The sequence below is a fragment of the Paenibacillus sp. J5 genome, from assembly GCF_054955055.1.
In genome coordinates, this window is record NZ_JBUEDD010000013.1 from 1 (window position 1) to 115,343 (window position 115,343).

118 protein-coding genes and 2 tRNA genes (1 of these 120 running past the window's edge) are annotated in these 115,343 nt (G+C 54.2%); 29 read left to right on the top strand and 91 right to left on the bottom strand.

Annotated elements, in window-relative coordinates; translation table 11 throughout:
- Positions 1–296 precede the first annotated feature (296 nt).
- The 3 genes from ACY1JZ_RS21445 to ACY1JZ_RS21455 all read right to left on the bottom strand — a co-directional run bounded on the left by ACY1JZ_RS21445 (position 297) and on the right by ACY1JZ_RS21455 (position 2,934).
- On the bottom strand, positions 297–698 hold the full coding sequence (locus ACY1JZ_RS21445) for a WGxxGxxG family protein (protein WP_270170561.1): 402 nt from the start codon (positions 696–698) through the stop codon (positions 297–299).
- A gap of 102 nt (positions 699–800) precedes the next feature.
- Positions 801–2,522, bottom strand: a complete 1,722-nt coding sequence (locus ACY1JZ_RS21450) for a GGDEF domain-containing response regulator (protein ID WP_462630873.1) — start codon at positions 2,520–2,522, stop codon at positions 801–803.
- A 139-nt stretch (positions 2,523–2,661) separates the two neighbouring features.
- Positions 2,662–2,934, bottom strand: a complete 273-nt coding sequence (locus tag ACY1JZ_RS21455) for a hypothetical protein (RefSeq protein WP_462630874.1) — start codon at positions 2,932–2,934, stop codon at positions 2,662–2,664.
- Positions 2,935–3,227: 293 nt separating this feature from the next.
- On the opposite strand from ACY1JZ_RS21455, the gene ACY1JZ_RS21460 reads away from it, so the two are divergent.
- The 3 genes from ACY1JZ_RS21460 to ACY1JZ_RS21470 all read left to right on the top strand — a co-directional run bounded on the left by ACY1JZ_RS21460 (position 3,228) and on the right by ACY1JZ_RS21470 (position 7,139).
- Positions 3,228–4,682: a SulP family inorganic anion transporter gene (locus ACY1JZ_RS21460; RefSeq protein ID WP_462630875.1), complete on the top strand. Its 1,455-nt coding sequence runs from the start codon at positions 3,228–3,230 to the stop codon at positions 4,680–4,682.
- Between the two features lie 135 nt (positions 4,683–4,817).
- Complete coding sequence (locus ACY1JZ_RS21465) at positions 4,818–5,111, top strand: DUF3817 domain-containing protein (protein ID WP_462630876.1); 294 nt, start codon at positions 4,818–4,820, stop codon at positions 5,109–5,111.
- Positions 5,112–5,456: 345 nt separating this feature from the next.
- Positions 5,457–7,139 carry a DEAD/DEAH box helicase gene (locus ACY1JZ_RS21470; protein ID WP_462630877.1) on the top strand — a complete coding sequence of 561 codons (1,683 nt, stop codon included), beginning with the start codon at positions 5,457–5,459 and terminating at the stop codon, positions 7,137–7,139.
- A gap of 169 nt (positions 7,140–7,308) precedes the next feature.
- Here the strand turns inward: ACY1JZ_RS21470 and hrpB are convergent, their stop codons facing one another.
- From hrpB to ACY1JZ_RS21525, 11 genes are all read right to left on the bottom strand, one after another.
- Positions 7,309–9,804, bottom strand: coding sequence for an ATP-dependent helicase HrpB (gene hrpB / locus ACY1JZ_RS21475; protein WP_462630878.1), 2,496 nt, complete (start codon positions 9,802–9,804; stop codon positions 7,309–7,311).
- A gap of 100 nt (positions 9,805–9,904) precedes the next feature.
- A complete protein-coding gene (locus tag ACY1JZ_RS21480; RefSeq protein WP_270170553.1) occupies positions 9,905–10,144 on the bottom strand; it encodes a hypothetical protein in 240 nt (79 codons plus the stop codon).
- 125 nt (positions 10,145–10,269) lie between these two features.
- Positions 10,270–10,413: a hypothetical protein gene (locus tag ACY1JZ_RS21485; RefSeq protein ID WP_270170551.1), complete on the bottom strand. Its 144-nt coding sequence runs from the start codon at positions 10,411–10,413 to the stop codon at positions 10,270–10,272.
- Positions 10,414–10,686: 273 nt separating this feature from the next.
- On the bottom strand, positions 10,687–11,802 hold the full coding sequence (locus tag ACY1JZ_RS21490; RefSeq protein WP_462630879.1) for a sensor histidine kinase: 1,116 nt from the start codon (positions 11,800–11,802) through the stop codon (positions 10,687–10,689).
- Complete coding sequence (locus ACY1JZ_RS21495; RefSeq protein WP_462630880.1) at positions 11,780–12,481, bottom strand: response regulator transcription factor; 702 nt, start codon at positions 12,479–12,481, stop codon at positions 11,780–11,782. Before ACY1JZ_RS21495 ends, ACY1JZ_RS21490 begins: the two co-directional genes overlap by 23 nt.
- Before the next feature lie 224 nt (positions 12,482–12,705).
- Positions 12,706–13,017, bottom strand: a complete 312-nt coding sequence (locus ACY1JZ_RS21500; protein ID WP_270170537.1) for a rhodanese-like domain-containing protein — start codon at positions 13,015–13,017, stop codon at positions 12,706–12,708.
- A gap of 57 nt (positions 13,018–13,074) precedes the next feature.
- Positions 13,075–13,386 carry a YbjQ family protein gene (locus ACY1JZ_RS21505; RefSeq protein ID WP_270170535.1) on the bottom strand — a complete coding sequence of 104 codons (312 nt, stop codon included), beginning with the start codon at positions 13,384–13,386 and terminating at the stop codon, positions 13,075–13,077.
- Between the two features lie 123 nt (positions 13,387–13,509).
- Positions 13,510–14,313: an undecaprenyl-diphosphate phosphatase gene (locus ACY1JZ_RS21510; RefSeq protein ID WP_270170533.1), complete on the bottom strand. Its 804-nt coding sequence runs from the start codon at positions 14,311–14,313 to the stop codon at positions 13,510–13,512.
- An 85-nt stretch (positions 14,314–14,398) separates the two neighbouring features.
- Entirely contained in the window at positions 14,399–15,436 is a 1,038-nt protein-coding gene (locus tag ACY1JZ_RS21515; RefSeq protein WP_462630881.1) for a DUF4184 family protein, read from the bottom strand.
- A 72-nt stretch (positions 15,437–15,508) separates the two neighbouring features.
- Positions 15,509–16,030 carry a signal peptidase I gene (lepB, locus tag ACY1JZ_RS21520; protein ID WP_270170529.1) on the bottom strand — a complete coding sequence of 174 codons (522 nt, stop codon included), beginning with the start codon at positions 16,028–16,030 and terminating at the stop codon, positions 15,509–15,511.
- A gap of 90 nt (positions 16,031–16,120) precedes the next feature.
- Positions 16,121–18,667, bottom strand: a complete 2,547-nt coding sequence (locus tag ACY1JZ_RS21525; RefSeq protein ID WP_462630882.1) for an ATP-binding cassette domain-containing protein — start codon at positions 18,665–18,667, stop codon at positions 16,121–16,123.
- Positions 18,668–18,768: 101 nt separating this feature from the next.
- On the opposite strand from ACY1JZ_RS21525, the gene ACY1JZ_RS21530 reads away from it, so the two are divergent.
- The gene (locus ACY1JZ_RS21530; RefSeq protein WP_462630883.1) at positions 18,769–19,353 is read left to right on the top strand and encodes a biotin transporter BioY; all 585 of its coding nucleotides are present in this window, start codon (positions 18,769–18,771) and stop codon (positions 19,351–19,353) included.
- 118 nt (positions 19,354–19,471) lie between these two features.
- Here ACY1JZ_RS21530 and ACY1JZ_RS21535 read toward each other — a convergent pair whose 3' ends face one another.
- The 13 genes from ACY1JZ_RS21535 to ACY1JZ_RS21595 all read right to left on the bottom strand — a co-directional run bounded on the left by ACY1JZ_RS21535 (position 19,472) and on the right by ACY1JZ_RS21595 (position 35,540).
- The gene (locus ACY1JZ_RS21535) at positions 19,472–21,598 is read right to left on the bottom strand and encodes a dihydroorotate dehydrogenase (RefSeq protein ID WP_462630884.1); all 2,127 of its coding nucleotides are present in this window, start codon (positions 21,596–21,598) and stop codon (positions 19,472–19,474) included.
- A 406-nt stretch (positions 21,599–22,004) separates the two neighbouring features.
- Positions 22,005–22,502 carry a YlbF/YmcA family competence regulator gene (locus ACY1JZ_RS21540; protein ID WP_462630885.1) on the bottom strand — a complete coding sequence of 166 codons (498 nt, stop codon included), beginning with the start codon at positions 22,500–22,502 and terminating at the stop codon, positions 22,005–22,007.
- 18 nt (positions 22,503–22,520) lie between these two features.
- Complete coding sequence (gene miaB / locus ACY1JZ_RS21545; RefSeq protein ID WP_462630886.1) at positions 22,521–24,110, bottom strand: tRNA (N6-isopentenyl adenosine(37)-C2)-methylthiotransferase MiaB; 1,590 nt, start codon at positions 24,108–24,110, stop codon at positions 22,521–22,523.
- Between the two features lie 246 nt (positions 24,111–24,356).
- Positions 24,357–24,926 carry a phosphate propanoyltransferase gene (gene pduL, locus ACY1JZ_RS21550; protein WP_270170517.1) on the bottom strand — a complete coding sequence of 190 codons (570 nt, stop codon included), beginning with the start codon at positions 24,924–24,926 and terminating at the stop codon, positions 24,357–24,359.
- 42 nt (positions 24,927–24,968) lie between these two features.
- Positions 24,969–25,835 carry a 2-oxoacid:ferredoxin oxidoreductase subunit beta gene (locus tag ACY1JZ_RS21555; protein WP_270170515.1) on the bottom strand — a complete coding sequence of 289 codons (867 nt, stop codon included), beginning with the start codon at positions 25,833–25,835 and terminating at the stop codon, positions 24,969–24,971.
- Entirely contained in the window at positions 25,822–27,570 is a 1,749-nt protein-coding gene (locus tag ACY1JZ_RS21560; protein ID WP_462630887.1) for a 2-oxoacid:acceptor oxidoreductase subunit alpha, read from the bottom strand. The genes ACY1JZ_RS21555 and ACY1JZ_RS21560 overlap by 14 nt, the downstream gene beginning before the upstream one ends.
- Before the next feature lie 356 nt (positions 27,571–27,926).
- Complete coding sequence (locus ACY1JZ_RS21565; RefSeq protein ID WP_462630888.1) at positions 27,927–28,877, bottom strand: dipeptidase; 951 nt, start codon at positions 28,875–28,877, stop codon at positions 27,927–27,929.
- Between the two features lie 100 nt (positions 28,878–28,977).
- A complete protein-coding gene (locus ACY1JZ_RS21570; RefSeq protein WP_006286829.1) occupies positions 28,978–29,238 on the bottom strand; it encodes a stage V sporulation protein S in 261 nt (86 codons plus the stop codon).
- Positions 29,239–29,451: 213 nt separating this feature from the next.
- Positions 29,452–30,246: a TIGR00282 family metallophosphoesterase gene (locus ACY1JZ_RS21575; protein ID WP_270170498.1), complete on the bottom strand. Its 795-nt coding sequence runs from the start codon at positions 30,244–30,246 to the stop codon at positions 29,452–29,454.
- Between the two features lie 242 nt (positions 30,247–30,488).
- Positions 30,489–32,033, bottom strand: a complete 1,545-nt coding sequence (rny, locus tag ACY1JZ_RS21580) for a ribonuclease Y (RefSeq protein ID WP_270170497.1) — start codon at positions 32,031–32,033, stop codon at positions 30,489–30,491.
- Between the two features lie 190 nt (positions 32,034–32,223).
- The gene (locus tag ACY1JZ_RS21585; RefSeq protein ID WP_462630889.1) at positions 32,224–32,931 is read right to left on the bottom strand and encodes a RecX family transcriptional regulator; all 708 of its coding nucleotides are present in this window, start codon (positions 32,929–32,931) and stop codon (positions 32,224–32,226) included.
- Between the two features lie 115 nt (positions 32,932–33,046).
- A complete protein-coding gene (recA, locus tag ACY1JZ_RS21590) occupies positions 33,047–34,105 on the bottom strand; it encodes a recombinase RecA (RefSeq protein ID WP_270170493.1) in 1,059 nt (352 codons plus the stop codon).
- Positions 34,106–34,400: 295 nt separating this feature from the next.
- On the bottom strand, positions 34,401–35,540 hold the full coding sequence (locus tag ACY1JZ_RS21595) for a M20/M25/M40 family metallo-hydrolase (RefSeq protein WP_270170491.1): 1,140 nt from the start codon (positions 35,538–35,540) through the stop codon (positions 34,401–34,403).
- Between the two features lie 77 nt (positions 35,541–35,617).
- On the opposite strand from ACY1JZ_RS21595, the gene prli42 reads away from it, so the two are divergent.
- Positions 35,618–35,716 (top strand): stressosome-associated protein Prli42, encoded by a 99-nt coding sequence (gene prli42 / locus ACY1JZ_RS21600; protein WP_270170489.1) that lies wholly within the window; start codon positions 35,618–35,620, stop codon positions 35,714–35,716.
- Positions 35,717–35,765: 49 nt separating this feature from the next.
- Here prli42 and lipB read toward each other — a convergent pair whose 3' ends face one another.
- From lipB to lpdA, 5 genes are all read right to left on the bottom strand, one after another.
- Positions 35,766–36,506, bottom strand: coding sequence for a lipoyl(octanoyl) transferase LipB (gene lipB / locus ACY1JZ_RS21605; RefSeq protein WP_442954879.1), 741 nt, complete (start codon positions 36,504–36,506; stop codon positions 35,766–35,768).
- Positions 36,507–37,790 (bottom strand): dihydrolipoamide acetyltransferase family protein, encoded by a 1,284-nt coding sequence (locus ACY1JZ_RS21610; protein WP_462631005.1) that lies wholly within the window; start codon positions 37,788–37,790, stop codon positions 36,507–36,509.
- Positions 37,791–37,986: 196 nt separating this feature from the next.
- A complete protein-coding gene (locus ACY1JZ_RS21615; RefSeq protein WP_462630890.1) occupies positions 37,987–38,973 on the bottom strand; it encodes an alpha-ketoacid dehydrogenase subunit beta in 987 nt (328 codons plus the stop codon).
- A 3-nt stretch (positions 38,974–38,976) separates the two neighbouring features.
- Positions 38,977–40,008, bottom strand: coding sequence for a thiamine pyrophosphate-dependent dehydrogenase E1 component subunit alpha (locus ACY1JZ_RS21620; protein WP_462630891.1), 1,032 nt, complete (start codon positions 40,006–40,008; stop codon positions 38,977–38,979).
- Positions 40,009–40,162: 154 nt separating this feature from the next.
- Entirely contained in the window at positions 40,163–41,587 is a 1,425-nt protein-coding gene (gene lpdA, locus ACY1JZ_RS21625) for a dihydrolipoyl dehydrogenase (RefSeq protein ID WP_462630892.1), read from the bottom strand.
- 174 nt (positions 41,588–41,761) lie between these two features.
- On the opposite strand from lpdA, the gene ACY1JZ_RS21630 reads away from it, so the two are divergent.
- The gene (locus tag ACY1JZ_RS21630; protein ID WP_270170482.1) at positions 41,762–42,064 is read left to right on the top strand and encodes a DUF2627 domain-containing protein; all 303 of its coding nucleotides are present in this window, start codon (positions 41,762–41,764) and stop codon (positions 42,062–42,064) included.
- A gap of 155 nt (positions 42,065–42,219) precedes the next feature.
- On the opposite strand, the gene spo0A is transcribed toward ACY1JZ_RS21630, so the two are convergent.
- The 26 genes from spo0A to ACY1JZ_RS21760 all read right to left on the bottom strand — a co-directional run bounded on the left by spo0A (position 42,220) and on the right by ACY1JZ_RS21760 (position 64,238).
- Complete coding sequence (spo0A, locus tag ACY1JZ_RS21635; RefSeq protein WP_462630893.1) at positions 42,220–43,035, bottom strand: sporulation transcription factor Spo0A; 816 nt, start codon at positions 43,033–43,035, stop codon at positions 42,220–42,222.
- Positions 43,036–43,283: 248 nt separating this feature from the next.
- Positions 43,284–44,606, bottom strand: coding sequence for a SpoIVB peptidase (gene spoIVB / locus ACY1JZ_RS21640; RefSeq protein WP_462630894.1), 1,323 nt, complete (start codon positions 44,604–44,606; stop codon positions 43,284–43,286).
- 116 nt (positions 44,607–44,722) lie between these two features.
- Positions 44,723–46,426, bottom strand: a complete 1,704-nt coding sequence (gene recN / locus ACY1JZ_RS21645) for a DNA repair protein RecN (protein ID WP_270170478.1) — start codon at positions 46,424–46,426, stop codon at positions 44,723–44,725.
- 17 nt (positions 46,427–46,443) lie between these two features.
- Positions 46,444–46,893 carry a transcriptional regulator AhrC/ArgR gene (gene ahrC, locus ACY1JZ_RS21650; protein ID WP_462630895.1) on the bottom strand — a complete coding sequence of 150 codons (450 nt, stop codon included), beginning with the start codon at positions 46,891–46,893 and terminating at the stop codon, positions 46,444–46,446.
- 23 nt (positions 46,894–46,916) lie between these two features.
- Positions 46,917–47,390, bottom strand: coding sequence for a hypothetical protein (locus ACY1JZ_RS21655; protein ID WP_442954878.1), 474 nt, complete (start codon positions 47,388–47,390; stop codon positions 46,917–46,919).
- A gap of 280 nt (positions 47,391–47,670) precedes the next feature.
- A complete protein-coding gene (locus tag ACY1JZ_RS21660; protein ID WP_462630896.1) occupies positions 47,671–48,495 on the bottom strand; it encodes a TlyA family RNA methyltransferase in 825 nt (274 codons plus the stop codon).
- A gap of 8 nt (positions 48,496–48,503) precedes the next feature.
- Entirely contained in the window at positions 48,504–50,405 is a 1,902-nt protein-coding gene (dxs, locus tag ACY1JZ_RS21665) for a 1-deoxy-D-xylulose-5-phosphate synthase (protein WP_462630897.1), read from the bottom strand.
- A 271-nt stretch (positions 50,406–50,676) separates the two neighbouring features.
- Positions 50,677–51,594, bottom strand: a complete 918-nt coding sequence (locus tag ACY1JZ_RS21670) for a polyprenyl synthetase family protein (RefSeq protein ID WP_462630898.1) — start codon at positions 51,592–51,594, stop codon at positions 50,677–50,679.
- Between the two features lie 3 nt (positions 51,595–51,597).
- Positions 51,598–51,849, bottom strand: coding sequence for an exodeoxyribonuclease VII small subunit (gene xseB, locus ACY1JZ_RS21675; RefSeq protein WP_270170472.1), 252 nt, complete (start codon positions 51,847–51,849; stop codon positions 51,598–51,600).
- Between the two features lie 4 nt (positions 51,850–51,853).
- A complete protein-coding gene (xseA, locus tag ACY1JZ_RS21680; RefSeq protein ID WP_462630899.1) occupies positions 51,854–53,200 on the bottom strand; it encodes an exodeoxyribonuclease VII large subunit in 1,347 nt (448 codons plus the stop codon).
- A 5-nt stretch (positions 53,201–53,205) separates the two neighbouring features.
- Positions 53,206–54,066, bottom strand: coding sequence for a bifunctional methylenetetrahydrofolate dehydrogenase/methenyltetrahydrofolate cyclohydrolase FolD (folD, locus tag ACY1JZ_RS21685; protein WP_270170470.1), 861 nt, complete (start codon positions 54,064–54,066; stop codon positions 53,206–53,208).
- Positions 54,067–54,094: 28 nt separating this feature from the next.
- Positions 54,095–54,541 (bottom strand): transcription antitermination factor NusB, encoded by a 447-nt coding sequence (gene nusB, locus ACY1JZ_RS21690; RefSeq protein WP_270170469.1) that lies wholly within the window; start codon positions 54,539–54,541, stop codon positions 54,095–54,097.
- Between the two features lie 187 nt (positions 54,542–54,728).
- Entirely contained in the window at positions 54,729–54,962 is a 234-nt protein-coding gene (locus tag ACY1JZ_RS21695; protein ID WP_270170467.1) for a DUF2273 domain-containing protein, read from the bottom strand.
- A gap of 14 nt (positions 54,963–54,976) precedes the next feature.
- Positions 54,977–55,534: an alkaline shock response membrane anchor protein AmaP gene (gene amaP / locus ACY1JZ_RS21700; RefSeq protein ID WP_270170465.1), complete on the bottom strand. Its 558-nt coding sequence runs from the start codon at positions 55,532–55,534 to the stop codon at positions 54,977–54,979.
- Positions 55,535–55,658: 124 nt separating this feature from the next.
- Positions 55,659–56,072, bottom strand: coding sequence for an Asp23/Gls24 family envelope stress response protein (locus ACY1JZ_RS21705; RefSeq protein WP_270170464.1), 414 nt, complete (start codon positions 56,070–56,072; stop codon positions 55,659–55,661).
- A 138-nt stretch (positions 56,073–56,210) separates the two neighbouring features.
- Positions 56,211–57,569, bottom strand: coding sequence for an acetyl-CoA carboxylase biotin carboxylase subunit (gene accC / locus ACY1JZ_RS21710; protein ID WP_270170463.1), 1,359 nt, complete (start codon positions 57,567–57,569; stop codon positions 56,211–56,213).
- A gap of 26 nt (positions 57,570–57,595) precedes the next feature.
- Positions 57,596–58,087 (bottom strand): acetyl-CoA carboxylase biotin carboxyl carrier protein, encoded by a 492-nt coding sequence (gene accB, locus ACY1JZ_RS21715; protein ID WP_462630900.1) that lies wholly within the window; start codon positions 58,085–58,087, stop codon positions 57,596–57,598.
- Positions 58,088–58,339: 252 nt separating this feature from the next.
- The gene (locus ACY1JZ_RS21720) at positions 58,340–58,951 is read right to left on the bottom strand and encodes a SpoIIIAH-like family protein (RefSeq protein ID WP_462630901.1); all 612 of its coding nucleotides are present in this window, start codon (positions 58,949–58,951) and stop codon (positions 58,340–58,342) included.
- A 39-nt stretch (positions 58,952–58,990) separates the two neighbouring features.
- A complete protein-coding gene (spoIIIAG, locus tag ACY1JZ_RS21725; protein WP_270170460.1) occupies positions 58,991–59,626 on the bottom strand; it encodes a stage III sporulation protein AG in 636 nt (211 codons plus the stop codon).
- 58 nt (positions 59,627–59,684) lie between these two features.
- Positions 59,685–60,443 (bottom strand): stage III sporulation protein AF, encoded by a 759-nt coding sequence (spoIIIAF, locus tag ACY1JZ_RS21730; RefSeq protein ID WP_462630902.1) that lies wholly within the window; start codon positions 60,441–60,443, stop codon positions 59,685–59,687.
- A gap of 5 nt (positions 60,444–60,448) precedes the next feature.
- A complete protein-coding gene (gene spoIIIAE / locus ACY1JZ_RS21735; protein ID WP_462630903.1) occupies positions 60,449–61,690 on the bottom strand; it encodes a stage III sporulation protein AE in 1,242 nt (413 codons plus the stop codon).
- A 4-nt stretch (positions 61,691–61,694) separates the two neighbouring features.
- Positions 61,695–62,090 carry a stage III sporulation protein AD gene (gene spoIIIAD / locus ACY1JZ_RS21740; RefSeq protein ID WP_270170457.1) on the bottom strand — a complete coding sequence of 132 codons (396 nt, stop codon included), beginning with the start codon at positions 62,088–62,090 and terminating at the stop codon, positions 61,695–61,697.
- 36 nt (positions 62,091–62,126) lie between these two features.
- Positions 62,127–62,330 (bottom strand): stage III sporulation protein AC, encoded by a 204-nt coding sequence (gene spoIIIAC, locus ACY1JZ_RS21745; RefSeq protein ID WP_188527867.1) that lies wholly within the window; start codon positions 62,328–62,330, stop codon positions 62,127–62,129.
- 15 nt (positions 62,331–62,345) lie between these two features.
- The gene (gene spoIIIAB / locus ACY1JZ_RS21750; RefSeq protein WP_462630904.1) at positions 62,346–62,864 is read right to left on the bottom strand and encodes a stage III sporulation protein SpoIIIAB; all 519 of its coding nucleotides are present in this window, start codon (positions 62,862–62,864) and stop codon (positions 62,346–62,348) included.
- Positions 62,861–63,883: a stage III sporulation protein AA gene (gene spoIIIAA / locus ACY1JZ_RS21755; RefSeq protein ID WP_462630905.1), complete on the bottom strand. Its 1,023-nt coding sequence runs from the start codon at positions 63,881–63,883 to the stop codon at positions 62,861–62,863. Before spoIIIAA ends, spoIIIAB begins: the two co-directional genes overlap by 4 nt.
- 88 nt (positions 63,884–63,971) lie before the next feature.
- Entirely contained in the window at positions 63,972–64,238 is a 267-nt protein-coding gene (locus ACY1JZ_RS21760) for a YqhV family protein (RefSeq protein WP_270170450.1), read from the bottom strand.
- 159 nt (positions 64,239–64,397) lie between these two features.
- Here ACY1JZ_RS21760 and comA point away from each other — a divergent pair, with 159 nt between their 5' ends.
- Complete coding sequence (gene comA / locus ACY1JZ_RS21765; protein WP_462630906.1) at positions 64,398–65,267, top strand: phosphosulfolactate synthase; 870 nt, start codon at positions 64,398–64,400, stop codon at positions 65,265–65,267.
- An 85-nt stretch (positions 65,268–65,352) separates the two neighbouring features.
- Positions 65,353–65,817, top strand: a complete 465-nt coding sequence (locus ACY1JZ_RS21770; protein WP_462630907.1) for a DUF441 domain-containing protein — start codon at positions 65,353–65,355, stop codon at positions 65,815–65,817.
- Positions 65,818–65,917: 100 nt separating this feature from the next.
- Here ACY1JZ_RS21770 and ACY1JZ_RS21775 read toward each other — a convergent pair whose 3' ends face one another.
- From ACY1JZ_RS21775 to ACY1JZ_RS21800, 6 genes are all read right to left on the bottom strand, one after another.
- Positions 65,918–67,171: an aspartate kinase gene (locus ACY1JZ_RS21775; protein ID WP_270170446.1), complete on the bottom strand. Its 1,254-nt coding sequence runs from the start codon at positions 67,169–67,171 to the stop codon at positions 65,918–65,920.
- Between the two features lie 150 nt (positions 67,172–67,321).
- On the bottom strand, positions 67,322–68,356 hold the full coding sequence (locus ACY1JZ_RS21780; RefSeq protein ID WP_462630908.1) for an Rpn family recombination-promoting nuclease/putative transposase: 1,035 nt from the start codon (positions 68,354–68,356) through the stop codon (positions 67,322–67,324).
- Between the two features lie 146 nt (positions 68,357–68,502).
- Positions 68,503–69,060, bottom strand: a complete 558-nt coding sequence (gene efp, locus ACY1JZ_RS21785; RefSeq protein WP_270170442.1) for an elongation factor P — start codon at positions 69,058–69,060, stop codon at positions 68,503–68,505.
- Between the two features lie 36 nt (positions 69,061–69,096).
- Positions 69,097–70,170, bottom strand: coding sequence for a M24 family metallopeptidase (locus ACY1JZ_RS21790; RefSeq protein WP_462630909.1), 1,074 nt, complete (start codon positions 70,168–70,170; stop codon positions 69,097–69,099).
- A 5-nt stretch (positions 70,171–70,175) separates the two neighbouring features.
- Positions 70,176–70,619, bottom strand: coding sequence for a type II 3-dehydroquinate dehydratase (gene aroQ / locus ACY1JZ_RS21795; RefSeq protein WP_270170438.1), 444 nt, complete (start codon positions 70,617–70,619; stop codon positions 70,176–70,178).
- Positions 70,620–70,715: 96 nt separating this feature from the next.
- A complete protein-coding gene (locus ACY1JZ_RS21800) occupies positions 70,716–71,213 on the bottom strand; it encodes a YqhR family membrane protein (RefSeq protein WP_270170436.1) in 498 nt (165 codons plus the stop codon).
- A gap of 227 nt (positions 71,214–71,440) precedes the next feature.
- Between ACY1JZ_RS21800 and ACY1JZ_RS21805 the strand changes: the two genes are divergently transcribed.
- Together ACY1JZ_RS21805 and ACY1JZ_RS21810 are read left to right on the top strand one after the other, a co-directional pair.
- Positions 71,441–72,370 carry a DUF1385 domain-containing protein gene (locus ACY1JZ_RS21805; protein WP_462631006.1) on the top strand — a complete coding sequence of 310 codons (930 nt, stop codon included), beginning with the start codon at positions 71,441–71,443 and terminating at the stop codon, positions 72,368–72,370.
- A gap of 15 nt (positions 72,371–72,385) precedes the next feature.
- Complete coding sequence (locus ACY1JZ_RS21810) at positions 72,386–72,685, top strand: hypothetical protein (protein WP_462630910.1); 300 nt, start codon at positions 72,386–72,388, stop codon at positions 72,683–72,685.
- Here ACY1JZ_RS21810 and ACY1JZ_RS21815 read toward each other — a convergent pair.
- Both ACY1JZ_RS21815 and mntR read right to left on the bottom strand, forming a co-directional pair.
- Positions 72,682–73,611, bottom strand: coding sequence for a patatin-like phospholipase family protein (locus ACY1JZ_RS21815; protein WP_462630911.1), 930 nt, complete (start codon positions 73,609–73,611; stop codon positions 72,682–72,684). The two genes, ACY1JZ_RS21810 and ACY1JZ_RS21815, sit on opposite strands and share 4 nt — an antisense overlap.
- Before the next feature lie 182 nt (positions 73,612–73,793).
- Positions 73,794–74,216: a transcriptional regulator MntR gene (gene mntR, locus ACY1JZ_RS21820; RefSeq protein WP_462630912.1), complete on the bottom strand. Its 423-nt coding sequence runs from the start codon at positions 74,214–74,216 to the stop codon at positions 73,794–73,796.
- Between the two features lie 218 nt (positions 74,217–74,434).
- Here mntR and splB point away from each other — a divergent pair, with 218 nt between their 5' ends.
- The gene (splB, locus tag ACY1JZ_RS21825) at positions 74,435–75,508 is read left to right on the top strand and encodes a spore photoproduct lyase (protein WP_462630913.1); all 1,074 of its coding nucleotides are present in this window, start codon (positions 74,435–74,437) and stop codon (positions 75,506–75,508) included.
- 51 nt (positions 75,509–75,559) lie between these two features.
- Here the strand turns inward: splB and ACY1JZ_RS21830 are convergent, their stop codons facing one another.
- From ACY1JZ_RS21830 to ACY1JZ_RS21875, 10 genes are all read right to left on the bottom strand, one after another.
- Entirely contained in the window at positions 75,560–76,267 is a 708-nt protein-coding gene (locus ACY1JZ_RS21830; RefSeq protein WP_270170425.1) for a cytochrome c biogenesis CcdA family protein, read from the bottom strand.
- A 19-nt stretch (positions 76,268–76,286) separates the two neighbouring features.
- On the bottom strand, positions 76,287–77,090 hold the full coding sequence (locus ACY1JZ_RS21835; protein ID WP_270170423.1) for a metal ABC transporter permease: 804 nt from the start codon (positions 77,088–77,090) through the stop codon (positions 76,287–76,289).
- Positions 77,091–77,211: 121 nt separating this feature from the next.
- Entirely contained in the window at positions 77,212–77,994 is a 783-nt protein-coding gene (locus ACY1JZ_RS21840) for a metal ABC transporter ATP-binding protein (protein ID WP_462631007.1), read from the bottom strand.
- Between the two features lie 9 nt (positions 77,995–78,003).
- Positions 78,004–79,050, bottom strand: coding sequence for a metal ABC transporter solute-binding protein, Zn/Mn family (locus ACY1JZ_RS21845; RefSeq protein WP_462630914.1), 1,047 nt, complete (start codon positions 79,048–79,050; stop codon positions 78,004–78,006).
- A 211-nt stretch (positions 79,051–79,261) separates the two neighbouring features.
- Positions 79,262–81,259 carry a methionine--tRNA ligase gene (metG, locus tag ACY1JZ_RS21850; protein ID WP_462630915.1) on the bottom strand — a complete coding sequence of 666 codons (1,998 nt, stop codon included), beginning with the start codon at positions 81,257–81,259 and terminating at the stop codon, positions 79,262–79,264.
- Between the two features lie 23 nt (positions 81,260–81,282).
- Positions 81,283–81,576, bottom strand: a complete 294-nt coding sequence (locus tag ACY1JZ_RS21855; RefSeq protein ID WP_462630916.1) for a hypothetical protein — start codon at positions 81,574–81,576, stop codon at positions 81,283–81,285.
- 70 nt (positions 81,577–81,646) lie between these two features.
- A complete protein-coding gene (yidD, locus tag ACY1JZ_RS21860) occupies positions 81,647–81,880 on the bottom strand; it encodes a membrane protein insertion efficiency factor YidD (protein WP_270170417.1) in 234 nt (77 codons plus the stop codon).
- 7 nt (positions 81,881–81,887) lie between these two features.
- Positions 81,888–82,106 (bottom strand): hypothetical protein, encoded by a 219-nt coding sequence (locus ACY1JZ_RS21865; RefSeq protein ID WP_270170415.1) that lies wholly within the window; start codon positions 82,104–82,106, stop codon positions 81,888–81,890.
- Positions 82,107–82,277: 171 nt separating this feature from the next.
- The gene (locus ACY1JZ_RS21870) at positions 82,278–82,478 is read right to left on the bottom strand and encodes a hypothetical protein (RefSeq protein WP_462630917.1); all 201 of its coding nucleotides are present in this window, start codon (positions 82,476–82,478) and stop codon (positions 82,278–82,280) included.
- A gap of 135 nt (positions 82,479–82,613) precedes the next feature.
- Entirely contained in the window at positions 82,614–83,069 is a 456-nt protein-coding gene (locus ACY1JZ_RS21875; RefSeq protein ID WP_462630918.1) for an Hsp20/alpha crystallin family protein, read from the bottom strand.
- Positions 83,070–83,285: 216 nt separating this feature from the next.
- On the opposite strand from ACY1JZ_RS21875, the gene ACY1JZ_RS21880 reads away from it, so the two are divergent.
- The 6 genes from ACY1JZ_RS21880 (at position 83,286) to ACY1JZ_RS21905 (ending at position 85,698) form a co-directional block, all read left to right on the top strand.
- Positions 83,286–83,609 (top strand): spore germination protein, encoded by a 324-nt coding sequence (locus ACY1JZ_RS21880; RefSeq protein ID WP_442954877.1) that lies wholly within the window; start codon positions 83,286–83,288, stop codon positions 83,607–83,609.
- Complete coding sequence (locus ACY1JZ_RS21885; RefSeq protein WP_270170409.1) at positions 83,606–83,809, top strand: spore germination protein GerPB; 204 nt, start codon at positions 83,606–83,608, stop codon at positions 83,807–83,809. Before ACY1JZ_RS21880 ends, ACY1JZ_RS21885 begins: the two co-directional genes overlap by 4 nt.
- 15 nt (positions 83,810–83,824) lie before the next feature.
- The gene (gene gerPC, locus ACY1JZ_RS21890; RefSeq protein ID WP_462630919.1) at positions 83,825–84,778 is read left to right on the top strand and encodes a spore germination protein GerPC; all 954 of its coding nucleotides are present in this window, start codon (positions 83,825–83,827) and stop codon (positions 84,776–84,778) included.
- Complete coding sequence (locus ACY1JZ_RS21895) at positions 84,762–84,983, top strand: spore germination protein GerPD (protein WP_462630920.1); 222 nt, start codon at positions 84,762–84,764, stop codon at positions 84,981–84,983. Before gerPC ends, ACY1JZ_RS21895 begins: the two co-directional genes overlap by 17 nt.
- Before the next feature lie 8 nt (positions 84,984–84,991).
- Complete coding sequence (locus ACY1JZ_RS21900) at positions 84,992–85,453, top strand: spore germination protein GerPE (protein WP_462630921.1); 462 nt, start codon at positions 84,992–84,994, stop codon at positions 85,451–85,453.
- Positions 85,454–85,557: 104 nt separating this feature from the next.
- Positions 85,558–85,698, top strand: a complete 141-nt coding sequence (locus tag ACY1JZ_RS21905) for a hypothetical protein (protein ID WP_270170404.1) — start codon at positions 85,558–85,560, stop codon at positions 85,696–85,698.
- Positions 85,699–85,859: 161 nt separating this feature from the next.
- On the opposite strand, the gene ACY1JZ_RS21910 is transcribed toward ACY1JZ_RS21905, so the two are convergent.
- The 5 genes from ACY1JZ_RS21910 to glgB all read right to left on the bottom strand — a co-directional run bounded on the left by ACY1JZ_RS21910 (position 85,860) and on the right by glgB (position 93,700).
- On the bottom strand, positions 85,860–87,821 hold the full coding sequence (locus ACY1JZ_RS21910) for a glycoside hydrolase family 15 protein (RefSeq protein ID WP_462630922.1): 1,962 nt from the start codon (positions 87,819–87,821) through the stop codon (positions 85,860–85,862).
- Positions 87,822–87,901: 80 nt separating this feature from the next.
- The gene (locus tag ACY1JZ_RS21915) at positions 87,902–89,485 is read right to left on the bottom strand and encodes a glycogen synthase (RefSeq protein WP_462630923.1); all 1,584 of its coding nucleotides are present in this window, start codon (positions 89,483–89,485) and stop codon (positions 87,902–87,904) included.
- Between the two features lie 8 nt (positions 89,486–89,493).
- Positions 89,494–90,609, bottom strand: coding sequence for a glucose-1-phosphate adenylyltransferase subunit GlgD (gene glgD / locus ACY1JZ_RS21920; protein WP_270170400.1), 1,116 nt, complete (start codon positions 90,607–90,609; stop codon positions 89,494–89,496).
- Positions 90,610–91,770, bottom strand: a complete 1,161-nt coding sequence (locus ACY1JZ_RS21925) for a glucose-1-phosphate adenylyltransferase (protein WP_462630924.1) — start codon at positions 91,768–91,770, stop codon at positions 90,610–90,612.
- A 22-nt stretch (positions 91,771–91,792) separates the two neighbouring features.
- A complete protein-coding gene (gene glgB / locus ACY1JZ_RS21930) occupies positions 91,793–93,700 on the bottom strand; it encodes a 1,4-alpha-glucan branching protein GlgB (RefSeq protein ID WP_462630925.1) in 1,908 nt (635 codons plus the stop codon).
- Positions 93,701–93,747: 47 nt separating this feature from the next.
- Here glgB and ACY1JZ_RS21935 point away from each other — a divergent pair, with 47 nt between their 5' ends.
- Positions 93,748–93,978: a hypothetical protein gene (locus ACY1JZ_RS21935; protein WP_462630926.1), complete on the top strand. Its 231-nt coding sequence runs from the start codon at positions 93,748–93,750 to the stop codon at positions 93,976–93,978.
- A gap of 295 nt (positions 93,979–94,273) precedes the next feature.
- On the opposite strand, the gene ACY1JZ_RS21940 is transcribed toward ACY1JZ_RS21935, so the two are convergent.
- Together ACY1JZ_RS21940 and yicI are read right to left on the bottom strand one after the other, a co-directional pair.
- Entirely contained in the window at positions 94,274–95,005 is a 732-nt protein-coding gene (locus ACY1JZ_RS21940) for a metallophosphoesterase family protein (RefSeq protein WP_462630927.1), read from the bottom strand.
- A gap of 329 nt (positions 95,006–95,334) precedes the next feature.
- Positions 95,335–97,656 carry an alpha-xylosidase gene (yicI, locus tag ACY1JZ_RS21945; protein WP_462630928.1) on the bottom strand — a complete coding sequence of 774 codons (2,322 nt, stop codon included), beginning with the start codon at positions 97,654–97,656 and terminating at the stop codon, positions 95,335–95,337.
- 115 nt (positions 97,657–97,771) lie between these two features.
- Here yicI and ACY1JZ_RS21950 point away from each other — a divergent pair, with 115 nt between their 5' ends.
- Positions 97,772–98,677, top strand: coding sequence for an AraC family transcriptional regulator (locus ACY1JZ_RS21950; RefSeq protein WP_462630929.1), 906 nt, complete (start codon positions 97,772–97,774; stop codon positions 98,675–98,677).
- A gap of 72 nt (positions 98,678–98,749) precedes the next feature.
- Here ACY1JZ_RS21950 and ACY1JZ_RS21955 read toward each other — a convergent pair whose 3' ends face one another.
- Together ACY1JZ_RS21955 and ACY1JZ_RS21960 are read right to left on the bottom strand one after the other, a co-directional pair.
- Positions 98,750–99,769, bottom strand: a complete 1,020-nt coding sequence (locus tag ACY1JZ_RS21955) for a Gfo/Idh/MocA family protein (protein ID WP_462630930.1) — start codon at positions 99,767–99,769, stop codon at positions 98,750–98,752.
- Between the two features lie 18 nt (positions 99,770–99,787).
- Positions 99,788–100,558: a sugar phosphate isomerase/epimerase family protein gene (locus tag ACY1JZ_RS21960; RefSeq protein ID WP_462630931.1), complete on the bottom strand. Its 771-nt coding sequence runs from the start codon at positions 100,556–100,558 to the stop codon at positions 99,788–99,790.
- Positions 100,559–100,837: 279 nt separating this feature from the next.
- Between ACY1JZ_RS21960 and ACY1JZ_RS21965 the strand changes: the two genes are divergently transcribed.
- A complete protein-coding gene (locus tag ACY1JZ_RS21965; protein WP_270170385.1) occupies positions 100,838–101,740 on the top strand; it encodes a helix-turn-helix domain-containing protein in 903 nt (300 codons plus the stop codon).
- Here ACY1JZ_RS21965 and ACY1JZ_RS21970 read toward each other — a convergent pair.
- From ACY1JZ_RS21970 to helD, 3 genes are all read right to left on the bottom strand, one after another.
- The gene (locus ACY1JZ_RS21970) at positions 101,717–101,950 is read right to left on the bottom strand and encodes a DUF1294 domain-containing protein (protein ID WP_462630932.1); all 234 of its coding nucleotides are present in this window, start codon (positions 101,948–101,950) and stop codon (positions 101,717–101,719) included. The two genes, ACY1JZ_RS21965 and ACY1JZ_RS21970, sit on opposite strands and share 24 nt — an antisense overlap.
- 44 nt (positions 101,951–101,994) lie before the next feature.
- A complete protein-coding gene (locus ACY1JZ_RS21975; protein ID WP_462630933.1) occupies positions 101,995–102,609 on the bottom strand; it encodes a DUF4309 domain-containing protein in 615 nt (204 codons plus the stop codon).
- A gap of 134 nt (positions 102,610–102,743) precedes the next feature.
- On the bottom strand, positions 102,744–105,134 hold the full coding sequence (helD, locus tag ACY1JZ_RS21980) for an RNA polymerase recycling motor HelD (RefSeq protein WP_462630934.1): 2,391 nt from the start codon (positions 105,132–105,134) through the stop codon (positions 102,744–102,746).
- Positions 105,135–105,480: 346 nt separating this feature from the next.
- Between helD and ACY1JZ_RS21985 the strand changes: the two genes are divergently transcribed.
- The 6 genes from ACY1JZ_RS21985 to ACY1JZ_RS22010 all read left to right on the top strand — a co-directional run bounded on the left by ACY1JZ_RS21985 (position 105,481) and on the right by ACY1JZ_RS22010 (position 110,814).
- Positions 105,481–105,957: a glutathione peroxidase gene (locus tag ACY1JZ_RS21985; RefSeq protein ID WP_462630935.1), complete on the top strand. Its 477-nt coding sequence runs from the start codon at positions 105,481–105,483 to the stop codon at positions 105,955–105,957.
- A gap of 377 nt (positions 105,958–106,334) precedes the next feature.
- Positions 106,335–106,410 (top strand) — tRNA-Thr (locus ACY1JZ_RS21990).
- A gap of 4 nt (positions 106,411–106,414) precedes the next feature.
- Positions 106,415–106,491 (top strand) — tRNA-Pro (locus tag ACY1JZ_RS21995).
- A 343-nt stretch (positions 106,492–106,834) separates the two neighbouring features.
- Positions 106,835–108,634 (top strand): DEAD/DEAH box helicase, encoded by a 1,800-nt coding sequence (locus ACY1JZ_RS22000; protein WP_462631008.1) that lies wholly within the window; start codon positions 106,835–106,837, stop codon positions 108,632–108,634.
- On the top strand, positions 108,631–109,644 hold the full coding sequence (locus tag ACY1JZ_RS22005; RefSeq protein WP_462630936.1) for a YqhG family protein: 1,014 nt from the start codon (positions 108,631–108,633) through the stop codon (positions 109,642–109,644). The genes ACY1JZ_RS22000 and ACY1JZ_RS22005 overlap by 4 nt, the downstream gene beginning before the upstream one ends.
- Positions 109,645–109,857: 213 nt before the next feature.
- The gene (locus tag ACY1JZ_RS22010) at positions 109,858–110,814 is read left to right on the top strand and encodes a hypothetical protein (RefSeq protein WP_462630937.1); all 957 of its coding nucleotides are present in this window, start codon (positions 109,858–109,860) and stop codon (positions 110,812–110,814) included.
- Between the two features lie 80 nt (positions 110,815–110,894).
- Here ACY1JZ_RS22010 and ACY1JZ_RS22015 read toward each other — a convergent pair whose 3' ends face one another.
- Positions 110,895–111,089 (bottom strand): YqzE family protein, encoded by a 195-nt coding sequence (locus ACY1JZ_RS22015; RefSeq protein WP_462630938.1) that lies wholly within the window; start codon positions 111,087–111,089, stop codon positions 110,895–110,897.
- A 248-nt stretch (positions 111,090–111,337) separates the two neighbouring features.
- On the opposite strand from ACY1JZ_RS22015, the gene ACY1JZ_RS22020 reads away from it, so the two are divergent.
- Entirely contained in the window at positions 111,338–112,102 is a 765-nt protein-coding gene (locus tag ACY1JZ_RS22020; RefSeq protein ID WP_462630939.1) for an N-acetylmuramoyl-L-alanine amidase family protein, read from the top strand.
- Here the strand turns inward: ACY1JZ_RS22020 and ACY1JZ_RS22025 are convergent.
- Positions 112,070–112,858, bottom strand: coding sequence for a divergent polysaccharide deacetylase family protein (locus ACY1JZ_RS22025; RefSeq protein ID WP_462630940.1), 789 nt, complete (start codon positions 112,856–112,858; stop codon positions 112,070–112,072). The genes ACY1JZ_RS22020 and ACY1JZ_RS22025 overlap by 33 nt on opposite strands.
- 244 nt (positions 112,859–113,102) lie before the next feature.
- On the opposite strand from ACY1JZ_RS22025, the gene ACY1JZ_RS22030 reads away from it, so the two are divergent.
- Together ACY1JZ_RS22030 and ACY1JZ_RS22035 are read left to right on the top strand one after the other, a co-directional pair.
- Positions 113,103–113,687, top strand: a complete 585-nt coding sequence (locus tag ACY1JZ_RS22030; protein WP_462631009.1) for a TetR/AcrR family transcriptional regulator — start codon at positions 113,103–113,105, stop codon at positions 113,685–113,687.
- A 28-nt stretch (positions 113,688–113,715) separates the two neighbouring features.
- Positions 113,716–114,471 (top strand): SDR family NAD(P)-dependent oxidoreductase, encoded by a 756-nt coding sequence (locus tag ACY1JZ_RS22035; protein ID WP_462630941.1) that lies wholly within the window; start codon positions 113,716–113,718, stop codon positions 114,469–114,471.
- Positions 114,472–114,615: 144 nt separating this feature from the next.
- Here ACY1JZ_RS22035 and ACY1JZ_RS22040 read toward each other — a convergent pair whose 3' ends face one another.
- Positions 114,616–115,343: the 3' portion of a carbohydrate deacetylase gene (locus ACY1JZ_RS22040; RefSeq protein WP_462630942.1), read on the bottom strand. Its footprint extends 37 nt past the window's final position; the window shows 728 of its 765 coding nt (coding positions 38–765); the start codon falls outside the window, past its right edge; it ends in the stop codon at positions 114,616–114,618.

Here is a 115,343-nt window from a genome sequence, read left to right on the forward strand (position 1 = left end):
TCGACTTTTATAATATATCACAGTTCGCTATGCTTTGGCAAGCTTTTTTTAGAACTTTTTTTCATTCCACTTTCATACATGCCAGAGCTGTAAAACCATTTAACCCACCGCCTCAAAAGCGGCAAGAAATAATATATCACGATACTCAATATGAAGTCAATAGCTTTTTTTAATTAAGCATTCTTCCCCTTATAGTGCCATAGCTTACTTAAAAATAAACACCCGGAGACCAGCTTGCTACCGAACAATCAGCAGCAAATATGGCATCCGGGTATTTAAATAAACAAGAGCGATCTTTAGGATGTTTCGCGATTGCGTCCGCGCATACCAGCCAGTCCGAACAGGCCAATCAGACCCAGCCAGCCCCAGCTCATACCGTTATTATTCGTTGTTGTTGCTGTGGTACGATAACGATGTCCAGTTGTCGTGCCATCTAGAGAGCGCATATTGTAGTTGTTGTAATTGCCATCTGTGGTTACACGATCGTAGCCCGTTCCGGCATACCCGCCACCCATTCCGTTCCGGTTGTACATGTTGTCGTTGTACATGTTTGTTCTGTCATTCGTTGTCGTACCGTATGTCCCTACACCAGTGTTCATCTTTGTGCTGGAATTTGAGGACATGTTGGCAAACGCTGGCACGGACAGAATCAACATAAGCGAGGCAATAAGCATCAAGCTGGCTGCAAAACGTTTCATGCTGTGCGTCATCCCTTTCAGGTTATTAGAACCGATTGTTCCTCCGGCTCGTAATTGTTTTTCCCGCACACACGAAACATCATACCTGGTTAAAGCTTGCTGCTATCCCAAACCATGTTCTTCTATATTAAGGAGCCGTTTCACTTTTAGCTCGAGTTCAACAATTGAGAACGGCTTCGACATATATTCGTCTGCTGAGATTGGGCTGCCAGGATGAGCTGTCTCCTCTTGTTTCTTGGAAGACAGCATGATCACCTTGGTGGGATTGTCTGCATGTCGATCGTTATTGCGGACCTGAGCTAGCACTTCCCAGCCATCCATTCCAGGCATCATCCCATCCAATATACATAGCTCGACCGCTTCAGTACTCAGCACCTCCAGCGCCTCCTTGCCGCTGGCCGCCTGCAGCACAGTCAAGGGCAGACCCTCCAGCGACTTCACAATGAAGGAACGGATAATCTCATCATCGTCTACAATAAGCAGTTTTTGGAGCTCTTCGGGCTTATCCGGCGCGGCGAGCAGTCCATCCTCCCCACGAGTCGTAATTCGATTACGCCCCTCTGCCTTGGAGGCATACATGGAAGCATCCGCCTGCTTGATCCATTCCTCCGCGGACATCCCCTCTCTCCATTGTGCCAGTCCGGCAGAGAAAGTAATGTAGTATTCCCTCACCTCATCACGAGCAACCGCTGCTCCCCTGATCACCTCAAGCACGCCCAACAGCACCTTCTCACCTTCGGCCAGCGTAGTGCCAGGCATGATGATGACGAATTCCTCTCCCCCGTAGCGAGCGATAAAGTCAGTTACCCGCAGTTGGCTCTGCAATACGTTGGCCAGTCCTTGCAAGACGACATCTCCTGCAGCATGACCGTAGTTGTCGTTGATCAGCTTGAACTTGTCTATATCCAGAAATGCAAGTGTCATCGGCGCCGGATACTGTTCCATACGCTTCAATTCCGTCTGAAGCTGCTGATCCATATATCTCCGATTAAATACACCGGTTAACGGGTCGCGAAATGCCATCTGCTCAAAGCCTTTATTGCGCTCCAATAGACTGTAAATTCGTGCCGACAATTCCTCGTATTCAAATGGCTTCGTGACGTAATCATCAGCACCAAGAAAAAAGCATTGCACCTTGTCCTGCACATCCAGCCTGCCAGATAATACAATGAGCGGAAGCCACTTGAATGTAGGGTCCTCCTTCAGGAAGTCAAACAACTCGTAGCCCGACTTGGGATACATCATCAAATCCAATATGACCAGGTCAAAATGATGATTTCGCAGCATCTGCTTGCCACTGTCCACATCCGCGGCTTCCATAACCTCATAGCCATCATAATGGAGGCTGCGCGCCAAGTAAGAACGCAGCACATCATCATCGTCGATGATCAACAATCTGCTTGGTGCCGCCGCAGGTCCGCCACTACCGCGCACGCCTTTCGTCTCGAGCTGCTGCTCCTTGACGCAGATCTCATACTCCATCCATAGCTGTGATACCAGTTGGCGGCCGGAGTAAAGCAGCGGCCGGACCTTATCTTGATCCTGCTGGGCGCTTACAGGCTCCCATTGCTTCCATAGTATTTCTGCGATCTCACCGATCCGACTCAAGCCGAATACAGGCGCGCTTCCTTTTAATGTATGTGCAATTCTACACAGCGCTGCTGCACTTCCTCGCTCGCCTGCCTCGCAGCGGACAAGCAGGACTTCCAATTCACGAATATAGTTTTTAAGTTCCTCAACTAAGCGTTTGCGTCCTTCCTTGAGGAGCTGTTCGCTTCTACGCGCGGCACCAATACGACTGGTTGCAACTGCCGGACGTTCCATACTGCATCTACCTGCCTTTTAACCGTGAAGTCACTTTCGTTCCACGCTAACCCGCGGCGAGCCACAACGACCGCTTAGCGCAGGCCAGACCGCATTCCGGCTCGTTACTTGGCGCGGGCTCTCCGATCTGCTCGCACATTCAGGAAGGGTTGTCCAGCGCTCCCCGCGCGGCATCGATTAAAGCGTCAAACAACTCGTCATCCTCTTCCAACCATTCCTCTAGCTGCATGATTTCTTCTTCCTTGCCCGAGCCGTCGGCAAAGTTGAGAGCATACATCCATTCTTTACCTTTTTTACTTTGAAGTGTTACTTCATATGTACCCTGATGTTCTTCCATTCGGAATTGCACTTGGCCAAGATAGCCCTCCGCTTCATTCCACTCCATGCGGGCGTGCACCACTGTCATATTCATTCCATCTATTCCTCCCAAGACTACGAATCAAATATCGTTATAATTGTATCATAACGCTAGAATAACTAAGAAAACAGAAGTTTTTTATAAGCACAAACGGCTGCCTCCATCCTTGACAGGCAAAGCTTCGTTTCGTGTAGAAATATAATCACTGTATACAGCGAACAATTTGTAATTTCTTATTTTTATTTTTTTAATAAACCATACTCATATCACTCGAATTAAGCCTACACTTCCGCTATAATTAAAATTTGTGTGGATACGACGTACATCTTACAGGAGGTTGACATGACTTGCTAACTCGACGATTAAAAAACCATTGGTTCTCGAACACACGCGCTGATCTGCTGTCGGGCATTACCGTCGCGCTTGCTCTCATCCCTGAAGCCATTGCCTTTTCCATTATAGCTGGTGTTGATCCAATGGTTGGGCTATATGCCTCCTTCTGCATCGCAATTGTCATCGCCATTGTTGGCGGCAGACCTGCCATGATATCGGCTGCGACAGGAGCCATGGCGCTGCTGATGGTAAATCTGGTCAAGGATCACGGGCTCGAATATCTGTTCGCGGCAACGATACTAACCGGAATTCTTCAATTTGCGCTTGGTCTGCTCAAGGTAGGTCGCTTCATTGCATTTGTCCCGCAATCGGTCATGACAGGCTTCGTAAATGCTCTAGCCATCCTTATCTTTATGGCTCAGCTCGTCCATTTCAATAACGCGGGTCCGCTGACGTATGGACTGGTTGCAGCTACACTGGTCATTATTTATGTGCTGCCCCGCTTCACCAAGGTCATTCCTTCACCGCTGGCAGCCATTCTGATCATCTCGACGATGGTTATCGGCCTTCAATTGAATGTTAGCACAGTTGGGGATATGGGCACAATTACAAGCACACTGCCATTTTTCCATTTGCCCCAGATCATATGGAATTGGGATACGTTATGGATTATCTTCCCCTACTCCTTCTTGCTTGCCCTGGTCGGATTGCTGGAATCGCTGCTGACGGCAACGGTGCTGGACGAAATGACCGATACGCCGAGCAACAAAAACCAGGAGGTGCGCGGACAAGGCATTGCCAACATCATCACCGGATTTTTTGGTGGCATGGCGGGCTGCGCCATGATCGGACAATCGGTCATTAATGTCAGCTCAGGCGGGCGTACCAGACTCTCTACCCTGACCGCAGGCGTGGTGCTGCTCCTGCTGATCATGCTGCTTAGTGATCTGGTCATGCAGATTCCGATGGCGGCGCTAGTCGGCGTCATGATCATGGTCAGCTTCGGCACCTTTGACTGGAGCTCTGTGACACGCATCCGCAAGCTTCCAGTTGCGGACACCGCCGTTATGCTTCTGACAGTGACAGTCGTTCTCCTGACGCATGACTTGTCCAAAGGCGTGCTTGCGGGTGTGGCGCTAAGCGCCATGGTGTTCTCCTACAGAATCGCCCGTATCCGGCTGCATGCGACCCAGCAACATGAAGGTGAAAAGCAATACCATGTAAACGGCCAACTGTTTTTTGGCACGACCTCGACATTCCTGAACGAGTTCAATTACCAGCAGGACCCGCCGCTAGTGACGATTGATTTCTCACAATCCCATATATGGGATCAATCCGCAGTTACCGCAGTGTCAAAGGTCATCGCCAAATACAAGCAGTTGGACAAAACCGTAAAGCTGACCGGACTGAACAAGGAAAGTCGCAGCCTTGTAGAACGTCTCGGGCTCCAGATGGCAAGCAGCCATTGAATAACGGTCATGAGCATATGAGATTTGTCACAAAGTTTTGAAAAGATTATGAACTTTATACGTTTATACCCGTTTTGCAGCCTGATCTCGAATTATAATGGACATATCTTAACTAGCAGATTGGAGGAAACATCATTGCTGCGCACTGCTGTTGGCCGCTTTCGCCTGATTGCTCTGCTTGAGGGCATCTCATTTCTTGTGCTGCTGGCGATCGCCATGCCGCTCAAATATTTTTGGGACATGCCAATTTATGTGACGGTCGTTGGCGCCCTGCACGGGTTGTTGTTTGTGCTGTATATGCTTGGACTGCTGCTCGCTGCGCTGGAGAAGAAATGGAGCCTTGGGTTTATCTTCGTTGCGGCCCTTGCATCCTTTATCCCATTCGCTACCTTCGTGCTCGACATTCGACTAAAACGCCAATACTCTTGATTTCACACACTGCAGTCAAACAAGCCGTTCCCGCGATGAGTCACATCACGCAGGAGCGGCTTGTTTGACTGCATAGCTTCATCCTTCTCGCCGCTAGCGATCGGACAAGTATCCCCAACTGCTTCTGCGAATGCAGGTGCTCGTTCGGGGATTTGCCTTTCTCGAATTGTACAGCATCTCCTTCAATAATGGCAATGAAGATAGTGATAGCCAGGATGGTGTTGCCCTTGCTCGCGGTGCGCAGGTTTCTCTCGGCAAAGATGTGAAGAGTCTGGTATACTGGGTAGACTGGATAAAGAGCCCTTCCAAGCATCCACGAAGAAATACAAAGAAATGAGGCCATACATGATGTCATCCACCTTTCAAGCGTTGGGCGTTCGCCCCTCACTAGCAGCAATCCTGAAATCCGGCGGAATTACGGTGCCAACCCCTGTACAGCAGCAGACGATTCCTGTTGCATTGTCCGGCAAGGATGTAATTGCACAGGCGCAGACCGGCACAGGCAAGACGCTCGCATTCGCGCTGCCGATCCTGGAGAGATTAGAGCCAGGCAACAAAAACGTGCAAGCGCTCATTATTACGCCAACTCGCGAGCTCGCGATCCAGATTACGAAGGAGATCAGCAAGCTGGCCAACTCCCTTGGCTATCACGTCCTGGCGGCTTACGGCGGACAAGATGTGGAGTCCCAGATTCGCAAAGCGCAAGGAGCTGTTCAGATTGTTGTCGGTACACCGGGCAGACTGCTCGATCATCTGCGCCGGGGAACGCTGCAATTTTGGCGGCTGCAAATGCTCGTGCTGGATGAAGCGGATCAAATGCTGCATATGGGCTTCTTGAATGAAGTCGAGGAGATTCTGGCGCAAACCTCCAAGAGCAAGCAGACGTTGCTGTTCTCCGCAACCATGCCTGACTCCGTTCGCCGGCTGGCGCAAGCTTACATGAACGATACCGAGGACATTCGCATCCGCAGCGAGCGTGTGACGCTAGACAGCATCAAGCAGATCGTAGTCGAGACGAGCGACCGCGGCAAGCTTGCGACGCTGCTCGGCATTATCCGCATCCACCACCCCTATCTGGCGGTCGTCTTCTGCCGCACCAAAATTCGGGCGAAGAAGCTGACCGAGCAACTGGCGGAAGCAGGCATCGAGGTCGATGAGCTGCACGGCGACCTGACGCAAGCCAAGCGGGAGCAGGTTATGCGCCGCTTCCGCAGTGCCAAGCTGCAGGTGTTGGTGGCAACCGATGTCGCAGCACGTGGACTGGATGTGGAAGGCGTAACACATGTCATCAACTATGACATCCCTCATGATGCCGAAACCTACATCCATCGGATTGGGCGGACTGGACGCGCCGGTCAGAGCGGGACAGCGATCACCTTTGCCTCTCCGCGCGACAGGATGACGCTGCTGGGTATCGAGCGCGGCATTCATGCTCAGCTCAATCGCCAGCCGATGGCAGCCTACAATAGCGACAGCGAGGGCCCTGAGGAGAGCAATGGATACGAGGCCAACGATCGCGCGCGCGGCGGACAGCAGGGCGGACGCAGCAGCAAGGGGGCGCGGGATGCTGTTCGGCCCCGGACGGGCGAACGGAAGGCGCGCACAGCAGGTGGCGGACGGCGAGGGCAAGGCGCGGAGCAGGCCGAAGCCAGAGGCCGCGGCAAGGGCGCGAAGGATGCTGTTCGGCCTCGGACGGGCGAACGGGTAGCGCGCACAGCAGGTGATGGATGGCGAGGGCAAGGCGCGGAGCAGGCCGAAGCCAGAGGCCGCGGCAGAGGGAATGAAGCCGCAGGAAGACGAGGCCAGACCGAACGGTCGGCAGCCGGGAGCGAGGGACAGGCTCCTCTGCGCGGGCAAGACGCGGGCAAGACGCGGACAAGCGCACGCCAAGCCGCCTCGTCGGCAGGACGAGGCGGTGGGAGAGCAGAGCGAAGCGGACAGAGCGCACGCGGACGCAGCGGCGGTGGACGGTCGCAGGGCCGCTCGAGCGGACGGCAGGACGGCGGGCGCAGAGGCCGCGACAGATAAGGCAAGCGCTGGAGGGATAGCGGGTTAATAACCCGCATCCAGCTTAGTAGGGGCTGTGAGCGATGTAGCTAGCGACGAAGCGTCCACTCTCCTCGCGACAAGCAGTTGCTCCCGAATTGCCGCTATCCATAGCCAGAGGCGTGAGAGCAGCTCCAGCGATAGGAGCCCGCTATGTCCGAGGACGGACTCTGTTGGTCGCTATAGCGGCCAGCGGGTCCTCTGGCCAATAATGCTTCGGATAGCGCCCCTTCAAATCCTTTTTAACGTCGAAATAAGTAACGCTCCAGAAGTGCTTCAGATCCCGTGTCACCTGCACCGGCCTTCCAGCCGGAGACAACAAATGCAGCGTGAGCGGGATATTTTGTTTGCCGATGCGCGGCGTGTCCAGCAGTCCGAACAGCTCTTGCAGCCGCACAGCCAGATGCGGCGCCTGCGGGTCGCTGTAATCAACAGCGATTCGCGAGCCGCTCGGCACCGCTATATGGGTAGGAGCAAGCTGCTCCAGCAGCCGCTTCTGCTCCCATGCCAGCAGCGCGTCCAGTGCTTCCCGCAGTTGCAAGCGACGCAGATCCTGGAGATTGCGCAGTCCGTGCAGATAAGGCAGCAGCCACTCCTCCAACGTTGCGGTCAGCGACTCATCATCTGCAGCAGGCCAGCTAGCGTCTTGGGCGTGCATGAAGATGAGCCGCTGCTGAAGTTGACGGAGCGGCTTGGTCCATGGGAGCACGGCCAGTCCCAGCTCGCGGATACCCGCAGCCAGCGCCCTCGCAACCAGCTCCGGGTCAGGCTGCCCAAGCGGCTTCTCCTCCAGTACGAGCGCCATATATCGGCGCTTGCTGCGGGCGCGCACTGCCTGCTCCGCGCTGCGCCATTCCACGGACTGCTCCATCTCGACCCGCTCGCCGCAGACTTCCTCAAGCTGCGAAGGCTCCAGCCAAGCCGCCAGCATGATCCGGCTCTCGCTGCCCTGATCATCCAGCTCCACCGCAACGAGATAGGGTGCGGATGACAGCGGCTGCACCTCGCCAAGCTGCGCTCCCCGACCGTTACTGAGCAGAAACCGGTTAGCCCCGCGCTGCTTCGCAATGCGATCCGGGTACGCAAGCGCCAGCAGCGCGCCAGCCAGCTCCAGTCGCAGCGCTGTCAGCTTGGCAGGCGGCAGGTCAAGCAACTGCTGGCAGCGGCGCCACTCCTGCTCCACCACAGCAGCGCGAGCTGTATCGAACCTGTAGCCGCTGCGTCCCCCTGCGCGAAGCGCCTCCAGACGAAGCCGAATATCGGCCTCGGTGCGCCCGTCCTCCTTGCGCAGCACATCACGCTCGGAGAGAAGAGCAGCCAGCAGGCATGCCTCAGCGCCGCCTCCTCTCTCCTTGCCTCGCAGCATCATCGTGCCCAGCCGCGGATGAACACCCAGCTCAGCAAGCTGACGACCGTGAGCCGTCAATTTGCCATGGCTATCGGTCGCCCCAAGCAGCTCCAGCAGCTCCAGCGCCTGCCGATAAGCCGGAGCAGGCGGCACATCCAGCCAGGCCAGCTCGTCAGGCTCCTCGACTCCCCAGAGTGCCAGCTCCAGCGCGAGCGCAGACAGATCGGCCTCCAGTATCTCTGGCGAGCTAAATGGCGCAAGCTGCCGATCCTCCTCCTCTGTCCACAGCCGATAGCATACGCCCGCTTCCAGACGTCCGGCGCGCCCGCGACGCTGATCTGCCGAGGCTCGCGATACCCGTGAGGTTTCCAGGCGAGTGAGGCCCGTGCGCGGAGAGAAGCGGGGGGCACGCATCATGCCTGCGTCCACAACGATACGAACACCCTGCACGGTCAGTGACGACTCAGCAATCGAGGTCGCCAGCACGATCTTGCGGCGTCCGGCCTTATCGGGAACGATTGCCTGATCCTGCTCCTCCAATGGGAGATTGCCATGCAAGGGGCGGATGATCGTATCACCCGGAAGCTGCTCCGCCCGCAGAAGTCCGGTCACCCGCCCGATCTCTCCGGCTCCCGGCAGAAAGACGAGCACATCGCCAGTGCTCTCCTCTGCTAGCGCGCGCCGAATTGCAGTCGCCGCCACTATCTCCAGCCGCGACTCCGAGCGTTGCGCCATGTAACGGGTATCTACAGGATAGACTCGCCCCTGACAATGAAGAACCGGAGCGTCCTCCAGCAGACCGGCCACAGCTTGCGCATCGAGCGTTGCGGACATGACCAGCAGCCGCAGCTCGGGGCGAAGAAGCTGACGGGACTGGAGGCTCAGCGCAAGTCCGAGATCTGCTTGCAGGCTGCGCTCATGGAATTCATCGAATATAACCAGTCCTGCCTCCTCAAGCGCTTGATCTGCCTGCAGCATCCGGGTGAGCACGCCTTCCGTCACCACTTCGATGCGAGTATTCGAACCGATGCAGCTATCACCGCGCACCCGATAGCCCACCGTATCGCCGCAGCGTTCGCCCAGCGTAGCAGCCATATAACGGGCAGCAGCCCGCGCAGCAAGCCTGCGGGGCTCCAACATCAATATTTTACGACCCTGGAGCCATGGCTCCTCCAGGAGGGCCAACGGCACACGGGTGGTCTTGCCCGCCCCCGGCTCGGCGACAAGCACCGCTCCCAGGGCATCCCCCAGCGCCTGCTTGAGCGATGGTATTATAGTATCAATCGGATATGAGTGCATCAGTAAAACTCCTTCAACTAGACGTCTAGGCATTTTTACGTAGTGTACTTCAATACCCGGTGGGAATTCAAGTCTTATAGCATCCCAAGCGCCGTGCCAGTCACACAGCGATCTCTTCATGCTTCAACAGCTTCATGCAACTCCCCATGGCAGCCCGTTGAACCGCCTTGCGGCGCTTCAACTCGTCCGCTGTCCAGAAATCCTCGCTGGTAAACAGCGTCACCATCGCTTCCTCCGCTGCCTTACATGCCGTCTTGTCATTCCTCGCAAGGTAATAGCATACCTGGTAGCATTCGCTTTCGTACTGCTTGAGCGTCGCTATTTTTGTCTGAAAATCCATCTCTAATCCTCCCAAGCAACGGCAGTTATAGATAAGCAAGCCTGCCCAGCGTAGACGGCTACCGCCGTCCTTGACGTGCTAAGCCTCGTTCCGCGCATCTCCAAGCAATCCGTTCATTGCCACTGTTACGGTCTCACCTGCACGGTTACAGGAGGCTCGGCTTGGCCGTCCGCTTTGCTCAGCGCCTCTCCGGCCTCTGACACCCCATATTTACCATATATCCATAGTCCAACTAACATAAGCACCATCAAAACAACGAGCCGTTTCATGCAAGACATCCCCTCTAGCTATAGGTCAGTCGATGTGCGGTTGACCCGCAGGCATCGTATTGCAGCGTCACCGCACAGGCAGCGACCTTCGCAATCTCATGTAACTCATTGTAAAGGGGGAGGTTTAAATTGATCCTAATGAAATCATAAGTTTTCCTTAAGATTACACTTATTCGACGATTTGCAAACAAAAAAGGTTCATTCACCCAATTAAAATCAGGTAATGAACCCCGCCCAAGGTGCGATCAGATCAAGATGACTATGGTTCGTGTGTTATCCACTCTTCATATCAGCAGCCGGGAGCTTCACTCTAAAGGTCGTCAGACAGGTATCGCTCGATACGGATATTTCGCCGCCGTGCTTCTCCACGATGCTCTTGGCAATCGCGAGTCCCAGCCCGGAGCCGCCTGCATGCTCGGTTCGCGATTTGTCCACCCGGTAGAACCGGTCAAACAGGTATGGCAGATCGACTTCAGGAATCGGCTCTCCATAATTGGATACTTCCACGATGGAATGACTGCCCTCCTTGAATAGATAAAGCTCGACCTTCTTGCCCTGCTTGCCGTAATGGACCGAATTGGAGAGCAGATTCTCAAACACTCTGACCAGCTTGTTCGGGTCGCCCGTCACCTCAAGCCGACTGTCGCGCGCATGCAGGCGGCCGCTCATACCGGCCTCCTCCAGCGTCAGCCGGTACTGCTCGAGTAGCTGCTTGAGCATCTCAACCAGATTGAAGGTCACCAGACGTAGCTGGGAGGTGCTATTGCGCATGCGCGTGTATTCAAACAGATCGTTAATCAATACGTTCAGCCGCTGAGATTTATCGTAGGCGATCTGGACGTAATGTCTTAGCTCGACCTCGTCCCGGTACCGATCCTGCTCAATCAGCCCCAGATAGCCGATAATGGAGGTCAATGGTGTGCGCAGATCATGCGAGACATTGGTGACCAGCTCGTTTTTCGTCTGCTCCGCGCGACGTTCTTCATCCATCGACGTCTTCAACTGGGCAACCAGTCGATTCGTGAAGGTCGCCAGATCACCATATTCATTGCGCTGGCGCACTGGGATTTTATAATCGAAGTTGCCCTCCGAGATATGCATGACGGCTTCGCTGACCTCGCCAAAGTATCGGAAACGTCGCCATTGCAACAGCACCAGAAACAGCACAAAGAAAAAAAACCACCCGCCAAACAGAAATACCTCTTCGCTCATCATATTCATGAGCCCTCTGGCAACGGACCCGATTAAGGAAAAATCCCGTAAAAACGAGTAGCCCAGAACGACGAACAAATAGAAGGACACCAATCCTAGCACGGCCGCTCCAATTATGTTGCCAATGAAGCGGATCGTCATGCCCGCTGTCACATTACCCTTCAATTTTGTAGCCAACCCCCCATACCGTTACGATCAGCTTATCCCCAAGCTCCTGCTCCAGCTTGTCCCGCAGCTTGCTGATATGCACCATAACCGTATTATTGGATTCAAAATATTTCTCCTTCCACACCTGTTGAAAAATATCCTCGGCACTAAACACTCTGCCCGGATGGCTGGCTAGCAAAAATAAGATGCCGAATTCCGTACTCGTCAAATGAAGCGGTCTGCCCTCCACCTCCACCGTATGTGTAAACTTCTCGATGCGCAGCGGTCCAAGCACCAACGTATGCTCCTCAGACCCTGCGGCAGAGGCTGTCACACTGTATTGATACGAGCGGCGCAGCAGCGATTTGATGCGGGCCACGAGCTCCAGCGGGTTGAACGGCTTCACCATGTAGTCGTCCGCGCCTGTCATCAGCCCCATAATTTTGTCCATGTCCTCAGCCTTCGCACTTAGCATCAGGATCGGCACCGCCATATCCTTACGGATAATTCGGCATACCTCCAGCCCATCTACCTTGGGCATCATGATGTCCAGCACCACGAGGTGGAACACGGATTGCTCCAGCTTCTGCAGCGCTTCCTCCCCGTTATAGGCCTTGACGACCTCATACCCTTCATTTTTCAAATAAATTTCGATTAAATCAGCGATTTCCTTATCATCATCCACAATGAGCAGACGCCGTTGATTCATGCTACCGGCTCCTTATCTATCGGTTGAATTGTTTTCTACTATACACGATTGACCCGCCTTTGTCTCATTCATGAAGGAAAATTATGAACCTTAAGATTTTTTTAAACTGTCTGTGGGCTTCATGCCGAGGCCACGTCCCACACGACGCAAAACAGCGGTGCCAGAGATCGCCTCCGGCACCGCCATGTACTTCTTTGCCCCGCTTGTACGCGAGGCTGCATCGATTAGCCAACCACGACTTCTCCTGGCCAGGCAAGCATGCCGCCAGCTACATTGACAGCCGAATAGCCCTGCTGCTCCAGATAATCGCATACTCTGCCGCTACGCGCGCCGCTACGACAGATCAGAACGATCGGCTCTGCGCCTTGCGTCAGCTCGTCCAATCGGTCTGGCAGCTCGGACATCGGGATGAGGCGCGCACTGCTAATATGCCCCTCCTGCCATTCCTCCAGCTCGCGCACATCCACCAGATTGACCACTTCGCCGCCGGCCAGCTTCGCAGCCAGCTCCCCGGCTGTCCATTCCGGATAACTCATTTGCTGAACTCCTTTCCTGTAGCGCTGCTACTATAGCTGCCTCCGCGCTCCGCGCTATCAGATTCTGACAGCCGTTCCACTGACAGCTACCATCAGCATGCCATCACGGATGATTTCATAATCAATATCAATGCCGACGATTGCATTGGCTCCCATGCGCCGGGCTTGTTCTTTCATTTCCTGAAAGGCTACATCTCTTGCTTCCTTCAGCTTGCCTTCATAGGCGCCCGAACGACCACCCACGACATCAGTGATGGAGGCTAGAAAATCTCTCACAATATTGGCGCCCATGATGGCTTCGCCCGTAACGATGCCGACATAATCTTGAATCGGACGTCCTTCCAACGTTGGGGTTGTACTAATCAGCATCCCAATTCCTCCATCTCTATGCGATCTAAGTTGAATGATTTCTTGCAGCCAAGGCTGCATGAATACCCCTTCATGCCGCTAGGCTAATTATACCTGCTGTGCCAGCGCTCCGTCCAGCATGCCCTACAGAACCACGAAGATAAAGAACACTGCCGCCAGCGCGAAGCGGTACACAGCGAACCAGGATAGCTTCAGCCGTTTGATCAGATTGAGGAAGGTCACAACCGCGATCATCGCTACGATAAAAGCAGCAGCCAGCCCGATCAGAAACAGCGGCACATCCTGTGTGGTCAAGTACTCACGGCTCTTTACCAGATCCAGCAGCGTTGCGCCGAACATAACGGGTACGGAGATAATGAATGTAAATTCCGCGGCCGCCTTCTGGCTTGTGCCCAGCAGCATGCCGCCAGAGATGGTGGAGCCGGAGCGGGAGAAGCCTGGCCAGAGCGCGAGCAGTTGGAACAGGCCGATTCCAAGCGCCTGCTTGTAGCTGATGCTGTCCATGTCCTCGGCAGTGATCTGCACCTTGGCTCGCTCGGCTACAATCATCAGTATGCCCCCAATGACTAGACCGATGAGCACCGTTGCCGGGCCAAACAAATACTGCTTGATGGCACTGTGCAGCAGAAGGCCGACAACTGCTGCCGGCAGCATCGCCAAGATAAGATGCACCGTATTGATGCCGCGCTTGTGTACCAGATCGAGCTTGAGAACATCCATAATAAACCCTGCGAATCGTTTCCAATAAAGCACCAATACAGCCAGCACTGCGCCCAGTTGCACGACGATCTCAAATGTTTTGGCTCGCTCCCCTGAGAAATCCAGCAAGTGAGCCGTCAAAATCATATGCCCGGTCGAGGATACCGGTAAAAACTCTGTCAACCCTTCCACAATCCCCAATATAATGGCTTTTATTAAATCGTCCAAGCCGTTTGCACTCCCGTCTCCATCATAATTCATACTTGTCTCATCTTATTCCTCATCCGGGCCTGGATATGCATAATCAATCCGATCAGGTTCTGCCTTGACGCCAACTGGATTCCTGGTGCGACTGCTCGGCAAAATAGGCATCTCGCCTGCGTACCTGTCGCTGAATGCTAATGGCGATAATAAACAACGACCAGATCCATATGAAACCGATCCACACTGCCAGCTCCCACCGTGCTGTACCCAATCGTTGCCCGATCGTTTCGATCCAACCCAGGTGATGGAAAATCGAGGTGGATGGCAGTTGCTGTGCGAGTGGAAAAGCAATGACCGACATGGCGAACAGGGCAAGCAAGCCCAGCATTTGCGCCAGCCTTTGCTGCACCGCAGCACAATACAGCGCCGCAGCGATAAACCAGCCGACGGCAAGCGATGAGACAGGGGCAACTGTAGTAAAGCCGTATCCATGCGCCGACGGCCCGGACTTTAGCTTCAGCATGAATAACACGGTGGCGATGGCAGCTACCGCGAGCCTCATTCCCCAACGGTATGCTCTCTGTTCGCCAGACAGCGGCTCAGACCTTCTTCTGCGCCAGCGGCTCCATTTCCACAGGCCATAGAGCAGCGCAGCACCGAGTCCCAGCACCGACAGGCCGTATTGCAGCCAATGGTAGACATACTCCCCGTTAATGTGCTCCCGGAGCCAGGGGATCTGCTGGACAAAGATCGTGTGGTTATGCGTCCAGGCATCCATAAACCTGTGGCTCATAAAGCCGATAAACAGCGAGCAAAGGAATAGGAACCAGTCACGCCCTGTGGTGAGGCTCCAGGCTGTGCTATGATCACGGGCGAACTTGTTCAGACCTAGCGTAGAAGGGAGCAGCTTCACCAACGCCGGCTTCATCAGCCTGTGGAAGGCGATCGCAAATGCGGTGCACAGCGGCAAGCCCAGCAAGATGAAGCCCTGGAGCGAATGGCCAAAGCTTTTATTGGATTCAAAAGCAACAAAATACTCCAGATCGGGAGCCATGCTGCCAAGCAGCAGACCCGTCGTGCACAGATAGCGCGGAGCGACCTTCTTCAGGGGAACGGCATATAGCGGATGGGCTAACGTATAAGGCATGCCGCCGCCTCCTTTCTAAGCGCCTTGTGCGAGAGCAGCATGCTGGCCGTGGCACAGGATGCCCGATGCCGATTAACGCAGATTGCCAAATTCACTGAGCGGCCACAGACGAAAGATGGCCTTGCCCTCCAGAGAAGACATCGCAATCGGTCCCAGATCCCGGCTATCCATGCTGCGCTCGCGATTGTCCCCCAGCACGAATACTTTCCCTTCGGGCACAACGTAAGGGAGTTCCATCCCAAGCGGCCTGGTCTCCCCTTTGACATAAGGCTCATCTTGCTCCTCGCCATTTAGGATCAGCTTGCCATCGTGCATATCAATGGTATCGCCAGGCAGACCGATCAGTCGCTTGATGAGACGCTTGTCACTCTCGGAGCCATTAATAATTACGATGTCTCCACGCTCAGGCTCCCCTATCCGGTACGATACTTTATCTTCAATCAGTCTCTGCCCTTCAACAAGCGTGCCCTCCATAGAGATATTATGAACTTCCGTCTGTGCGAACGCATAATTTTGAATCAGTAAAGAGATCGCCACTGCTCCAGCGATCGTCAATGCCCATTCGCGTACTTCCTTCTTCCAATTCTTCTGCATCTCTTCTCTCCTCTCCAAAAACATATAAAATCTTACTCTTCTACTCTATTATACTTGCATGGAGGTGCGGATGCCAAATTCACCACACAACTATCCGAGCCACAATGAGCAGGTCGCCAGAATGGCCAGGAGTAAGGCGCCCCCGGCTGCAAGATACCCATCTTGCGCCTTGAGACGAAGCTGCCAAGCTCTGGTGGGCTGTACTCCGCGTGCAGCGAAGCCTCGCGCCTCCAGCGCCTCAGCCATCTGATCTGCCATTCGAAGCAGCAGCACGAGATAGGGCAGGAGCACACGATGCAGATCGCGTGCAGGCACCTTGCCCGCTCTGCCCCCGCGCTTGCCTCGAGCCTGGGCAATCCGCGCCAGCTTCGACCATTCGGCGCTTAGCAACGGGATAAAACGAAAAACAAGCGAGACGGTCAGCGCAATCATGTCGACAGGCAGACGAAAACGTTTCAGTGGCCGTATCACCTGCTCCACTGCGCGTTGCAGACGAAAGGGCGTCATCGCCGCAGCCAGCCCCAGGCCGAGTACCATGACAGGCAGCAGCCTGCAGAAATAGAGCGCCGTCCGGTTCATAACGTCAACTTCCAGTCCTGGCGGGGAGAAGCGAATCCCGGATAACAGGCAAAAGGTAGCTGCCATACCCGCGTACCATGCAATCAAGCCATGCCACGGCCGCAATGCAGCGCGCCTACGAAGCAGCACAACTGCCGCGATCGCATTGCCAAGCAGAACACCCGTCCAGCTCATCTGCAACAGAATGCCCCCAGCCAGCAGCAGATAGGCGAGCCAGAGCGCGCGCGGGTCGTAAGCTGCCCAGGAGCCTTGCCCACGCTCTCGCTTACTGCCTGTCGCAGTCGCGATCCCGCGCCTCACCGCCTCTGTACCAAATCCGCCCTTTTCCAAGCCCTCAGCGGACTGTACGTCGCTGCTTGACGTCGGCTCAACCAGCTCCGGCAAGCCTGTTGCGCGAGCTGTATAGGAAGCCGCCTCCCCAGCACGCGCCGTCACTCCCCTCATCTTGCCCTCCTCCAGATGGAGCACATCCGCTGCCATTCCCGCAAACACATCTACATCATGAGTGACGATAACCGCGCCCCCGCCTGCCGCCAGATGCGCTGCCAGATGAGCCCGCAGCAGGGCGATTCCCTCACTGTCCAGCCCCGCTGTCGGCTCATCCAGCAGCAGCCATGACGGCTTGGCAGCGAGCAGACAGGCCCAGGCAAGGCGGCGCTGCTGTCCACCGCTAAGCGTCCACGGATCACGCTGCGCGGTCTCTGGCGCCAGGCCGGCCCGTTGGAGGCCAGCCGCTGCCCGTGCCTGCTGCTCCTGCTCCGGCAGCCGGTATGGCCGCAGCGAGTAGCGCAGCTCCTGCTCCGCCCGCGGCAGAAACCATTGCGACTCGCTATGCTGGAGCGATACACCTAGCTCCAGCAGCACTTGCTGGTTGAGCCGACGACCATCCCAGAGCGATTGCTCACCGAGGCGAATCTCCCCATGCTTCAGCTCCCGCAAGCCGGCGAGCGACTCCAGCAAGGTTGTCTTGCCTGCTCCATTGCGCCCGACGATCAGCGTCAGCGTGCCTGCGGCGAGCCGGACACTTACATCCTGGAGCAACGGAGAGCCAGAGCGCCCTGCCCCGACAGTTACTCCGCTCAGCACCCAATCTGCGGCAGGACGCGGGGAGAGCGAGAGCGGCTGCGAGTCGATGACGACGCGGCTCCTCCCGGCATTAGCCGCCTCTGCTTTCCATTGACCCGCCGACTCCATTGTCCCCTTCCCGGCGTTCTGCGTGCCTCTGAGCATAGGCTGCTCCAAGCAGCACGACGCTGCGCCAGCGTGATCGCCACATCTTTCGCTAGGCCGGACTGTCACTGGAGTCTCCGCATGTAGACTTGCCTGGGCCTGCGCCTGCACATGATCATGCTCATGAGCCTCCTCTAGCATCCCGCCCGTCCATTTGACAGGTGCATGCCCGCAGCCAGATGCGCTGTCCTGGATGATCTTGCCTGCGCGAAGCTCTATGATACGATCGGCAGGCTCAATGTCCTCGCTGGCATGGGAGACCCAGATCACTGTCATGCCGCGGCGGTGCTGCTCGCGTACAGCTCGCAGCACATACTGTCTGGCCGCCAGGTCAAGCATTGACACCGCTTCGTCCAATACGAGCAGCGGGGCATCCGATGCGAGACAACCCGCAATCGCCACCAATTGCTTCTGGCCACCGGACAGCTCAGCCACTGGACGATGCTGCAACGGCTTCAGTCCGACGGAAGCCAGCGCCTGATCCAGCCTGGGCATGATCAGCTCTGCTGCCATCCCGGATTGCTCCAGCCCAAGGAGCAAATCCTCCCAAGGCGTCGTGCCGACGATAGCCGCCTCAGGATGCTGCATCACATAAGGAAATGGCCGCTCCAGCTCCGGCGATCGTTCCACACTGCCATGGATCTTCAGTCCTTGCCCTGTTCTTCCCGTCAGCAGCTTCACCAGCGTGCTTTTGCCGCTCCCATTAGCGCCGCGCACATGAATCCATTCGCCCTGATTAACTGCCCACTCGTCGATCTGTAACAACGAAGCGCCCCAAGCAGTGCAGACTTCAACCTGGTGGAGAGAGAGCAGCTTTTTTGCTTTCACTCGATTTCCCCTCTTCCCTTTCCAATGTCTTTGTGATACGATCCTTTTTGTTAACCAAATAATTATTCAGGTTAACATTATCATAAAGGAGCGATTACATAATGTCCACCTCTATTCGAAGCATTGTCTACACCGCGCTGTTTTCGGCATTATTCATTGTGATGAGCGCGATCAAGCTGCCGCTTGGCTTCTCTCCCGTACCGATCACGCTGCAAAATCTGGCGCTCATGCTCGCAGGAGCCTTTCTTGGAGCGCGCTACGGCGGTCTGAGCATCCTGCTTGTCTGCGTGCTTGCTGCACTGGGCTTGCCCTTGCTGGGCGGCCAGGGAGGACTTGCCGTCGTATTCGGTCCGACCGGCGGCTTTATCTGGATGTTTCCTATATGTGCTGTTGTCGTCGGCTACTTGATCCCCAGAGCGTTGAGCTCATCCATACTACAGAAGAATACCACGCTGAGGTTTCTCGTTCTACTCGCTATATTTATGGGCTTCGGCTCATTGTTATCCTATGCAGGGGGAGTGCCCTGGCTGGCGTATGCAGCGAATCTGTCGCTGTCCAAGGCGCTTGCTGCAGGCATGTACCCCTTCCTGATCGGCGATCTGGTCAAGGCGATTGCCGCGACGATCGTAACGATGGCGCTGCAGGCCCATATCCCGGCTTTGCACAACCGTTCAGAGCGCAGCTAGTCCGAGGACAGCCTGACTCGTATGCTTGATCAGACCAAAAAAGCAAGAGCCATCACCTCTTGGGAATCATGCCCAGGAGCCGCCGCTCTTGCTTTTTCTTGGGGGAGAAGTCTCGTCTTCACGCCGTCATCTCTGTCTCTCCTCCAGGCACTGTATGCAAATAGGAATAAGAATGCTTGAGTCCAATGAGATAGAGCAAGAGCACAATAAATGGAGGCAGCAGATGCCAGGCATTCGTGTATCCGATAGCAAAGTGAACGCCGAATGCTGTTGCCAGCCCGCTCATGCCAGCCAGCGCTAACGTCCACCATATCCAGCGCTCCCCTTGACGAAATCCCCATAGACTGAGCAGCAGCACGCCTAGCCCCAGGCTGAGCAGTGCGCCGCCAAAGCCGGCACGGTCATGGGCGATCAGGGAGAGGAGCCGATCATTTTGTCGTGCAAGCTCCTCGGATGTCGTACATAGAAATAGCAGGTCCTCGGGTACGAACACGACGCCCATACCGATGAGCGAGATGACGCCGCCGCCAACGATCAGAGAGAACCCCAGCATGACTAGAGCCAGTTGCCCGCGCAGTCCTTCCCGCCAGCGCTCATCGTTGTACCGATTGACCGGGGGAACCTGGAAGCGAAAGTCTCCCCGGCTGCGCAGCATCCCCAGAACGAAGAAAGGCAGCAGGATGAGCGCCGCCAGCGCATGCAGCGGGTCGAAATATTCAAAGCCAAGAAACAAAAAGAAGCTGAGAAAACCCACCGACGCCGACACCAGCAGCGTCTGCCTCGCATAATGCAAGCGCCGTCGCATCCCGAACCGGGCCAGGCCGACATAGAGAATGCCGATGCTGAGCATCGTACCGGCCAAGGTGAGCCGATCATGCATCATAAACGGCAGCAGCCGATCATTGATCAGCTCCAGTTGCTCTCTCGTCATGCCGACATAAGCCAGATCATAGGGAAGCACGATCGAGGTCGCTGCGATCCACCATGCCAGCAAGCCGCCAATGACCATGCCTAACCCCAGCAGCGATGCCAGTCCCCAGTTACTGCTTATCTGCCGCCAGATGGCGGGCGCTTCTCGCTGCTTATCTGCGTTCAGGCGACCGTAGACGGAGGAAGCAGCGGCAACAGCCTGACCCGTAGCCTCCTGCTGAGTGCTGTGGTCACCGTCTTCATGCGCCCTCTGGGAAGCGGCTAGCTCTCCCTGGCGAACGGCTTGCGCCTCCTGAGCGAGCAGCTCATTGATCCGTTTGGGCAGGCCCGGGCCGCTGTAGACCAGACCACTATGGATCGCTATCAGGCTTGCTCCTGCCCGTTGCAGTCTCAGCGCCTCCTCCGGCTCTGTGACCGCTCCCGCGACAGCAATCGGCAGAGAGCGGTTGCCCTCAAGCTCGCGCAGCTCCTCCACCCTTGCGATTAGCTGCCCCAGTTGGCAACGACCTGAGACATACACCCCGGGCGATTGCTGAATGGTATCATCGATCCAGATTGCCGCCGCGCCTGCCGTCTGCGCCCAGCTTGCTAATCGCCGTATCTGATCAAGCGGGGTATCCAGATACAGATGGAGCAGCCAAGGCTTGCCTGGCGCAGCCTCCCGAAGGGACGCCACCGCGGATAGCAACGCCTCCTCATCGACCTGACCGCAAGGCTTGCATGCATCAACCGTCCAAAAGTCGATGCTCGCTGACAGCTCCGCTTGCTGCCGAAGTTGCATGTCCCTGGGGGGCAGATCGCCCGTAGCAGCTAGCCAGGTCAGCCCGCGCAGCGGATCTCGCGGGCTACGGTCTGCCAAGCCACCCAGTTGCTGTAGTAGTCTCTCCGGGGCGCAGCCCTCGGTTCGACTGCTATAGCTCAGCGCTTCCCGCTGCGGATCGCGCTTCACGGCACGCAGCCCCTGACCATTGCCTGCGCCTGGATCGGCTGCGCCCAGCATCGTAAACCCGAAGCCAAAACGGGTGAAGGAGCGCACCGCCCGCAGTTCGGGGTCAACAGCCGCTGCAAGCCCTACCGGGGAGCTGAGCGACAAGCCGCCGACTGTGGCACCAAGCTCGGAAGGCGGTGCCATGTGACCCATCCATTCGATGATTTTCAGACCGCTTCCTAGTGGCAGACGTCCAAGTATGCCAACAGCAGACAGCGTTAGCTTCCGAGCTTGCTCCGGCGCAAGCCTGTCAAGCCACGGTTTGAATAATCCGTGATATGACCAGTCCGGCAAGGCGATCTCCTCCTTCCGTTCAGTTCGTGTCATCCGGCAGTCTCTGCGCCTAAGTCACATCCGCACTTTTGCGCTTGCTCCCATGGCTATGCTGAAGCTCCAAAATAACGCATCACCCGGCTAGGGCGTGTCTTCAAACCCGCTCAAGGGCATCGTTCACCGCCTTTTCGCCCCGTGCTGCGTTACGTTCTCTTGACGTACCCCGGTACGCCTGCGAGAACGTGCCTTGACCGGAACGAAAATTCGGCAAAATTGCTCCCGTCGGAGTTTGAAGGAACACCCTAGGACAGAAGCTTTGTCTTTATGGCTTATAGACAGCAAGCCATCTGCTATAGACAGCAAGCGTGCCCCATGGACACGCTTGCTAAGATACTGCTGCCGCTTGCCCGGCCAGATTAGGCATCTCTCCGTTAGAGAGGAAGCCTGTTATAGTACGATATTACTCCATGCACTCTGCAGGCTCTTCCTGCGCGGCGCCCTCGACATTGATCTTCTCCGCTACCGTGTCGCGGATAACCGAGGTCACCAGTTGCAGCAGGTAGTTGATGTCCGCTTGACTCTGCTGGAATTCCGACACGATCGGGATGCTATCCAGTTCATCCTGCAGCGCTTCGATCTCGCCTTCAATCTTGGCGACCATAGACGGATTGTTGAAGGATTGGAAGGCGACGATTTCCTTCTGCTTCTTCTTCATCTGTGCAATCAGCCCCTGAACACGCTCATGGTGCTGAATCTGCTTCTCGGCACGCTGATAATGGCGCACCTCCTCGGATTCGAACAACATGACGGCCAGCTCCTTCGCCTTGGCCATGATGTCCTCCTTGACGATCAGATCGCGCGTGTTGAACTTGGGCACGCCGCAGCCGCTATGTGAATGCTCATGATGGTCGTGGTCGTGATCATGGTTATGCCCGGATGCTTGCTGATTCGTTGTCATCGTTATCTTCTCCCTTATCTATACCGCTTCTACAGCAGTTTCCTTAATTAGCTCCGCCTTGAGCAGCCAGGTTTGCGGGGCGGTGACCTTGACCTGAACGAATTGTCCGATTAACGACTTCGGCCCTTCGAACAGCACCAGCTTGTTCGTGCGCGTGCGGCCAGAGAGCACATCCGAGCGGGTTTTGCTCTCGCCCTCTACCAGCACCTCTACCACCGCATCCCGCAGCTTATCATTCTCCTCCTTGGCAATCTCTGCCAACACTTCATTCAGACGCTGCAGGCGCACCTTCTTCACCTCCATCGGCACATTGTCCTCCATCCCTGCCGCTGGCGTACCTGCACGCGGGGAGTAGATGAACGTAAATGCCGAATGAAAACCGACCTCACGGACGAGCGATAGGGTCTCCTCAAATTGCTCATCCGTCTCGCCAGGGAAGCCCACGATAATATCCGAGGTCAGCACGACATCTGGAATCGCCGATTTGATGTTGTGTACCAGCTCCAGAAATTTCTCTCTCGAATACTTGCGGCTCATCCGCTTGAGCACCTCGGTGCTGCCGGACTGAACCGGAAGATGAATATGCTCCACCAGATTGCCTCTTCCCGCAAGCACCTCGATCAGGTGATCATCAAAATCACGCGGATGCGACGTCGTAAAGCGGATACGCGGAATATCGATTTTGGAGATGTCGTGCATCAGATCGCCAAAGCGGTAATTCAGATCCTCGAAATCTTTGCCGTAGGCGTTCACATTCTGTCCAAGCAATGTAACCTCCTTGAAGCCCTGCCGCGCCAGCTCCCGCACTTCAGCAATGACATCCTCAGGGCGCCTGCTTCTCTCCTTGCCACGGGTGTATGGAACGATACAGTAGGTGCAGAACTTGTCGCAGCCATACATAATATTTACCCAGGCGCGCATTCCCTCGCGCTTCTTAGGCAGGTTTTCGATAATGTCGCCCTCCTTGGACCACACCTCGACGACCATTTCCTTATTGAACATCGCTTCCTTGAGCAGTTGCGGAAGACGATGAATATTATGGGTGCCGAAGATCATATCCACGAAGCCATGCTTGTTCAGGATGCGATTCACCACCGACTCCTCCTGAGACATGCAGCCGCAGACGCCCAGCAGCAATCCGGGCTTTTCTGTTTTGAGCGTTTTCAAATGTCCCAGCTCGCCGAATACTTTATCCTCCGCATTCTCCCGAATGGCGCATGTATTCAGCAGTATCACATCGGACAACGTCCGGTCTTCCGTAGCCGTGTAGCCCATCTGCTCGAACATGCCGCGCATAACCTCGGTGTCGTGCTCATTCATCTGGCAGCCATACGTGTAGATGGTATAGTATTTCCCCTTGCCAAACGTGCTCATATCCTCTGGGATGGAGAAATCGGAATGAACATGAATATCTTCCTTGCCCCGGCGTTTCCCTTCCTTGTAGTCCGGCTGGGACTTGATCTGAATCTCACGTCCATTAATCCGTATGCGCTTGCCATTCTCATCCTCGCTGAGCAATTTGGCGCTAGAGAAATCAAAATATTTGGAGTAATCCTTCTCAGAATCCTTGTCTGTCTTTCTCTCGTCCAGGCCAGGTGTCTCCTTCATGGAATCTCACTTCCTTTATGTTCATTTCCGCAAAAAAGAGTCATATCCATTGAAATCATCAATAAATAAGTATAGCATAAAGTCCCTTACTTATCCATGAAGGGAATTGTGCGGCAATGGAGAGCTTCACCGCCTTCAGTTCGTGCTACTGCCTGTCCAAATCACCGAAGGGTCACGCCACGCTTACTGAAAGCGCAGCATGACCCTTAGACATCAATCGTATAGCGGCTCCACAACCAGATCTACTTAATCCAAGATGATGGCCGTGTCGCCAGTCTTGGCTCCAGCCGCGTTAGCCTCGTCTGTGTCAATATGCATATCCAGCGCAAAGTCAGCCGATACGCGAGCGATCACATTGTCCAAAATCAGCCCCCGCTCGCCTTCCAGCTTGACTTGAAGCAACTGCTTGTCCTGAATCCCCCATTTTTCCGCGTCGGATGTATGGAAATGAATATGGCGAGCCGCTACAATGACTCCCTCCTCCAGCACTACCTCTCCAGCCGGGCCTTGAATCGTGATTCCAGGCGAGCCGGCGATATTGCCGGACTCGCGAACCGGCGGATGGACGCCAAGCGCGAATGCGTCGGTTCGCGATACCTCCAATTGTGTCTGCTTGCGTGCCGGTCCGAGAATGCGTACCTTCCCAAAGCTTCCCTTCGACCCAACGACCGCTACCGTCTCGTTCGCTGCATATTGCCCCGGCTGAGACAGAGGTTTCATCTCCGTAAGCTGGTAGCCGCTGCCGAAGAGCTTCTCCACATGCTCCTGGGACAGATGAATATGACGGGCAGACACACCTACAGGTACAGTTTTCATTGCAATTCGTCTCCTTCGATTCATGGTATGTTTATGCGGTTATTATCTGAACTCTGCCAATAAGGACTCGAATTCGTCACCGGACAGCTTCAGATCCTGATGAACGAGAGCCTCCTGCCCAAACCCTGGGATTAGATCCTCATAAGGCTTGCGCGCTGTGTTCTGATAGATAAGACCTGTCAATAATCCGTTCGTTTCCATAATTTTATTCATCGCCAGCATCCGATTCGACGGATCATAGTCCTCGAATTGATTCAGATTGACCACATGCTCCTTGAACCAGTCATACGTATTGACCTTATTGAAGGTCACACATGGACTGAACACATTAATCAGCGAAAATCCGCGATGATTGATGCCGGCCTCGATCAGTGCGGTCAGTTGCTTCAGATCGCTGGAGAACGACTGGGCTACGAAGGTGGCTCCCGCGGATAAGGCAATCTCAAGCGGTGACAGCGTCGTCTCAATCGAGCCTTCCGGTGTCGATTTCGTCTTGAAGCCTTCCGCGCTGCGCGGCGAGGTCTGTCCTTTGGTCAAGCCATAGATCTGGTTGTCCATGACAATATACGTCACATCAATATTGCGGCGGATCGCATGCACCGTATGCCCCATGCCGATCGCGAAGCCGTCGCCGTCGCCACCGGAGGCAATGACCGTCAGCTCCCGGTTAGCCAGCTTCACCCCTTGGGCAATCGGCAGCGCCCGTCCGTGAATGCCATGCAATCCATAAGCATTAATATACCCCGAGATACGGCCTGAACAGCCAATCCCGGAGATGACCGCCAGATTCTCCGGCTCTAGCCCGACATTCGCCGCCGCGCGCTGGATGGCCGCTTGGATGGAGAAGTCTCCGCAACCTGGGCACCAGTTCGGCTTGACATTATTTCTGAAGTCCTTAAACGTTGCCATCTTCACTCAACTCCTTGCAGGATTGATACACTTCCAGCGGCAAGAACGGGTTGCCGTCGTATTTCAGCAGATGGCGGATTTTGGTTCCAAAGCCGTTATTCATCTTGATCTGATTCGCCAACTGAGCTGTAGCGTTGTTCTCAATCACGATCACGCGCCGTGCCTGCTCCAGATACGGCCGCAATGACTCAGCAGGGAACGGATGGATCTGACGGATCGTGATGTGATTGGTGGTTATCCCACTGCGCTCGAGATGCACCCGAGCCTCATCAATCGTTCCGCCCGTCGAGCCCATGCCGATGAGCAGCAGGTCTGGGGCTTCATGCGGCGCATCGACCCGGATCGCATCGCGTATCTGCAGGCTGCGCAGCTTGCCAAGACGCTTGTCCATCATGTTGCGGCGATTATCCGCATTCTCCGATGGCCGTCCTGTCTCATCGTGCTCCACGCCGGTCACATGATGAATGCCATACTTCTCACCTGGCAACACCCGTGGCGAGACCCCATCCCAGGTAAGCTCATACCGCTTGAACAGTTGGTTCGGCTCCAGCTCCGGCGCTCCCTGAACCAGCTTCCCGCGGAGAATCTCGACCGAATGATAGTCCAGCGGCTCACAGGATTGCTTGCCAAGCGACAACTGAAGGTCGGTCATGACGATGACCGGAACCTGATACAGCTCTGCCACATTGAACGCCTCGATCATGTCATGGAAGCAATCCTCAATGGTAGCTGGCGCGATGACCACCTTGGGAATCTCCCCGTGCGTCCCGTATACCATCGCATTCAGATCGGATTGCTCCTGCTTGGTCGGCAGCCCTGTAGATGGTCCGCCGCGCTGTGTGTCCACGATAACAAGCGGCGTCTCCGTCATGCCTGCCAGGCCGATGGCCTCCATCATGAGCGACAGCCCCGGCCCCGCGGAGGCGGTCATGGTGCGAACACCAGCGTAGTTGGCGCCGATCGCCATCGTAGCCGCTGCAATCTCATCCTCAGTCTGAACGACCGTACCGCCGAACTTGGGCAGCTTCTTGATCAGGTACTCCATAATCTCGGAAGCAGGTGTAATCGGATAAGCGGACATGAGACGGCAACCAGCCGCCAGACAGCCCAGGCCGATCGCTTCATTGCCGATCATGAACAGCTTTTGCTTGCCGTCAGCGGCTTCCAGACGGAACTCCTCCAACGGTCCGCCGGCCAGCTCCAGCACGTATTCAGCGCCGCGCTTGACCGCCTCTACGTTCTTCTCCACAATCGCCGGCCCCTTGCGTCCGAACTCCTCCTCTACCGCCCGATTGAATACCTCCAGCGGAAGACCGAGCAGCGCCCACGATGCACCGGAAGCCACCATGTTTTTCATCAAGGAGGTTCCTAGCTCTTCTGCTATTGCCGTTATCGGCACTGCAAACAGTCTCCCCTCCACTCCCTCCGGCAGCACCGGATTGAACTTGGCATCGGCGACGACGACGCCTCCTGCGCGAAGCTCATGAGCATTCAGATCAATGCTCTCCTGGTCGAAGGCGACGAGAATATCCAGATCATCGGAGATTGCCCGATGCGGTGTTGTGCTGATGCGAATCTTGTTGTTCGTGTGCCCGCCCTTAATGCGGGATGAAAAATGACGATAGCCGTATAAATAATAGCCTAGTCGGTTCAATGCTGTCGAGAAGATCCGGTCGGTGCTCTCCACACCTTCCCCTTGCTGTCCACCGATCTTCCAAGACAATTGACTAATCAAAATGTCCAACTCCTCTTTTTCGTTAACATGCTTCCAGTGCCCGCAATACTTCGGCTCCGTGCTGTTGCTCTCTACCTATCCGTATCCTATCGCGTATCTCTGAGCTTATTTTTGAGAGAATCATTCTCAGCGCATATATACAGTCATCTAAAATTTTATGTCTCCTTCACGTAAAAAGCAAGTTAATTCCTAGTCATTCCTATGACATTCATACATCAGCAATCCAAACGGACTAACCAATACAAGTCATGGTGACCCTCGCCTGCTTACTCTTTGCTTTCAGCGCAGTCCCTCGCAGGGCCTAGTCAGGCCAAGCCGAAGCCTCTGACCTTCAGAGGCTCGCAAATCAGCGAATTCTATGACGATGGAAGCTGCTGCTCCAGGAAGCGCATCGCATTCCCATGGAAGAAATTCGCCACTTGTTCGGAAGAATAGTACCGGAGCAGTGCAGCCGCAAGCTGCGGGGTCTGCCCAGGATGTGCAAGGCCGTTCACATGCGTATCGATACCATCATAATCCGAACCTAGCATTAACTGACGCTCGCCGCCCAGCTCGCATATTTTCTCGATATGCGGCACAACATCCGCCAGCACGACCTCGTCGGCTTTCTTCACAAACCAAGGCACGAAGGTAACGCCAATCCGTCCATCGACTGCAATAATCGCCCGAATCTGCTCATCCGTCAGATTGCGAGGGTGATCGCACACACTGCGGGCATTGGAGTGAGAGGCAATAAACGGCCGCTCGCTCGCATCCGCCAATTCCCAGAAGCCACGATCGGTCAAGTGGGATACATCCAGCAGCATGCCCAGTTCATTGCATAGCCGCACCAGCCTTCTCCCCTTGGCTGTCAGTCCGCCCTGGCGCGGCTCCATCACCCCGTCAGCAGCCCAGTTGGCGTGGTTCCATGTTAATCCTACCGAACGAACGCCGAGCTGGAACAGCACTCTTAGCACACTGAAATCCTCCTGCAGTCCGTCTACCCCCTCCAGCGTCAGCAATGCGCCTATCTTCCCCCTGCTGCGCGCCTGCCTCAGATCAGCAGCGGTTCGCACAAGCTGCATGCCCGGATGCGACAGCACGGAACGATACATCAGATCCACACTGCGCAGCACAGGCAGCACCCCCCGCTCCATTCGTTCGGGGATATAGATGGCAAAGGCCTGCAGCCAGGCATCTGCTTCGGTTAGCCGCTCGAAGGTGACATCCAGCGTTCCGGTCGGATCATTGACAAACTGTAGATCATTCCGCCCCAGCAGCTTGCACAACACATCACAATGAAAATCAATAACAGGGTATCTATTCATGAAGCTCTCCTCCTTCATCACATCAAAAAAAACCTGTCTACATATGTAAACAGGCTTCATTTTTGCAATATGCACTGCCATAGTCAGCAGCCGCCAGTCATTATCTGGGTTCAACAATCAGCTTGATTGCCGTCCGGTCTTCTCCGTCGATCACGATGTCCGTGAATGCCGGAATACAAATTAGATCAACCCCACTCGGAGCAACAAACCCCCGGGCAATGGCCACTGCCTTAATCGCTTGATTCAATGCACCAGCCCCGATTGCCTGCAATTCAGCCGCGCCACGCTCGCGTAATACGCCAGCCAACGCACCAGCAACAGAATTTGGATTGGACTTTGCTGAAACTTTTAATACTTCCATGAAAAGTACCTCCTCGGGAATGATGAATGAATTCCACTACTTCATTTGTATTCGAGAGAGGAGGAAAAATTCCTTCTTTTTAGGCGCTATCTTTCTAACTGTTCTGAATTATGAGAAAATTCAAATGAGGTGAAACCGGCAGCATGATTTCCCCCATTTATCTGCCGGTATCAGACAATCCGATGACGACGTCTTAGCCGCGCTGTCCCTGCTCTACAGCATCAGCAGATCCTCTTCAACCCAGCGAATTTTGTGAAAGGACTTGGCGCGCCCAGTCGCATCATCCAGATCGGCAACAACAGCATGAAAATGCCAATGGCCTTCATCCGCAACGATACGCACAGGGAGCTGGGTTAGAAAACGATGCTCGATTGACTTGCGTTCCATGCCAAGCACGCCCTCACGAGAGCCGACCATCCCCACATCGGTCAAATAAGCAGTCCCCTGCGGCAAGATCGTATCATCATTAGTCTGAACATGCGTATGGGTGCCCACCACGATGGATGCTCGGCCATCCAGATACCAGCCCATTGCAATCTTCTCGGAGGTGGCCTCCGCATGAAAATCGACCAGAATATGCTTTGTTTTAGTTCTCAGCTCGTCCAATATATCATCCGCCGCGCGGAACGGACAATCAATCGGGGGCAAGAAGGTACGACCTTGCAGATTGACGATGCCCAATTCCTTGCCATTGGCACGAATTACCGTATACCCGATCCCAGGAGCAGCAGGCGAAAAATTCGCCGGACGAATGAGCCTTGGCTCGTCATCGATCCATTCGAAAATATCCCGGTTATCCCATGTATGGTTCCCCATCGTCAAACCATGAATTCCCCAGCTAAAAAAATCACGGGCAATCGCCCCTGTAATCCCTTTGCCTGCGGCTGCATTCTCCCCATTCGCGATAATAATATCGGGATTATATTTTGACTTGAGCGCCGGCAGTACCCGCTTGACCGCTTGGCGACCTACGCTTCCAACGATATCACCAATAAACAAAACCTTCACTTATTTACCTTCTTTCTCTTCAATCCTGGGATGCTAAAGAGCGGTTAGCTTCATGTCCCGCAGTAGGAAAAAGTGGCTGATTCCAGATCAGCCACTTGCATTCGCAACTATAGTTGGGAACTCAATGTTCTACCGATTCAATCTAGCGTTTTTAGCAGCAAGCGGCGGACGCTTCACCAGCCGTCTGCCGCTTCTATCTTGATGAAATGACATTGCCTGCGCACAGGATGTCAGCATGTTCACTATTTGGCGTATTCAACTGCTCGCGTCTCGCGAATGACTGTAACCTTGATGTGACCCGGATAATCCAGCTCGCCTTCGATTTTTTTGGTAATATCCCGAGCGAGTCGGAAGGCTTCCGTATCATCAATCTTTTCAGGCTGCACCATTACGCGCACCTCGCGACCTGCTTGAATCGCATAAGACTTCTCCACACCATCAAAGGACTCCGAAATTGCTTCCAGCTTCTCTAGCCGTTTGATGTACGTTTCCAGCGTTTCACGTCTTGCTCCCGGACGGGCTGCAGATAATGCATCTGCCGCACCTACGAGCATTGCAATGACAGATGTCGCTTCACAGTCGCCGTGGTGAGATGCAATGCTGTTAATGACAACCGGATGCTCCTTATACTTCTTCGCCAGCTCGACGCCAATCTCGACGTGTGAGCCCTCAACCTCATGATCCAGTGCTTTGCCGATGTCATGCATCAAGCCGGCACGTCTGGCCAGCGTGACATCCTCGCCCAGCTCAGCAGCCATCAGGCCTGTCAGATAGGCCACTTCCATGGAGTGCTTCAACACATTTTGACCGTAGCTTGTACGATATTTCAAGCGTCCAAGTATTTTGATCAGATCAGGATGAAGTCCATGCACGCCAACTTCAAAGGTAGCCTGCTCGCCATACTCACGGATGCGCTCGTCTACCTCACGGCGGGACTTGTCCACCATCTCCTCGATGCGAGCTGGATGGATGCGTCCGTCAGCAACCAGCTTCTCAAGCGACGTGCGGGCAATCTCCCTGCGGATCGGATCAAAACCGGACAAGATGACCGCTTCCGGCGTATCGTCAATAATGAGATCGATACCGGTCAATGTTTCCAGAGCACGGATATTACGTCCTTCACGGCCGATAATCCGACCCTTCATTTCCTCATTCGGCAGAGAAACGACGGATACGGTCGTCTCCGCAACATGGTCAGCAGCGCAACGCTGAATAGCCAAGGAGATAATATTTCTTGCTTTCTTATCGCCTTCCTCTTTGGCTTGCTGTTCCATTTCCTTAATCATTTGCGCTGTTTCATGACGTACCTCTTGCTCTACATTAGAGAGGATCAACTGCTTCGCATCCTCCATCGTTAGGCTGGAGATACGCTCTAACTCGGTAATTTGCTGCTTGCAAATCGAGTCAATCTGTTCCTGGGTTTCTTCGATCCGTTTCTCTTTGTTGGCAACTTGTTCTTCCTTGCGTTCCAGCGCTTCTATCTTCTTATCCAGCGACTCCTCTTTCTGCAACAGTCGTCTTTCCAAACGTTGTATTTCATTACGACGCTCACGAATGTCTTTTTCAGCTTCGGACCGGAGTTTGTGGACTTCGTCTTTTGCTTCGAGCACCGTTTCTTTCTTTTGCGCTTCCGCTTCCTTCTTCGCATTCTCAACGATTTGAACAGCGGCCTGCTCCGCGCTTGAAATCTTGGCCTCGGCAATCGACTTTCGAATAAAATAACCAATCGCAACCCCTAAGAATATCGCGCCAACAACGAGAACGATCGTGATCCAGACATCTCCCATCTTTCTCACCTCCTCGTTGCATTCACCAAGGCAACCGCGCTTGGGATGTTATTGGGTTTTCAAAGCCGGCTTTCAAACCGTTCATCGCATACATTAGGTATTGACGAAATGTTCCATTTAAATCAATTTTTGGAAGGAAAACTGATTCAAATAAGAAAGGAATACATGTTTATTTTATCTGTTGCTAAATTCAATTGTCAAGCGTTACCCCATCCTCGTCACACAGCTCCGATTCATCCGCCTCGACCGCTGCCGTCTTCAAGGCTAGCCGCACAACATCTGACGGATAGCCTTTGCGCATCAGAAACATCGTCAGCTTGCGCTTGCGATCTCGATACTCTCCTTTAATGTAGGGCCATTTGCGCTCAGCAGCGCGCAGCGCCGCCGCCAGCTCCGTCTCCTCATCCAGTTCTGATGTGGCCTGCTCTGCAGCCTGCTTGGACACTCCCCGCTGCTGCAGCTCCTGACGGATCGCCAGCCTCCCCTTGGCATGATTGCGCAGTCGCTGGCTAGCATACATGCGGGCGTACTCCCTGTCGTCGATGATGTGCTCTTGCTCCAGCCGGTCAGCCACCTGCTCAATCAGCTCAGCATCCAGCTCCTTGCGCTTCAGGTATCGCTCGATCTCCTTCCGAGTACGCGGCTTAACCCCAAGATAAGCGATTGCCATCGCATAGGCCGTCTGCCTGCTGTCTGTGCGGATAATGTCCTCAAGCTCCGCCTGAGTGACCTCCACTCCCTTGAGCAGCTTATATTGCACCAGAATATCCTCATGCACCGAGAGCAATGGCTCCTCCCTGCCGGCCGTGTAGAGCAGATAGCGCCCTTTGCGCTGTTTGTCCCTCCGCACGCTGACAATGAGATAGAGCGGCTGCTCACCTTCCCCGTCCTGTCTCATACTGCCTCATCCCTTTCCTTAGCTCTAACGCGGAAAAAGCACCTTGCTCCGCAGGTGCTTTCCCAGCCTAACGCATGCAATGCCACAGGGCACAATGCGCATATGATGCTATATCCTATTCAAATGCCAGATCTTCCTCGTCCTCATCCTCCGTATTGCCTCCCAGCTTGTCTGCTGGAACCGCCGCGGCAGCTAGGCTGCTCGCATTCCGAACCTCACGCTCGATCGTCGCCGCTACTTCAGGATGATCCTTCAAATATTGCTTCGCATTCTCGCGTCCTTGCCCAAGGCGCTCGCCACTGTAGGAAAACCATGCGCCGCTCTTCTGGACAATATCCATCTCGGTGCCAATATCGATGAGGCTGCCTTCGCGCGAGATGCCCTCGCCATACATAATGTCGATCTCCGCTTGCTTGAATGGAGGCGCCACCTTGTTCTTGACGACCTTAATCCGGGTACGGTTACCGACCATGTCATTCCCTTGCTTCAGCGTCTCTATGCGGCGCACATCCAGCCGGACGCTGGAGTAGAACTTCAAGGCCCGTCCGCCCGGCGTTGTCTCCGGATTACCGAACATCACGCCGACCTTCTCCCGCAACTGGTTAATGAAGATCGCAATCGTCTTCGACTTGTTGATTGCGCCGGACAGCTTGCGCAGCGCCTGCGACATCAAGCGAGCCTGCAAGCCTACATGGGAATCCCCCATCTCACCCTCAATCTCCGCTTTCGGTACGAGCGCCGCTACGGAGTCAATAACGATAATATCAACTGCGCCGCTGCGTACCAGCGCCTCGGCGATCTCAAGCGCCTGTTCTCCGGTGTCTGGCTGCGATAGCAGCAGTTCGTCAATGTTAATGCCCAGCTTGCTCGCATAGAGCGGATCAAGGGCGTGCTCGGCATCGATAAAGGCAGCCTGTCCGCCAATACGCTGAACCTCAGCAATCGCATGCAAAGCCACCGTTGTCTTACCGGAGGACTCCGGTCCGTACACTTCGATAATTCGGCCGCGAGGATACCCGCCGATTCCAAGTGCAATATCAAGAGCAAGCGAACCGCTAGGGACGGTCTCCACTTGCATGCCTGCATTCTCACCGAGCTTCATAATGGAGCCTTTACCGAATTGTTTCTCTATCTGGCGTAATGCCATCTCAAGCGCTGCGCGACGATCTGACAAGCAACTCACATCCTTCACTGTTTATAATTTAATTTTACCTTGTTTGCGTCCCTTTGCCAAGCTTTTTTTCGAACATACATTCGTTTTTTTTGTGGCGGGCATGAATTCGCCGCAGCAGACGGCAACGAAAAGAACCACAGCTAAGGCGCTTGCGCCATTCACTGCGGTTCTTCCGCAAAAGCAATCTCTATGTTCTCATTGCCACAGGCTGCATGGCGCCAGAGGCTCTGAGCCTAGCCGCTGATAGCAGCCAATAAGCTGTTGCTATGCTGCCACCTAGCATGTCTTCTGACGTCTACGGCTGGCGGGTTGAGCGCCCAGCCTCCACGATCAGCTCCACGACAAGCCTAGCCGTCTTCGCCAGATCCTCTGCCTTGATCTGTTCCTTCGTCGTATGGATATGCTCATAGCCTACAGCCAGATTCACTGTCGGCACGCCAAAGCCATTGAAAATGTTGGCGTCGCTGCCGCCGCCAGAAGGGAATAGCCGCGGAGTCTCTCCAATTTGCGCAATCGCTTTTTTCGCCAGCTCAACAACCTCGTCGCCATCTGAGAAGCTGAACGCCGGATAGATGATCTCGCTCTCGAACACTGATTGTGCGCCATAGTCGCTCGCAGCGCTCTCCAGCGCCTGCTTCATCGATTCGATCTGCTTATCGAGCTTTTCCTGTACGATGCTGCGCGCCTCTGCATCCAGGCGAACATGATCACAGACAATATTCGTTGCCCCGCCGCCTTCGAACCGTCCGATATTGGCCGTCGTCTCCTTGTCGATTCTGCCGAGCGACATGCGCGAGATAGCTTTGGCGGCTACCTGGATGGCACTGATCCCATCCTCGGGATTCACTCCGGCATGAGCGGACTTCCCGATAACCTGCATCGTAATTTTGGCCTGAGTTGGCGCTGCGACTGCTATATCCCCAATCTTGCCGTTCGAATCGAGCGCATAGCCATACACAGCCTCCAGTTTCTGAGGGTCGAGCGCCCGGGCGCCGTTCAGACCGGCCTCCTCGCCCACGGTAATGATGAACTGCACCGGCCCATGCGTCAGCTTCTGCTCCTGAATGACCCGGATCGCCTCCAGCATAGCGGCAATGCCAGCCTTGTCGTCGCTGCCCAGAATCGTCGTGCCATCGCTGCGGATATAGCCGTCATCATCAAGCTGCGGCTTGATGCCCCGCCCTGGAGTTACGGTGTCCATATGGGAAGTGAAGAAAATGGTCGGCGCTGCGTCTGCGCCACTCGCTTCCAGCTTGATAATGAGATTGCCTGCCCCATGTCCTGTTACCTTCGTCGTATCATCTTCCTCCACCTGCAAGCCCAGGCTGCTGAACTTCTCCTTCAGCACCCGGCATATCTCCTGCTCATGAAGCGTCTCGCTATCGACGCGGACAAGCTCCATAAACTCCTCCACCAAACGTGATTGTGAAATCATTCGACTTTCCTCCATCCACCTGCATCGTATACAATAGTATTCGACGCCTTTATTTTAACCGAAAGGAGACCGCAGCAATGCAAAACAACAAATGGGTGAAAATCGTGGTCTACCTGATCATTGCCTCCATGCTGCTATCTACACTTGTCATGAGTCTTGGCTTAATCTTCTACTAGGCTCGCAGCGACCGCTTGCAGGCAGTCATTTGCCAGGCAAGCACCGTTCTTATGTTCGATGCACGGTGTGGACAAGCTCCGCTGGCTCGAATCCAAAATGGCGGCAAAAGTGGGGCAGCAGCTCCGCAGCCGCCTGCTCCAGCGGCATAGGCTGACCTGTCAAATCTGCGAACGAGGTCACTCCATAGGTCTGTATACCGCAAGGGACGATGCCGCGGAAGCCCTCTGCGGCGATCCCGGCTTTCAGGTTTAACGCAAACCCATGGCTTGCCACAAAGCCGCGGCGATGACGGCACTTGTTGAATTTGATGCCGATGGCGGCGATCTTCTGATCTCCTACCCATACGCCGGTATATTCTGGCTTGCGCCCGCCCTGCACACCATAGCCGCCCAGCCAGTCAATCAGCACCTGCTCCAGTGTGCGCAGGTAGCCGTGCAGGTCAAGACCTGCAGCATCAAGGTACAGCAAGGGGTAACCAACGAGCTGACCGGGACCATGATATGTAATATCGCCGCCTCTGTCGATTTTATACAGAGCGATGCCCTGCCGCTTCAGCTCCTCCTCGCTTAAGAGCAGATGCTCGGGATGCTGCTGCGAGCCAATCGTATACGTCGGCGGGTGCTCCAGCAGCAGCAGCGTCTCCTTGCGCTGCCCGTTATCAATCTCCTTGACCATCGCCTTTTGTAGCTCCCAGGCCTCGCCATAATCGACCGTTGCCATATATCGCGCATCGAGCGCCCGTTCGCTATCCACCTCATTCTCCCGCCCTTCGTGTTGATTACCACGCATCTAGTACAGCTTCGTCTCCGAATTATAGCTCTCCAGATTATCCTTCACACGCTGGAGGAAACGGCCGCAGATGACTCCATCCAAAATGCGATGATCCAGCGAGAGACAAATATTAGCCATCGAACGCACCGCGATCATATCATCAATAACGACCGGACGCTTCACAATCGACTCAAACGTTACAATCGCTGCCTGCGGATAATTAATGATCGGATAAGACAGAATGGAACCAAAGGAGCCGGTATTGTTGACGGTAAAGGTGCCTCCCTGCATGTCGCTCAGCGTCAGCTTGCCTTCTCTCGTTTTACGTGCCAGCTCATCAATTTCCCGCGCGAGGCCGGCAATATTTTTCTGGTCGGCGTTTTTGATGACTGGGGTGAGCACAGAATCCTCAGTACCAACGGCCAGCGAGATATTGATGTCGCGCTTGACGATAATTTTATCGACCGCCCAGACCGAATTCATAATCGGGAAATCCTTGATTGCATTCACGACAGCCTTCATCAAAAAGGCCAGATAGGTCAGGTTGACTCCTTCACGCTTCAGGAACTCCTCCTTCAGCTTGTTGCGCAGCACGACAATGTTCGTGACGTCCACCTCAATCATCGTCCACGCGTGAGGAATCTCTGACACACTTTGGCGCATATTACGCGCAATACTATTGCGAATCGGCGTCACATCGATGAAATATTCGCCCCGCCCCGGTATCGAATGCTCAATCTCGATATGCGGAATTTTGGGCGTCTCCGCCAGGTGAAGGCCACTTGTGCGCACGGCAAGTCTCGGATCAGGTCCCGTTGAAGGTGTCTGCTGTGCTAAACCTGCGTCTTTTTTGCCCGAAGCTACATAAGCGAGCACATCCTTGCGGGTGATTCGCCCCCCAAGTCCGGTGCCCTCCACCTGATTCAGATCAATCCGATGCTCCGCAGCGAGCTGCTGCACAGCCGGAGAGAATCTTCCCCGCATGCTGCGATCCTCAGATGAAGCAGCTTCACTGACACTAGCTTGCTCCGCGCCACTGTCTTGTAGACCATTCCCGGCCGTGTCCGAGCCATCATCTGCGTTCGTCGATTCAATTAGACAGATGGGTGTTCCCACATCCACCTTTTCCCCATTGCCGACCAATATTTTGACGAGCGTCCCGGAGACGGTAGATGGAAGCTCGGCGTTCACCTTATCCGTCAGCAAATCACAGATCGGCTCATACATGTCCACCTGATCGCCAGGCTGCTTCAACCACCGATTTATAGTTGCCGAGACGAGCGACTCCGCCAATTGCGGCATAATAATTTCAACGATTTTACTCAAAACCCTTCATCCCCTAACCCTCAGCTAAACGATCGCATGGCCCTGGTTCGGCACCTCCTGCCCGTCTGAACGGAGAGGAGCAATAGCATGCCGTGAAGTCCCAGCTTGCGCCATGATCGGTGACCCTGGCAAGCAGCAGACTTCAGCAAGGGGGATGCGCCGCTCTGCTTGATTAATACAAAGCCAAATTGCGCATGGCCTCTTTTGCCTTTGCCTTGTTCAACATAAAAAACTTCTCGCTAGGCGGGTTGATCGGCATAGCCGGCACATCCGGGCCGCACAGCCTCGCAATCGGTGCATCCAGCTCATAGAGCAGCTCTTCAGCTATAATTGCCGCTACCTCCGCGCCGATGCCACCCGTCTTGTTATCCTCATGTACAATCAACACCTTGCCTGTCTTGCGCACTGCCTCGCGAATCGCATCCGTATCCAGCGGCTGCAGCGTGCGCAGATCGAGCACATGAGCCCGGATGCCTTCCTCCTGCTCCAGCTCCGCTGCCGCCTCCATCACATAATGCAGCGGCAGGCTGTAGCCGATTACCGTAATGTCTTCACCCTCACGCAGCACATTAGCCTTGCCGATCGGTACAATATAGTCATCCTCGGGCACCTCGCCGGTAACGAGCTTGTAGCATTTCTTATGCTCGAAGAACAGAACCGGGTCAGGATCGCGAACAGCAGCCTTCAGCAGCCCCTTGGCGTCGTAAGCTGAATACGGTGCAACGATCTTCAAGCCGGGAGTGCCAAAGAAGACCGATTCGGTGCACTGAGAGTGATAGAGGCCGCCGAAGATGCCGCCGCCGATCGGAGCGCGAATCACTAGCGGACAGGACCAGTCGTTGTTGGAGCGATAACGGATTTTGGCCGCCTCGCTAATGATCTGGTTGGTAGCAGGGAACATGAAATCCGAATACTGCATCTCGGCAATCGGCTTCATGCCGTACATTGCAGCGCCGATCGCTACACCGGCGATCGCCGATTCCGCAAGCGGCGTATCCAGCACCCGCTGCTCTCCGAACTGCTCCATCAGCCCCTTGGTCGTGGTGAAGACGCCACCTTTGCGACCTACGTCCTCCCCGAGTACAAATACATCCTCATCCCGCTCCATCTCTTCCTTCATCGCCAGCCGGATTGCATCAATATATTCCATGACAGCCATCGCTTAAAGTCCCCTTTCACCATCCGAGTCGGCATATACATGGCGCAGCGTATCCTCAGGAGCCGGGAATGGCGCCTTGTCACCATAGCTTGTCGCATCATCCAGTTGTTCACGAAGCTGCTTGCGCAGCCCCTCATCCTGCTCCTCGCTCCAGATGCCGCAATCCATCAGATATTGCTTGAAATGCGGTAGACCATCCCGTCCCCGGTACGTGTCAACCTCCTCCTTCGTCCGGTATGCCAGATCGTTATCAGAGGTGGAGTGCGGCGACAAGCGATACGTCAGCGCATCAATCAAGGTCGGCCCTTCGCCATTAACTGCCCGTTCGCGCGCTTCCTTAACGACACGATAGACCTCCAGCACATCGTTACCGTCAACCTCTACGCCTGGAAATCCATAACCAAGAGCACGATCGCTGATCTTGCCGGCGCTCTGCTGGCTGAATGGGGTAGAGATCGCATATCGGTTGTTCTCACACATAAAAATTACCGGCAGCTTGTGTACACCCGCGAAGTTGCACCCTTCATGAAAATCGCCCTGGTTGCTCGATCCATCCCCGAATGTCACGAAGGACACAAAGGATTGTTTCTTCATCTTCGCAGCAAGTGCGAAACCAACGGCATGCGGAACCTGTGTCGTCACCGGGCTGGAGCCCGTAACAATACGCAGCCGCTTGCTGCCAAAATGACCTGGCATCTGGCGACCACCGCTATTGGGATCCTCCGCCTTGGCAAATACAGATAGCATTAATTCCCGCAGCGTCATACCTACGGATAACACGAACCCGTAGTCACGGTAATAGGGCAGGAAATAATCCTGCGCACGATCGAGAGCGAAGGCGGCAGCCACCTGCGTCGCCTCTTGTCCGATACCCGATACGTGAAAGTTGATTTTGCCAGCTCGCTGAAGCAGCATACAGCGCTCGTCAAATGCCCTTGCTGTCTGCATCATCGTATACATCTCTATAACCTGCTCATCGCTAAGTCCAAGCTCATGATGCCTGAAGGTTTGGCCTACCGATCCGGAATATGTCATGGAGCAGCCTCCTAACCGATTAGTGAAGCACAGCCGTGCTTCAAGATTTGTCCCAAATACAGGTGTTATAACCTGGTACTAAGACTTGGTTAAACCAATTATAACGTGTTTCCGTGAAAAAAGAAACAGCACCCCTGCGGACAGCAAACGGCTCCTAGATGACAAATGATTCTCCATCTACCGCCAAGGCGGCTTCACTAAGCGCCTCCGACAAGGTCGGATGCGGATGAATGGTCTGTCCAATCTCCCACGGCGTTGCCTCAAGCACCTTGGCAAGCGCAGCCTCCGCGATGAGATCCGTTGCATGCGGTCCAATCATATGTACCCCCAGCACATCCTTCGTCTGGCTATCGGCAATTACCTTCACAAAGCCTTCCTGCTCGCCAAGCACCCTCGCTTTGCCGAGTGCAGAGAACGGAATTTTACCGATACGCACGTTTCGTCCTTGCTGGCGCGCTTCATGCTCCGTCCAGCCGACAGACGCGATCTCAGGCCGGGAATAGACGCAACGTGGCACCAGCGTCGCAGAGAGCGCCGCAGGCTTCAGGCCACAGGCGTGCTCAGCCGCAATAATCCCTTCATGAGCTGCCACATGTGCCAACTGAAGGCCGCCGATGACATCACCGATCGCATAAATATGCGGTTCCGTCGTTTGCAGCATGGCGTTCACCTTGATAAATCCTCCGTTAAGCTGCACATCGGTGTTTTCAAGACCGATCTGGTCGGCATTTGCTTCTCTGCCTACAGACACGAGCAGCTTGTCCGCCTCCAGCAATACCGCGCCATCTGAAGTATCCGCACTAATGGACAATTTGCCTTCTTCGGTATATTGTCGGGACGAGGCGTCGAGCTTGACACCCGTCAAGATGCGCACACCGCGCTTGCGCAGCAATCGCTCCAGTTCAGTAGAAATATCCGCGTCCTCCCCTGGCAGAAGGCGAGCTGCCGCTTCAACCATCGTCACCTCGACGCCGAAATCATTCATCATGGAGGCCCACTCCACTCCAATTACTCCGCCGCCGACAATGAGCAGCGTCCCCGGAAGCTCCTCCAGCTCCAGTGCCTCGTCACTGGACAGAATCGCACGCCCATCCGGTTCCAGGCCAGGTAGATGACGCGTTCTTGAGCCCGTAGCAATGATCAGATTTGTAGACACTACCGTCTCCATCTCTCCATTCTCCAGCTCCACCGCTACCGCGCCGCTTCGCGGAGAGAAAATGGAGGGGCCGATAATTCTCCCCTTACCCTGAACAACCTCGATCCCATGCTTGCGCATCAGGTACTGCAAGCCTGAATACAGCCCGTCTACGGTCTGCCGCTTCCGCTGCTGCACCGTCTCGTATCGAAGCACCACCTCACTTGTGCTCACGCCATACTGATCCGCTTTCTTTACCGTGTGGTACACCTCCGCGCTGCGCAGCAGTGCCTTGCTTGGTATACAGCCACGGTGGAGGCAGGTGCCTCCAAGCTGGCCCATTTCAATGATCGCCACCTTCTTCCCAAGCTGTGACGCCCGAATGGCAGCCGTGTATCCTCCTGGCCCGCCGCCCAATACGGCCATATCTACTTCAATCGTCATCCGATTACCTCCAATTGATGTCCCTAAGTCCTCTGTCTATTGTAACTGTTTTTGCTCCCTAGCGTAAACCGCACCTTCATCACCACCAAGCCCCTCCATAGACAAACAGCCGCGGGACAGGTTATCATTGTAATTAATTATGCATCAATGCAAGTGGTTGGAGGAAGAACGTAGATGAAAATAATAATCGCACGGTTTATAGCCGTCCTGCTGCTCGTTATTCCTGGAGCAGCGGCTACCTTTGGTTTTCTGAAAATGAAAGATGCCGTTTTTGCATACTTTTCCGGCTTTGGCGACGAGAGCAATGCTGTTATGCCTGCCTTTGCATGGGGATCATTCGTAATTGGACTCGTATTGTTTCTTGCCGGTGTTGGCTTTATCGGAGGATGGATCTTCTTCCGTGACCGCAAACACAACTATGTAGCCCCTCGCTTTCGCAAAAAGAAGCCTCGTCCGCCGAGGCAGCATCAGTCCTAAATGACACTTGCCATGGAGGGCATCTACTGGTCATTCCTGCGGAACGCTCCCTTATTGCCCCTTTACATTTGAAAAAACACCGCTTGTTTATCAGCTCCTAAGGGAACCCATAAACAAGCGGTATTTTCAGTTTGCTTCTTTTAATCCTTACTCCTTCACGACACCTTATGCTCAATCCTCAGCTTGTCCGCAACCATCGCGATAAACTCAGAATTGGTTGGCTTAGATTTGCTGATGTTGATTGTGTAGCCAAACAGATGGCTGATGCTGTCAATGTTGCCGCGCGTCCAGGCAACTTCAATCGCGTGACGGATGGCGCGTTCGACGCGGCTTGGCGTTGTTTTGAATTTCTCGGCAATGGCCGGGTACAGCGTTTTCGTAATTGCGCCAAGAATTTCAATATTGTTGTACACCATCGTAATCGCTTCCCGCAAATATTGGTAGCCTTTAATATGAGCAGGTACACCAATCTCATGAATGATGCTTGTAATATTTGCGTCCAGGTTTTTGCCCTTGGCTATAGGAACAACATTAGATTTCATGCTACTGACCGCAGCGCCGCCGTAGCTGCTTGAAGAGGTGACCACAGAAGTCCCGACCAATTGACGAATACGATTGGCCAAAATTTCCATGTCAAAGGGTTTCAGTATGTAGTAGGATGCTCCGAGCTGAACTGCCTTCTGAGTAATGTTTTCTTGTCCAAATGCAGTCAGCATAATAATCTTGGGCATAGGGGAGAGATTCATCTCTCTAAGCCGTTCCAATACACCAAGTCCGTCTAGATGCGGCATAATAATATCCAGAATCAAGACATCAGGCGCCTTATGCGACTCCTCCAGATGGCGCAGCACTTCTTCGCCGTTGTAAGCAACCCCAATAACCTCCATATCGCTCTGCTCAGAAATGTACTCAGATAACAGATTAGTGAACTCGCGATTATCATCGGCCAACAACACTTCAACTTTTTGCAATGTGTGGTCCTCCCTTTAACTCAAATCTCCCAAAATGGTCAATTCCTTTTCCTGTCATAATATTTTCGACATCGACCTATAAAATCCTTCTGTCGAAAATTATTTTTCTTTATTTTTTTTGAGGAATCCAGTATAATAAAAATTTTACTACACTAAACCACACCATTCGCAGCATTTCGTAAATTTTCGACAAAGTGAAGAGAGACTTTGCCGTATATAAGCGACCTAACAAAAAATCTTAAGGCGTGTTAACCCGCCTTAAGATCAGAGTCCTTCCGTTTCACCAGCACGCCTGCATCCTGCAGCATCCATTCGATGAAACAACCGTATCCAGAAGTCGGGTCATTTACGAATACATGAGTTACTGCGCCAACAAGCTTGCCATTTTGAAGTATTGGGCTTCCCGACATCCCTTGCACAATACCGCCTGTATTATCAATTAGACGCTTATCCGTAATTTTGATGACCATTCCTTTCGTTGCGGGTGACGTTTGCTTGGTGACATGGACAATTTCAATTTGAAATTTCTCCACCTTTTGACCGCCAATTACAGTCAATATCTCTGCCGGCCCTTCTTTAACCTCTTCGGCAAAGGCGACCGGGATCGGCTTGTTGCTATAACCATGCGTCGGAGTGCTCTTCATATCGCCAAATATTCCAAAGGGCGTGTTGCGTACAACATTGCCGAGTACTTTGCCTTCTTTTAGAAAATGTGCTCTTTTTTCCCCAGGTTCGCCGTGCTGGCTCTTATTAATGGAGGTTACACTGGACTGCAACACTTGCCCATCCTCAACTTCAATCGCAGTCTGCGTGTCCATATCGGTAATGACATGCCCCAATGCTCCATATACTCCTTGTGTGGGAGCATAAAAAGTTAATGTACCGACACCAGCAGCAGAATCACGAATATATAGACCAAGTCTCCATGCTTGATCCTCTGTATCAAAGGCTGGTGTAATGGATCTTTCAATCATTTGATTGTTGCGCTTGATGCGAAGCTTCAATGGTGCCTTTGCTTTGCCGGCTTGCTCCACAATTGAAGCAACCTTGCTGACTTCATTAATGTGTTGACCATTAATATCCACAATCAGATCACCCAGCTTCACATCCGCCTCTTCGCCAGGTGAAGCTTTATGATCTGATACTGTAGCCACCTGATGATGCCCCACAACCATGATGCCTGCAGATTTCACCTTGACCCCGATGGTCTGACCACCTGGTATTACCCTTAATTCCGGCATCACTTGTACATGAACCGTTTTGACTGGAATTGAACCGAACAGCTTCAGTGTCATTTTCCCTTGTCCGCTCTGTAGAGGTTCGAGTGAAATGGGCTGATTCATATCAACATCTACATGCTGTTGAGCCGAACCATTTATTTTCACCAGCTCTGGATGGGTTAAGGATAAGCGGGCATGAACAGGCATCGCATAATCGAGTTTTGTTTGCTGTCCCGAAAACATTCTAAGCTCGCTAGGGAAAGCGGCATAATGTTGGAAAGGGGCTGAAACGCCGATCATACACACGATGAGTGAGAGAATAAGGCCAAACCATTGCTTACGGTTGTTCAATGATTTTCACGCTCCCTATGGTCCATCATCTGACGGGTATCGCCAATGGCGTACCTATAAGGTAACCGTGAGCCTTTGCTTTTATGACTTATAAAACATTCCCTGTATGGTGTGAATTACGCCCCTTTTTTACGATGGGCCAAATCAAGCATTTCCTGTGCATGGTGACGTGTTTTCTCTGTCACTTCAACCCCTCCAAGCATTCGAGCAAGCTCTTCAATTCGATTGTTAAGCTGCAGCGGAGTGACGGAGGTAGCTGTTCGCTCTCCCTTGATCTGCTTTTTGATCTCATAATGATGATCAGCCATGCAAGCCACCTGAGGCAGATGCGTAATCGAAAACACCTGGCATTGCTTGGATAACTGGGACATCTTCTCCGCAATTGCCTGTGCAGCCCGTCCACTCACTCCTGTATCCACCTCATCAAAGATAAGTACAGGCACCTGGTCCAACTGAGCAAAAATAGCCTTCATCGCCAGCATAATCCGTGACATCTCTCCACCAGAGGCAATCTTATGCAAGGGCTTGAGCGGCTCGCCCGGATTGGGCGAAATGACGAAAACTGCCTCATCGATTCCTTGCAAGCTCAAACGATATTCTTCATTACTGTCGTATTGCTGATTCAGCTCGATACGGAACACGGTGCGCTCCATATGAAGCTGCTTCAGCTCAGCCTCCACCGATTCGGACAATCGGCCAGCAGCATGCCGACGAAGCTCGGACAGCTTCAAAGCAAGCTTCAGCGCCTTCTGTTGCAACTGTGCCGCTTCATCCCGCAATCGACCCAGATGCTCATCACGGTTCTCAAGCTTGTCTACTTCATACGTAATTTTGTTCAGATAATCTATAATTTCAGGAATCGTCTCTCCGTATTTACGCTTTAAAGTATGAATCAAGTCCAGTCGTTCCTCAATAGCATCCAGTTGCTCCGGATTGGATTCAATGAGATCACGATAATTGCGAAGCTGGAATGCAGCATCCTCAGCTTGATAAAAAGCGGAACGAAGCTGCTCCAGCAGCGGGTCAAGCTCCGCAGGGTCATAAGCCTGAATCTCCTCCAGCTTATGAATCGCTTTGCTGATTGCATCCAGCCCTCCACCGTTATAGAGAAGGGAGTATGATTCCGAAGCATAATCCATTCTGCGCTCTGCATGCGTCAATTTCCGCTTCTCTTCAGCCAATGCTTCATCCTCGCCTGGCTTGAGCTTCGCCGCTCGAATCTCCTCCATCTGAAACCGGTATAGATCAAGCATTTGAAAGTTTTGCCGCGAGTTCTCCTCCAATTCACGCAGCTTCGCCTTCACCTGCTGATAATTGCGGAATACCTCTCGATACTGGGTCTTCTTCTCCAACAGCGGTATCCCTGCGTATATATCCAGCCACTCCAGATGCTGTTCCGGCTTGAGCAGCGATTGATGCTCATGCTGACCATGCAGATTGACCAGATGCTCGCCGATTTCCCGCAGAGCGGCTAAGTTCACAATCTGGCCGTTGACACGACTGACACTCTTGCCCTGAACCGACAGCTCCCTTCGAATCACCAGTAGCTCCTCGGGGTTAGCCGGTATGCCATATTTGGATAGCTTCTCCCATACCGGGTGCATCGCCGGAAGATCAAACATCGCTTCGATCTCCGCCCGTTCACATCCGTGACGTATCATATCAGCCGCTCCGCGCCCTCCGATGACAAGGCCAAGCGCATCAATTAATATAGACTTCCCTGCCCCGGTCTCACCAGTCAGCACATGAAATCCTTTGTAAAAATTGACAACGGTTGATTCAATAACAGCCAAATTGCGAATAGACAGTTCTCGAAGCATGTCGATGTACCTCCTTGTTAATTGAGCAAAGACGTGAGGCGACTTACAATCTCCTCACTGTTCTTCTTCGTCCGGCAAATAATTAAAATCGTATCGTCCCCGCAGATGGTGCCCATCACTTCTGTCCATTCCATGTTGTCCAGCAGGACACAGATGGCATTAGCTGTTCCGGGCAAGCACTTCATAACGACTAAATTATCTGTATAATCAATATGCACATAATGATCGAGCATAGCGCGGCGCAGCTTATGAATCGGATTGTAGCGCTGCTCTGTCGGTAGTGAATATTTGTAGCTCCCGTCCTCTGTCTGCACCTTGATTAGCTGCAGCTCGCGAATGTCTCTTGACACGGTCGCTTGGGTCACCTGATAGCCCGCTTTGCGCAGCGCTTCGACCAGTTCGTCCTGGGTTTCGATAATGTCATTCGATATAATCTCTCTGATCTTGATATGGCGGATACCCTTCATAAAACCTCCTAATTGAATTCCCATTATGCCTCTTCAGCAATGGTGAACAAGATGGTACGTATCGATTGTTCCTTGACATCCACATACAATACACCCTCACAATAGGGTACCAGCAGCGCGAATATCAAAAAACGATCACGGATGGCTGCTCCGGTCCATTCCACCGGGCGCTTCTCTCTGGCGGTTTTCACCACGTAGGATTTACCGTCCTTCTCTGCCATGTAATCAATAAAGAGCCGGCTCTGCATCGACTGCCCATCCACATCAATATCAACCGGTATCCGGTGCTTGCTTGATCGGACAGTGTAGCCTTCAGCCTCCAAATATTGAATACATTCATCATCCGGCTGTAATTCCCGTCCATTCTGCAACAGCAGCGTTCGGTGGCCGGCCGGCGAATGAAGCCAGCGGTAAAATCCGCGGTATAGCCAAATAAGAAGCAGTCCTCCGGCAACAATCATGATAAATAAGTCTCCATATTTACCCAATTGCACCATTCCCCCTGTGCACGAATTACAGGCATTATACCCCAATTAATTCGGCAACAGACCTTGTTTCTCCTGTTAGAGCTGAGGAATTCAATACAAAGGCGGTGTCCTTCCATACAACGACGCTCAAAGCGAACACTTGTTTGTAAACACAGTTTATCAAAAAGTTCGGCGCTTGGCTAGAGCAAAATAAAAAAAGAGCAAACTTTTTGGGCCTGTCTTCTTATCGTCCATCGGAACGGTCAGAAGCTGCCTCATTAAGTTTTACTCTTTCCTCAATGACTTGATTTTAACCTTTGAAGGTTGCCGCTGCCTCCATAACGATGCCATCAATGAACGCATCCTCTGGAGCGGCATGCTGCTGCTCTGGCAACCATTTCATATAAGCCAGAAATTCAATATTGCCCTCTCCACCGGTAATAGGCGAGAACGTCAAGCCTTGGAGCCCAAAGCCCAGCTCTGACGCATATCCCAGCACCTGATGGAGAACTTCCTTATGAACGGCCTGCTCTCTGACAACACCAGATTTCCCGACTTTTTCTCTTCCAGCCTCGAATTGAGGCTTGATCAGCGCAATCACCCCGGCTCCATCGCTAAGCAATCCGGCCAATGCAGGCAAAATAATTCGCAACGATATAAATGAGACATCAATGGTTGCAAAATCAGGTGCAGGCCCTGTAAGATCCTCCGGCTTCGTGTAGCGGAAGTTCGTTCGTTCCATTACATTGACTCGCTCGTCCTGCCGGATGGACCAATCCAATTGATTATATCCTACATCAATCGCGTACACGTAGGTCGCCCCGTGCTGCAGCGCGCAATCCGTGAAGCCCCCGGTTGAGGCGCCAATATCGAGCATTGTCAAGCCTGCTAGGTCAAGCCCGAAATGTCTGATCGCCTTCTCCAGCTTCAAGCCCCCGCGGCTTACATAAGGATGCAGCGCGCCCTTTACTACAATACCTGCGTCTCGAGGCACCTTCGTACCGCTCTTTTCGATCCGCTCGCCATCCACTAGGACAAGACCAGCCATCAGAGCAGCCTTTGCTTTGACGCGGCTGTCATAAAAGCCTTGCTCTACCAGGAGCACATCGATACGCTCTTTGCTTGCTGCACCCATGCTGTGATCTACCCTCTTTGCATTCTAATATTGTGTCTTAGGCCGCGCATCAGGTCTACAATTTCTGCAGCAACATGTTCAGCAGTGAGCCCGGTCTCCTGTCTCTGCTCCTTGATGGAGCCGTGCTCGATGAATTCATCTGGAATCCCCATCAACCGCACGATCGGCTCATCCATGCCGCGCAAGGAATAGAACTCCAGTACGGCGCTCCCAAGGCCTCCCAGGACGGCGCCTTCCTCCAGCACCAGCATATGAGGCGTCTCCTTCGCTAGCGCCACCAGCATCTCCTCATCCAGCGGTTTAATGAATCGAGCGTTGACAATCTTCACCGACAGGCCATCCCGCTTCAGCAGCTCCGCTGCCTCCTCCGCAACCTGGATCATCGGTCCCAACGTAATAATTAATGCGGATTCGCCATCGCGAAGCGTCTCCCACGATCCGATCGGAATAGGCTTCATCTGTGCATCTATATCCACACCTCGGCCATTAACACGCGGATAGCGCACAGCGATCGGGCCGTCATTATAGTCCACCGCAGTCTTCATCATATGACGAAGCTCATTTTCGTCCTTCGGCATCATGAGCACAAGATTCGGTATATGACGAAGGAACGGAATGTCATAGACACCATGATGGGTTTCACCGTCGGCGCCTACAAAGCCCGCGCGATCAATAGCAAAGATGACATTCAGATTTTGACGGCAAATATCATGCACTACCTGATCATAAGCACGCTGTAAGAACGTGGAATAGACCGCGAACACCGGTTTGAGTCCCTCCATCGCCAGCGCAGCAGACATTGTTGCCGCATGCTGCTCGGCAATGCCCACATCAATCATCCTGCCGGGGTACAGCTCCGAGAACTTGACTAGCCCTGATCCGCCTGGCATCGCAGGGGTAACGGCTACAATTCGCTTGTCAACTGCTGCCAGCTCGATGAGCGCTTCGCTGAAAACCTCGGTATACATAGGCGGACCGACTGCTTTAAGCAATTGACCAGATTCCATCTTGTACGGACTAATGCCATGCCACTTATGAGAATCCGCCTCTGCAGGCTGATACCCTTTACCCTTGGTTGTGAGGATATGAACCAGTACAGGGCCGCTTACATTGTTGGCCTGTTGGAATACCTCAGCCAGCTTCTCCAGGTCATGACCATCAACAGGCCCCAGATAAGTCAGACCGAACTCCTCAAACAGCATTCCCGAAACGACCATATATTTCAGACTATCCTTGACCCGTTCTGCTGTCTTGGCCAGCTTGCCGCCGATCGCAGGAATCTTGTTAAGGAAGTGCTGGAGCTCATCCTTGGCCTTCTGATAGTGCTTGTCAGAGCGAATACGCCCCAAATAATTATGAATCGCTCCTACGTTGGGAGCAATGGACATCTCGTTATCGTTAAGCACCACAATTAAATCACGCTTCTCGTGACCGATGTGATTGAGCGCCTCCAGAGCCATCCCGCCTGTCAAGGCGCCGTCCCCGATCACAGCTATGACCTTGTTGCTCTCGCCCTTGAAGTCACGAGCCATGGCCATGCCGATTGCGGCGGACAGCGACGTGCTGCTGTGGCCAGCCTCCCATACATCATGCTCGCTCTCCGCGCGCTTGACGAATCCACACAACCCTTTAAATTTGCGTAATGTATCGAACCGGTCGCGGCGACCCGTCAATATTTTGTGAACATAAGACTGGTGGCCTACGTCAAATATGATTTTGTCTTCTGGACTGTTGTACAAATAATGCAGAATCAATGTCAGCTCCACCACACCAAGATTTGGTGCCAGATGCCCGCCTGTACTGGACAGCTTCTCAATCAGGAACTGCCGAATCTCCTCTGCTAATTGCGGCAACTGCTCCATACTCAACTGCTTCAGATCCTTCGGATCATTAATATTCTCAATCAGCACGTGTTTTCCTCACTTTCTTGGACTGAAAACACTTGTTGTCCAATTAAACATCACACGATTGTCATTATTATAGCATGCCGCCTACATAATCCCAAGCTGCTGTCTTCCTGCAACAGCCTTCTCTCATCGCCTTTTCGCCCCGTGCTGCCTTGCCTTTTCTTGACATACCCCCGGTACACCTTGAAAAAAGCGCCTTGCCTGGAACGAAAATTCGGCCAAAATCTGATCTGTTCAGAGTTTTCTGGCACGCCCTGCTAGACCCGCAAGCCGACTAACGATCTCTCCCTACCAGATAATCAGCAAGCGCAAGCAATCGATTCGGATACGCCAGCCCCGCAGATAACAGCCGCTGCTTTGCAGCCTCCGTCAGCCTGGCCACCTCCGCCTGGCTTGCCTCAAGGCCCAGCAAATATGGATAGGTCACCTTGCTTTGCTCCACGTCGCTATTGGTCTTCTTGCCCAGCTTCTGTTCATCTCCTATCAGATCCAGGATGTCATCTTGAATCTGGAAGGCCAGACCGATTCCACGGCCAAATTCGGACAACGCCTCCAGTTGCTCCTCATTTGCTCCAGCTATCCGACCCCCGGCCTTCAACGAGAAGGCGATCAGATCACTTGTCTTATGCAGATGAATATATTGGAGTTGCTCCAATGTCGTAATGCCCTGCTCGCCTAAAATATCGGCCACCTGGCCGCCGACCATCCCTGCCGCCCCAGCTAGCACAGAAAGATCCTCTACGATGGCCAGCGCCGTCTCTGCACTGACCCGACTGTTCTTGGCAGCTAGAGAGATACAATAGAAGGCATGAGTAAGCATCGCATCTCCGGCCAGTATCGCCATGGCCTCCCCGTACACCTTATGATTGGTTGGCTTGCCCCGACGGTAATCATCATTATCCATTGCCGGCAGGTCATCATGAATAAGGGAATACGTATGAATCAGCTCTATCGCCGCTGCTACAGGATACGCGTTATCCGCTGCGGCTGGATCATGACCTACCGCTTCTGCAGCAGCGATGACCAATATCGGGCGGATACGCTTGCCGCCTGCCTCCAGGGAATAATTCATCGACTCCCGCAGCTTCAAGGGAATATCCCATTGCTCGGGAACGATATGGCGCAGCGTCTTCTCCACATGCTGTGCCTGTTCATTCAAATACTGTACAATATCAAGCTCGGATCTGGCCATGCACTATTCTCCTTTTTCCTCTTGGACAGGGTAAAAAGGGTTGCGCTCCAGCCCCTGCTCTGTCTCGATTAATAATTCAACCTGGCGCTCGATTTGCTCCAGCTTGCCTCCGCATAGCCGCGACAACTGCATGCCTTCTTGAAACAATTCAATGGCCGTCTCCAGCGGCACATCACCGTTTTCCAGACGGACGACGATCTGCTCCAGCTTCTCCATCGCCTGCTCAAAGCTGAGCTGCTCCTCAGATGTAGCCATCACTTCAGCTCCTCTCCTTATTGATTACTGTACAATCCAGGCTTCCATCTGCGAGGAGCACCTGTACCGTCTCGCCGACTGCGGTATCCTCAACCGATCGGACAAGCTTGCCCCCCTCTTGATACAACAAGCTATAACCGCGCGACATCACCTTGAGCGGACTCAGTGCATCCAGTGAACGCACACGGCTGCTCAGCTCCTGTCTGCCCGAGCGAAGCTGGGCGAGCATCGCCTGGGTTAGCCGCTGCTGCGCATTGCGACGCCTTGCGTCGGCATATTTGAGCTGCTCGCCAGGCTGCATCGCGCCAAGCCTCGTCTGCAGTTGCTTATATCGCTGCACCGTGCGCTCCTGCAGCCTCGCCATTTGCCCAAGCAGCTCGGCGCGCAGCCTGTCGGCGCGTTGCGTCGGCTCCAGCAGCATACGCTGCGGCTGCCTTAACATACGCGAGCTGCGTGCGCGTTCCAGCCGCTCCCGACTGTGCAGCAGCCGACGTTGAAGCGCCTGCTGCAGGCGCTGCTCCAGGCGCTGCACTTGCTGCTTCAGCTCTTTCCTGTGCTGTACAGCTAGCTCGGCAGCAGCCGTAGGAGTTGGCGCCCTAAGATCGGCCACAAAGTCGGCAATCGTATAATCCGTCTCATGTCCTACAGCGGAGATGACCGGAATAACGGATGCCGCGATGGCGCGAGCCACCGACTCTTCATTGAACGCCCATAGCTCCTCGAGCGACCCGCCTCCTCTGCCAACAATTAATACGTCGACCTCGCCAAGAAGATTCAACAAATGGAGCGCGCGCACAATCGAAGGGGCCGCCTGTGCCCCCTGCACCAGCACAGGTACAACGACAACCGGCACCGAAGGATAGCGCCGTTCCAGGGTAATCAAAATATCCCTCACAGCAGCTCCCGTGGGGGATGTTACAACTCCGATCGCCTTCGGATATAGCGGAATCTGCTTCTTGCGCTCTGGCGCAAACAATCCTTCGGCCTCCAGCTTCCTCTTCAACTGCTCATAGGCAAGATAGAGACTGCCGATGCCATCCGGCTGCATGGCATGAGCATAGAATTGATAGTTGCCGTCCCGTTCGTAGACGGATACGCTTCCACGCGCCATCACCTTCATCCCCTCCTTGGGGATAAAGGGCAGACGCTGGTTATGGGAGGCAAACATGACGCATTTGATCCGACTCGCTGCGTCCTTTAACGTGAAGTACATATGGCCGCTGGAATGATGCGTAAAGTTAGACAACTCCCCGCGCAGCCAGATGTCGGACAGCACCGTGTCCGACTCCAGCTTCAGCTTCATATAGCGGCTAACTTCCTTGATGGAATAAATGCGCGGATGCTGCGCCATTCCCATCACTCCTCGATTCCGTGGATGCGCTTCGCTGCGGTAAGCGTATTGTTCATCAGCATCGTGATTGTCATCGGGCCGACCCCACCTGGAACAGGCGTAATGTAGCCAGCAACCTCCTGAGCGCTCGCAAAGTCAACATCGCCTGCCAGCTTTCCCGTATCCAGACGGTTAATGCCGACATCAATGACGACAGCGCCAGGCTTCACATAGCTGCTATCGATGGCATTTGCTTTGCCGATCGCTACGACGAGAATATCCGCCTGCTTCGTCAGTTCCTTCATATTGGCCGTTCTGGAATGGCAGATCGTCACTGTCGCATTCTCACGCAGCAGCAGCATGGCGACCGGTTTGCCGACAATATTGCTCCGTCCGATTACAACCGCATGCTTTCCAGCAATTTCTGTTCCCGTTCTTTTAATTAATTCAATACAGCCCGCAGGCGTGCATGGCAGCAGACTGTCATCACCAATCATCAGATTGCCGGTGCTTACCGGATGGAAGCCATCCACATCCTTGTCCACACTGATCGCATCGATGACTGCCTTCTCGTTAATATGACGCGGCAGAGGCAACTGTACCAGAATACCGTGAATCGAGCTCTGGGCATTCAACCGGTCAATCAGCGCCAGCAAATCCTGCTCCGTTGTCTGCTCAGGCAGGCGATGCACCTCGGAATAAAACCCCATCTGCTGGCATGCCTTCTCCTTGCTGCCCACATATACTTTGGACGCCGGGTCCTCGCCTACCAGCACAACGGCTAGTCCAGGTGTGACGCCCCGCTCCTTCAGTCTGCTAGTCTGCTCGCTTACCTCCTGACGAACCAACTCGGAGATCTGTTTGCCATCAATACGCTGTGCTGTCATCTCTCTATCGCTCCCATTCTTATACGAATTATCTTTGCTTCAATTCATCCAGTGCTTTCAACAGCCTGCCTAACACACCATTAACGAACTTGCCGGATTCATCCGTGCCAAACAGCTTAGCAAGCTCTATCGCCTCATTAATAATCGCCTTGGGCGGAACATCGCTGGTGTAGACGAGCTCATAGCAGGCCAGTCGCAGCACCTGCCGATCAACCCGAGAGAGCCTGTCCACCTGCCAGCCTGTCAAATACTGCTGCAGCATATCATCTATGGCCTGGCGGTTGCCTGCCACCCCGTTAACCAACTGCCGGACGAATTCCTCGATTCCCTTGATGTCCTCCGCCGCCGCATCAATCTCATTTTCCTCTCGTGCTTCCTGAAGCAGCATGTTAACCGCTTCTTCTGCGGCCACCTCATTCATTTCCATTTGATACAAGCTCTGAATTGCAATCTCACGTGCCAATCTACGTTTCATGAATCCTCCTCATTATCGCCCGGTCAATTGCCGACCCTTCAATGTTAAAACAACAATAATACAGAAAAACCTATGATCTCCTCCCTGCCCCGAACAGCGGCCAGCCGTTATGTCCGGCGAACGGAGGAAAGCACAGGGTAGAAACATTGAGACATCATGCATGCCATAGCAATGCTTCGCAGCTCGGCTACCTTCTGAACATACGCCAGCGACGCTGCAGCCAATCTACAAGCTGCTGCCACATCTGGAACGGATCTGCCGAGAGATCCCGTTGCTTGCCGACGTAATAGCCAATCCATAGAAGCAATGCAACAAACAGCATATCCCAGAAACCGGCGAATAGATAGATAAATCCTAGAAACAATGCGGCGGCGACGCCAGTTATTCGCCCGCCGTAAACTGTCCATAGCTCCCTCCACATCGGCTGATCCACCTCTATTCCACGCGACTTTTGAAGGTTTGGGTCTGAATAATATTCGCTACAAATACGGTGACCGAGGTAACCGGAATGCCTGTAATATCCTCCACATGCTCCTTGACGCTACGCTGAATCTCCTCTGTTAATGCCGGGATCGAGCTCTCTCCGTCGACCACAGCACGCAGTGTAATCTCAAGACCAGATTCCAGAACCCGAATGCGCGCCTTTAGCTCGCGTACTCCCTTTTGCTTGCCGGCTGCCTTCAGGGACAGGTTCTCCACCGTCTCCATGGAGATACGTATATCGCCAAAATCTGTCCGCTGGTCGATGGAAGGACTGGACGCATTGCCCCGTTTGACGGAAATATAAAATAGACGAAAGCTGATCAAAAACAGGATGACCGCTACGGAAATGACGGTGATCTGCAACGGCAGCTCGCTGTACAACGCATCCAGCCATGTGCCCGCCAGTTCCTCATGCACCCACCCTGCCCCCATGCTCAAGGCGAACACGGACAAAATACCTATGATAAGGCTATACACGAAAAGCAGAAGCCTATCCATAATTTTTACCACGGTTACGTCTCCCTTCACGAGCCTCCAGCTTTGTCATCAGGCCTATAAGCTGTCAAGCGGTAAAAAGCCCCCTTGCGCCGAGCGCGATGGCTAACGCAAGGGGGAATCTCTATTCACACATTCCTTACTTCACACGATTGGATTGAAGGTCTTCTTCCTCGCTAGGCTTCTCTGCAGACTTGAAATGCACATCATGAATATGCACATTCACTTCCACAACATGCAGCCCCGTCATCATCTCGATCGAGCGCTTCACATTGCGTTGAATCTCGGCTGCAATCTCAGGAATACGATTGCCATACTCCACGATAATCGATACATCGACTGCCGCTTCACGCTGGCCAACCTCAACCTTGACACCCTTGGACAAGTTTTTGCGGCCCAGCAGCTCGGCGATTCCACCTGCCAGCCCACCGCTCATCCCCGCAACACCTTGTACCTCGATCGTTGCCAGGCCTGCGATCACCTCAATGACCTCAGGGGCGATCTGGATGGTACCCATGTCTGTCTTCTCGTAATCGGCTGCAATTGTACTCATCTGAATGTTCACCTCCGTAAAGTTGCGAATGTCCTCGCTGTCTGATGGTTAAGCATCGATCCGCAATCTTATTTCTATACTATAACATTTGGCGAGATTTATGACAAACTTGTACCGTTGTCAATTTCCGCGCCGTTCCTATGATTCCGGGTCATTTACATCATGCTCTTCCAGGAATTTTATGTCAAAATCCCCTTGCAAAAAGCGGTGATGATTCAGCAACTTCATATGAAACGGGATGGTCGTCTTGATGCCTTCAATCGCGAATTCGGACAGCGCGCGCTTCATGCGGCTAACTGCCTCCTCCCGCGTAGATCCCCATACAATCAGCTTGGCGATCATTGAATCATAGTGCGGAGAGATAGTATAGCCTGGATAAACCGCACTGTCGACACGCACGCCGGGACCGCCCGGAGGCAGATAGAATGGAATATGTCCCGCAGACGGCATGAAGTTGCGCTCAGCGTCCTCGGCATTGATCCGGCATTCGATCGCCCAGCCATTGATGGACAGGTCTTCCTGGCGGAATGACAACGGCTGGCCCTCGGCCACCATGATCATTTCCTTGATCAAGTCGACATTGGTTATCATCTCGGTGACCGGATGCTCGACCTGGATGCGGGTGTTCATCTCCATGAAGTAGAACTCTCCGTCAGGCGAGAGCAAGAACTCTAGCGTTCCCGCGCCGGAATAGTCGACAGCAAGCGCTGCGCGCACAGCAGCCTGTCCCATTCTCTCACGCTGTTCTGGTGTCAGAATCGGACAAGGCGCCTCCTCCACTAGCTTCTGGCGGCGACGCTGCACCGAGCAATCCCGCTCGAACAGATGGACGGCATTGCCATGCTTGTCTGCCATAATCTGAATCTCGACATGCTTCATGCCTGTCAGGAACTTCTCCAGGTAGACGCCCGCATTACCGAATGCCTTCTGCGCCTCCTGTTGTGCCGTTGTAATCTGCTGAACTAGCGATGGCTCGTCCTCCGCAATGCGGATACCCTTGCCGCCGCCGCCAGCCGTTGCCTTGATGATGACCGGGTATCCGATCTCGCGCGCTACTCGCACCGCCTCGTCCAGATCCTCGATCAAGCCTTCCGAGCCTGGAATGACGGGGACATTGGCACTCTTCATCGTCTGCTTCGCGACCGCCTTATCCCCCATCCGGCTAATTGCAGATGGAGAAGGTCCGATGAAGGCGATGTTGCACGACTCGCAAATCTCTGCAAAATCCGCATTTTCCGCCAAAAAGCCATAGCCCGGATGGATCGCATCACAGCCCGTCAACGTGGCTACGCTCATAATGTTGGTCAGATTCAGGTAGCTGTCCTTGGATAAGGTCGGCCCGATGCAATAGGCCTCATCTGCCAGCTTGACATGCAGCGAGTCGCGATCCGCTTCGGAGTAGACAGCGACCGACTGAATGCCAAGCTCGTGGCAGGCGCGAATGATGCGCACCGCAATCTCTCCGCGGTTGGCAATAAGTATTTTATGAAATTTCACCCTTCAATGCTCCTTTCTTGAAGCCATTATTCCGGCTTGACCAGGAACAACGGTTGTCCGAACTCCACAAGCTGCCCGTTCTCAACTAGAATCTCGACGATCTCGCCACGGACATCTGCTTCCAGCTCGTTCATTAGCTTCATTGCTTCAAGAATGCATACAACCGACTTCTCGCTTACGCGGTCTCCGGTATTCACGAAAGGCGCTGCGTCCGGGGACGGCGAACGGTAGAACGTGCCAACCATAGGGGAAACAATCTGATGAAGCCCGCTTGCTGCCGGAGAGGCCGGAGCTGCTGGTGCTGACGCTTCAGGCTGTACAGCCGGGGCTGGTGACGCCTGAGGCATGGCAACAGGCGAATATGTATGAGGAACCGAGGCTGTCTGTACATTCACCACTTCGGTCTTGCCCGGTTTGCGAATAAGCAGGCGCGTCCCTTCATTTTCAATTTCGAGCTCTTGTACAGAGGTCTGATCAACTAGTTTAATCAGCTCTTTAATCTCGCTCAATTTGAACATGGATAGTATTCACTCCTTAACATTGTTGAACCTGTCGCGATCTTTATTTGGATAACGTTAGTATTATATCATAATAGAAATATTTATCCTAACTCTATTTTGATAACGTGTACAGGCTGTTGTGTAAAGTCTCTCCGTAGTCGAATTGAGATTGCTAGTTGCCAACTAAATATAAAAAACGCCTGTCTAATGCCGCGGTACAGCGGCATAGACAGACGATGGAGGTCACTCATAACTAGCCGGCGCACCGAATCAATGGTGAAGTTGCACGGTTACCCGATCCGCGCCCACCTCCAGCGTATTCATCACGAGCTGGATAATGCTGTCGGCCTGGCTTCTTTCCAACTTTTCCCCATCCACAACTACTTTATAGCTGTCCTTCTCCTGAGAGACAACGACATTTTTGAACTCATCGCGCAGACTGCTCTCCAGCTCGCTGATCTTTTCCTCATGCTGCTCCAGCTTCTCTACCTGCTCCATAGCACTGCTCGCTTCCTCAGCGCCCGTGTTGGTCGTATCCGATACAATGCCCATCAGACGGTCATATTCTGTCTGTACAGCTTCCGCCCGCTTGAACTGCTGCTCCATGAAATAGTCAGAAGAGGATACGGCGCGGCTTTCTTCCTCTTCAAACTTTTGAATCACCTTCAAATCCTCGTCCGACAACGCCGCTTGACCGCCCAGCTCGGTCTCATTTACAACGACTTGCTGGGTGTCACCGCTACCGCTGTCCAGTTCCGCTGTCTGTGCCTGCCCCGCAGGAGACTTGGAGCTGCCATCCTCTGTAAACAGATAATAAGCGGACAAAATAACCATCAAGCTTAACATCGATACGAGCCATACCGTTTGTCTTTTGGAATTCATGGACCATTCATCCTTTCATATTTAGATCATAGTTTCTGCTTATGGCTGCTTCCGGGGGACGACAGAGATTCGATGCGCCGGCACACTGTAGCCTTTCTTTACAGCCTCCATAATGAGCTGTCGCACTGTCTGATTCTCTGCCCCCAGAGCGACGATCAGGATGCCGCGAATTTGCGGCTTGATTTTTTTGGTTACAAGCGGGGTCTGCTCTCCAGATACCTCGTAGATAACAACCTGGCCGTCACGCGTCGTTGAGGTAATATGCCGTTTGCCCCCACCGCGGTCGGTCTCCTCGGTCAGTTGCTGGGATTGCTTCTCATTCTGCTTGACGACCGTCTCTTCTGTAGAATCAATCGTGACGAGTACATCAACCGTACCGACCCCCACAATTTTCTCCAATATGTCCTTCAGTCGATTTTCCAATGGTCGTTCCAACGCTTCAAAGACGGAGTCGGGTTCGTCCCCGTGTCCAAGCAACGTCTCCCGAGCCTCAGGCGCTGTCTGTGGAGCATGGGCGGTCGGCTCTACCTGCCGCATCGTTAGAAATGAATTCACGATCATCAAGCCGATGCCCGCCGCTCCAATCAGCAGCAGCCAGCGCATCGTTCGCACTCTTTTGGGGCCTGACGGCCCTTGCCCAAGCATCGATTCGATGCGGCTCAGCCAATTCGCCATCGGACTTCTCCCTCCTTACCCTGCTGCCCTCTCCAGACTGTCCGCGAAGCTTGACGTTTCATTTGCCAGTGCTCGCATAGACGCGCACCGCCTCCGGCGCCACCGCATATCCGGCAGACAATGCAGCCGCGATCGCCTGATACCGACTGTCCCTGGATGGCAAAGACTCCCTCACATCCGCCTCTTCGCGCTGAGCATCAACAGACTTCAGCCGCTCGCGTTCTTGGGCTCTGTCTTCGCCCACTGGGGCGATGGGCTCCAGCTCGATCGCAGCGGATACCTCGATTGTTACCGGAGCGACCGGTTCCACATCATCACCGCTGTGAGGTGTTGCCCTCTCCTCATCCAGTACCGCCTCCACAGTGCGAACGCGCCATCTTGCTTCCCCATCCTGCTCCAGCACGACCGTCAAGGAGGCAATCGCCAGCCCTGTGACCCGTTCTAATTCCGTTCGCATCTCCTCCTCCAGCCTGATCTTCGCCAAGGAAGCTGCCTGCTGGGCACGCTGCTGCTGAAGCGATGCTGCCTGCTCTTCAATGCGCGTCACCTCTGCTGCTGTTGGCTTGACGCTCATCCAGTCTCCCAGGCTGCCGGCAAGTCTCGTCTCGAAGTCTCCCTGCAACAGACGCAGAATAGGGGAGAGCAGCGTCAGCAATATAATGAGACCGATCACGAGCCGGACATAGCGCTGGTATGCGTTGCTCGGCAACAGCAGGTCGATGATGCCCGCCAGCAGGATAACGGCGATAATCTGCCTCAGCCAATCCGATAGCCACTCCAGCGCCTGCTCCCCCTTCCCTGCCAGCCTGCTGTCCACTTCCGCTAACGGAGCATGACGGCAGCGTTGCCGGCTGTCAATATGATCGTAACGGCCAGGAAGAACATCAGCCCCACTGCCGCCAGCGCTGCAAATACATAGATCATCGTCTTGCCGATCGTCTCCAGACAGTCGATAATCGGGCTGTCTCCGAGCGGCTGCAGCACTGCCGCGCATACATTGTAGATCAGGGCGAGCGCCAGTATTTTGACGGCAGGGAAGGCACAGAGAAAGAGCAGAATTACGACACCCGCAATACCAACTGCATTTTTGACGAGCAGCGAGGCCGACATCACCGTATCCGCCGCATCGGAGAACGCCCTTCCGACGACCGGAACAAAGTTGCCTGTAATGAATTTGGCTGTCTTGAGTGTAATGCCGTCGGTTACGCCGCCGCTGGCACCCTGCACGGAGATTACGCCAAGGAATACCGTCAGCAGCACTCCTAGCAGTCCCACCGCACATTTGCGGATCAAGTCCGCAAGCTGGGTCACCTTGAAGCGGTCACTAATGGCGCTAGCAATATGCAGTACCGCAGAGAAGAACAGCAGTGGAAAGACGATCGCATGAATGAGTGTTCCTACCGTATGAATCATGAAAATAATGAGCGGATGCATGACCGAGACGGTGACAATATTGCCCATGGATGCAAGCAAGGTCAGCAGCAGCGGAATCATCGCCATCATGAACTGAATCATGCCGTTAATCGCATCCTTCGCGTAACCGATGGCGACATAGAAGCTGTTCACGGCTAGAATAATCAGCACCATGTAAGATACAGCATAGGCGACCTTGCTTACCGCCTTGCGTTCGAAGGCCGTCTGCATGGTTTCCAGTATCATACTGAACACGGTCAGCAGGACGACAGCAGCCAGCAGCTTGCCGTTATATAACACCTCATGCAGTATATAGCGAAGCAGCGCCTTGAGCATATCTACCAGCCTGATACCGCCGCCTCCGGCTTGAACCAGCTCCATGAAGCTCGGCATTTTCCCCCCGGGAAAATAACCGCCGTATTCAGTAACCAGCTCTGTCCAGTAGGTCTCAACCGAGCCTGTCTCAATCATGCGCAACTGCTCCTTCACCAGCCGATCCGCCGATTGCTCCAGCTCCCCTCGATCCGCTTGTCCCCCGCCTTGGGGAACAGAAGCTGGCGCCGCCTCGACCGCATACACGCACCAAGCAGATAGAGCGATTGCGAGAATCCAGACGCAGAGGAGTAGCTTGCACGTTAATTTGCGACTCATCATGCTATCCTCCCGCCGGAAGCAGATTCAACACCGTCTCCACGATGACACTGATGATCGGCACCGCCATCACAAGAATAAGCACCTTCCCGGCAAACTCGATCTTGGCGGCAATGCTCTCCTGTCCAGCATCGCGCACAATCTGTGCACCAAATTCAGCGATATAGGCAATACCGATAATCTTCAACACCGTCGCCATGTAGATGCCGGGTATACCGGAGCGATTGGCCAGATGCTCAATCATCGTGATGACCGTATCGATTTTGCCGATTAGAAACAGAAACAGGTAGACGCCGGTAAAAGCAGCCAGCACGAAAGCGAAGATCGGCTTTTGCTCGCGAACAACAAGGATGAGAATCGTGGCGATCAGGCCGAGTCCGACAATCTGGATCATTTCCATGCTGGGTCACCTCAGTGCAGATTCAAGCTTGCTTGGCTACTGGAACAGAAAGATCGTCTTGATTTCTTGGAACAGCTCATTGAGAAGACGAACGACCATAAACAACACCACGACAAATCCGATTACCGTTACCCAATGGGCCATATCCTCCTTGCCCATCTGCTTGAGCACCGTGTGAATCATTGCAATAATAATTCCGATACCCGCAATCTGAAAAATAGCGCTGACATCCATGTTCATTATTCCGGCACCCCATTACATCATCAGAATGACGATCAGCGCAGCCAAGAGCAGGCCAAGGCTCTTGCTCATCTTCTCATACCTCGTCTGGTCTTCCCGCGCCGCCTCTTCCTCTGATTTCAGTTGCAGCAGCGCCAACCGCAAATGCTTCATCTGATCCTCCCGGTCGCTAATGCCCAGAACCGGGCCGAGCCGCAGCACGATCGTCCGTTCATTGGCACGCATCGCCGTGTCGCTCCATCGATTGGTGACCGCAGCCTCCCAGCTCTCTCTAAATGATGAATCGGGCTGCTCAGCCAGTCTGCGCGCTGCTTCTCGCAGTACGCCAGCGACGGGCTCGACGCCAGACTCGGCCGCACGCTGCAACGCCTCTGGCAACGGTGTATATCCGTAGCTAATCTCCGTCTCTAATCGCTGCAGCACATAGGCAAGCTGTGCAAGCTGACGTGGTCTAGCCGCGAAGCGAGCCGCCTGATAGAAGCCGATCATCGTGCCTGCGAACAGCACCAGCAGCGCGCCGGCGAGCTTGATCATCGCGGCTGTCCTCTGGCGATCGCTTGCTTCTGTTCCGACAGCGTTGGCTCTCTGGCTGCAGGCGCCCCCGCTCTGCGCAGCGAGATGACGTCGAATTCAATGCCCGCCTGAGACTTGCGCAGTCTTGCCGCTGCGGCAAATACACCTTCATCAATCAGTGAACGCAGCACGGGGCGCCCTCTTGCATCATCCAGATCATAGGCGTGAGCGGTCGCAACAACACATACACCGGCATGCGCGGCCTCCCTCACCGCCTCTGCGTCTTCCTGCCGTCCGATCTCGTCCACCACGATGACTTCCGGAGACATCGACCGCAGCAGCATCATCATCCCCTCCGCCTTCGGGCAGGCATCCATCACATCTGCGCGCGGTCCCAGATCGAAGGACGGAACACCGCGCACACTCGCGGCAATCTCCGAACGCTCGTCGACAACGCCAACCTTGCGCCCCGGCCAAGAGGCTGCGGCTGGATGCTCCCAGCTTCCAGCGCTGATGCAGCGTGCCAGATCGCGAATCACGGTCGTCTTGCCTTGCTGCGGCGGCCCGATGAGAAGCGTCGGCAGCAACGTTTTGCGTGGCCAATCGAGCAGCTTCGGCAGCAAACCTGCGCAAGCGCCGTGAATTTCTCTGGCAATCCGGATATTAAAGCCGCCAATCTCACGAATCGCTTTGACTTCCCCTTGATTCAGAATCGTTCGCCCGGCCAGACCAATTCGGTGCCCCCCGGCTACCGTTATATATCCTCGCTTGAGCTCCTCCTCCATCGCATACAAGGAGTGGTTCGTAATCCTCTCCAGCAGCTTGCTGCATACGGTCTGATCCGGCCTGTAAGCCAGCTCGGGTCTGGCATGCAAGGAGCCGTCCGCTCCAGCGAACTGGAACCTCCCCCCGAAGCCAACCTCCAGCGGCCTGTCCTGTCGAATGCGAATCTCCTCCAGCTCCCGCATGCTGCTCATCGGCAACTGCGCGATTATTCCAGCCAGCTCCTGCGGCAGCAGATGCATGATGCGGTTCATCATCCTCAGCCCTCCCGGATGTATGTCCTTGCTCTTGCTTATCTCATTCTATGAAACCTGTCCATAGATTATGCCAAGCTACCTGAGCCCCCTATTTCTTCAAAATGCCGATCATCAGACAGGCCACTCCAGCAAGCACCCATACGAATTTATCCAGTGACAGCTTGTCAGATAAGCCGACCAAGCCCAGTGTTGTTGTCGAGATCAGAATAAGCGGACCCACTAGCGCCAGTGACGAATTCACGACCAGCGCCTTGTCAATCTGGTTCAGCCGCAGCATGATAATGGCCGCGATGATTTCCAGACTGCCTGAGAACAGCCTCAGCGAAGCCATTCCCATCACGATTTTGTTGAGCATTGTCTGCGCTCCTTTCCGGCAATCAGATGATGCTCTATCTATATGCAGGCTTGTCTGATTTTAGGCATGATGACACCCGCCCAGACTCTCTGGCATATAGTAAAGTCATGGTTGGAAGTTTTCCATCCTCAACACTTGCGAAGTAAGGGGCATGGGCATATGAACTCGATGGTGAAAGGCAACATGTGGGATATGCGTTTGAGCGATCCAGTCGGAGAGCGGGGCTTGCGCAACCGAAGCATGACCGTACAAGAGCGGGGGCAGCATATGGCTGCCAGAGGCATTACGATGGTCATTGACAAGGGGCTGGGCCGATCGGCCTTCACTGATTTTTTGGAGACGGCTTCTCCCTACGTGGACTGTATCAAGCTAGGATTCGGAACATCCGTTCTATATTCTGACGAGTTGCTGTTGTATAAGACGGCGCTTGCTCGCCACTATGGCATTGATATGATGACTGGGGGAACTCTGCTTGAAGCAGCAGTACAGCTCGATGTTGTTCCTTCCTATTTTGACACACTAGAGCGGCTAGGCTTTAACGCGGTCGAAGTGTCGGACGGCACGATTGAGCTGTCGCGGCAGCGGCGTGACGAATTGATTGAGGAAGGGCTGCGGCGCGGCTTACGCATCTTCACCGAATATGGCAAGAAGGTGAGCGGCTCGCAGATTGAGCTGCAGGAGTTGGTGCGAACAGCGGAGCTGGACATGGAGGCAGGAGCAGAGATGGTTATTATCGAAGCGCGTGAATCGGGCATTGATGTCGGACTGTTCGACCAGCAGGGGTGCTGCCGGCATGCCATGCTCGAGCAGATCAATGCCAGGCTTCCACAGCACCGACTGCTGTGGGAAGCGCCGCTGAAGTCGCAGCAGGTTGATCTGATTACAGCACTCGGCTCTAATGTCCATCTTGGCAATATTCAGCCTTCCGATGCCATCGCACTGGAGGCGCTAAGACGCGGCTTGCGCTCCGATACCTTTCCTAAGGATAAGGCGCCAGCAGCACACGAAGCGATCATGTATATGATCTAGCGGCTAACTGCATAAGCTTGGCCCGCTTGGCATAGATTGAACAGTGGAAACATCCATCTATGCCACGGAACGGAGAGAACGCAGTATGACCGGAGACATTATCCTTGTCGGACTAATTATTATCGGGATAGCAGGACGATCTCCAATTATAGCAACGGCAGCCTGTGTCCTGCTCATTGTCAAGCTCGTTCACCTTGACAGGTACTTACCTGCCATAGAGCGTCGGGGACTGGAGCTAGGCTTGCTGTTCCTTACATTTAGCGTGCTGGTTCCTTTCGCCTCCGGCCGGATCGCCCCCAAGGAGATTGCCCAAGCATTAAGCTCCTGGCCAGGATGGCTAGCTCTGACAGGAGGAGCGATCGCCACTTATGTCAATGGCAAAGGACTGGAGCTGCTGAAGCTGGACCCTCAGCTCATCGTTGGACTGGTGATTGGTTCGATCCTCGGTATTGTGTTCTTTCGCGGCGTTCCCGTCGGTCCGCTCATGGCAGCAGGAATTACAGCGATCTTATTCAAGGTGTTCACCTTAATCAGCGAGCGGCTCGGGTGAGTGATATAAGAGATATAAGATAAGCCTTACTATCAAAAAAGCGTGGATGCCAAAACCTCAAGGTTTTTGGCGATCGCACGCTCTTCTTATTGTAATCTATCTACCTGCGATCCTGTGGACCGCCAACAAATACTTGTTGATCCGTATCCAAGCCATAAGCGGTGTGGAGCGCACGGACAACCTCCTGCAACTGCTCGGCAGCAATCACGCAGGATACTTTGATTTCGGAGGTGCTTACCATCTTGATGCTCACCCCAAGCTTGGAGATCGCATCAAACATTGTTGCCGCAACTCCAGGATTGCTGACCATGCCTGCACCGACGATCGAGACTTTAACGAGTCCACCCTCCGAGCTGACCTCGCGATATGGCACAACCTCGCGAATGCTCTCAAGCACTGCGATCGCCCCATCCTTGTCATCTCCGGACACCGTGAACGAGAAGTCTGTCTTGCCGTCAGATACACCGCTCTGAACGATAATATCGACATCGATTCCCTTTTGAGCCAGAGAACCGAATACGTTGGCCAATACGCCCGGTACATCCTCTACTCCCTGAATGCTGATACGAGCCACATTTTTATCGAATGCAATGCCGCGGACGACTACGCCCTGCTCCATAATCGCTTCCTCCTTCACAAACGTTCCTTCATTATACGTAAAGCTTGAGCGCACTACGAGACATACATTATTATGCTTGGCATACTCCACCGCTCGCGGATGAAGCACCGCTGCTCCCAGATGGGCCAGCTCTAGCATTTCATCGTAAGAGATTTCATTCAGCTTGCGAGCATTCTTCACGACGCGCGGGTCTGTCGAATAGACACCATCCACATCGGTATAAATCTCGCACATGTCCGCCTCGATGGCTGCCGCCAGCGCTACGGCCGTCGTATCAGAGCCGCCACGCCCCAATGTCGTAATCTCGCCTGACTCCGTCATCGCCTGGAAGCCGGCTACTACGACAATATTCCCGTTATCCAGCGCCTTTAAAATCCGGTCCGGCTGTATATCCTGAATGCGAGCCTTGGCATGATTGTCATCCGTTACAAATCCGGCCTGCCAGCCTGTATAAGAAATCGACGTGCCACCTAGATGGTGGATCGTCATCGAGAGTAGAGCAATCGAAATCTGTTCCCCTGTCGTCAGAAGCATATCCATCTCACGCGCAGGCGGATTCGGGTTAAGCTGCTTGGATTGATCGATTAGATCATCTGTCGTATCTCCCATTGCAGAGACGACGACCACGATTCGGTGACCTTCCTGCTGTCTCTCTATAATTCGTTTGGCCACCCGCTGCATTCTCTCCGGGGTACCGACAGAGCTTCCACCGAACTTCATCACTATTAATGACAACGCCGTTCACTCCTAACCTTTACTTTAACATACAATAATTTATTATAGCATAACTGCCAGAGGTGAGCATTAAAAAAGATGATGCGCGCGTCCTAGAAATCGGCACCCACAGCCGCAATTCTAAAGTACGCGCGCAACCATCTTCGTTCATTATTTCTTCCCATCTAGATGACGCTTCAATACCTTGATCCGATGCTCGGACAGACCCGTTACCTTGGCAACAAGCTGCAGGTCAAGCCCCTCCTTGAGCATATTTATTGCCGCTTGCTCCAAACCTCTTGCCCGACCTTGTTCTATCCCTTGTTCTATCCCTTGTTCTTTACCTTGCTCCAAGCCTTGTGCAATCCCCTTCTCAATACTCTGCTGCTGCAGCCATTCCAAATTTCGTTCAAAATTAGAAATCATCGCATTCAATCCCTTCCTCTGAATTTGCGACACCATCTTTTTGATCATCTGTTCCTGCTCTTTGACCGTTCCGAACCGCAGCATAATGTGCTCCAACCATAGCGCAAACTGCTCCCGCTGCTCCTGAGCTGTGTTATCTATGACCGGTGCCAGCTTACGGAACAGTCCGATTAAATCTGCAACAGACAGGTTGGAATGCTGCTCAATCAAAAAAACAGATCCAATCATATTTGATAGCTTCTCGAGAGCTTCCGGCTGATAGCGCCTAATATCCAACAAAAAATAGGAAAAATTCAGCAGCTGCTCTTCATGAAACAACGGCTCCTCTGCCAGCAGTTCGCGGAAGGATAGCGGTGCGCTCCAGGCTGATGAACCGTTATACAGCACGATGGGAACGATGACCGGTAGTTTGAAGTCACCACGATTACGCTCCTTCTGTCCCCGATCCTTCAGCTCGTGCCTCCATATCTCCACCTGATATTGCAGCAGGCGCCACGGCATCAAGGCGTCCACTGTGGACTGGAACTCCATTAATATATAAAATATAACATCCTTGCCTTTAATCTTCACCCGATAAATCAGATCGGATTCCTTACCGCTGAAATCTGGCAGCACAAAGGACTTATCTACTCTTATCATACCAGCTTCATCAATATGTTCAACCCATCCCCGTCGGACAAATGAACGCAACAATTGCATAAATAATGACTTACTGGACAACAAATGCTTATAACCCCGGTCATGAGCATGACGAACAGTTTTTCTGTTTGGATTGGTCATCGAGCTTCTCCTTCTACCATCTCTTTATGCAATTATATCCTATTTTCTGATTTATGGGAACTAATGTTCTGTTTATTTCGGCAAAAAAACCTGCACAGCCTCATCTGGCCATGCAGGTCATCCGTTTCTTTCAACCTCTCCACAAGCTAAGCGCGGGAGATGTATTTTCCTTCGCGTGTATCGATCAACAGCACATCGTCTTCATTAATGAACAGCGGAACCTGAACATTCAGTCCAGTCTCGACCTTCGCGTTTTTCGTGGCGCCAGTAGCGGTGTTGCCTTTGATCCCTGGCTCGGTCTCAATCACCTTCAGCTCTACGCTGTTCGGGATCGTGATGCCGATAATTTCGCCTTGGTAGCTAGCGATATTGACGTTCATGTTTTCTTTCAGGAAGTTGATCTCCCATTCCAGTTGCTTCTTCTCCAGATTGAACTGGTCATAGGTTTCGTTATCCATGAACGTGTACTCGTTACCGGAGTTGTACAGGTACTGTACCTCGCGGTTCTCGATAATCGCACGGCCGATCGTCTCGCCCGCACGGAATGTTTTCTCAACGGTATTGCCGTTGCGCAGGTTTTTCAGCTTGGAGCGCACGAATGCCGCACCTTTGCCTGGCTTTACGTGCTGAAAGTCCAATACGGTAAAGATGTCGCCGTCTACTTCGACGGTCAAGCCTGTTTTGAAATCGTTAACTGAGATCACGTTGAAAACCCTCCATTTTATACATGTCTTCCTTCACTACGACAGCATCATAAAATGCTTCGGAGAAGAGGTTAATATTTTAATCCCGTTATCCGTAATGACAACATCATCCTCGATACGCACTCCGCCGAAGCCGGGGAGATAAATGCCGGGCTCAACCGTCACCGTCATGCCGGGTGTTAAAACTGTGTCGCTAAGCTTCGACAGCCGTGGCGATTCGTGAATCTCCATCCCCAGGCCATGGCCTGTACCGTGTCCGAAGCAATCTCCATAACCATACCGCGTTATAATATCTCTCGTCAAGGCATCCGCTTCCTTACCTGTCATCCCTGGACGAATATGCTCCAGCGCATACATCTGCGCCTCGAGCACAATCGCATAGATCTCCTGGTGCTTGGCCGTCGGTTGTGTGCCGACATAGACCGTGCGCGTCAGATCAGAGCAATATCCGTTGTAGTAGGCGCCAAAGTCAAGCTTGACGAATTCCTCCGCTTGAATAATTCGCCCGCTGGCTACGCCATGCGGGAGAGCAGAGCGCTCACCCGAGGCAACGATCGTCTCGAAGGAGGACGAGGCCGCCCCGCGAGAACGCATGAAGACCTCCATCTCAAGGGCAATATCCGCTTCCGAGATGCCAGGCCGCAGCAGATTCGTAATGTGACGGAAGGTTTCATCTGCCAGATTCGCTGCGTCCTGCATAATTGCAATCTCTGATTCATCCTTGATCATCCGCAGATGCTCGATCATCGGCGGGGCCGGCACTAGAGCAATCGATCCGAGCGTCTCCGCCCACGCCTGATAGTCACTGTAGACGACAGTCTGTGGCTCAAAGCCCACACGGCCAATCCCCGCATCGTCAAGCAATTGCTTGACGGTATTCATGAAGCTTGGCGCATGCTCGACGACTTCAAAGGCCTTCGCCTGTGCAGGAGCCTGGGTCATATAGCGAAAGTCGGTCAGCAGCCAGTTGTTGTCCTCTGTGATGAGCAGATAGCCTGCTGAGCCTGTGAAGCCGCTCAGATAGCGTCGATTCACTGGATGACTGACGAGCACAGCCTCCAGCCCTTCCTTGTGCATGTGCTCCCTGAGCCGTTGTACACGCTTCTCCATCGTTATTAGCCTCCCTTTCGGATATGCTGCAACAGAGCGGTGAGCCCCAACTCATAGCCGAGCGGGCCAAATCCGGCAATCTGGCCGAGCGCTACAGGCGCGATGACGGATACATGACGGAAGGCTTCACGCTTATGTATATTGGATAGATGCACCTCAACCACCGGGAGGCCGACACCGCTAAGCGCATCACGCAGCGCATAGCTGTAATGGGTATAAGCTCCAGGATTAATCAATATGCCGTCTTCCTGACCGAACGCAGCATGGATTCTGTCGATCAGTGCGCCTTCGTGGTTAGACTGGAAAAACTCCAGCTCCACCTGCTGCCCCGTTGCACTATCCCGCAGTGACTGCTCTATATCAGCAAGCGTCACTGTGCCGTATACTTGCGGCTCACGAATGCCAAGCATATTCAGATTCGGGCCATTGATGACAACTATTCTCGTCATGCGAGAACCTCCCTTATATGCAGGAGCGCAAGTTCTCACCTCTGCAAAGTTCTTTGACATTTTACCACAAAACAAAGACATTTGAGAAGTGTTTCCTTAGCTGGCGTGAACAGGCTCCCGCGAGGCTTCGTCATGAAACTCAAAGGCGATGGAATAACCGATAAACAGCCCCCATATCAAATAAAAGCAACATTCTGTCGTAATGGAATTCCACCCCAGCAGGCGAAAGGGCTTCACCATCCCCCACCACGGGCCTACACCAAGATAGATAACAGCCCACCAGAACAAGCCATAGAGCAAGCCCGGCCATGGTCCCCGATATTGCCCAAGAGTGAGCAGGTACAGGTATGCAGCCCCGATCGAAAAGACGATAAAAGCGGCTATTCCGGCAGCAATGCCCCAATACGATACGAGGAAGCTCTGCTTCATGAAGATGTCCAGCATAAAGCCTGGCAGGACGGTGGTGAAGTGGATGCCATAGAGCAGCCAGTGAAATAGTCCACCGATCAGCCCGGCAAAAAAACCGATGTTCAAGCCATACAGCCAGCGGTTAGTCTGATGCCCCTCATAGGGTGAAGTCGTTGCGTGCGCCACAGCTCATTTCATCCTTTCTAACAATTTGAACTTATTATGCTCCAAGCGTTGACGTCTATCCAACCTATCGCCCGCGCTGCATAAGACCATTGGCATCCTGCATCAATATCAAGTACAATAGAAGAAGGAATGATTAGGCGGATAACCGCAGAAATTGTTAAGGGAAGGTGAGCATCCTGTCGCAGAAACAAAATATTTATGGGGGACAAGCCGTCATTGAGGGCGTGATGTTTGCCGGACAGCATGTCAATGTAACCGCGGTGCGGCGCAAGAATAATGAAATTACCTTCTACGAGGTGCCCAAAACGACCAAGCCATGGGTACAGAAGCTGAAGAAAATTCCATTATTGCGCGGCGTAGTGGGCATTATCGAATCGAGCGCCAAGGGCTCGCAGCACTTGAACTACTCTTTTGAAGCCTACGCTGAGGACGAGAGTGCGGAAGAGGCCAACAACAACCCTGAGGCTGCGGCCAAGCCCAAGAAGGAGGAAAAGTCAGGACTTAGCCTGTCGATGATCTTTGGCGTAGCGATCGCCGGCATCATCTCGTTTATTTTCGGCAAGCTGATTTTCACCGTGACGCCCGCTATTGTAGAGGAGCTGCTATTTCAGAACGCATTTGACAATGTCATCATGCATAATCTGATTGAAGGGCTGATCAAAATTGTATTTTTGCTCGTCTACCTGTACCTGATCTCGATGACACCGCTCATCAAGCGGCTGTTCCAATATCATGGAGCCGAGCACAAGGTTATCAGCGCCTATGAAGCAGGCTTGGAGCTGACAGTGAAGAATGTGCAAAAGTTCAGCACCCTGCATTACCGTTGCGGCAGCAGCTTCATCGTGCTGTCCGTCATATTGGGCGTCATTATCTATTCGTTCTTCACATGGGATTCGTTATGGGAGCGGGTCTATATACGGGTGTTGCTGCTGCCAGTCGTGCTGGGCGCTTCATATGAGGCACTGCGCTTTACTAATATGCTGCGCGATACACCTGTGCTGCGTGTGCTGGGCTACCCTGGTCTGTGGCTGCAGAAGCTGACGACCAAGGAACCGACGGACGAACAGGTCGAAGTATCGATCGCTTCCTTCAACCGGATGAGAGAGCTTGACCGCCAAATGGCGACCGCGGCCACAACCAGCCGCTCCGCCAGCTAAGAAAGGAGAATGGCTATGAGGAAGATGAGTCCTGCCTTGATTGTCATCATTGTACTGGCTGCGATTGGCCTTGCCGCGAATTTGGATCAATATGTCATCCCGATTGTGGTGCTCGGCGCAATATTCCTGCTGTACAAATTTCCGCCTAAGCCTCTTCGTCGCAATGGCACGCAGGGTCGCTCCGGCGTCTCTGCCAAACCCAGAGCGACGAGCTCTCCCAGCCATAGGAGCAAGACATCACGCAAAAATATCCCCTTCCGCGTCATCGAGGGCGGCAAGGACGACAATCAGGATGACCTTCCTAAATATCATTAAGGCCGATAGGAAGCAAAGAACTGTTCTGCAGCGGCGACACCGGAATGAAACAATTCCTCGCTCCGCTGCTGGGACAAGTGAAATTGCGTAGTGCGCACGCCAAGCGTCGGAATTTTGATCGTGCGTTCCCGGTCTCCTTTTTCAATGTAGCGCTGGTCATGAGCCAGCAACATCGTCTCGATCATCGCTTGAAGCATCGACACCGGGCCGCGGATCATCCGCGGCTCGGTGTCGTTTTTGCCTACCATCTGAAAGCCCACAGCGGGCAAGGCCTCCTCCCCGCACGCCTTGCAATGCTGCTCGTCAAACAGCCAGAGTGGAAAATTACTGAGCAAGCCCCCGTCCACAACAAAAGCACTTTTGCGCTGCGGCCGCAGTCCTTTGATTCTGCTCTTGAAGCCATCCCCCTTGATCTGTACCGGATCAAAAAAAAACGGGATGCTGGTACTCATACGAATTGCCCTGGCTACCTCCAGCTCCTTGGGTGCAATGCCATAATACGATATATCATCAGGAAGGACGAGGAGCTTGCCATTGGTAATATCCGAGGCGATAAGCTTAAGCTTATGACGAGGCAGGTCGTCGAACGTAACAACCCCTTTGGCAGCCAGCAGCTTTCTGATCCACTGCTCCAGACCATCGCCAGAATAGAGCCCCTTGCGAATCAGCAAGCGTGCCGCTGAACCTACCCATTTTATTCTAAACCCTCTGGGACGCTGCATAAGTGCAGCGAACGAGGTCGCCTGAATGATCGGCTTCATCTCCGACGCCGTATACCCCGCTGCCAATAGCGCCGCTACGATGCCGCCTGCGGAAGTCCCTGCCAGACGATGGAAGCGAATGCCGTGCCGCTCTGCCGCATGAACAGCTCCTACTAATGAGATGCCCTTCATGCCGCCACCTTCAAATACCGCATTAATGTGCAATCGGAATCTGCCTCCCCCTCTAAGCTGCAAGCTTGTGGCTAGCGGGCGAGCTTGCAGCCTCATCTAAGCACAATTACTAATGTGTATGCAGGGAGAAATAGATTCTGACCTCATCCTAATTCAACACAAAAGCAGCAGCACAGGGATCGTTCCCCACACTGCTGCTCATGCTGTTCATCCGTTTACTCGCTCTCAAGCTCTTGGCGTACCGCGGTCAGCTCCTGCAGTCTGCTTTCATCTCTGCGAAAATATTCTACCAACGTCTCGATGCAGGTAATCGAATCCCAACTCAGATGGTGCTCAATTCCCTCTACGTCCTGATATATATTTTCTTCTTGAACGCCAATCACTGTCAGAAACTGCTCCAGCAAATGATGGCGGTCAACCAGCCTTTTCCCCATCTTCTTGCCTTTATTTGTGAGTACAAGTCCGCGATATTTCTCATAAATGAGATAATTATCCTTATCCAGCTTCTGGATCATCTTCGTAACGGATGAGGGATGTACCTCCAAGCCTTCGGCGATGTCAGAGACGCGAGCGTATCCTTTTTCGTCGATAAGTTTGTATATCCTCTCCAAATAGTCTTCCATGCTCGGCGTAGGCATTGAAAGATCCCCCTAACCTGCTTCATTTCCTGCAAAAAGGCAGCAGCTTCTATAGTATCATACAATGACTTGTACCTGCTCCGCAACTTTCGCGGGGATTTTTAGGGCACCGCTGCTACTTTCCACCACCTAGGCTTTTGCTTTGTTTTGCAGTGTATGCGGGCACACTAATCCTTGTATTTATCCACATCCACATGATCAAGGAGGTCGCTGCAATAATGGAAACTACGGTTACAGAGCCGCCGAAGAAACGTCTGCGCACGCCTCGTCCGTCCTTCGTTCCCGAGCTTGTCTATTTTGAACCAGGTGCATTGGAATACGAAAAAGGAAAACGGATATACCAATGGGCGCAGGATCAGGGCATTCCGCTGCGGATGACCACCTCGCACAATCGGATAACCAACTTTCCTGGCGACAGTGAGCTAGAGCAATATAAGATCGCCAAGCGAACGCTTGTCGTCGGTGTTCGCAAGACGTTGAAGTTCGATACGTCCAAGCCTTCCGCGGAATATGCCATACCGATTGCGACAGGCTGTATGGGTCACTGCCATTACTGTTATCTGCAAACGACGCTTGGCGCCAAGCCCTACATTCGCGTGTACGTCAATACCACAGAGATTATGGAGGCCGCACAGCGCTACATTGAGGAGCGCAAGCCAGAGATTACACGCTTTGAGGCTGCCTGTACGTCTGACCCCGTGGGACTCGAACCGATTACCGGCAGTCTCGAAGAGCTGATAAACTTCATGGCCGATCAAGAGTATGGCCGGCTGCGATTCGTCACCAAGTTCCATCATGTCGATTCACTGCTCGATCTAAACCATCAAGGGCACACTCGCATTCGATTTAGTGTCAACAGCAAATATGTGATCAAGCATTTCGAGCCCGCCACCTCCAGCTTTGAGGAACGGATCGAAGCGGCTGGCAAAATTGCCAAGGCCGGCTACCCGCTCGGCTTTATCATCGCCCCGATTATATGGCATGACGACTGGGAACAAGGCTACGGAGAGTTAATTGAGGCGCTGGCCGCAGCACTCCCGCCGGAGGCGCGCACTCAGCTCACCTTCGAGCTGATTCAGCATCGCTTCACCAAGACAGCGAAGAGCACCATTGAAAGACGTTATCCCCGCACCAAGCTGGAGATGGACATTGAGCAGCGCAAATACAAATGGGGTCGCTGGGGTCAAGGCAAATATGTCTATCCCGATGAAAAAGCAGAAGCGCTCCGCATGTACTTGTCGGAGCGCATCTTCGAGCATTTTCCAGAAAGCACGATCGATTACTTCACGTAACCGCCCTGCGGCTCGGGCCACCCGAGCGGCACATACCGGGTGCCCGTGGCTCTAGCCCAGGTTGGACGGAGCGAACTGATTGAGCCAGATCGTAATTTTGGTCATCTGATCCGTGAACAGCAGAATTCCCATGACGATCATCAGTGCACCTCCGACCTTCATGATGGCATTGGAGTATTTCAGCATCCAGCGGGTCGAGCCAATGAAGAACGCGAGCACGAAGAATGGAATTGCAAAGCCGAGCGAATAAGCAGCGGTCAACTGAAACCATGCTCCAGGCTGTGTTGTGCCGAGCAGCAATATCGCCGCCAGGATCGGGCCAACGCAAGGCGACCAGCCTGCAGAGAAGCCGATACCGAATATAAAGGAAGCGACATAGCCTGATTTCTTCATTCGCAAATCCAGCTTGCGCTCCTTCATCAGCAGTTGCGGTTGGAAGATGCCAAGCAGGAAGAGACCGAGCAGCACGATGAAAATCGCTGAAATCTGGCGGATCAATTCCTGATAATTGCTGAAGAAGTCGGCAAACAGACTTGTTCCGTAGCCGAGCGAGAAGAACACGAATGAAAATCCGAGCATAAAAAAGAAGGTGTGAGCCATTGTACGGATTCGCACCTCTGAGGTCCGATGGTCTGCCTTTATATCCTTCACCGAAATGCCTGTTATGTACGACAGATAAGAAGGATATAAGGGCAGGCAGCACGGCGAGACAAATGAAGCGACTCCTCCGGCAAACGCCATCCAAACCGTAACATCCATAGAGCAGCCTACTTTCGCATCATATTTTGAAACCGCGTTTGACCAGCAGCAAAATCATCAGCATGCAAATAAGCAGCATGACGATGGTGCCGCCAGGTGCCAGATTCCATACACCGGCGATTAGCAGGCCGGACATCACGGCCAGCTCCGCGACAGCAACGACTGTGATGATCGTCTGTTTAAAGCTGCGCGCAATGATCAGACTGCATGCCGCTGGTATGGTCAACAGGGCAGAGATCAGCAGCGCACCGACGATCTTGATCGAAGCGCTAATGACTAAGGCGGTCAATATACTTATCATAATATTAAAATAGCGTACTGGCAAACCGTTGACCGCCGCCGCATCCTCATCAAAGGTCAGCAGGAACAGCTCCTTATAGTGCAGCACCACAGCAGCCAGCACCACAACCGTCACCACTGCGATCACCACAAGATCTTCATTGCCAAGCGTATAGATGCTGCCGAACAAATAACCGGTCACATTGACGTTGAAGCCGCGCCCCATCGTGAACAACAACGAGGCGAGCGCTACTCCACCCGACATAATGATCGCAATGGATAATTCCGCATACGTCTTGTAGGCTTTGCGCAGCTTCTCAATCGCAAAGGCAGCTCCCAGCGCAAACAGCAAGCCGACCCCGATCGGATAGATTCCGATCAGAAACCCAAGCGCCACGCCAGCAATGGACACATGCGCCAGCGTATCCCCAATCATCGATAATCGCCGCAACACAAGAAACAGCCCCATCAGAGGAGCCGTAATTCCGATCAGCAACCCTCCGATCAAGGCTCGCTGAAAAAATTCCGTTTGTATAATTTCCAAGGTTAGCCCTTCCTTCAAGCGTCCACGGCTGCCCCAAGCTAAGGGGGCAGCACTCTGTTCCGCACCATAGTATACATTATGTCCTTGCAGGTCAGACAAGACCACGAATGAACGTTATTTTCTAACCAACAACGGGAGACAACCGATCCATCGAGCGGCGCAAATCCCGCAAGGAATGAGTCAGGTCGCTCTCCACGCAATTCTCCAGATCATGGGAATGCTTGATATAGAATTTAAGCTTTCCATTCGTCTGCTTCGGCTCCTCGCCCAGGTAAGAACGAATCATCTCCATATCATGCGACACCATAAGGAACGTAATATTATGATGCTGATGCATGTGCTTGATCATATGGAAGAAGCCCTGCTGCGTCTCTATATCAATACCCACAGTCGGCTCATCCAGGATCAGCAGCGCCGGATTGTTGATGAGCGCCTTCGCCAAAAATACGCGCTGTTGCTGGCCGCCTGACAGTTGGCCGATGCGCTTGGGGGCAAGATCCTCGATGCTCATCGCATGCATCGCGTCCTCAGCCTTGCGCATATCCTCCTTGCTAATTCGGGAGAACAGCTTGTTGCGGGAGTAGAGGCCAGACAGCACGACCTCGCGCACGGTAGCCGGAAAGAGCGGATTGAAGGCATTCTTTTGCGGCACATACCCGATCCGCTCCCAATGGCGAAACCGGGATACCGATTCGCCGAACAAGGAAACCTCGCCCTCAGCCGGCTTGAGCAAGCCGACAATCATGCGCAGCAGCGTCGTCTTGCCCGCTCCATTCGAGCCAATCAGCCCAACAAAGTCTCGCTCCTTAATCGAGAAATTCAGATCCTTGATCACCTGCTGCTGATCATATGCGAATGAAAGATCGCGTATCGTCACAATATCACGATGGCAGTCCACAGCTATCTCCCCTCTCTATTGCAGCGCTTGAACGAGATGCTGCAGATTGCTTTCCATAAGCGAGATGAAATCTTCTCCCGCCTGCTCCTGGTCTGGCGTAAGGCCCTCTATCGGATTCAATACCAGCGTCTCCACCTTCGCCTCGCGTGCCAGTGTCTCCGCCAGAGCGCTCGATACCAGCTCCTCGAAGAAAATATAGCGAACGCCGTGTTCCTTCACAAACTTCGAGATCTCCAGCAAATCCTGGGCTCTTGGCTCCGCATCGGGAGACAGGCCCATAATGGCAACTTGGTTCAGACCGTAATCACGTGCCAAATAGCCGAATGCCTGGTGAGAAACAACAATATCCTTGCGTGGCAGCTTGCCAAGCTGCTCGGTGAACGATTGGTCGAGCGACTCCAGCTTGGCCTTCAACTGCTCATAATTCGCTTCATACGCCGCAGCATGCCCCTCGTCTACCTTGACCATCATGTTCTTAATATTGCTGGCCATCGCCAGCGCAGATTTCGGGCTGACCCATGTATGCGGATCGACATTCAGGTCCGAGTGTTCTTCGTCGTGGCTATGCTCCGCTTCGCCCTCATGACCATGGTCTGCTTCCTCCTCGTGACTATGTCCATGACTATGCTCATGCTCGCTTCCATCCGCTTCAATGAAAGGGATGCCATCGCTGACCGAGAAGGCTTGCACGGACTTGTCACTGCCAAGTCCCTTCAGGAAATCATCCACCCAGCCTTCAAGTCCAGCTCCATTATAGAGGAACAGATTCGCCTTGGCGGCTTCGCTCAGATCCTTGCTTTTGGGCGTCCAGTCATGCGGCTCCACCCCGGCTGGAATGAGATTGATCACATTGGCCTGCTCGCCGCCAATCTGCGACGCTAGATAATAGATGGGATAAAAGCTGGTAACCACACTGATGCGCCCATTCGCTGCTTTGTTCTCCTCAACCGGCTTCTCCTCTTTGCTGCTGCACCCTGCAAGCACAAGCCCCAGCAACGCTCCAGTCAGCAGCAAGCTGCCGAGCCATTTATACTTACGTGAAGAAGATGTTTCATTATGCATGTTATACGACTCCTATTCTGTCCGCTCATAATCGTAACTATTACGTTATGATTATATAGGCAAGCAGTTGTGGTGTCAAATATGATTGTACATGCTATGCTGATTCGCGCTGATTAACGTAGAAACGGCCTTCCTCCTGAGTTAAGGAAAAAGGCCGTCTCTATGCAGGTTATGATAGATTGATCCTTACTGCGTCGTTCATATCCACAGCTTATTTCACAATCGCGCCATTAGGCATCGTCTCTGGCACCGTCGCCAGTGTCAACTGCTCGCCATGCGAGGCGGCGAGAATCATCCCTTGAGACAGCTCGCCGCGCAGCTTCACTGGCTTCAGATTTGTCACACAGATGACCTTGCGGCCCACCAGCTCCTCCGGCTTGTAATGCTTCGCAATCCCCGAGACAACCTGGCGCTGCTCAAAGCCTAGATCAAGCGACAGCTTCAACAGCTTGTCGGCCTTCTTCACAGGCTCAGCCGCCAGCACCTGGGCAACACGCAGCTCCACCTTCGCAAACTCATCAATGCCAATCTCCGGTAGACGCTCTACCTCTTCTACATCCTCGGCGCCCACTGCCTGCGATACTGCCGTATCCGCAGCCTCTGCTTGAGCAGGGGGCGGTGTGCTGCCCGCCATCGAAGCAGCGATGAAGGAGACCTCATCGGCAACCTCCAGACGCGGGAAGAGCGGGTCGCCCTTGCTGACCCTCGTTCCCTCCGGAAGTTGCCCGAATGTCTTGATACTCTCCCACTCTGTCAGCTTGCCGGCTGAAATACCCAGTTGACTCCAGATTACATGAGGCGCATGTGTAAGGAACGGCTGCAGCATAATGGAGATGATCCGCAGCGATTCCGCCAGATGATACATAACCGAGCCGAGCTGCTGACGCTGCTCCTCTGACTTGGCGAGCACCCATGGCTGGGTCTCATCAATATACTTGTTGGTACGGCTGACTAGCTGCCAGATTGAGCTAAGCGCCACGGAAAACTCCATCCGTTCCATAGCCTGCTCTACGGCTGCTACCGTCTCGCTTGCCAACTGCTCCAACGGCGCATCATATGGCGTCGCCTCTGCTGTGTAGGCCGGCAGCACACCATCAAAATATTTGTCAATCATAGCTATCGTGCGGTTCAGCAGATTGCCCAAATCATTCGCCAGATCAAAATTAATCCGCTCCACGAAGTTTTCCGGTGTAAATGTGCCATCCGCGCCAAACGGAACCTCACGCAGCAAATAATAACGCAACGCATCCAGGCCGTAGCGGTCAATCAGCAATACCGGGTCCACAACATTCCCTTTGGATTTGGACATTTTACCGTCCTTCATCAGCAGCCAGCCATGGGCGAATACTTTCTTCGGCAGCGGCAAATCCAGCGCCATCAGCATAATCGGCCAATAGATCGTATGAAAGCGAACGATCTCCTTGCCCACCAGATGAACATCCGCCGGCCAGAAGTCACGATACGCCTGCTCATCGTCAGAGCCGTAGCCGAGCGCCGTCATATAATTGGACAGTGCGTCGATCCATACGTAGATGACATGCTTCGGATCGCCCGGCACCTTGATGCCCCAGTCGAAGGTTGTGCGCGATACGGCCAGATCCTCCAGCCCCGGCTTGATGAAATTGTTGATCATCTCATTCTTGCGCGACTCTGGCTGGATGAAATCCGGGTTCGCCTCATAATGCGCCAGCAGGCGGTCAGCATATTTGCTCATGCGGAAGAAATAGCTCTCTTCCTTAACCAGCTCTACCGGACGGCCGCAGTCAGGGCAATTGCCTTGATTCAACTGACGCTCCAGGAAGAACGATTCGCACGGCGTACAATACCAGCCCTCATACTCTCCCTTATAGATGTCGCCCTGCTCCAGAAGCTGCTTGAAGATACGCTCCACGCCCTGCTTATGGCGCTCCTGCGTAGTGCGAATGAAATCGTCATTGGAGACGTCCAGCTTCTTCCACAGCTCCTGGATGCCGCTAACAATTCGATCCACGAACTGCTGCGGTGTCTCCCCATTCTCCTGTGCCTTGCGCTCGATCTTCTGTCCATGCTCGTCGGTTCCCGTCAGGAACCATACCTTATAGCCGCGCAGACGCTTGTAGCGTGCCATCGCATCGCCTGCAACCGTCGTATACGCATGACCGATATGCAGCTTATCGCTGGGATAATAGATCGGGGTTGTCAGGTAAAAGGTCTTCTCTTGATTCGGCACAGCTCATCCCTCCAAGTGGTTAATCATACGAAACCATATAAAGCATACAACGCATAAAAAAAGCCCTCATCCCGATTGGGACGAAAGCTTGATCTTCCGCGGTACCACCCAAATTCCAGCCCAGCGTTATACACACCAGACCGGCTCTTGCTGCCGCTGCAGTGCGGCTTCGCCATTATCGCCAGCGATCGCGTCGCGCCCTTGCCACCCACTTGCAGCAGCTCGAACGCAACTCCTCCCGGACCATCTTCCACAACCTCCGCATGCCGGCTCCCAGCTCCCCCGGCTCTCTGTGATGCGTCCTGTTCTGTACTCATCCGTTCACAGGATTCCATAGTATGAATTAACCTTGTTTGAACACAATATACCGGAAATCCCCATCCAAAGTCAAGTCTGGCTGCCAGATGAAGGCTCTGGAACCGGATCAAGCCCTCCAGGATGAAAGGGATGACACTTGCTGATTCGGCGCACAGCGAGCCATGTCCCCCTCACCGCGCCATGCTTCTCCAGCGCCTCCAGTGCATAAGCCGAGCAACTGGGATAGAAACGACACGTAGGAGGCTTGAGCGGCGAAATAAACTTGCGATACATATGAATTGGAAGCTGCAGCGTCTTGCGCATCGCGGACTCACCCGTTCAACTTCATATTAATAAGAAAGCTTGTCGCCATCGCTACAAACAGCAGCGCGGTCAAAATCTGCAGCGTCGTCCTCAGCCGTCTGAGCCTGATCAGCCGTGCAGCAGGCGCCCCTTGACGCTGTGCCTCCGTCAGTCCGCGATGAGCAAACAGCATCACAATCGCCGAAGCAACGAAAAATATATTGATAACAAACCATACCAATTGCATCGTAATGATCCTTTCCAGAGCCTTACTGTTACTCGCACCAGGCTTCACCGCAGATCGCCTCGTTCATCTGGCAGCCGCCGGCTCTATAGCAGAAGACGGCGCCGCTTCCAAGCCATGCGCCGTCTGATGAGCCTGCTTCACTGAGCACGCCAGGGTAAGCCGACAGCTTGTCTACACAAACCAGGTATTCAGCACGAAGCCGAACACGACGCCGCTCACGATCGCGCCCAAAAAGGAAAACCAGCCGTCCTTGTAGCGCAATTGGAACATTCTCAATATCCCAAAGCTGAGCAGACCGAAAAATAGCAAAATGAACACAACCGCTGTAATGAAAAAGGCGGGTGTGACCTCGCTAATGTTCACTAATGACACAAGCTACACTCCCTTAGTCCAAGGTTTCTATACCGATTATAAGGGATATTCGGCTCCGTTGCCAGTCCTGCCAGACAAAAATGGTGCGCATACCATGGCATGTGATGACTGCGGGCGGCATCCACCACGGTACATCTACCATCGGATGGGCGCTTCCTTATACTCTGTGGTAAGGGGGCGCTTGCGTAGCTTCACTTGCAGAATGCCTTCCTTGCATAAGGCGCGGCAGCTATCCGGCAGCACGATGCAGGGCAAGGAGACCTCCTCATGCTTGCCTCCCGGTAATCTTAGCTTGATTCGATCCGGACGAACGAACAGCCGCAGCTCCTCCGGCTTCGTGCTGGAGCCCAGCTTGAACTTGACGAAGACAAAATGATGCGTATCAAAGCATTTATAGCGCGGCTGCTTGTTCATAATCGGCCATGCGCCTGCCGCAGGCACCGCGTTGCTGATCATATCCTTGACGTAGCCTTCAATCATTTTCGGCTGCTTCATTAATTCCATCGCCTTGGGCATCCCGGACTGCTCCATCCACTGCGCAAGTCCGCTCCAGTCCAAATCCAGCCCCTCCTGCTTCGGCGGCTCTGCCATAGATGCTCCCTCCCGTCAACCACTGATCCTGTAGCTATCGTATGCTGTTGAAGGCTGCGCCGCTACTGAACACCCGTAGCGGACAGAAGACAGCAAGCCCCGGCGCAAGAGATGCGCAACGCGCGCTGTCGTACAGACACGCATCAGGAACATCTGGGCGAATGCCGCATACAATGTATAGCACAGCTTTAACAAGAGAAGCGCGGCGGATTACATGTGAGCGTCTATCTGGCAGCCGACCACGCGGCAATCGCCCGGATGCCGCAGCCCATCTGCCGCAGCCAAAGGAGAGGTTTCTATATGCCTGCCATCGTCGGCTTCGTGAATGTCGTCAGTATAGGCTCTGGCGGGGTGGTTCAATTCGGCGACGCCGTTCAGTTGTCCCCCTCCAGCGTCTCCAAAACCTATGCCGGTTCAGGCTCCTTCCTGACAGGCAGCCTGGCTAATGCCAACAACGCCGTCAGCTCGACCAATACGATTGATCCAGATGTTCAGGACTCGACAAATAATGAGCTGGCGACTGGAGTGAATACAATATGACCTGGACGGTCTACCAGCATATTACGATTGGTTCGATGAGAGTAGACAATGTGTCGAACTCCTCGGTGCTGCAGGTAGGCAGCTCCGGCTCGATTCGAGCCTTGGCGCAGTTGTATAACACGGGAGGCTTCACTGAGCCCGCTCCGGCTTTGGGAGGGGAATCTCCCCTCCCGTTTGTCCCGCTGCCCAATCCAACCTGACTAGGAGGGAATTGGATGACTCAGCCCCGTCAACCCGGCTTTGTGCCCGCCCCCCACCCATGGTACAACTGGGCTCAGCAGCTCGAGCACCAGGTGAAGCTTCAGCAACAGCAGCTCGAACGCCTTCAGCAGCATGCCGCCGCACAACAGCAGCAGATGGAGCGCTTGCTGCAGCAGGAGGCTCAGCAACGGCTACAGATCGAGCGCCTGGAGCAGCAAGCAGAGCGACAGCAGCAGCTCGTTGCCGAATTGCTTGGTCAAGTCAAGCAAGCGGCCGACAAGCCCACGTATACGATCGAACGTTTGGAATACCATTTTGACCAGTTGAAGGTGCAGCGCCTGGACGGGACGCTGCACATCGGGATGGCGATGCCCGGAGAGAGCGACCTGCAGAGCAGTATTGAACAGCTACAGGTTCCCGGCGCCCCCGCCGAAGCGGCAGCAGACGATACGGCGTCTGTTGGGGAGGCGGCAGATGCAGCCTCGTCCCCCTCCTCACCGTCTCCGGCTGATGCCATTGCCCCATCGCCACTCTATAACGAGGCTTACCGCAGAGTGAACCAATATCTGAATGTATCCGGCCCAGGGATTGTGAGCCATGCCGCTGCCGAGCGCGGCATCATCCTGGACCCGTATCATCAGAGCCTGATTATCGAGGATATGCGCAGACAGTTATCCCCGCGCATCCAGTATTATACGACCACAGTTTCCAAGGCCTCGCAGGAAGGAGGCGCGACCACCATCGACGAGCAGGCAGATCAGGTGGCGCAGATGACGATCCGCGACCTGGAGATGGCCATCACCAACTATATCGGACGACTGCCTCAACTGCCCGCTTCGCCCGCCTCTGCTCCGGCCAGTCCGTCCGCAGAGGCGGATGAGGAGCCGGTCAGCCTGCAGCATTCGGGAGTAACACCATTTGGCAAGGCAGCGTCATCAGAGGAGGAGCCGCATGAAGATTCATATTGAGAACCATCACTTATCCGTAGGCAGCATCAGCCTGATCGGGGTGTCCAGCTCGTCCATGCTGCAGATCGGAGATGCGGAGTGCATCACGCTGTACTCGATGTTCGATACACCGCCGGAATCCGTCATTGTCGGGCCGCTGGTTCCGATGGGTAGCCCGGAGGGAGCTGACAATGCCGAAGGCGAAGAAGGGAGCGGGGAGAGCTGAGACCGCATATGCGTAACCCTGTCAGAGCCTCGGAGGTGTCCGCCCTCCAGATTACGAACGTATCGCTATCGGGCTTTGTCCAGATCGGCGACCATTCCCGCTACACGCCGACACTGCGAGCGCTGGCTGTCCAGCGCGAGACCGATCATGCCCAGGAGGGCAGCCTCTTCTTTGAATCCTATCCGTTGTTTTCACGGTCGCTGCCTGATGTATGCGACTATCCTTTTTTTCGCGAACCGCAAGAGGACAGTGAGCCGATATGGGTGGAGAGGATTCATCATCAGCCCTGCATTCGGGTCGGTACCATCTCCACACTCGGTGTTGGCGCCTCCTCCCTGCTTCAGATCGGCAGCAATTGCAGCGTTCAGGCTGAAGCGCGGATTAAGCACATTCGTCAATTCGCCATCGCGCACCCATTCTCCCCATTGCGTCCTACCGTTCCCGGCGCGATCATCTATCCGCGAGTATGACTTTTTCCCTTACGGTACAACTGTCCATAACATTTTGTGCTGACCTACATATATTAGCTGTGTGATAGCATTCATCACAATCAACGTTCAGGAGGTTTTTACAAATGGGATATAATGTTGGCGGTGTTGGCGGCGTAGGTTGCGGTCCTGTAGGCGGAGTAGGCGGCGTGTGGACCAGCACTGGCGCTATTCTGGTACTCTACATCTTGCTGGTCATCATCCTCAGAGGCTGCGGCATCTGGTAAGACCCGCGCGAACAGGCGCGCTGTGCCCTGTAGCACAGCCGCCAGCCGCATCAGCGGCAATACGAAGCATGAGAAAGGGACATCCGGCTGCCTCTAAGGCTGCCCGGACGTCCCTTTCTCCATTGCGCGCCCCCCTATAGCTTTCGCTCACGCGACAGGCTTCAAGGAACGAGCTGCTTATATTTGCGAATATATTTGCACACACACTGCACATAAGTAGCGTGCGACCACGTCAGCGGGGCAACAGATAGCGGCGAGCCATCATGCGGATGCAGTTGCTCTGGCAATACCCCGCTGGACAGCGCATGCCGCAGCACCCACTGCAATGTCTCCTTAGCCCCTTGCAGCTCCTCCAGCGACTGTGCTGAATCAATATCGAACCAGGCTACCCACAGCGTACAGATAATCCATGGATTTCCCGGCACCTTGTCGATCTCACCGGATTGCTGGAAGTAATAGTCATTCGTATATCGGGCAATGCCGCCAACCTCTGTCTTGACCGCCAGCCCCTGGCGAATCGCCTCAACCGTCTGACGCACCCGGCTGTCCTCAACGGGGAGAACACCGAACTCCCAGATGCCGAACAGGCTGCTCTCCAGCGTCATATCCTTGACCCATTCGCCATCCTTGCAGATTAGCCCGCGAGCGAATCGCCCGGATGGCTCATCCCACAGATGCTCCAGCATCGCTTCCTTGATCTTCTCTGCCGTCTCGCGGTACAGATCGCTGCGCTCATAGTCCCCGAACAGCTCCGTGAAGAAGGCCGCAGCCATCAGGCCGCCGTAGACAGAAGCGACGGTATACGTCCATATGCCGTACCGCTCCTCCCACAGATCATAGCTCGGCTTGGGCAGACCCAGCTCCGGCTCAATATATTCGCTCAGGAAATTGGCAGCCTTGCGAATCAGATTGCTGTGCAGCGCTTGCGGCAGCTCAATGACCTGATGACGGTTATAATCTTGCCATAGAGCATAGAGCACCAGCGCCGTCTCATCCTCCTGCAGCGGAATGCGCTCGCTGCCCTGTACGATATATGGATGCCAGCTAGAGCCGACGGTTCCGTCCGGGTTGTATTTGTGATAGAGATAGCCCTCAGGGGACAGGGCATCGGCGCAGAAGTGAAAGAACGGAGCGATCACACTCTGATAGCCAGCCATCGACATCGCATCTGCGATCAGCGCACCGTCCCGCGGCCACATATAGCTGTAATGGTCGCGATTGTATTGCAGTATATCGGTGTCATTCGCAGCGAGTATTGCGCCACGCTCGTCAATCTGCGTCCGTACCAGCAGCAGGCTTTGCTTGTAGGCGCGCACGACATCAGCAGGCAGATCGCCAAAGTCAGAGCCCGCCCTGCGCAGCCAGTGATTCCAATAAATAACGATGCGGCTGAGCAGCTTCTCCGGGTGGCTCTCCTGCACGTACTGGTTGAGCGACTTGACCTCCTCCAGATTTTTCCCGATGGACATCCAATAGTAGAAGCTCTGCTCCCGCCCGCCCGCTGCGCGCGCCCGCAGGCTGAACACACTGTCTACGGAGCCTTGAGCGATCGCATTGCACATCAGCACGCCGTCCTCTGCGTCCTTCCACGTCCCCTCGGCAAAGCCGAAACGCTTGATCCCGGCGGAATATTGGTAGATGCCGCCCTCCTCGGAGAATCCATTGAACATGAAATAGGAGGAGCGTTTGTAGTGGAATAACGTATGATTCTCCGGGTAGTAGGCCGCCGTATCTCCGACCTCGGTTCCGTCAATCATCAGATCCTGATGGAAGAACAGCCGAATCTCGCGTTCATGCTGAGCCTTGTTGCGGACGACCACGCGCTTGATGAACACACATTCACGCTGATGGATGCCCTCATTAATCTGCAGCTCGATCTCCAGCTTGCTGTTATATGCCGATACATTCGTCACGAGTGAATCCTCGATATATCCAAGCGTAAACGTCCATTCCGGGTCATCCAGCCAGGAGAAGCTCCCGTCCACCCACACTCCGAATCGACAGCGCTGGCCTCCAACATGGTTTAATTGTCCAACATAAGGAAAATAAATATCTCTAATATAACTGTGATTATCCAGATTGACGAGCAGCTTCCCATTGCCGACAGCAAGATGACGGGCCATTACTCCCTCTCCCTTCTTAATCCAGGCATCGGACACATGCGATCCGAGCAGGTATCCTATCGCCACTATCTCTATTCTATCTATGATCTTTTAATCGATGGCATCAGCTCACTATATAGCGCCATATATTGCTGTGCCGGCTGCTGCCAGCTCCAGTCCTGTGCGGCCGTCTCCGTCAGCAGCGTCTGCCATAGCTGCGGCTCGCCATAGACAGCGAGCGCCTCATCCACCGCAGCAAGCAACGCAGCCGGATGCCAGGTATCGAAGCCAAAGCCGTTGCCCCTGCCCGTCTGGCGGTCATAGGGCGTGATCGTATCCCTCAGCCCTCCGGTCAGATGAACGATCGGCACGGCGGCATAGCGCAGCCCAATCAGTTGGCTGATCCCGCATGGCTCATATTGCGAAGGCATAAGTAAACCATCCGCGCCAGCATAGACTTGCCTGGCCAACTGTCGATCAAACGGAATATGTACAGCCACCGCATGCCGGTAGCGCTCTGCCGCCTGCAGCAGCAGTTGCTCATAGACAGGCTCCCCCTCCCCGATGACGACCAGTTGACAGCCGCGCTGAACCAGCCGATCGAGCACAGCCAGCACCAGATCAAGCCCCTTCTGCCCGGCAAGCCGCGAGACGATGGCCAGCAACGGTCGCTCTGCTTCACAGGACAGCCCCAGCCTGCTCTGCAGCGCCAGCTTGCACTTGGCCTTGCCTATGCCACCCGTGGCACCTTGCGCATACGAATACGGCTGAGCCAGCACCGGATCATGAAGCGGGTCATAAGCCGACGTATCGATGCCATTGCAGATGCCGGCCACACCATCAGGCAGCTCCCTCACCACAGAAGACAGCCCCGCTCCTTCAGGCTCCTCGGACAAAGCCTGCGCATAGGTCGGACTGACCGTTGTCACCTTGTCGGCGCAGCGCAGGCCAAGCTCCAGACAGCTTAGTCCAGCACTGGCGCCACGACGGGTCAGCAGCCCCGCAACCGCAGCCGCCTCGCTCCTGTTCAACCATTGCAGCAGCTCCTCCTGCTTCAGCCTGCCCTGGTAACGCATATTATGAATCGTCAGCACCGTGCGGGCGGGATGACCGGCATGACGCAGCAGCAGCGGCAGCAGCGCTGTCTGCCAGTCATGCACATGGACAATATCCGGGGCATAATCCAACTGCAACAGCGCAGCAACGACCGCCCGGCAGAAGAACACGTACCGTTCCACGCCATCCCCGTACCCATACAGCTCGCCGCTTCCGAAGTAATGGGCGTTATCGAGCAGGTAACAGCGCAGACCTGCAAGCTCGCCCTCCAGCAGACGCCACGGCTGACACTCGCCTGCCATCTCCAGTTCGCCATGCGCCAGCGTCCGAAGCGGCGTGCGCAGCTCATGCGGAATGACAGCATGAGCTGGCAGGATGACCCGGACATCGACATTTGCGACGGATTCCGTTCCGTCACAGCGAGCCGCTCCGGCATCCACCCTGGCAGCGGTCAGCACCTCTCTATCCAGCGAGATCGTTCCTTCGTTTCGCTCCGCGACCCCCACAGACGTACACGACTCGCCTGCAGCGAGCTTCGCAAGCGCTGGAGGCAAGGAGCCGAGCACCTCCCCCAGCCCGCCAGAGGAACAGAGCGGGGCAGCCTCCGAGGCTGCGAACAATAGCTTCATGCCTGCGCTCAGATGACCTTGCGCTTGATGGCGATGAACGGCGAGTCATGAACGCCGCGAATGTCGCGCCCGGCCTCGATATGAACTTCCTTATCCAGTATGACATGATCGACAGAGCTGCCGATGCCGATCTCGCCATTCTGCATAATGATGCTGTTCCGAATAACAGCACCCTTGTTGACGTGCACGCCCCGGAACAGGATGCTGTTAATGACCGTCCCCTCAATGACACAGCCATTGGCAATGAGGGAGTTGACCGTCTTCGCCCCCTCCATGTAAGCGGCAGGAGGCTCATCCTTGACCTTCGTATAGATCGGTCCCGGCGTGAAGAACAGCTCCCGCCATACCGACGGGTTCAGCAGGTTCATGCTGTTGGCATAGTAGCTGGCGACCGTATTGATCACGCCCAGATAGCCTTCATACACATAGCCCCGCACATGGAGCCGATCGAGCTGCAGCATGATCGCATGTCGCACGAGATGATCCTGCCCCTCCGCCAAGGAGGTCTCCACCAGCTCCAGCAGCAGCTCCTTCTTCATGACGTACATCTCCATAGAGATCAGATCACTCTTGAGCCGCCCGTAATGATCCTGCATGGCGACGACCCGGCCGCTCTCATCCAGCTTCACCTTGCGTGCCTTGCCCAGTTGTCCCTCGCCCTCCTTGCTGCATACGACCGTGATGTCGGCCCCGCTGGCGATATGATCCGCAAGCACAGCCTTGAAGTCGATGTTGCATAGCATATGGCTGCGTGCAACGACTACATACTCTGCTTGCGAGCGGAGGAAGTAATCGCGATGTTGAAAAAACTGGTACAGATCGCCCTTGCGCAGATCGCTCATATCGTCGGCCACCGGCGGCAGGACGAACAGCCCGTTCTGCCGGTGATGCAGATCCCAGTGCCGCCCGGACCCCAGATGATCCATGAGAGAGCGATACTTCGTATGCGTGAATACCGCGACCTTGGAGATGCCGGAGTTCACCATGCTGGAGAGGGTGAAATCAATCAGCCGATAGCGGGCGCCGAACGGTACTGTAGCCAGGCAGCGCCCAGCGGTCAGCGCCTCCAGCTCATCCGGCTCATGGATCAGATTGATTACGCCAATTAATTGATCATGCTTCATCTACTCTACCTCCATCAAGGTCGGATTGGGCGTCACATATTCGTCGCTGGCAACAACCGTAATTTCCTTACTATCCGGGGAGCCGATCGTCACATGATCGCCGATGACCGCCCCCTCTCCGATGATCGCACGGAACAGCCGGGCGCCCTTGCCGATCTTCGCTCCCGGCATCACCACGGACTCACTGATGACAGAGCCTTGGGCCGCCTCAACCCCGTAGAACAGCACCGAGCGATTCACAACCCCCTCAAGGAAGCAGCCCTCGGAGACGAGCGAGGCCGCAACCTCTGCCTGATCCGAGATGTAATGGGCGGGGCGATTCGGGTTGACAGAGAAAATCCGCCAGTCTCGTTCATACAGATCGAGCTGCGGGTGCTCCTCCAGCAAGTCCATATTGGCCTCCCACAGGCTTTCGATCGTGCCGACATCCTTCCAGTAGCCGCTGAAGGCATAAGCGCTCAGCTTGACCCCATCTGCCAGCATGGACGGAATAATGTCCTTGCCAAAATCATTGCTGGACGACTTGTTCGCCTCATCCCGTATCAGATATTGCTGCAGCACCGACCAGGAGAAAATATAGACGCCCATCGATGCCAGATTGCTCGTCGGCACCTTCGGCTTCTCCTGAAACTCGACCACTCGATCCTCATCATCGACGCTCATAATACCGAAGCGGCTCGCTTCCTTCCACGGCACCTCGAACACCGCGATGGTCACATCCGCCCCCTGGCGCTTGTGATGCTGCAGCATCAGATCATAGTCCATTTTATAGATATGGTCGCCGGAGATCACCAGCACATATTCAGGATCATAACGATCAATAAAGCCCATATTCTGATAAATTGCATTCGCGGTTCCTTTGTACCATGAGCCTCCACGCGACTTCACATAAGGCGGCAGCACGGACATGCCCCCATCCCGGCGATCCAGTCCCCATGGACTGCCGATGCCCAGATACTGATTGAGCACAAGCGGCTGGTATTGAGTCAGCACACCGACCGTATCGATTCCCGAATGAACACAATTGCTAAGGGTAAAGTCAATAATCCGATATTTTCCGCCAAAATGAACCGCCGGCTTTGCCAAATCCTTGGTCAACACACCCAGCCTTTTTCCTTCGCCGCCAGCCAACAGCATAGCCATCATTTCTTTACGCACCATTGACACCACTCCTTAGTTGAGGTTATTCCTCCGATTGTGCCTGCGGCTTTAAGACAACAAAACAAAACGGCGGAAGCTGCAGAGAAATGCTATATTCACGGCCATGCCAGCCTGTATTAACAGCAGTGTAGCAAGCTCCGTTATACACCGAATCCAACCCACTCTCATCACTGTGAAACACGATCCGGTAGCTGGCTGCCTCCGGCACACCCAGCCGGTACTCCCCGATCATCCGGGCGGAGAAGTTGCATACCACCAGTACGTATTCCCGGGCATTGCGCGCACGCCGTACATAAGCCACCACGCTCTGCCCCGCATTGTGCACATCGATCCACTCAAAGCCCGACGGGTCGCAGTCCAGCTCCCATAATGCCTGCTCAGAGCGGTAGAAGTGGTTCAGCGACTGGGTGTAGCCATGCAAGCTGCGATGCAGCTTGTAATCGAGCACCATCCAATCAAGCTGCTCCCGATCCTTCCACTCATCAAACTGTCCCCATTCGCCGCCCATGAACAGCAGCTTTTTGCCGGGATGGGTCATCCAGTAGCCGAAGAACAGCCGCAACTGGGCAAATTTATCCTCATAGCTGCCGGGCATTTTGTTCAACAGCGATCTTTTGCCGTGCACCACCTCGTCATGCGAGAGCGGCAGCACGAAATTTTCATTATACGCATACAGCAGAGAAAACGTAATGAGTTCGTGATGATGACAGCGATCCTCGGGTGCAAGCGCCATATAGCGCAGCATATCGTTCATCCAGCCCATATTCCACTTGAAATTAAAGCCCAATCCGCCCGTATAGGTAGGAGCGCTCACCCCTGGCCTGGAGGAGGAATCCTCTGCGACCATCAGGGCGTCCGGATAATAGTGAAAGACAACCTCATTGAGCTTTTGCAAAAAAGCGATAGCCTCCAGATGATCTCTTCCACCCTGCTTGTTCAGCGTGAACATCGAAGGCGGCTTGTCAAAGTGCAAGTCAAGCATACTAGCCACCGCATCGACCCGCAGTCCATCAAAATGAAACAGCTCCATCCAATACATGGCGCTCGACAGCAGGAAGCTCTGTACCTCGGCCCGGCCGAAATCGAAAGCCAGCGTCCCCCACAGCGGCTTCTCCGCCCGCTTCCAATCCGTCCCCTCATAGATCGGCGTCCCGTCGAACTCTCTTAATCCATGATCATCCTTGCAAAAATGGCCAGGCACCCAATCGAGAAGGACACCGATCCCCTGCTGGTGGCAACAGTCGATAAATCGCATCAACCCGATCGGATGGCCATACCGGCTCGTTGGCGCGAAGTACCCCGTCACCTGATAGCCCCAGGAAGCATCCAGCGGATGCTCCGTAATCGGCATCAGCTCGATATGGGTATAGCCCATCTGCTTCACATACGTTACCAGATCATCCGACAGCTCCTCGTAGGTGTAGAACTCCTCCTCCCCTCTGATCTTCCAGGAGCCCAGATGAGCCTCATAGATAAGGAGCGGCTTGCTATATATCCCTTGCTGCGGCCGCCCGGCAAGCCACTCATGGTCTCTCCATTCATAGCCTGCCAAGGATATAACAATAGAGGCCGTACCCGGCCTGCGTTCCGCATGGAAGGCGAACGGATCGGACTTGAGCAGCCGGTTCCCCTCATGCGTCTCTATCTCATACTTGTACAAGCTTCCCTCGCCAGCGCCCTTGATAAAGGCCCACCAGACACCGGTTGTTCCAATCGGCTCCATGCGGCTGACCTCGCCGCGCCATTGATTGAAGCTCCCGGCCACGCAGACAGACCGGGCATTAGGCGCCCAGACAGCAAACCGCACCCCCTTTACTCCGCCTACTTCCATGATATGCGCGCCCAGCGTGCGATAGCTGTGATATAAGCTTCCTTCATTAAAAAGATATAAATCTTCCATAGACAAGCCTGCCTGCGGCGCGTCTATCATCTGTGCAGCACCTCCTTGTCCAGAATCGGGATGCTGCCGCACAAGCTTTGAACAGGTCTACAGGCTCCTGGTCATCCGCCAGGCAGCAGAGGCTGCAGCAGCCAGGTTCATTCAAGCCGTGGCTAACCGCGCAAGAGACTTCTCATGCAGAGGACTCTCATCAGGGACTTCTCATGTCAGGCGGCATCCATGCCGCGGAAAATGGTACGATGAAGAAAATCGAGCGTATAACTGTGGGGACTGTACTCGCTTCGTCCCGTGTATCGTGCAGTGTGTAGATTAGAGGCTGCCAGCCGGACGGCACCGAGATCACAACGCCGTCAACGGTTAAACAATAGCGATTTGTGTAAAACTGGCAAATGCAGAAGAACAGACTCGCAAACAATACGCTCATGCCGAATACTGTGAGGTTGGTGTAGCTTTACGTCAATTCCTTTCGTTTCTTCCCTAATTATACTATGAATTTCGAAAGTTGACATCCACTAGCGTGGATATTTTTTTAAGTGAACGTTAAATTTTATTACATTAATCCAATATAATTTTTATATCCCCTTAACAAATGTTAATTCCATGTCAATTGTTCAACCCTCGATACCTGGCAGTCCGCAGCTCCTGCACATAATGCTCCAGATCCGGCATGTCCGCATCGACTGCATCCTGAACCGCCTGCTCGATAGGGTATGGCACACGCGCCAATTGCAGGCTGAACGGGGCTGCTTCCTCCGCATCCATCTCCCCCTCCAGAATGGCGTAAGAGGCTTGCGGCATGTCCAGCGGGTTACCAACACTGCCGGTGTTGAACAGCATTCTCCCAGACAGATGCTGGACATATGCATTATGAATATCTCCATAGCCTGCTACATCGCATATGGCTGCGCTCGGCGTCCTCTCCGATGGATCGAGCAGCGACAGGCGCTTCTCTACGCTATCCCATGGCTGGATACGCTCGTACACACTGCGAGGCGAAGCATGGAACAGCCTCACCAGCTTGCCGCTCATACGGAATTCCAGCGCAAAGGGCAGCGACCTGAGGTAGTCGAGCCGCTCCTCTCCCAATCTGGCGCGATGCCAACGCACTATTTCATTGTCCGCCGGATTGGGCATGAAGTCATCCCAATTGCCGCGAATAACCGTCTGGCATGTCGATCGGATGCGATCGACTGCCTTGTCCGAGTCCGGTCCCTTGCCGACCAGATCTCCCAAGCAGATGATGCGCTTGATTCCACGGCGCTCCACGTCCGCAATTACGGCCTCCAATGCCGGCAGATTGCCATGAATATCAGACAGTATTGCCAGTTTCTCCATGAAGCCCTCCTGTTCTTGCCAGCATCTCTTCCCCCGTTGCGTGCTTCCCGCCCGCCAGGCACTCCGCTGCCTGCCCTATGGCAACTAGTGTATTGCTTTCATGCGGCAAATATGAGTTTTTCTACATCATTCACAACTTGTGGTTAACATGTTCGCGATGGAAGCAGCAGATTCCTGCAATAGCAAGACGGCGAGTTGCAAACTACCGCGGCCAAAACCAGGGGGAGGAGCAGCAGCAAATAGCAAGTGCATCCAAATAAAAAATCCCCGGCAGCAGAGAGCGGCCTAAGCCGCAAATGCCGGGGATGTACGTTCTCGCTCTACAGTGTCTACAGTGAAATAATTACCTTGCCTTGTGCAGCAGTCGGAGTCACCAGCACACCCTGATTCGTGGCTGACATCTGTGCCCCCTCCACACCCTTCACCTGCTCGATGCCGCGCAGCATCAACTGCCATGGCTTGCCGCTTCCTTCAGCAAGCAGCTCAATTCGGCTTCCGCTGCGCATGGCCGTGACCTGCAGCTCCCGTTCGCCCTGAAGATTAGGAACGCGGCTCACCACGCTCTGGCCATCTGCCAGCTCGAACAGATGGAAGGTTACCCCGTCGGCATAGTCATAGTCCGGGCGCTGATCATTACGCCCCACAGCGATCAGACTTCCCGGTCTGGCCAGCAGCGGTAGACTCATATAGCCATGCTCCTCCGTATGCCAGGAACCACCCTCGATCCTGTGACCGGTAATGAAATGTGTCCATGTCCCTTGCGGCACATAATACGTGACGAGGCCATCCTCGCGGAAGATCGGTGCGACCAGCAGACTGTCGCCCAGCATATATTGACGGTCAAGATAGTGACAGGTCGGGTCCTGTGCGAACTCCAGCACCATCGCCCGCATCATCGGCGCGCCCCACTGTGTGGCTTCGACAGCCGAGCCGAACAGGTACGGCATCAGCTTCGATTTGAGCTGTGTGAAGTAGCGCAGCACGTCCACTGATTCCTCATCGAACAGCCATGGCACCCGATACGAATGATTGCCATGCAGGCGACTGTGAGAGGACAGCAGACCAAATGCTACCCAGCGCTTGTAGATGTCCGGCGGAGCCGTGTGCTCGAAGCCGCTGATGTCATGGCTCCAGAAGCCGAAGCCGGACAGGCCGAGCGACAGACCGCCGCGCAGCGTCTCCGCCATCGAATCATAGTTGGCAGAGCAATCGCCGCCCCAGTGCACCGGGAACTGCTGTCCGCCAGCGGTCGCAGAGCGGGCGAACAGCATCGCCTCGTTCTTCCCGAGCTTGCGCTCCAGCAGCTCAAATACCGCTTTGTTATACAGAAAGGTGTAGTAGTTGTGCATCTTCACCGGGTCTGATCCGTCATAATAGACCACATCGGTCGGTATACGCTCGCCGAAGTCGGTCTTGAACGAATCGACGCCCATATCAATCAGACGCTCCAGCTTCTCCTGGTACCAGGCGGTTGCCTCCGGGTTCGTAAAGTCGACCAGAGCCATCCCCGCCTGCCACATATCCCATTGCCACACGTCGCCGGTTGAGGTTTTGACGAAATACCCCTTCTCCATGCCCTCCTGAAATAATGGCGACTTCTGCGCAATATAGGAGTTGATCCAGACACAGATTTTCAGTCCCTTGCTCTTGAGCCGCTTCAGCATCCCCGGCGGATCAGGGAATACCGCCGGGTCCCATTCGAAGTCACACCACTGATACTCTCGCATCCAGAAGCAGTCGAAATGGAATACATGCAGCGGCACATTGCGCTGTGCCATGCCGTCGATAAAATGGTTCACCGTCATCTCATCATAATTGGTCGTGAACGAGGTGGTCAGCCATAGTCCGAAGGACCAGGCTGGCGGCAGCGCCGGCTTGCCTGTGAGACTCGTATAGTTGCGCAGCACGTCCTTCAATGTCGCACCGCCGATCACATAATACTCTAGCTGCTCGCCCGGTACACTGAACTGCATCTTGGAGACCGCCTCCGACCCGACCTCGAAGGACACCTTCCCCGGATGGTTGACGAAGATGCCATAACCTTCACTGGATAGATAGAACGGAACATTTTTGTAAGCCTGCTCGCTGCTGGTTCCGCCATCCTCGTTCCAGATGTCGACGACCTGACCGTTTTTGATAAAGGGGGTGAAGCGCTCCCCCAGACCATAGATGTGCTCGCCCACGCCAAGCGTTAGCTGCTCGCGGAAGTAAGTCGAGCCGTCCGCGGCCTGGATATGAGCCGCCGATCTCGTCTTGGAAGCGGTTGCTTTTTTGCCGTAATTATGAAAGGTGATGCCCCAATCGCCCTTGGTCTGCACGACAGCCCGCAGGCCGCCGCTCTCCAGCTCTACTGTGGACTCGCCTTCACTCACCGTTGCCTGTGTATCTGGACTGCCGTACAGCTCGAATGCCGGCCCCGTCTGACGTCTGCCTGCATGACGCATCCAGCGCACGCGGATGACATCCGGCAGCGGGGAGCTGAGCTCCACATTCAGCAGCGTGCTGTTCAATGTATCGCCCTTGCGCTCGATCGGGCGCACCGCCGTATGCACCGACAAGGCGCCTCCGCTCTTGACGACATCGCGCACATCGACTGGATAGTGCACCACCAGTCCCTCTCGAACCTGCCAGTAACCGTCTGTGAATTTCATCTATCATCCCTCCAAGCTCGTATATTATAATAATATTGACTTTATTCTGTATTATCTTTATGAATATTGATATTTTATATCACTATTTTGATATTAACGAGAAAGGCGGAGGCCGATGGACCCGTTGATGCTCAAGGAGGACAGAATGCATGGCGACCCCGGCTACCCGGCCAGCCTGTACCAGATGTCCTATAAGGCTCACCAGCCGATGCTGGAGCTGCATTGGCACGAGGAATTCGAGTTTTTGATGATCACGCAAGGTACGGCATCGATGCGTGTCGGGGTGGAGGATTATGAGGTGAAGGCGGGAGAGGCTATATTCGTCAATAGCGGCGAGCTGCATTCGGGATCGATTCTTGGCGAGGAGGATTGCTCCTTTCTTGCGCTCGTGTTCCACAGCAATCTGGTTCATAGCGCTGTTCCCGATACCATCCAGCAGCAATATCTCTTGGCGATCATGGAGCAGAAGCTCCGGCTTCCTGTTCACCTCAGAGCGGATTCCAGCGAGCACCAGTTGCTTCTCTCCCGAATCGCAGAGCTGCTGCGGCTGCACGAGCGCTGTCCGCCTATGTATGAGCTGTCAGCCAAAGGCCTGATCTGCCTGCTGCTAGCTGACCTGCTCCGGCTAGGAACAGAAGGTCAACTGGGCGAGCCGCCCGCTCCCCCGGTCAAGTCCTATAAGGTTCAGCGGCTCAAGGCAGTGATTGAATATATTCACACGCACTATGCCCAGCCGATCCGCCTGAGCGATCTGGCCGCTGTGGTGTCGATGAACGAGGCTTATTTTTGCCGCTTCTTCAAGGAGATGACCCGCACAACGCCTGTCGATTACATCAACCAGTATCGATTACAGCATGCGGCGGCTATGATTCGAGCGACCGATAAGAAAATGACCGAGATTGCGATGGATGTCGGCTTTAATAATGTCAGCTATTTCATCGAGGTGTTCAAACGATACTTCGGCTGCCCTCCGACCGCCTTCAAAAAATTACAGCATGAAACCGCTGAATCTGGACGCTGAACGCAAGGATGGCCGGAGCAGCGCTACACGCGCCGCTCCGGCCACTATGGAGAATACAGGGAAATTAGGCCATTAGTTCAATGGGATCATCCGGCCTGTGCTCTGCGATTCGAACGCCGCCAGGATTACGTTCAGCGAACGACGTCCTTCTTCGCCAGAGATCGATGGAGACGTCTTGGTGACGATACTGTCCACGAACGCGTCGATGACGCCGCTCACCGTCTGCTTGTCATTGGTTGCAATCTCGCCAACCTGATAACGCTCGACCGAGCCGTCCACCAGCTCTGCGATAACCTGGTCGACAGGATGCGTGCCGATCTTGAGCACACCCTTCTCGCACCATAGCACCGTGCTATTGTCCTCGCCCTTGTAGTACGTCCAGCTTGCGACGAGCGAGCCGATCGCCCCGCTCTTCATCTGCAGTACGCATACCGCATTGTCATCCACATCCGTCTGCTTGTCGATCGTAGAGATCAGACCGCCTACCACAGCCACTTCGTCCTCCAGCAGCCAGCGAATCAGATCCGCCTTATGCACGCCCAGATCACCCATTGCGCCCATAATGGCTTCTTCCTTGCGGAAGAACCAGCTTCCCTTGCCATCGACGCTCCAATTCTCCGGCCCCGGATGGCCGAAGGAGGTGCGGAAGGACAGCACACGTCCGAGCTTGCCCGTCTGCAGCACCTCCTTCGCCTTCACATGGGGAGGCATCAGACGTTGATTGTGTCCAACCATCAGATAGACACCACTTGCCTGAGCGGCCTCGATCATCGCCGCCGCTTCCTCATCCGACGCTGCCATCGGCTTCTCTACGAGCACATGCGCACCCGCCTTGGCCGCGTCGATCGAGATTGACGCATGGGTTGCATTCGGAGTACAGACGCTGACCGCATCGGGCTTCACTTCAGCCAGCATCGACAGATGATCCGCATAAACCTTCGCGCCGAACGGCTCCGCGCATTGCTGCGCACGCTCGAGCTTCGGGTCGACGAATGCAACCAGCTCGACATGAGGATTTAACTGGAATTCTGGAATATGTCTTCTCTGTGCGATCGCTCCACAGCCGATAACAGCAACTCTAATTTTGCTCATGTATGTTCTGTCTCCCTTTTAACGTGTATAGTTTTCGTCCAGCCATTGCTTGCTTGTGCGCACGGATTCCAGCGGCGGGTTAGCGCAGCGGTCTTGCTCCACAATGATCCATTCCACATCGGCTTTGCCGGCTGCCTCGATAATTTCCGGCAGGTTCAGATCGCCCTGTCCCAGCTCTACGGTATCAATCGGTTCGCCAGGATTCCCATTGCGGAAGTCCTTCAGATGGAGCAGCGGCAGCCTGCCCTTGTACTTGGCAACATACTCCAGCGGATTCAGACCCGAATATTGCACCCAGCCCAGATCCATCTCCACCTGAAGATGTTCTGGCGATACACGTTCATATATCGCATCGAACACATATTGGCCGTCCAGCTTGGACGTGAATTCAAAATCATGGTTATGGTAAGCGAACACAATTCCGTTGCTGCGGAATGCTTCGCCGAAGGTATTCAGCTTGTCGATCAGGCGAAGCCAGGCTGCCTCATCCTTGCGATCCTCTTCAAACAAATACGGCAAAATGGCATAGTGGGCTCCGATTGTCTTCAGGTAGGCGATCTCGCCTTCCAGATTCTCCTCCAACTGCTTGAGGCTGATATGGCTGCCGATCGCCGTCAAGTTCAGTTCCGTAAGCAGCGCTTTCATCTCGTCCGCAGGAATATCTCCGTAACCGGCAAATTCGACACCCTCATACCCCATTGCTGCGATCTCTCTCAATGTTCCCACGAAGTCGCTTGCCGTGTTGTCACGCACAGTAAAAAGCTGCAGGCCAATCTTCATCGCTCCCATTATTCGTGCCTCCCAGAATTAGATTTTCGTGTTGCAGAAGCGTCTTGACGACATGACCAAAAGCATGATGTCCCTCGGCGCGTCGCCCTTGTCTCATTATAAAAAACTTGCCATCCACACACAATGCAGTATATCGTTATAACATGAACAATTCTGCTGCCTATCTGCATAGAGTCGCTCGTATTCCGTTAATAAAATCCATGAATTACAACTTGTGGGATACGAGGCGGCGAAGGGGCAGGCAGGCATGACTTTTATGCAAGGAGCTGATCCTACACGATGGGAACTTCATTGCTCATGTGCGGCTTTTCACATCATACACAGCCCTTCTTCACCGGCTATGAGCGCAGTGGGCCGGGATTTCTGTTCCGGCTGCAGACCGAAGGACGGGCGAATGCCCTGGTCGGTGGACAGATGACGGAGATTGCTGCCGGCGACCTGCTGCTGTTCGCTCCATGGGAGCCTTACAGGCTGTCCATTACGCCCTTCGATCACCCACAGCGAGGCCGGACTGTCTTCAGCAGCGACTATTACCTATCCTGCCGCGGAAGCTGGATCGAGGAATGGTGGCAACGCCGCAATCGCCCCAAGCTGACCCGCGTCGATCTGGAGGATCGCCTGCTGTCGCTGTGGCGCAATCTCATCCTGGAGAAGCGCGGCTTCGGCGAACAGCAGCCGGAGCTGACGGACTACATGCTGCGCAGCTTATGTCTTGTCATCGACCGCATCATCGATGAGCAGGCCTCTCCTCAGAGCCATCCCTTCATCGTACAGCGGATCAAGGCTTATATCGAGGAGCATGCTACAGTCTCACTGCGGCTGGAGGAGCTGGCAGACCATGTCCGACTCAGCGTCTCGCGGGCGTCGCATCTGTTCAAGGAGCATACAGGAACAACCATCATCGACTACGCTCAGGAGATTCGGCTCTCCGTTGCTGAGGAGCGGATGAAATACAGCGCGATGACACTGGAGCAGATCGCCGAAACATGCGGCTTTGGCAGCTACTCGTATTTCTTCCGCATCTTCCGCCGGAAGCACGGGATGTCCCCCGCTGCCTACCGCCGTACCTATGCGCCAGGAATCGTCATTACCGACCCGCATACACAAATACACCGTCCTGCTGCTAGCAAGGACGGTGCAGAATTACAGAGCCGCTCATTACATCTGCCTGAACAGAAATAGCATAATGATCACCATAGCGTGGGTTGCCGTAAGCAGCGGCAACCCGAAGCGAAATCGGCCATGCCGCGTCTTATGGCGCCACAGCTTCATACCCAGCCAGCCTCCGGCCGCGCCGCCCAATGCCGCTAAGCCAAGCAGCGTGCGTTCCGGCACCCGTCTGCCGCGGCGTCCGGCCTGGAGCTTGTCATGGCGCATGAGCATCAGAGTCACCAGGCTTGCGACACCTACCCATACAGCAATCAGCCCATAAAAGGTCATTTCAGCATATAGTAGGCCGAATCGGTCGGACCTTCCTCCTGTTCTCCCGAGAATACGAGCAGGTAGCTGCCCAGATCGTATTCGATCGACCACATCTCGCCATAAAACTCATTATTTTTGTTGTCGTCGGGCGAGTGCTTCACATAGCCGCTGCCCAGCACAGCCTCGATCTCGGCAAAGGTCTGCCCTACCTTGGCTCCGAACAGGTCTGTTCCGGGTCGAAAGCCCATCTCTCTCACCGTGCCATCGATGACATGATCCTCATTATCCAGACGCGCATCTGTAAACAGCACGACCTGCGGGTAGGACAGGTACAGACCTCCAGCCCAATATTCCATATGCTCGGGTTCTCCCCATTGGCGGAGCACATCTCCGGTATGATCTCCTATGCCGAATTCAAATCCCTCCACAAAACCGCCAGTCGCCGATTCGGGAAATACATTCCCGCTATTTGCGGGAGGCTTCACGGGGTCCGGCGACGGCTGAGCAGGCTTCTGCTCAACCTGCTGCGGCTTCTCCGTCTTGACCTCAGTCTTCTCGGATGAGCAGCCGCTCACAAGCACAGTTGCAACTGCAGCGCCCATTATCCATAGCTTCCATCTTATGCTCATGGCTCATCTCCCCTTCTCCTCTTCATTGTATACCAGCGCCCACGACTGCCGCCACCTCATGAAGGCTCAATTACTGTCTGGCGTTGAACTATTCAACGAAGAGGAAGCGCTCCGCCTCTCCCGCCTCTCCCGCTTCACGTCTTCAAGGTCTCAGACGTCGAAGGCGCCACAATCTCGTAACGCTCGGGCGGCTGGTCGGTAATGAAGGGACTTGGCTCACCCAGCGTGCAGATTCGCAGCACATGCATGGCTCTCGTGCAGGCTGTATAGAATAGCTTCCGCTCGCCTTCCCTGGCATAGCTGCTTCGCGAGCCGTCATAGATAAGCACCGCGTCGAACTCCACTCCTTTGGCCAGATAGACCGGAATAACCTGTGCCCCTTGGGTGAAGGAGGCCGTCCCTTTCTTAATTAGCTGCATCGGCACGCTGTCCTTGAGCGCAGCATAAGCCCGCTCGCTCTCCGCTGCCGTCCTGCAGATCACCCCGATGGACGCATAGCCCGCCTCCTGGAGGTTGTGCAGCTCCTGCAGCAGCACTGCGTGCAGAGCATCTATTCCCCCTTCCGTCCTCCTTACTCGGGGCAACTCACCGCTGCGTTCAAACGGTATAATCTCGCTCGCGCCGACCATCCCCTTCGTAAACTCGACAATCTCCTTGGTTGAGCGGTAGCTGCGACTTAACCGCAGCACCTCCGTATGCTCCTCCCCCAACAAGGTCGCAGCGGAACCAACCCCCTCTGCCTGATCCAGCACAGAATGATGAGCATAGATGGCTTGATTGAAATCACCGAGCGCGGTCATCCTGCTGCGGGGAAACAGCCTCTTCATGAACTCCAGCTGAAAGGCCGAATAATCCTGTGCTTCATCAATGACCACATGGCGCACATGCGTATTCATGCGGAAGCCCGTTAACAGCTCGGAGAGATAAAGATAAGGCGTAGCATCCTCATAAGCCAGTCGCCTCTCCTCTATGCCGCCCACCGTCTGCGCGCGGATCGAATCCCACGCCTCCGGCAGCGCGTTATCCGGCCCCAGCAGCGAGGATGCCAGCCCTGCAGTCTCAAACAACTGGCGGTACAATGCGGCGACATCCATAAATTGCAGCTCCTTGATCCAGCGCCGCACAGGCGCCATCTGCTCCCGCACGATGGTTAGCGACAGCAGCCGCTTCTCCTCCTCATAGTCATCGAAGGTTGCGCCCATGCTTCGCCGTTCCTTGCGCATGCGCTGGTGAACCCGATGGTATTCCTCATCATCCAGCAGTTCAATCGCATCCTCCACCCACGGCAGCTCCCGCTGCTGTCGTTCCAGTCGCCCGGCCTCCTGGAGCAGCCATTCCTTGAGCAGCTCGATCCGGTTGGGCATGCGCAGACTGGCGTCCTGGGCATAGAATTGCTCTGCCAGACGATCAGCGGAGATCAGCTCTTCCCCGCGGAAGCGGACAGGCTGGAACAACATGCTGCGCTGCGACAGATAATCGGCATAACGCTGCAGCAGCAGCATATAGGCCGAAGAGGATTTGAAGCGGATCGCTTCCATCCGTGCGCCGTAATCTACTGCTTGCTCCTGTGTCAGCACATATTCCAACTGGTCAAATGGGTCCTCCACTGCATACTGCTCCCCCAGCCTGCTTTCCAGATACTCCTGAAAGGTGGTCTGAACCATATTCTCCTCGCCCAGCTCCGGCAGCACCGTGGATACATAGCTGTTGAACAACGGGTTCGGCGAGAACAGCACCATCTGGTCGGCTTTGAGCGTATCGCGATGTCTATAGAGCAGATAGGCTACACGTTGGAGCGCAGCGGAGGTTTTACCGCTGCCGGCTGCCCCTTGCACCACCAGCATGCGAGCCCGTTCATTACGGATAATCTGGTTCTGCTCGCGTTGGATCGTCGCGACAATACTGCGCATCTGAGCATCGGCACTGCGACCCAGCGCTTGCTGCAGGAGCTCGTCTCCAACCGTTAATCCGGTGTCGAACACGTAGCGAATTTCCCCTGACCGTATCATGAATTGCCGCTTCAGCTCCATCTCCCCGGCAATCGTTCCTCCCGGTGTCTCATAGCTGGCAGCCCCAGGACCGTAATCATAGTACAGGCTGGAGATCGGCGCACGCCAGTCATAGACCAAGAACTCATCCCCATCCTCCTCGATGAAGGAGGCAATCCCCAGATAGATCCGCTCTGCGCTCGATTCCCCTTCCTCCTTGAAGTCGATCCGCCCGAAATAGGGGGATTCCACCAACCGTTTATATTTATTCAGTGCAGTCTGCGCATGCCGGTGGCTGCGCTCGCGCTCGGACATGACATCCGTCTGCTGCTTCATGCTGAAGTACGTCTCGATCACGTCCTCGGCATTGCTCAGATTGACCGTCACTTCATCCCAGAAGTGTCGACGAATCTCCACGACATCAGAGCGCACCTCGCCTGCCCGATCCTCCAGCTCCTCTATCGCTGCCTGAATCTTGAGGGTCACCTCATTTACCCGCTTCTGCTCCTGCTGCCACTGCTCCTCGGAGATGCTCATGAGTTTGCTGTCTCCCCTTCCCTATTCATCTTGGATTTCCACCCGTACCCACCCAGTTTGTTGCGCGCATGAATTGTTGCAGCATTGCGGTTGACAGGACAAGACGGATAACGTATAATAAAGGTATGAATGATAATTGTGTCACTTATTTCATTTTTAGTGACCACTTCATATTGTATCAGTAGTTCTATGTGAAATCAATACTCCTTCAGCTCGAATTGGCTGAAGTTTTTTTGGTTTCGGCTACCTGTTACTATCACTCTATGTTGTCTGTATGATGCAGAGCTTAGCTGCACAGACTGCAGCGCATCGCTCCATACTATCTCATTCGGGGAGGAAGGAAGACATGTCCATCTATGCTATCGAGGTTCGCACGATTGACGGTCAGACGACTACACTGGAGACATACAAGGATAAGGTGCTCCTTATTGTGAATACGGCCAGCGCGTGCGGTCTCACCCCGCATTATGCCGGACTGCAGCAGCTCTATGATACATACCAGGAGCAGGGTCTGGAGATCCTTGGCTTCCCCTGCAATCAGTTTGCCGGCCAGGAGCCGGGAAGCGAGGAAGAAATCAAGCAATTTTGCGAGCTGAATTATAAAGTGACCTTTCCGCTGTTCAGCAAAATCGATGTCAAGGGGCCTCAGATCCACCCCTTATATGCTTATCTGCTGGAGCATACGCCTGCGCCTTATCAGAACGGGGATATTGAATGGAATTTCGCCAAGTTTCTGATTGACCGCGAGGGTCATATTGTGAAGCGCTTCGGCGCCCGCACCGAGCCCGCTTCGCTGGAGCAAGACATCAAGCAGCTACTCTAGTCGTGTCTTCCACCCTCTCAAGGTCATCATTCCCCGCCTGCTCGCCATGTGCTGCGACGTTATGAGCCGGAGGTAAGCCTTGAATGGGGAGCGGAAGCGACTTCAGCCAACAGCAGGCCATGATGAGCTTTCGTGTTAAGCCTTGTTTGGGCAGTGGCAGGCCAGAGCGATCGCAGTATTGAAGCCGGAACAAGTCAGCTTCGACAGCCGATGAATACTCGTTGCGTTCCGGCCTGCTGCTTCCTTATAGGGGCATCCCGTTGCTTTTGCATCACTCAAAATTTTTATAAAAAAACTATTGCACTCTTCTGGAATGTGTGGCATAATATCTCTTGTGCCCGACAGATACAACACTTGATCGAAGCACAGAATGGCACGCCGTTGTAGCTCAACTGGTAGAGCAACTGACTTGTAATCAGTAGGTTGGGGGTTCAAGTCCTCTCGACGGCACCATGATCGGGACGTAGCTCAGCTTGGTAGAGCACCTGGTTTGGGACCAGGGGGTCGCATGTTCAAATCGTGTCGTCCCGACCATCATTTGTTATTTTCATAAGCAGTTAACCAGAAACCTGATGATACGCAGGTTTTTTTGCTTTTTCAACCCATCTGTTTTCTTTCCTCCCCCACGCACGAACACAGAACACGCAAGCTGCCACTCTGTATACGAGCGCCTGCACTTAACCTTCCCTGAACCTGTACGAGACCGCCCTTATTCCCTGTTGACGCGCCTTCTGTTTGTGCTGCGTTTTATTTCGCCATCTCGCCACCTTATGAATCTTCCCTAATCGGGCCATACTAAATCTATCTGATTCCTTGTACTGGAAAGGAGCTTTGTATGGCAGAGCACATCAACAGCCGCCCCCCGCAGGCTAACGAAATGTCGCAGCAAGCTGCAGGCTGCAAGCTACACCCGCTCGTCGATTATCAATTTGACCGCTCATGGCAGCAGGAGCTGCAATCCCGCATCAGTCGCAACGGCCCCTGGGACGATTGGACACTATTTAAGCTGGCCGTTGAAGCACAGGAGGCGCAAGCGATTGCAACCTTCGATGAGATGCAATGTCTGCGCAGCCTCCCTGCGCTCCAGCCGATGCCCCATCAGCTATCTACTGCTGGCAAGGTCGTGCATGAGATGGGCGGGCGCGCCATCCTGGCCGATGAGGTCGGTCTCGGCAAAACCATAGAGGCTGGACTGGTGCTGAAGGAATACATGGTGCGCGGGCTGGTGAAGAGAGCTCTGATCCTTGTCCCGGCTTCACTGGTGCTGCAATGGGTGCGCGAGCTGAACCAGAAATTCGGCATCGCTGCGGTCGCTCAGAAGAAGACGCATATGTGGCATTATGATGTTGTCGTCGCCTCCATCGATACTGCCAAGCGCGAGCCTCATCGTGAATTGCTGCTGAACAGCGATTTTGACATGCTCGTTATCGATGAAGCACATAAGCTCAAAAACAAGAAAACAACCAATTATCAGTTCGTCACCCAGCTTCGCAAGAAATATTGCCTGCTGCTGACCGCCACACCCGTACAGAACAATCTGGACGAGCTGTATAACCTCATTACGCTGCTCAAGCCAGGTCAGCTCGGCGGACAGAGCGAATTCGCCGCCAACTTTGTCGTCGATAAGCGCATGCCCAAGAATGAGGAGCAACTGCACGAGGCCTTGTCTACGGTGATGATTCGTAATCGCCGGGGCGATGGCGGCATACATTTCACGAAGCGAATTGTGAAAAATATTCCGATCCAGCTCTCCCCCGAGGAGATGGCGCTCTATAACGGGGTCACCGGCTTTGTGAAGGAGCAATATGACCGCAGCGGGGGCGATCTGACCAGCATGCTGTCGCTGGTGACGCTGCAGCGCGAGGTGTGCAGCAGCCGGGATGCCGTATTTCTGACTCTGGTCAACCTGTTCAAGAAGACTGCTGAGGATTCGCCGCTTCGTCCGAAAATTTGGGAGCTGGTGGATCAGATTAAGCAGATTACCGCGAATACGAAGGCCGAGAAAGCGCTGGAGCTCATTAAGCAGATGAATGAGAAGGTCATCCTGTTCACCGAGTATCGGGCGACTCAGGAATATCTGCTCCAGTTCTTCCGCAGTCATAACCTGATCGCTGTCCCCTACCGGGGCGGCATGAACCGGGGCAAAAAGGACTGGATGATGGATCTGTTCCGCGGACGCGCACAGGTGCTGATTGCCACGGAGGCCGGCGGCGAAGGCATTAACCTGCAATTTTGCCATCACATGATCAACTTTGATCTGCCCTGGAATCCAATGCGCGTCGAGCAGCGCATCGGCAGGGTACATCGGCTTGGACAGACCGAGGATGTGAAGATATACAATCTGTGTACGATCGGAACGATCGAGGAATACATTGTGAACCTGCTGCATGAAAAAATCAATCTATTCGAGCTGGTCATCGGCGAGCTGGATCATATTCTGGAGCGCTTCGAGAAAGAGGAGCAGCCGCTGGAGAAAACCATTGCCAAGATGATGCTGGAATCCGCGGGCAGCACGGAGCTGAAGGCACGCTTCGACCAGCTTGGCTCCTCGCTCGGCGAGCTTCGCGGCAAACCTCCCCTGGAAATGATGGAGGATACAACGGACAAGGTTAAGGCACAGGCGGCGATTGGAGCGCTGCTGAACCGAGTGAGTCAGGAAGTGGAGGTGCGGCCATGAATCAGAAGCAGGTACACCGATTTGTTCAGCAATATCTGGAATCGACCGGCTGCCATATTATCGAGAAATCACCGGCCCACTTTGTAGTCAAGCTGTCGCCCGAGGCGGACCGGATGCTGACGAATCGCCCCTATTACTGGAGCTTTGTCGATCGCACAGGAGCCGAGCCGGAGACGATGTCGTTCCTGCTCGTAACAGATAAGGAGAAGTATGAGCTGTCGCAGCAGGCAGCAGACGCCGCCGTGTCCACGGACAATGCCCAGGCAAGTGGAAGCACGCCGCGTACAGCCGGTACCGTTACCGGGACGCCTCCCCTCTCTCCAGGCGCGTCTGTGCAAGCGGCGGTCAACTCGGCATTGGCTCGCTCCTACGGGATCGTGCCCTCCCAGTTGCTCTCGACGTCCCGCCTTCCGCGAGATGATGTCCACTTCGGTTCCAAGCGGCTGCTGCAACTGTTCGATGCGGTTCAGAGTCGTGGAAGCTATGTCTATCTATTCCAGGAGCCGGATACCCGCTCGCGCAGCCCGTTTCAATCGACGCCCTATACCCCTTGGCTGGGGGTGAACCTGAAGGTGGAGTTCCAATGCGACCGCAAACGCGAGGAGCTGTATTCCTTTGGTGTCTCGCTTGCCACTGGTCATTGCCGCGAGTTGTTTCATGAGCAGCTCAGCAGCCTGAAGATGACGCCGCGGCTGCCGTCCAACGTGCATATTGCTCCCGCTGGTATTACGCTGAACAAGGCCATTCATATTGTGGAGATGACACTGGAGCGCAAGCTGAAGGCACAGTGCTACAGGTGGGCGGAGGAAGCACAGCAGCGGCTTGACGAGGAGCAAAAGATTGTCAGCCATTACTATGACAAGCTGCTCCAATCGGCTGACGAGGAGCATAAGGCAGAGATAACAAGACAATATGATAGCCGCAAGGCAGAGATTGATTGGCAGTATCGTCCAAGAGTGACGGCAACCGCCATTAACTGCGGTATCTTTCATTTGCAGGGGATCGAGTAGCAGGAATCAGACGGCGTTCGAACCAAGCCGTCAAAAATAGAACGTCGCGGCTGGGCATAACCGCGACACATTCCAACACCTTTTACCTCCTGCCTCTTGATACAATGTCTGTAGTCCGCACAGGACAGGCGAACAGAGTAAACAACGCTGTCCGCCGCCTAATACGCAGCAGGTGCCGGAGTTGCCGGATTGTGCTGCCAAAGGAGACAAGCCATGTTGAAGAAATGGTCCATGTATATTGCCATAGCAGTATGGGTCTTCATGATGAGCGGCGCTGTACAGAGCAGCGATATGCAAGCTGCCGCAAGCCCCCTCGCTTCATCAGACGCCCAAACGCTGCAGCAGCAGGTCAATGTATGGAAGGAAGCAATTGCCAAGCAGGAGTTATTCGAGGAGTGGCATGAGGCCACTGTGGAGGTCTCCCCCCTCGGGCCAGGCACCCATAGCTGGCTGGCTCTTCTGATGAAGCACGGACAACCCGTCGGCTATATGGTCATTCACGCCCGTCAGGACGGTGGTTACGTATTAGGGGAATATGGTCTTGGCGAATCGCCACTATTTTCTGCATCGACACTGCATCGTGCTTTGGTGCAGTATGAACTGATAACGGATACTCCTACTCCTCATCATCTAACAGCAAGCCTGACACCGACGGAAGACTATACAGCGCAGCCGATCTATTATGGTCCGCTGCACGCAGTATGGAAGGTGTCGCTGGCCTCGGGCGGGCCAGCCCTCTTCTTTGACGGGATGACAGGCGAACAACTCCCTTATGAAGCCAGCCTGCCCGGCAATCTGGATAACCCGGACAAGGCGCCTTGTCCACTTGCGGCCACCGCCGGCAAGGAGGCAGCCAACAGCACCAACTCCGGGCGCATCCAAGATAGCAAGCTGCTCGCTGCGTTTGATCCCTATGCAAGCTTCCCATGGCTTACCCAGCCCCCGTTGAAAGACAACAAGGAGCAACTGACGAGGACAATCGGACAAGGAAAGCAGCAGCTCATCTACAGTGCCGAGCCGTGGGACAATGCGCTGCGCTATGTCTGGAGCATCCGGGGCTATCACCGCTGGGAATCCGGGGCGCTCTATATCGCAGCAGACCATAATGGGCTGCGATATATTCCGGCTCAGCAATATATGATCCAAGGAAGCTTCTACTTACTTGGATGAACAGCGAGCCTAGCAAGGGCCGTTCCTCTGTCTGCTGGACAGAGAAACGGCCCTTGCCTTGGCCTGCATCGCTTGACTGCTCAACTTCGCCTCCTGCGCCTGCTGTCCCACCAGACCTTCACGCCCAGGGGTGCCAGCCCGAACCAGCGTGTAAGCCATGGCTCTCGCAGTTGCTTGGCCTCCTGCCGGCTTTGCTTGCGCTCTTCCTTGGGTGTCTCGATATACGTCACCACCCGTTCTGTAACATACTTGACCCATTCCGATCCATCCGCCATGCCCCTCACCTCCCTGTTCGCCCTGGCTTGTACTGTTGGGTATAGTATAGCCAAGCCAAGCACCGGGCATTCGCTCCCTCAACCGCAGCATGGAACGAAAATCCGCTCTTCCCATCTGCCCCCTGCGGAACGTGGAAGACACTTCCTAAGACCCCTCAGTTCTGCCGTCCGTGAATGATGGCGTGCAAATTGCATATTCTATAGCTATTCCAACATCAAGATGTTCGTTACGCGAGGAGGCTATAGCCATGAGAATTCACCCCAACAGCAGCCTATTATGTACCTGCCGCAGCAAGATGAAGCAGCTCGTTGCTGCGGCCACCTGTGCAGCAGTGCTGCTGACAGCTTCTACACAGGCGGATGCGAGCAGTGCGGCCACGAGCCGGGCAGTTCAGCAAGCTACCCCCCATTTTGACCAGCAACTGCCTGCGCCCCAAGTGCTGATTGATGTCGGACATGGCGGCATCGACGGCGGGACAAGCCATCAGGATATATTAGAGAAGGATATTAATCTGGCGGTTGCCAGACAGCTCTATCTTCGCCTGAATTCCCAAGGCATTCGCACAGCGATGAATCGCAACGGGGACTATGCGCTTAGCGACGATAACCGCTGGCATGGCGCACGCTCTCGCCATTTGCGGGATCTGTCCCAGCGGCTGCAGCTCTCACGGGAGATTGAGCTGCAAGCGATGGTGAGCCTGCATGTGAACTGGGGACGCACTCCCAAGAAGCGCGGGCCGCTGGTGCTGCATCAGGAGGAAGGCGGAAGCGCGCTGCTGGCCTCGCTTATTCAAGAGGCACTCAATGATCAGCAACAGACGCTGCGTCTTCCCGAGCTAGGCAAGCCCTTCTACCTGTTGCGCCGCGTTGAGGTGCCGGCGGTTATTATCGAGATGGGCTTCATCAGCAACCCGCAGGATCGCGCGATGATGACCCATAGAGAGGGACAGGCCCAGATTGCCGAAGCGATCGCTAGCGGGTTAAGGAAGTATCTGATTATCGTGGGCGGATGAGGGCAGCAGCTCGCTCACGCGGACGAAGCGGGCCTGCTTGCTCAATTCAGCGATCGAGCCGCGCAGCACAGCAGATGTCTTCAGACCAGGAGGTCCGACATGTCCGATCGCGATGACCGAAACATGATCCTGCAGCTTCCGCTTCAGCTTGCCCATCTGTCCGGCAATATGGCTCGTCGAGTACACATCATCCAAGAATAGATGGTTGACAACGACCGGAACATCGAGATCAGCAGCCAGCTCCGGGATGACCGACTTCGGCGTCGTGCGGCTATCCAGAAAGAACAGGCCCCGCTCCTTGCATACCGTGAGCACGATACGCATGATGCGTTCATCTGCCGTAATTTTGGAGCCCATATGGTTATTCATCCCGGCAGCATGCGGCACATCATCGATCGCTGCTTCAACCCGTTTGCGAACCTCCTCATCACTGAGATCCGCTGTAATTGCGCCGGGACCGAGCCACTCCTTCTTCCCGCGGTTCGGCTCCATCGGCATATGGACGATGACATCCAGCCCGCGCTTGAAGGCTGCCTCAGCATCCCTCTTCGTCGTTGGCATGAATGGCATAACTGCCGCTGTGAACGGAATTTGCAGCTTGAGCATTTCCTCCGTACCACTCATGCCATTGCCAAAATCATCAATTACGATGGCGATCTGCTTGTCCGGCTGATCCGCAGCCGTCGCCCATAGCAGTAACGCCAGGAGCAAGCCTCCCGTCCCCAGCTTCTTCATCCACCGACACCCACTATTCATTTCACAGCGCCCCCTTCGTTCCACTCAGTCGTATTTCTCTTTATCATCTGTCTTTATATTGGAAATTATGTAAAAATAAAATATAATTATCTCTATTTTTTAACGATCGGTAGTTAAATTATTGACATTAGACTCGTTGTTTTTGTATACTAGCGATCAGCAAGCTGGAGCCGCAAGGTTCCCTTTGACTATCCTGCTAGAGAGGTGACTTCCACTGAAAAAAAGAGACCTAACGGCTGGACAAATTGTTGATGCTGCTTTTGAGCTATTCGCAAGGCACGGGATCGACAATACAAGCCTTGGCATGATCGCCAAGCAGGTTGGCATCACCAAGCCGTCCATTTACTATCATTTTGCTACGAAAGAGCTGCTCATTAACCGAATCTACGAACAGCTATTCAGCACCCATCATTTCAGCGCTTACTTTCCAGAGCTTCCCGAGACCAAGGAGGATTGGGCCTTAATGTTGTATGAGGGCGGCCTGCGGATGCTTCCAGCGCAAGACGGCGGGACTCACTATGCAACCTTGCGAGTGCTGAATGAATTTATGATGCTTGCGCAGCGCGATGACGAATACCGTCTGCGTCTTGCGGGGATGCAGCAGGAATTTGTGGGAGGGTTTGAACGGCTGCTGCGGCATGGCGCAGAGCTTGGTGTTATCGTATCCGGGGACATTCATCATAAGGCCGCCATACTGGCGATGATGATTGACAACCTGTCCCGCTCGAGGATGCTGCAATTGGAGCTGGATTACCGTGGATTGTGGAGGGAAATGGTCAATAGCGTCGTTATTGAAGCTGCAAAATTAAGGGATCACGATGCGGAGTAGCACCGCCATTACAGGAGGGAATCATCCTATGAAGATGATCATCATTACAGGCACATCCAGAGGCATCGGAGAACAGCTCGCTATGCAGTTGCTCCAGCCTGGCAACTCGCTGCACTGCATCTCCAGAACGGGTAACTCCCGTCTGACGGAAGCTGCCCGCCAGCGAGGATGCATGTTGACGAACCATCAGCACAACCTGTCGGACGTGCATGGTCTGCAGCAACTGGCAGACGGACTGTTTGCGGAAGCGGCAGCCACAGATCATCTTACGGCACTCTATCTCATAAACAATGCGGGGCAACTGTCTCCGGTGCTGCCGATTGCTGATGCCACAGTAGACGATATAACACATAATATAGCCGTCAACCTGCTTGCACCGATGGTGCTGACCTCGGCCTTCATCCGCCATGCCGGCAAGCTGGCAGTGGACAAGCGCATCCTGAATATTTCTTCTGCTTCTGCGAAATATGTGCTTCCCTCCCAGAGCTGCTACAGCGTAGCCAAGTCCGGGGTGGATACCTTCTCGCGGAGCATGGCACAAGAACAAGCCGGACAGACGCACCCCGTTAAGGTGGCTTCCGTCTACCCTGGAATGATCGATACACAGATGCAAGCGGAGATTAGGGCCGCTTCGCCCGAGCAATTCCCTTATGTCGATCAATTCATCGAGCTCGCCAGGCAGGGACAGCTTCAGACGGCGGAAGCGACAGCCGAACGCTTGATCAGACTGCTCTATAGCGAGCCATTCGGTAGCGAGCCTGTTGTGGAACAACTAGCAATATAAGCTAGTACCCGATCGCTGCCATAGCCGGGCAGAGATGAAGAAGCAGACACAGGGAGCTAACCGCTCAATCGCTAGTCGGCTTGCTTCCTGTGCTTCCAGCAGCTTATCTGGCGGCCTGCTGGCGCTAGCGCTGCTCCCGTGCAGCTACATGATGGCGTGCTCCATTCTCCAGACGCGATAGCTGATGGGATGAATGCCTAATTGGCTCATTGCGGCCGGCAGCTCAGGATCAGCGAAGACGGACAGCTCCCGCTCGCGCAGCTCCGTCCAGTCAGACACCGTACATAGCGCAGCATCGACATAACCCGGATGGCAGGCAATCTCCGTGCAGCCTGGAGCAAGCTCACGCAAATAAGTGTGCAACCGGGCAGCAGCTCCATCATCTCCATACGTATCGAGCAGGATCCCCCCCGTCATGAGCAGATCAGACCGGGAAGGCAGTCCATGGTCAATCTGTGATCGCCGCAGTGGCACACCCTCGCGACAAGCTTTGTCCACCATGACACGGTAGATCATGCGATGCATCTGATGCAGCAGATGATGCGAATCCAGATGCGTCGGCCGCAGGCCCGCATCCGTCATACGCCGCCATTGTGCAGACAGCTCCCGTTCGACATGCAGCGGATGCCATAGCTCAATCGGCTGAGAGCGATGGAACAGACCATCTGCCCCGATGAGTGATGCCACTTGCTCCGGGGGGGAGACCGGACGGCCATAGGTGAGATTAAAATGCAAGCCGATCGATAATCCAGGCACAGATGCCGCCAGGTGCAGCGCATCCTCGAACCCTGGCATGTTCACCATCAAGGAGGTGCTCGTCACTCCCCCCGACCGATGCGCCTGCACGATCCCATGGTTGACGGCTGGTGACA

Bases quoted from the DNA above. Each gene is read 5' to 3' on its own strand.
- ACY1JZ_RS21555 (WP_270170515.1), bottom strand. From the start codon at position 25,835: ATGGCAACGTTTAAGGACTTCAGAAATAATGTCAAGCCGAACTGGTGC.
- ACY1JZ_RS21455 (WP_462630874.1), bottom strand. From the start codon at position 2,934: ATGAATATGACAGTGGTGCACGCCCGCATGGAGTGGAATGAAGCGGAG.
- ACY1JZ_RS21445 (WP_270170561.1), bottom strand. From the start codon at position 698: ATGAAACGTTTTGCAGCCAGCTTGATGCTTATTGCCTCGCTTATGTTG.
- ACY1JZ_RS22025 (WP_462630940.1), bottom strand. From the start codon at position 112,858: ATGAATAGTGGGTGTCGGTGGATGAAGAAGCTGGGGACGGGAGGCTTG.
- glgB (WP_462630925.1), bottom strand. From the start codon at position 93,700: ATGATAGACGCGCCGCAGGCAGGCTTGTCTATGGAAGATTTATATCTT.
- splB (WP_462630913.1), top strand. From the start codon at position 74,435: ATGGAAACTACGGTTACAGAGCCGCCGAAGAAACGTCTGCGCACGCCT.
- spoIIIAC (WP_188527867.1), bottom strand. From the start codon at position 62,330: ATGAACATGGATGTCAGCGCTATTTTTCAGATTGCGGGTATCGGAATT.
- ACY1JZ_RS21670 (WP_462630898.1), bottom strand. From the start codon at position 51,594: ATGGCCAGATCCGAGCTTGATATTGTACAGTATTTGAATGAACAGGCA.
- ACY1JZ_RS21570 (WP_006286829.1), bottom strand. From the start codon at position 29,238: ATGGAAGTATTAAAAGTTTCAGCAAAGTCCAATCCAAATTCTGTTGCT.
- ACY1JZ_RS21875 (WP_462630918.1), bottom strand. From the start codon at position 83,069: ATGGCAGAGCCGCCGAAGCAGGAGGGGCTGGATTTGGACTGGAGCGGA.
- ACY1JZ_RS21770 (WP_462630907.1), top strand. From the start codon at position 65,353: ATGACCGGAGACATTATCCTTGTCGGACTAATTATTATCGGGATAGCA.
- accB (WP_462630900.1), bottom strand. From the start codon at position 58,087: ATGTTCAAATTGAGCGAGATTAAAGAGCTGATTAAACTAGTTGATCAG.
- ACY1JZ_RS21895 (WP_462630920.1), top strand. From the start codon at position 84,762: ATGAAGATTCATATTGAGAACCATCACTTATCCGTAGGCAGCATCAGC.
- lipB (WP_442954879.1), bottom strand. From the start codon at position 36,506: ATGCGTGGTAATCAACACGAAGGGCGGGAGAATGAGGTGGATAGCGAA.
- lepB (WP_270170529.1), bottom strand. From the start codon at position 16,030: ATGCAGAAGAATTGGAAGAAGGAAGTACGCGAATGGGCATTGACGATC.
- ACY1JZ_RS21515 (WP_462630881.1), bottom strand. From the start codon at position 15,436: ATGCCTTATACGTTAGCCCATCCGCTATATGCCGTTCCCCTGAAGAAG.
- ACY1JZ_RS21485 (WP_270170551.1), bottom strand. From the start codon at position 10,413: ATGAAACGGCTCGTTGTTTTGATGGTGCTTATGTTAGTTGGACTATGG.
- ACY1JZ_RS21630 (WP_270170482.1), top strand. From the start codon at position 41,762: ATGAAAATAATAATCGCACGGTTTATAGCCGTCCTGCTGCTCGTTATT.
- miaB (WP_462630886.1), bottom strand. From the start codon at position 24,110: ATGAAGGAGACACCTGGCCTGGACGAGAGAAAGACAGACAAGGATTCT.
- ACY1JZ_RS21940 (WP_462630927.1), bottom strand. From the start codon at position 95,005: ATGGAGAAACTGGCAATACTGTCTGATATTCATGGCAATCTGCCGGCA.
- ACY1JZ_RS21975 (WP_462630933.1), bottom strand. From the start codon at position 102,609: ATGAGCATAAGATGGAAGCTATGGATAATGGGCGCTGCAGTTGCAACT.
- spoIIIAA (WP_462630905.1), bottom strand. From the start codon at position 63,883: ATGATGAACCGCATCATGCATCTGCTGCCGCAGGAGCTGGCTGGAATA.
- folD (WP_270170470.1), bottom strand. From the start codon at position 54,066: ATGACAGCACAGCGTATTGATGGCAAACAGATCTCCGAGTTGGTTCGT.
- ACY1JZ_RS21830 (WP_270170425.1), bottom strand. From the start codon at position 76,267: ATGGATGTTACGGTTTGGATGGCGTTTGCCGGAGGAGTCGCTTCATTT.
- spoIIIAD (WP_270170457.1), bottom strand. From the start codon at position 62,090: ATGGAAATGATCCAGATTGTCGGACTCGGCCTGATCGCCACGATTCTC.
- ahrC (WP_462630895.1), bottom strand. From the start codon at position 46,893: ATGAAGGGTATCCGCCATATCAAGATCAGAGAGATTATATCGAATGAC.
- ACY1JZ_RS21885 (WP_270170409.1), top strand. From the start codon at position 83,606: ATGACCTGGACGGTCTACCAGCATATTACGATTGGTTCGATGAGAGTA.
- ACY1JZ_RS21530 (WP_462630883.1), top strand. From the start codon at position 18,769: ATGTCCACCTCTATTCGAAGCATTGTCTACACCGCGCTGTTTTCGGCA.
- glgD (WP_270170400.1), bottom strand. From the start codon at position 90,609: ATGAAGCATGATCAATTAATTGGCGTAATCAATCTGATCCATGAGCCG.
- ACY1JZ_RS21805 (WP_462631006.1), top strand. From the start codon at position 71,441: ATGTTTGCCGGACAGCATGTCAATGTAACCGCGGTGCGGCGCAAGAAT.
- hrpB (WP_462630878.1), bottom strand. From the start codon at position 9,804: ATGCACTCATATCCGATTGATACTATAATACCATCGCTCAAGCAGGCG.
- ACY1JZ_RS22020 (WP_462630939.1), top strand. From the start codon at position 111,338: ATGAGAATTCACCCCAACAGCAGCCTATTATGTACCTGCCGCAGCAAG.
- comA (WP_462630906.1), top strand. From the start codon at position 64,398: ATGAACTCGATGGTGAAAGGCAACATGTGGGATATGCGTTTGAGCGAT.
- ACY1JZ_RS21790 (WP_462630909.1), bottom strand. From the start codon at position 70,170: ATGGAGAAGCGTGTACAACGGCTCAGGGAGCACATGCACAAGGAAGGG.
- helD (WP_462630934.1), bottom strand. From the start codon at position 105,134: ATGAGCATCTCCGAGGAGCAGTGGCAGCAGGAGCAGAAGCGGGTAAAT.
- ACY1JZ_RS21535 (WP_462630884.1), bottom strand. From the start codon at position 21,598: ATGACACGAACTGAACGGAAGGAGGAGATCGCCTTGCCGGACTGGTCA.
- ACY1JZ_RS21950 (WP_462630929.1), top strand. From the start codon at position 97,772: ATGGACCCGTTGATGCTCAAGGAGGACAGAATGCATGGCGACCCCGGC.
- ACY1JZ_RS22010 (WP_462630937.1), top strand. From the start codon at position 109,858: ATGTTGAAGAAATGGTCCATGTATATTGCCATAGCAGTATGGGTCTTC.
- ACY1JZ_RS22015 (WP_462630938.1), bottom strand. From the start codon at position 111,089: ATGGCGGATGGATCGGAATGGGTCAAGTATGTTACAGAACGGGTGGTG.
- ACY1JZ_RS21845 (WP_462630914.1), bottom strand. From the start codon at position 79,050: ATGCATAATGAAACATCTTCTTCACGTAAGTATAAATGGCTCGGCAGC.
- ACY1JZ_RS21450 (WP_462630873.1), bottom strand. From the start codon at position 2,522: ATGGAACGTCCGGCAGTTGCAACCAGTCGTATTGGTGCCGCGCGTAGA.
- spoIIIAB (WP_462630904.1), bottom strand. From the start codon at position 62,864: ATGATCAAGCTCGCCGGCGCGCTGCTGGTGCTGTTCGCAGGCACGATG.
- ACY1JZ_RS21780 (WP_462630908.1), bottom strand. From the start codon at position 68,356: ATGACCAATCCAAACAGAAAAACTGTTCGTCATGCTCATGACCGGGGT.
- ACY1JZ_RS21655 (WP_442954878.1), bottom strand. From the start codon at position 47,390: ATGGTGCAATTGGGTAAATATGGAGACTTATTTATCATGATTGTTGCC.
- spoIIIAG (WP_270170460.1), bottom strand. From the start codon at position 59,626: ATGGCGAATTGGCTGAGCCGCATCGAATCGATGCTTGGGCAAGGGCCG.
- ACY1JZ_RS21540 (WP_462630885.1), bottom strand. From the start codon at position 22,502: ATGACAACGAATCAGCAAGCATCCGGGCATAACCATGATCACGACCAC.
- ACY1JZ_RS21865 (WP_270170415.1), bottom strand. From the start codon at position 82,106: ATGCAATTGGTATGGTTTGTTATCAATATATTTTTCGTTGCTTCGGCG.
- ACY1JZ_RS21960 (WP_462630931.1), bottom strand. From the start codon at position 100,558: ATGGGAGCGATGAAGATTGGCCTGCAGCTTTTTACTGTGCGTGACAAC.
- ACY1JZ_RS21610 (WP_462631005.1), bottom strand. From the start codon at position 37,790: ATGCCGCAATTGGCGGAGTCGCTCGTCTCGGCAACTATAAATCGGTGG.
- ACY1JZ_RS21620 (WP_462630891.1), bottom strand. From the start codon at position 40,008: ATGACATATTCCGGATCGGTAGGCCAAACCTTCAGGCATCATGAGCTT.
- ACY1JZ_RS22035 (WP_462630941.1), top strand. From the start codon at position 113,716: ATGAAGATGATCATCATTACAGGCACATCCAGAGGCATCGGAGAACAG.
- ACY1JZ_RS21915 (WP_462630923.1), bottom strand. From the start codon at position 89,485: ATGAAGCTATTGTTCGCAGCCTCGGAGGCTGCCCCGCTCTGTTCCTCT.
- ACY1JZ_RS21660 (WP_462630896.1), bottom strand. From the start codon at position 48,495: ATGGGTGCAGCAAGCAAAGAGCGTATCGATGTGCTCCTGGTAGAGCAA.
- ACY1JZ_RS21810 (WP_462630910.1), top strand. From the start codon at position 72,386: ATGAGGAAGATGAGTCCTGCCTTGATTGTCATCATTGTACTGGCTGCG.
- ACY1JZ_RS21595 (WP_270170491.1), bottom strand. From the start codon at position 35,540: ATGATTTCACAATCACGTTTGGTGGAGGAGTTTATGGAGCTTGTCCGC.
- yidD (WP_270170417.1), bottom strand. From the start codon at position 81,880: ATGCGCAAGACGCTGCAGCTTCCAATTCATATGTATCGCAAGTTTATT.
- recN (WP_270170478.1), bottom strand. From the start codon at position 46,426: ATGCTTCGAGAACTGTCTATTCGCAATTTGGCTGTTATTGAATCAACC.
- ACY1JZ_RS21495 (WP_462630880.1), bottom strand. From the start codon at position 12,481: ATGAATCAACGGCGTCTGCTCATTGTGGATGATGATAAGGAAATCGCT.
- ACY1JZ_RS21955 (WP_462630930.1), bottom strand. From the start codon at position 99,769: ATGAGCAAAATTAGAGTTGCTGTTATCGGCTGTGGAGCGATCGCACAG.
- ACY1JZ_RS21760 (WP_270170450.1), bottom strand. From the start codon at position 64,238: ATGCTCAACAAAATCGTGATGGGAATGGCTTCGCTGAGGCTGTTCTCA.
- ACY1JZ_RS21705 (WP_270170464.1), bottom strand. From the start codon at position 56,072: ATGAGTACAATTGCAGCCGATTACGAGAAGACAGACATGGGTACCATC.
- ACY1JZ_RS22005 (WP_462630936.1), top strand. From the start codon at position 108,631: ATGAATCAGAAGCAGGTACACCGATTTGTTCAGCAATATCTGGAATCG.
- xseA (WP_462630899.1), bottom strand. From the start codon at position 53,200: ATGGCGCAGCATCCGCGCATTTATTCCATCAAGGAAGTTAGCCGCTAT.
- ACY1JZ_RS21985 (WP_462630935.1), top strand. From the start codon at position 105,481: ATGTCCATCTATGCTATCGAGGTTCGCACGATTGACGGTCAGACGACT.
- ACY1JZ_RS21965 (WP_270170385.1), top strand. From the start codon at position 100,838: ATGGGAACTTCATTGCTCATGTGCGGCTTTTCACATCATACACAGCCC.
- ACY1JZ_RS21585 (WP_462630889.1), bottom strand. From the start codon at position 32,931: ATGAGACAGGACGGGGAAGGTGAGCAGCCGCTCTATCTCATTGTCAGC.
- prli42 (WP_270170489.1), top strand. From the start codon at position 35,618: ATGCAAAACAACAAATGGGTGAAAATCGTGGTCTACCTGATCATTGCC.
- spoIIIAE (WP_462630903.1), bottom strand. From the start codon at position 61,690: ATGAGTCGCAAATTAACGTGCAAGCTACTCCTCTGCGTCTGGATTCTC.
- rny (WP_270170497.1), bottom strand. From the start codon at position 32,033: ATGGGAGATGTCTGGATCACGATCGTTCTCGTTGTTGGCGCGATATTC.
- nusB (WP_270170469.1), bottom strand. From the start codon at position 54,541: ATGAAACGTAGATTGGCACGTGAGATTGCAATTCAGAGCTTGTATCAA.
- ACY1JZ_RS21615 (WP_462630890.1), bottom strand. From the start codon at position 38,973: ATGGCTGTCATGGAATATATTGATGCAATCCGGCTGGCGATGAAGGAA.
- yicI (WP_462630928.1), bottom strand. From the start codon at position 97,656: ATGAAATTCACAGACGGTTACTGGCAGGTTCGAGAGGGACTGGTGGTG.
- ACY1JZ_RS21855 (WP_462630916.1), bottom strand. From the start codon at position 81,576: ATGAGTACAGAACAGGACGCATCACAGAGAGCCGGGGGAGCTGGGAGC.
- ACY1JZ_RS21720 (WP_462630901.1), bottom strand. From the start codon at position 58,951: ATGAATTCCAAAAGACAAACGGTATGGCTCGTATCGATGTTAAGCTTG.
- ACY1JZ_RS21500 (WP_270170537.1), bottom strand. From the start codon at position 13,017: ATGAGTTATCCGGAATGGACAGCCGGGGAGCTGGCTGCGAAGCTGGCC.
- ACY1JZ_RS21925 (WP_462630924.1), bottom strand. From the start codon at position 91,770: ATGGTGCGTAAAGAAATGATGGCTATGCTGTTGGCTGGCGGCGAAGGA.
- xseB (WP_270170472.1), bottom strand. From the start codon at position 51,849: ATGGCTACATCTGAGGAGCAGCTCAGCTTTGAGCAGGCGATGGAGAAG.
- ACY1JZ_RS21505 (WP_270170535.1), bottom strand. From the start codon at position 13,386: ATGCTGATTAGTACAACCCCAACGTTGGAAGGACGTCCGATTCAAGAT.
- pduL (WP_270170517.1), bottom strand. From the start codon at position 24,926: ATGAAAACTGTACCTGTAGGTGTGTCTGCCCGTCATATTCATCTGTCC.
- ACY1JZ_RS21905 (WP_270170404.1), top strand. From the start codon at position 85,558: ATGGGATATAATGTTGGCGGTGTTGGCGGCGTAGGTTGCGGTCCTGTA.
- ACY1JZ_RS22000 (WP_462631008.1), top strand. From the start codon at position 106,835: ATGTCGCAGCAAGCTGCAGGCTGCAAGCTACACCCGCTCGTCGATTAT.
- ACY1JZ_RS21900 (WP_462630921.1), top strand. From the start codon at position 84,992: ATGCGTAACCCTGTCAGAGCCTCGGAGGTGTCCGCCCTCCAGATTACG.
- lpdA (WP_462630892.1), bottom strand. From the start codon at position 41,587: ATGACGATTGAAGTAGATATGGCCGTATTGGGCGGCGGGCCAGGAGGA.
- ACY1JZ_RS21695 (WP_270170467.1), bottom strand. From the start codon at position 54,962: ATGTGGAGGGAGCTATGGACAGTTTACGGCGGGCGAATAACTGGCGTC.
- ACY1JZ_RS21565 (WP_462630888.1), bottom strand. From the start codon at position 28,877: ATGAATAGATACCCTGTTATTGATTTTCATTGTGATGTGTTGTGCAAG.
- ACY1JZ_RS21480 (WP_270170553.1), bottom strand. From the start codon at position 10,144: ATGGATTTTCAGACAAAAATAGCGACGCTCAAGCAGTACGAAAGCGAA.
- aroQ (WP_270170438.1), bottom strand. From the start codon at position 70,619: ATGACGAGAATAGTTGTCATCAATGGCCCGAATCTGAATATGCTTGGC.
- gerPC (WP_462630919.1), top strand. From the start codon at position 83,825: ATGACTCAGCCCCGTCAACCCGGCTTTGTGCCCGCCCCCCACCCATGG.
- ACY1JZ_RS21470 (WP_462630877.1), top strand. From the start codon at position 5,457: ATGATGTCATCCACCTTTCAAGCGTTGGGCGTTCGCCCCTCACTAGCA.
- mntR (WP_462630912.1), bottom strand. From the start codon at position 74,216: ATGCCTACGCCGAGCATGGAAGACTATTTGGAGAGGATATACAAACTT.
- ACY1JZ_RS21910 (WP_462630922.1), bottom strand. From the start codon at position 87,821: ATGGCCCGTCATCTTGCTGTCGGCAATGGGAAGCTGCTCGTCAATCTG.